Raw genomic sequence first — 111,999 nt, 5'->3', positions numbered from 1 at the left:
TTCACCAACTGCTGGGGCATGGCCGCCGACAGCCCCAACCAGCAGGCTGCGCTCGAGCTCATCGAGTACCTCACGAGCACGGATCAGCAGCTGGCCTTCTCCGAGGCCTTCGGCCCGATGCCCTCGATCCAGTCGGCAGCGGATGCGTGGCGCGAGGCCAATCCTGAGCTCACGCCGTTCCTCGACGGCGCCGAGTACGCGCAGTTCCCGCCCAACCAGGACGGCTCGGCCGACGTGATCACCGACTTCAACTCGCAGCTCGAGTCGCTCTCGACGGGCGACCCGAGCAGCATCCTCGAATCGGTGCAGTCGAACCTCGAGGCGATCGTCGGCTGACGATGACCGAGATCGCACCGGCGCGGCCGGACGGCCGCCGCGATGCTCCGCAGCGCCGCGCCGGGTCCCCTCGCGGGATCCGGCGCGGCATCCAGGGCAACCAGGCCGCCGCGGGCTGGGTGTTCGTCCTGCCCGTCATCGTCATCCTGGGCGTGTTCATGCTCGTCCCGGTGATCATGGCGCTCTGGGTGAGCGTGTCGGACTGGGGCGGCCGCGGCAGTCCGCTGTCGCCCTCCGTCGGCTTCGTCGGCCTCGACAACTACGCCGCGGTGACGACCGAGGGCGGTCTTCCGACCCGGGACTTCGGCATCGCGTTGCGCAACAACGCCTGGTACGTGCTGCTGGTCGTGCCGCTGCAGACTGTTCTGTCGCTCTTCCTGGCCCTGCTGGTCAACCGGGCGATCCTGCGCGGCCGGGGGTTCTTCCGCACCGCGTTCTACTTCCCCTCGGTCACGAGCTCGGTGGCGATCACGGTGCTCTGGCTCTTCCTGTTCTCCTCGAGCGGCGTCGTCAACGAGGTGCTGTCGTGGATCGGGATCGCGGGCCCCAACTGGTTCAACGACCCGCGGGGTGTGGTCCACACCCTGCTGTCGGCGGTCGGCGTCGCGCAGGGGCCGGACGCGCTGACCGGCGGCGGCGTGCTCGGCGTCTCGTGGTGGGACTGGCTCGCCGGCCCATCGGTCGCGATGAGCGCCTTCATCCTGATGGCGGTCTTCACGACGTCGGGAACCTTCATGCTGCTCTTCCTCGCCGGCCTGCAGAACATCGGCGCCGAGACCGAGGAGGCCGCGATGGTCGACGGCGCGTCGGGTTGGCAGCGCTTCTGGCGGGTGACGCTCCCGCAGCTGAAGCCCGTGCTGTTCACCGTCCTCACCCTCGGCCTCATCGGCACCTGGCAGGTCTTCGACCAGATCTACACCGGCACGCAGGGCGGACCGAGCAAGACGACGCTGACGCCCGCATATCTCAGCTACCAGGCCGCTTTCGGATCGCAGGACTGGGGCCAGGGCGCCGCGATCGCCTTCATGCTCTTCGCGATCATCGTGTTCTTCACGATCGTCCAGCGCATCGTGCTGCGTGACCGCCCCGTCTCGGCCCGGCGCGCCCGGCAGTATCAGGTGCGCACCGACGGGAGGAAGCAGCCGTGACCGCCTTCGCTCCGACGCACCGCGTGCACCGGCGCCTCTCCCGCCGCGCGCTCACGGCGCAGATCGCGCTCTACGCACTCCTGATCGCGCTCGCGCTGATCTACATCCTCCCGTTCCTCGTACAGGTGGCGACCTCGTTCAAGACCGAGGCGGATGCCGCCTCCGACCCGATCTCGCTCATCCCCTCACCGGTGTCGTGGGCGGCGTACGAACGCCTCTTCGCGTTCTCGGACTTCCCGGTCTGGTTCGCCAACTCAGCAGTCGTGACGGTGTTCGTCACCCTCGGCCGGGTGTTCTTCAACTCCCTCGCCGGGTACGCGCTCGCGCGATTGCAGTTCCGCGGCCGAGGGATCATCTTCGCCGCGCTCATCGCGGTGATGGCCGTTCCGACGGTGGTGCTGCTCATCCCGAAGTTCCTCGTGATCAACCAGCTCGGGATCTACGACTCCTACGCCGGCATGATCCTGCCGCTGCTGGTGGATGCCGCGGGCGTCTTCATCATGAAGAACTTCTTCGAGTCGATCCCGGTCGCCGTCGAGGAGCAGGCACGCATCGACGGGGCCGGGACGTTCCGCATCTTCTGGTCGGTGGTGCTGCCGATGGCGCGCCCCGCGTTGATCACGATCGTCATCCTGTCGTTCCAGGGATCGTGGAACGAGCTCAGCCACTTCATCGTGTCGACGCAGTCCCCCGAGCTCACGACCCTCACCAAGGGCGTCGCCTCGCTCGCGAGCGGGCAGCTGAGCCAGGGCACGCAGTATCCGATCAAACTCGCCGCGGCGGCGATCATGACGATCCCCGTCGCCGTGATGTTCTTCATCTTCCAGCGGCGCATCATGAACGCCAGCGAAGGAGCCGTCAAAGAATGACCATCCCCCGCCAGCCTCTGCTCGACGACGCCGTCATCGCACTGCGCGCGCCCACCCAGGCCTGGTCGCGGCGTTCCGGCGACATGGGAGCCGCCGAGATCGACGGGCTCTACCACGGCGACATCCGGCACGTGCGGTCGCTGGTCCTGACCTGCGCCGATTCGGCGGTGGAGTGGATATCCGTCGCCCCCGAGTCCGCCTCACGCATCGTGTTCGGCGGGCTGCTGCGCGGGCTCGACTCCCCGATGCCCGATCCGCGGGTGCGCCTGCTGCGCGAACGCGCCGTCGAGGACGGCGGCTTCGCCGAGGTTCTGCGCGTGGTGTCGGCTCGCGACGAGCCGCTCTCGCTGACGCTCGCGGTCGCGCTGGAACCCGATTTCGCGGCGCTACCGGAGGTGAAGGCGGGCACCGCCGCGCCGACCCCGTTCGAGGTCGCGACGAGCGCGGGTGCCGCTGTCGTCTCGAGTGGAAGGCGGCTCATCGAGCTGTCGGCACCGGGCGCGAGCGTGACCGCGTCGGATTCCGGCCGCGTGCGGGTGTCGTGGACGGTCACCGTGCCCGCGCACGGCGAGGCGGCCGTCTCTTGGAGCCTCGCGATGACCGATCCGTCGCTCGTCGTGGCGGGGGCGGCGTCCGCCGCACCCTGGCAGCGGGATGCCGTCGCACGACGCGCCGCGGCGCTCGAGCCTCGGCTCGGCCATTGGCTGCATCGCGCCCTCGATGACCTCGACGCGCTGCGGCTCACCCTCCCCGGACATCCGGACGACGAGTTCTACGCGGCGGGCGCACCGTGGTTCTTCACCCTCTTCGGGCGCGACTCGCTGTGGACGGCGCGGCTCGCTCTCCCGCTCGACGCCCGGCTGGCGGCCTCGACCCTGCGGGTCCTCGCCCGGATGCAGGGCGATCGCACCGATCCCGACACGGCGCAGCAACCGGGCAAGATCCTCCACGAGTTGCGGGCCGCGGCGCTGGAGATCCCGAGCGAAGGGGTCGTGCTGCCCCCGGTCTACTACGGCAGCGTCGACTCCACCGCCCTGTGGGTCTGCCTGCTGGTCGACGCGTGGCGCGCGGGGATGCCGCAGAGCGAGGTGCGCGAGCTGCTGCCCCACCTCGACCGGGCCCTCGGCTGGCTCATCGAGCACGGCGACGCGGACGGCGACGGATTCCTCGACTACATCGACGAGAGCGGCCGAGGTCTGGCGAACCAGGGCTGGAAGGACTCGGGCGATTCGATCCAATGGCGCGACGGCGGGCTGACGCGGGGTCCCATCGCGCTGTGCGAAGTCCAGGCGTACGCCTACGAGGCGGCGACCGGAGCAGCCGAGCTGATCGAGCGTCTCGGGCACCGCGGCGAGCGGCCCCCCGACGAGCTGCGGGCATGGGCCGCGGCGCTCCGCGACCGGTTCGCGGAGGCGTACTGGGTCGAGACGGCGGAGGGCCGGTACCCCGCGATCGCCCTCGATCGCGACAAGCGTCCGGTCGACTCGCTTACGAGCAACATCGGGCATCTCCTCGGCACCGGCATCCTCGATCCTCTCGACGAGGCGCGGGTCGCCGAGCTCCTGCTCGGGTCCACGATGTCGAGCGGCTACGGCATCCGCACCCTCTCGACGGGGGCGGCGGGCTACTGGCCGCTGTCGTACCACGGCGGCAGCGTCTGGCTGCACGATACGGCGATCATCGCGCACGGGCTCGCCCGCGCCGGCTTCGATGACGAGGCGCGGGAGGTCGTCGACGGCATGCTCGCCGCGGCCGACGGATTCGGGTACCGGGTGCCGGAGCTGCACTCAGGCGATGCCGCCACGCAGACGAGCGTGCCCGTCCCCTACCCGGCGGCCTGCCGCCCGCAGGCGTGGTCGGCCGCCGCCGCGATCGTCGCATTGCAGGTGCTGGGGAGTTGACCGGGCAGCCGGCGCCCGTCGGGTGTGCGGTGGCGGGCGGGGACGCGCGGCGGCGCCTCAGGCGGCGCGGGTACGGGCGCGATGCAGGATGCCGCGGTGCTCGCGCTTGTTCGAGCGCCACGCGGTGACGGCGGCGGCCGCGATCACCACCACGATGACCGCGACGGCGGCGACGGCCACCGGGGTCGAATGGGGCTGGTCCGTCGCGCGGGCGATCGCGATCCAGGCGAGGCCCCACGAAAGGGCGATGATCGGCGAGGGCCGTCCGCGCGAGAACGCGGCGATGCCGACACCGACGGCGGCGACGACCACGAGGACGGCGACGCCCCAGACGTCGGCCTGCGCGGCCCACGACTCGGGAACGGTGCGGCTGAGCCAAGCGGTGACGTTCGCCACGGTGGCCAGCGACACCCACCCGAGGTGCAGGCCCACCGTGGCATCCATCAGCAGCCGGTCGCCGACCGACTCGGGCCGCGACCGCACAACGAGACGGAAGGTCCACCCGAGGGCGGCGAGCAGCGCGACGATCGCGACGACCGTGAGCAGCAGCGTCGTGAACTGCGCCGCGAGCAGCCATCCGCCGTTGAGCACGGCGGTCAGGCCGATCCACCACCCCACGAGGCGCTGCCGGTCGCGCGAGCGCTGCGAGGGCAGCGCCTGCCAGATCGTGTAGCCGATCATGAACAGGTAGATGACCGACCAGATGCTGAACGCCTGCGTCCCCGGGGCGAGCACCGTCGAGTCGGCATCGAGCGCTCCGCCCTGCAGCTCACGCACGTTCGTTCCGCCGAACAGGCCGGTTCCGACCATCGCCGCGATGATCATGAAGACGACCGCCGCGATGACGGCGATCTGCCGGACGAGGTCCGACGCCTGCTGCGGAGGCCGGGCGGCGTGGTGCGCTGTGGTGCTCATGCCCTCACGCTAGAACCGCCGCGGCGGCCGGTCATCCGCTTGACAGATCCGGCCCCACGATCACGGCGGAGTTCGGCGCGACGACGAGCAGGTCGTCGACGATCCGGCTCGCCACCGTCTCGAGCCACACGATGTCGCCGTGCGGCTCGACGCGCCACGGCTCCTCCGAGAGGTTCACGAGCACGCGCGCGCGGCCCCGCTGCAGGTCGTAGAGGCGACCGCCCGCACCCTCGGACGCTCCGGCGCCGCGCGCCGTGAACCGGGGGTCGGTCAGGTCGGGCACCGACCGGCGAAGCCGAGCGAGCTCACGGTACAGCGCGAGCAGCCGGGCGTGATCGCCCTCGTCGACCTCGGTCCAGTCGAGCTTGGAGCGCAGGAAGGTCGCCGGGTCGTTGGGATGGGGCACGAGGTCCTCGTCCCAGCCCATCTCGGCGAACTCCTGCTTGCGGCCCGCTGCCGTGGCCTCGGCGAGCTCCGGCTCGGGGTGCGACGTGAAGAACTGCCACGGCGTGGAGGCGCCCCACTCCTCCCCCATGAACAGCATCGGGGTGCCGGGCGCCGTCAGCGTCAGCACGGCGCCGATGGCGAGGCGGTCGGCGTCGAGCGTGGCCGACAGGCGGTCGCCCGCGGCGCGGTTGCCGATCTGGTCGTGGTCCTGCGCGAAGGTCACCAGGCGCCAGGACGGCGACTCGGGCGGGATGGGCCGGCCGTGTTCGCGGCCGCGGAACGACGAGAAGGTGCCGTCGTGGAAGAAGCCCGCGTTCCAGGTCTTCGGCAGCGCATCGAGCGCGTCGAAGTCGGCGTAGTAGCCCACGGTCTCGCCCGTGAGGGCGACGTGCACCGAGTGGTGCCAGTCGTCCGACCACTGCGCCGTCATCCCGTGGCCGCCGGCCTCGCGCGGGAGGATCATGACCGGGTCGTTCATGTCGCTCTCCGCGATGAGGGTCAGGGGGCGCCCGAGATGCGTGCTGAGCGCGTCGACCCGATCGGCGAGCTCGCCGAGGATGTGCACGGGACTGTCGTCGTCGTGCAGCGCGTGCACGGCATCGAGCCGCAGCCCGTCGACGTGGAAGTCGCGCAGCCACATCTCGGCGTTGCCGATGATGTACTCGCGGACGGGATCCTCGTCGAGGTTGACGCTGTCGCCCCACGTGTTGCGGCGCCCGTCGCGGAGGTACGGGCCGTACTCCGGCAGGTAGTTGCCCGAGGGACCGAGGTGGTTGTAGACGACGTCCTGGATGACGGCGAGCCCGGCGGCATGCGCGGCATCCACGAACCGCCGGTAGGCCTCCGGTCCGCCGTAGCTCTCCTGCACGGCGTACCAGAGCACGCCGTCGTAGCCCCAGTTGTGGGTGCCGTTGAACGCGTTGACCGGGAGGAGCTCGATGTGAGTCACCCCGAGCTCGACGAGGTGGTCGAGGCGCCCGATGGCGGCGTCGAGGGTGCCGGCACTCGTGAAGGTGCCGATGTGCAGCTCGTAGATGATGCCGCCCGCGAGCGGGCGACCCGTCCAGGACTGATCGGTCCACGCGAACCGCGAGCCGTCGTCGACCGCGGACATCCCGTGCACGCCGTCCGGCTGCCGGCGCGAGCGCGGGTCGGGGCGCACGTCATCGCCGTCGCCGAGGACGAAGCCGTACCGCTCACCCGGCTCGAGCTCGAGGCCGGCGGACCACCAGCCGTCCGAGCCGCGCTCGAGTTCGAGGTCGGCGGCATCCGGCCGTCGGAGTCGGATCCGCTCGGCCCGGGGCGCCCATACCTGGATCATGCGTTCTCCTCTGCGGCGGCCGGCGCGGCGACCGGGCGTTCGGCGGCGAGCAGGGCCACCGGGTACGTGTCGAGCAGATCGGCCAGGCGAACGGCGCCGCCGTCCCAGGCGCGACCCGTCAGGTGGTCGACGTGGCGTCCGGGCGGGAGCATCACGACGGTGTCGCCCCAGCCGCCTCGGGCGGCGAGCCCGACGGGAAGGCGCGTCGCGACGGTCACGGCGCCGCCGCGGTCGAAGGCGACCGCGTGGTCGGCGGCCGACCCGACGACGGGAAGCGGCGCGTAGCGCGTGAAGAGCTCGGCGTGGTCACGGCGCAGTCGCAGCGCCCGCGAGACCACGAGCAGCTTCGCGGCCCCCGAGTCATCGATCTCGGGATGCCAGCCGGCGTCGAGCTTCGCGAGCAGTTCGCGCCGTTCCGTGAAGTCGACGTCGCGCCGGTTGTCGGGGTCGACGAGCGAGAGGTCCCACAGCTCGGTGCCCTGGTACACGTCCGGCACACCGGGCGCGGTCAGCTGCAGCAGCTTCGCGGCGAGCGAGTTCGAGCGCCCCGGAGCCGTCAGCTCGCCGACGATCTCCTCGACGACCGCGCGGGCCTCGCCGGTGGTCGCGGCTTCCACCAGGGCGGTGATGCGCGCCTCGGCATCCTCATCGGGATCGGTCCACGACGTGACGACGCCACCTTCGCGCGATGCCTTCTCGGCGTAGTCGCGCAGCCGCTCGGGCGAGGCGGGCCATGCTCCGATGATCGCCTGCCAGAGCAGGTCGTCGAGGCGCCCGTCTCCCGTCGAGGCGATGGCGCGCAGGCGGCCAAGCGCGTCGCTCCAGCGCTCCGGAACCTCGGCGATGACCGACAGGCGGGCTCGCACGTCCTCGCTGCGCTTGGTGTCGTGGGTGCTCAGCGCGGTGAGCGCGTGCGGCCACGTCGCGTGACGCAGCGCCTGCGCGCGGTGGTACCCGTCGACGTCGAGGGCGAAGACGCCGGGGTCGCCGCCCACCTCGGTGAGCGTGCCGAGCCGCGGGTACCGGTAGAAGGCGCTGTCCTCGACGCCCTTGGCCATGACGGGTCCGGTGGTCTGTCCGAACCTGCGACTCAGCTCGGTGCCACCGGCGCTCACGAGCGTCGCGAGCGTCGCGATGGCGTCGGCGAGATCGGGGCGCGAAGCGGATGCCGCGGCCACCGCCTCGGCGACCAGCTCATCACCCACCGGCGGATAGACGCGGTAGACCGAGAAGCTCGTCAGCAGCTCGGCGAACGCGTCGCGAGCGACATCCGCTCCGAGCCGGTCGCGGACCTCGTCCGGCAGGCAGCGCACGAGCCGGCCGACCTCGGCCGCCTGGAGCGTGTCGGCCACGGCGCGCTTGGCGTCGCGGACGATCTCGTCGTACGACGCGGGGACGTCGCCCGACCGCAGCGAAGCATCGAGCTCGTCGAGAGGGCCTTGACCTGCGGGGTCGATGAGCACGCGGTCGATCTCGGCCATCGCGTCGTACCCCGTGGTGCCCGCGGTCGCCCACCAGGTGGGCAGCTGCTCCGCGTGATCGGTCGCCGCATGCTCGAGGATCTTCTCGACGACGACGTAGGCCCCGCCCGTCGCCTGTGCGAGCTGCTCGAGGTATCCGCCCGGGTCGGCGAGCCCGTCGGGGTGGTCGATGCGCAGTCCGTCGGCGAGTCCCTCACGCAACCAGCGGAGGATCTCGACGTGGCTCGCCTCGAACACCTCGGGCACGTCGACGCGGACACCGGCGAGGGTGTTGACCGCGAAGAATCGGCGGTAGTTCAGTTCGCTCGCATCGTCGCGCCAGAACGCGGCACGCCAGTGCTGAGCTGCCAGCACGGCGTCCACGGTTGCGGGGTCGGTGGTCGCCGCCGCGGGGGCGGTGCCGTCGGCGAGCGGCAGGACGTGGTCGAAGTAGCGGGCGACGCCTTCGGCGCCGTGCGCGTCGCCGCTTGTCGCAGGACCGACCTCGATCTCGCCTGCCGCGACGGCTTCGCGCAGGGTCTTGCCGAGGATCGGCAGCCCCACCTTGCCGTTGCCGTGCTCCCAGTCGATGTCGAACGCCTCGGCATGGGCGGACGCCCGGCCGTGCCGCAGAACGTCCCACCACCAGGGGTTCTCCGCCGCGACGGCGACGCCCTGATGGTTCGGCACGATGTCGATGAGCACGCCGAGACCGGCCGCGCGAGCGGCATCCGAGAATCGGGCGAGCCCCTCGGGACCGCCGCGGCGCGGGTCGACCGTGGTCGGATCGGTGACGTCGTAACCGTGGTCCGACCCCTCCGCCGCCGCGAGCAGCGGCGAGAGGTAGGCCCAGTCGACCCCGAGATCGCGGAGGTAGTCGACGATCCCGGCGGCGGCATCCAGGTCGAACGCGGGCCGGATCTGCAGGCGGTAGGTCGAAACGGGAGCCGTCATCGCCCGGGAACCTCCAAGGTCGGAGCCTGGGACGGAATGATGTCGACGGGCGACGTGTACGCCGCGGCGAGAGACGCTGCGACGGAGTGGTCGGCCTCCGTCTCGGGCTCCACGTACTCGCCGAGCACGACGAGCGATTTGGCGCGCACGCCGATGGCCTTGCCGCCCTCGAGCGGCTCCGAGCCGACGAGCTCGCCGCTCGTGTCGATGAGCACCTCCCACCGGTCGCTGTACTCGTCGGAGGGGACGGCGAAGTCGACCTGCTCGTCACCCGCGTTGAACAGGATGAAGAAGTGGGCGTCCGAGATGTCCTCGCCGCGACGGTCGCGCTCACGGATGCCGTCGCCGTTGAGGAAGACGCCCACGGCCCGGCCGAAGCCGGAGTCCCAGTCCTCGGGCTGCATGGCCGTGCCGTCGGGGCGCAGCCATACGATGTCGGGCAGCGGTGCGCCCTCCTCGCGTCGCACCGGGCGGCCGTCGAAGAACCGGCTGCGGCGGAACGTCGGGTGCAGGCGACGAAGACGTGCCAGGGCGGCCGTGAACTCGATGAGCGGCTGGTCGACCTGATCCCAGTGGATCCAGGTCAGCTCGTTGTCCTGGGCGTAGCCGTTGTTGTTGCCCTGCTGCGTTCGGCCGAGCTCGTCGCCGTGGCAGATCATCGGCACGCCCTGGCTGAGCAGCAGCGTCGCGAGGAAGTTCCGCTGCTGACGTGCGCGCATCGTCAGCACGTGCGGGTCGTCGGTGGGACCTTCGACGCCCATGTTGTACGAGCGGTTGTGCGACTCGCCGTCGTTGCCGTCTTCGCCGTTGGCGTCGTTGTGCTTCTCGTTGTACGACACGAGATCGCGCAGGGTGAAGCCGTCGTGAGCGGTCACGAAGTTGATCGATGCGACCGGCCAGCGTCCGTCGTGCTCGTAGAGGTCGGCCGACCCGGTCAGGCGCGAGGCGAACTCGCCGAGGGTCGAGGCCTCACCGCGCCAGAAGTCGCGGACCGTGTCGCGGTACTTGCCGTTCCACTCCGTCCACTGCGGCGGGAAGTTGCCGACCTGGTAGCCGCCGGGGCCGATGTCCCACGGCTCGGCGATGAGCTTGACCTGCGAGACGATCGGGTCCTGCTGCACGAGCTCGAAGAAGGCTGACAGGCGGTCGACGTCGTAGAACTCGCGGGCGAGGGTGGCGGCGAGGTCGAAGCGGAAGCCGTCGACGTGCATCTCGGTGACCCAGTAGCGCAGCGAGTCCATGATCAGCTGCAGCGCGTGCGGGTTGCCGACGTTCAGGCTGTTGCCCGTGCCGGTGTAGTCCGTGTAGTAACGCTTGTCGTCGTCTTCGAGGCGGTAGTAGGCCTCGTTGTCGATGCCGCGCATCGACAGGGTCGGGCCCATGTGGTTGCCCTCGGCGGTGTGGTTGTACACCACGTCGAGGATGACCTCGATGCCTGCGGCGTGCAGCGCCTTGACCATCGCCTTGAACTCCTGCACCTGCTGGCCGTGGTCGCCCGTGGCCGAGTAGGTGTTCTGGGGCGCGAAGAACGCGATGGTGTTGTAGCCCCAGTAGTTCGACAGGCCCTTCTCCTGCAGGGTCGAGTCGTTGACGAACTGGTGCACGGGCATCAGTTCGAGCGCGGTGATGCCGATCTTCTTCAGGTGGTCGATGACCGCCGGGTGCGCGATGCCCGCGTACGTCCCGCGGATGTCCTCCGGAATGTCGGGATGCAGCTGAGTGAGGCCCTTCACGTGAGCTTCGTAGATCACGCTCTCGGCATAGGGGATCTTCGGCAGCCGGTCGCCGGCCCAGTCGAAGAAGGGGTTGACGACGACGCCCTTCATCATGTGGGCGGCCGAGTCTTCGTCGTTGAACGAGTCGGGGTCGCCGAACTCGTAGCTGAAGACCGGCTGGCCCCAGTCGACCTGGCCTTCGACGGCCTTCGCGTACGGGTCCAGCAGCAGCTTGCTCGAGTTGAACCGCTTGCCGGATGCCGGATCGTGCGGCCCGTGCACGCGGTAGCCGTAGCGCTGACCGGGCTGCACGTTCGGCAGATACGCGTGCCAGACGAACGCGTCGACATCGCGCAGTTCGACGCACGTCTCCGTGCCGTCCTCGTCGAAGAGGCACAACTCGACCTTTTCAGCGCCCTCGCTGAACAGGGCGAAGTTCGTCCCGTTCCCGTCGTAGGTCGCTCCGAGCGGATAAGCGGAACCCGGCCATGCCTGCATGTGTTCTCCCCTGTTCGTCAGGCTCACATTACTCAGCCGAAATCACAGGACCCGGTGCCCTTGACAAGCTTCCCGGAGGAGTCCGTTCTGCGCGGGTCGCAGCGCCTGGCCGCGACGGCAGCATCCGGCCGAGCTCGATCAACGAGCAGCGGCGCGGGCCGGAACGTCGTCCGTGCCCGCGCCGCGGAAAGGCGGAGTCGCGTCGGTGTCAGCCGCCGGCGAGCTGCTGGTCGAGGTCCTGGATCGCGCGCATCATGCCCAGCAGCGAGTCGGACATGTCGTTGATGCCATCGACGGCGTTCTTCAAACCGGTGGTGAGCTCGGAATACCCCTCACCGAACTTGCCCGACGCGTGCTGCGTCTTGAAGTCATCACCCAGCAGCGTGTCGACCTGCGACTTCAGCGTGTCGAGCTGACCCTGAATGTCATCACGAGCCTGCGACAGCGAGTTCGCAACCTGCTCCATCTCCGCATAAGACGCACCGAAATCAGCCATGACGGCCCTCCTGAAAGTAGATGTCCCGACCCCCCTCCGGAGCCGACACCCAAAACCTATCGGCCACCATCCCGCGAGGTCGATGGGGAGAACTCCCCACCTCGGAATCAGCCTTGCCGCGGGGGCGGCTCGGCCTGTGGAAAGTCCCGAGGCGATGTCGGAGGTCCGTGACAAGATTCGAACATGCATTCGAACGGCGGATCGGGCGGCGGGATGGGAAGCGACGGCGACCTGGACGCCCTCGCCCGACTCGTCGCAGATGCCGAAGGTGTCTCGGATGCTGCACGGGCCGTGCAGATCCGCGAGGTGCGGGTGCTCGCCGCGGCCGGTCGGCTTGCCGAGAAGCAGACGGCGGGCTCGTCCGAGAAGGTGAAGGCCCGCGAAATGGCGCTGCGAGGCATCGCGGCGGAGCTCGCCGGGGTGTTCGTCGCCACCGATCGGACGCTGCAGCGGCGGATCGACGAAGCCCGTGACCTCGTGGAGAACTACCCGCTGACCCTCGCTGCGTGGGAGGCGGGCCGGATCGTGCGGGGGCACGTGCGCGTGATTCAGGATGTGGGATGCATCATCCCCGCCGACGCCCGGGGCGAGTTCGAGCGGGTCGCGATCGAGAAGTGCGAGGGTGAGACGCCGAACCGGGTCCGGGCCTCATTGGAATTCCTCGCGCAGCGGTTGCATCCGCGGACGCTCACGGAGCGCCATGAGGAAGCCGCAGCCGGGCGCTGCGTTCGCACCCAGGCGGGGCCGGACGGGATGTCTGATTTGATTGCGACGCTGCCCACGGTGATCGCGGACGGGATCGTCGACCGGTTGACTCGGCAAGCGCGGGAGATCATCAACGCCCGGCCCCACGCGGGGGCGGCGGGTGCGGCGGATGGCGCGGATGGCGCGGATGCGGTGGACGCCGCGGTCGGTGCGGATGATGCGGAAGCCCCGGTCGGCGCCTATGCTGCCGGCACGGCTGCCGACGGATCGGCCCTCGGCGCCGGCGACTTGTTCGGGACGGCCGACATGGAGCGGTCGTCGTTCGTGGGCGACACGCGCACCATCGATCAGGTCCGAGCGGACGTGTTCTCCGACCTCCTGCTCGCCGGAACGCCGGCTCTGGACCCCACCGCCATCGGTGACGGGGGGGGAACGCTCGGGGCGATCCGCGCGCATGTGCAGGTCGCGGTTTCCGCGCTGACGCTGATGGGACTAGACGACGGGCCGGCTGACCTGGTCGGCCGCTCCCCCATCGACGCGGTCACCGCCCGCACGCTCGCAGGCAACGCATCTTCGTGGGACCGGCTGCTGACCCACCCCGTCACCGGCACCGTCGTCGAATGCGACGCGTACAAGCCCACGGCGGCGATGATCCGGCTGCTGCGGGCGCGTGACCGGCACTGCCGGTTCCCCGGATGCCGGCAACCCGCCATCCGGTGCGAAATCGACCACACCACGGCAGCATCCGACGGAGGACGCACAGACGTGTGCAACCTCGCGCACCTGTGCAAGAGGCACCACGACGTCAAACACCACACCCGGTGGCACCTCCGACAACTCCCCGGCGGGAAGCTCGTGTGGACCTCACCGACCGGGCGGATCTACCGCGAAGACGCACCCCCACCCCTCGTCGCCTTCACCATCGGCGAACCACCCGACAGAGCCGATCTCCCACCCGACCAGCAGGCGCGACCGGGCCTATCGGGCCGCGCAGCGGCGCCACCGGACGCGCCACCTCCGTTCTGACGCGTCCCGGTCCAGCCGGATTCGGCTAGCGCGAGACATCGCCCTGCTAGCGGCGTCTCCGCGTGCTCGTGGGGCGGCAGTGAGCGCGCCACGACGCACGGCGGCCCGCACTTCGCCTCGGCAGACCCGCGGTTCATCGGAGGCCGTTCGAGCCTCACCGGCATGAACTCGAGCATCACCGACATCCGTTCCAGGAACATCGGCGTTTCGAGCACACCGATAGGCATCGCGCGTCTATCCCACAGCGCTTCGTCGTCGTCAAGCCCCGCGCCGGAACGCCGGGGACGGGCGTTACATCGAGATCCCACGAACCAATGCGGTACCGAGAGGAGAACCGATGTCGCAGAACTATGGTGAGCCGACGTACGGCTCGCAGGCAGGATCAGCGTCCGGCACGGCCGAGACGGCGAAGCACGAAGCCGGTGAGGTCGCGGGCGCCGCGAAGGCGGAAGCCGGACACGTCGTCGAGACGGCCAAGCACGAGGCTGCGGGTGTCGCCGCCGAGGCGAAGTCGCAGGCCAAGCAGGTCTTCACGCAGTCGAAGCAGCAGCTCACGGAGCAGGCCGCTTCTCAGCAGCAGCGCGTCGCCGAGGGCCTTCGCTCGATCGGCGACGAGCTCGACTCGCTCGCACAGGGCTCGGAGAACCCCGGCGTCGCAACGGATCTGGTCCGCCAGGTGTCGAGCCGCGTCAACGGCGCGTCGGACTGGCTGTCGCAGCGCGACCCCGGATCGCTCGTCGACGAGGTGAAGAGCTTCGCCCGGCGCAAGCCCGGCGTGTTCATCGCGGGCGCCCTGATCGCCGGTGTCGTCGCCGGTCGCCTCACGCGTGCCCTCACGGAGAGTGCCAAGGAGGAGCACGACTCCGCCACCACCGGCGGGTCGGTCGGCGCGTCCACCGGCGTGCCCGCAACGCCTTCGGCGCCCACCCCGGCTCCCGTCGGTGCTCCGCTCGACGTGCCGATCGGCACGCCCGGCGCTGCCGCCACCGGCATCCCGGCGGCACCGTCCGCTCCGTCGTCGGCTCCCGTCGGTGCTCCGCTCGACGAGCCGATCGGCGGCGTCACCGGCGCCGGTGAGTCCACGCCCCTGTACGACAGCTCGCTCGGCCGCACCGCCGACGAGCCGTACACCGAGGGCATCGGGGAGACCCGAGATGACCGATAACCCCACGCCGTCCGAGCAGCAGGCGGCCAACACGTCGCTCGGCGACCTGCTGGGTGAGGTGACGCGCGACCTGTCGGAGCTGATGCGTCAGGAGATCAACCTGGCCAAGGCCGAGCTCAAGCAGTCCGGAACGCGCGCCGGAAAGGGCGCCGGGATGCTGGGCGGTGCGGGATACGCGGCGCTCATGGCGATCTTCTTCCTGTCCGTCGCGCTCTGGTGGGCACTCGGACACCTCGTCGGCCTCGGCTGGTCGGCCGTCATCGTCGCCATCATCTGGGGCGTCGTCGCGGCCGTGCTGTACACCTCCGGGCGGAAGCAGCTCAAGCAGGTGCAAGGCGCACCGAAGACCGCCGAGACCCTGGGCAAGATCCCCGACGCACTGAAGAGAAATGAGGAGAACCGATGACCGATTCACCGGAAGCGATTCGCGCTGAAATCGAGCGCAAGCGCCGCGAGCTGAGCCAAGACACCGACGCCCTCGTCGACAAGGTGACGCCCTCCAAGATCGCCCACCGCCAGACCGACAAGATCAAGGGCGCCCTCGGGTCGGTCCGCGATCGCGTGATGGGCGCAGCCGACGACGCCGGCTCGTCCCTCCACGGCGCCGGATCCTCCGTCGCCGGAAGCGTGTCCGGAGCCGCTCACACGGTGGGCGCGAAGGCCGAGGGCAACCCCCTCGCCGTCGGGCTCATGGCGTTCGCGGGCGGCCTGCTCGTTGCATCCCTCATCCCGGCATCCGCCAAGGAGAAGGGCATCGCCGCCGACGTCAAGGAGCAGGCGCAGCCGCTCCTCGACGAGGCCAAGAGCGTCGCCCAGCAGGTCGGTTCCGACCTGAAGGAGCCCGTGCAGGATGCCGCTGCGGCCGTCAAGGACACGGCGACCGATGCGGTCTCCCACGTCAAGGGCGAGGCGCAGGGCGGGGTCGACAACGTCACCGAGCGCGCCCAGGAGGCCCGCGACAACGTCAGCGGCAGCTGACACCCTCCGCAGCGCGAGCTGCAGCACCATCCGCGCACCGGGACGGCGTTAGCCGCCGACCCGGTGCGCGGTCGCGTCACCCCGCGTAACCGTCCGACCGTTACGCGCCCGACCCCCAGGAGAGACATGAGCCACCAGAGAACCGACGGACGCGACCCCGAGCACCCGGCCAAGCCGGACTCGATCACCGACGTCGAAAAGCCCTCGTGGAAGCACGTGCTCAAGCGCACGGTCCGCGAGTTCAGCCGCGACCAGAGCTCGGACCTCGCCGCGGGCCTCACCTACTACGCCGTACTCTCGGCGTTCCCCGGCCTCCTCGCCGTGTTCTCGCTCCTCGGCGTCATCGGGCAGGGTCAGCAAGCCGCCGACGCGGTGCTCGACATCGTCGGACAGGTCGCGCCCGGAGGCACGGCCGAAACGCTCCGCGGGCCCATCGAGGAGATGGCCACCTCGCCCGCGGCCGGTTTCGCCCTCGTGTCCGGCATCGTCCTGGCCCTGTGGTCCGCCTCGGGCTACGTCGGAGCGTTCAGCCGAGCCATGAACCGCATCTGGGAGATCGACGAGGGCCGCCCCTTCATCAAGCTGAAGCCCCAGCAGCTGGGCGTCACGGTGCTGGCCGTCGTGCTGATCGTCATCGCGCTCGTCCTGCTCGTGGTGTCGGGACCTGTCGCCCAGGCCATCGGCGATGCCATCGGTCTCGGCGACACGGCGGTGCTGATCTGGCAGATCGCGAAGTGGCCGGTGCTGGCGCTCATCGTGGTGCTGCTCGTGGCCGTGCTCTACTATTTCGGCCCCAACGCGAAGCAGCCGAAGTTCCGGTGGATCAGCGCGGGCGCGGTCATCGCGATCGTGATCCTCGCCATCGCCACCCTCGGCTTCGGCATCTACGTCGCGAACTTCTCGAACTACGAGCGCACGTACGGATCCTTCGCCGGCGTGATCGTGTTCCTGCTGTGGCTGTGGATCACCAACCTCGCGCTGCTGTTCGGTGCCGAGTTCGACGCCGAGCTCGAGCGCGGCCGCGAACTGCAGGCCGGTATGCCCGCCGAAGACACCATCCAGCTGCCCCCGCGCGACACCAAGCGCATCGAGAAGATGGAGAAGCAGGAGGCCGAGGAACGCGCCGAAGCCCACCGGCTGCGGAGCACCGGCGGCAAGTCGGATTCCTGACCCGATCGCAGTACTGCTGCCCTGATGGCCCCGGCCGTCAGGGCAGCAGTGCGATGCGGTCGTCGAGATACGCGGCCAGCGGCATCCGCGCTCCCGGGGCGAAGGTGACGGTCACGACATCGTCCACCCGCGCGAGCGGTCCCGACGCGCCGCCCGCATCGACGGCCGCGAGATCGACGGCGGTCCAGTCCAGGTGCACCGCCTCACCCTCCGCGAACCCACCGCGGAAGGCGGCGGCAGCACGCTCCGAACGCGCCCGCTGCGCCTCGGCCGTATAGCCGCGGATCGCCTCGGCGCGTGCGCGCAGCAGCTCGCCCGTCGCGAAGACCTCCTCGTCCGCGATCAGCAGCACACCCAGGTGCCACGCATCGCCGACGGGCAGGATGCGGGCGGCGCGCCCGAACCCGAGAAGACGTCGCCCCTCGCTCCGGACGCCCAACCGCTCGCGCGGCACCCCGACCAGCCGCCGACGCGCGTCGGCGATGAGCTCGGTCGCAGAGGCCGCCATACCGTCGATGCTATTGACCGTCGTCGTCGGCCGCGCGCACCTTGCGCTCCGCCGAAGCGACCGCATCACGAGCGGCGGCCACGGTCCGGTCGAGCTCGTCGACCGACGCGTCCGCCGCCTCGGCATCCTCCGACACGCGCGCGAGATCCCGGCGAAGCTCCTCCACCCGCTCGTGCAGCCTGTCGGCCTTCTCACGCGCTGCCGCCTGACGCTCCTCCACGCGCTTGAGCGCTCGCGCCGCCTCGCTCGCTTCGCGCTGCGCCTCGCGTCTGCGCTTGTCCGCCTCGCGCCGCGCGCGGCGCTCGGCCAGGTCGTCACGCTGTCGCGGCGGCGGCTCGGGCGCACCCGGGATCGATCCCGCGACCCGGTCGGCCAGGTCGCCGACGTCCAGCGATCCCGGCTCGAGGGGGCGCACGAGCCGGCCGGCGCTGACGACGGCACCCGCGACCGCATCGACGATGGCGGCGTTGACGGTGCGCTCGACCTCGTCGCGCGCGGCCGACGTCAACGTGACGTCGGCCTCGGCGGCGAGATCGGCAGACCTGCGTGCGAGAGCTGCGACGAGCGCCCGCCGCTGCTTTCCGAGGCGTGCCAGCTCGGCGGCATCCAGATCGTCCTGCGCTTCGCGCAGCGCCGCCGAGAGCTCGAGCGCCTCGCGGAACGTCGCGTCGTGGCTGAGGACATTGACCGCCCACGCGGCGACGGTCGGCTTCCGCAGCCCCCGGATCCTCGCGCCGAGGTCGCCGCCGACATCGGCCGCGCGTTCGTTCCGCGCGGCGACGAAGCCCGTCGGCGGCACGCTCAGGAGGTCGGCGGCCGCCGCGTCGAAAGCATCGCGATCAGCGTCACGGTCACTGTCGCCGGCCCGGTCGCTGTCGCCGCGCCGCGTTCCGTTCGCTGCCATGCCGCCATTGTCACCGACGGCGATCACACGCGCGCGGCATCAACTCGCCGTCGACGACATCGAATGCCGGGAGATCCGCGAACACATCGTCGTCGAGCGAGCCGGGACCCAGCGGCTCGGACTCGTCTTCGGGACGGGGATCGATACTCATCGACCTCAACTGTGGTCCGCGATCCACCGAGCGTCGAGGCCTTGACAATCAGATTGGGGTTCGCCCTCCGGCGGATTAATGTGTTCCTCGTGGGCACGATCTACTACGGAGACGGCGCATCGCCGATCCACATCGAAGACCGCACCTTGGCGCACCTCAAGGTGGTCATCGCGACCAAGTTGCGGCGCGGCGAGAGCTTCACGCTCTCGTGGCGGCACCCCGAGGGCGAGCCCACGGGACGCAGCACCGTCTGGCTGCACCCGTCCATCCCGCTGCGGTTCGTCTTCGACGACCCCGAACCGACCACGCTCAGCCGCGAGTGGGTCGAGGAGATGGCGAACTCCGCGAACTCCTCCGGCGGCATCATGGTCATCACCGAGCACCTCGAAGGCCCCGGCGCGATCTCGCATTCCGGCAACGACACCACCGCCTGAACCGGCGGGACGGCTCCCGGAGGCGGCGACCCCTGAGGCGACGGGCGTCAGCCCAGTTCGGGTGCGCCGTCGTCGGTGGGCTCGGGCACCAGGGTGAGGCCCGCGGGGCCGCTGGCGACCTGCATCAGCTCTTCGACCCAGTGCCGGTTGATGCGCGGCTGCCTGCTGCCCGAGAAGTGGAACTGCAGCGGCACGGACGGATGGATCCAGTAGCTGCGACGCTCACCCCCGCGCGGCAGGTCGATGTCGAACATGAACGGCTCGGAACGGCGCAGCTTGTTCATGATGACGATGCGCAGGTGCGCCAGAGTCCGGTCGTCGATTTCGACGGAGTTCCCCAGCGTGTCGTAGATGAATCGGCCCACGCAGCGAGCCTAACGCGCGACGGTCGGTCCACTAAACGACGGACCGGGATGCTCGAGCGTTATCGGTCGATCTCAGCGGATGCCTCGATCGCGAGCATCTCGGCGGCACCCTCTTCGACGCCGATCGGCACGACCACCGGGCGGCCGGCGCTGAACGCATCCCACTCGCGGAGGACGACCCGCTCGACCTCGGTCACGGCGATCGATGGATTCGCGGCGGCCAGGCGCGACACGACGCCGGAGAACGACGTCACCACCTGGCCTTCGATGGCGAAGCGCTCCTCGGTCGGGGTCACCGGAAGGGAACACATGTTCCCATGCTGTCACGCGGCCGAGCGCAGGACGAATGTCAATCTGCGGGCTTTCTCCGCTGCCTAGCTTCTCGTCAGCCGCGGTCGCCGCGGGCCTGCTCGGCGCGCGGGTCGGGCTCGTGCGGGTCGACCTCATCGACCGCCTGCTGCAGGCGGCCGAGGCACGCGATGACCGCTCGCGTCTCCTCGACGGTCATCCCGTCGACGGCGGCGATCATGCGCTCGTGCATGCGGCCGAGCGTCTCCCGCACCTCGTCGTCCGACTTCTCGGTCGCCACGACGTGGACGCTGCGCCGGTCGCTCGGGTGCGCTTGACGGGTGACGTGGCCCGACTTCTGGAGCCGGTCGATCAGCGCCGTCGTCGAGGCCGTCGAGATGCCCAGGTAGCGCGAGAGCTCGGTCGGGCCGACGAGCCGTCCGTCGCCGTGCGCCTTGATGAGGTAGCGCAGGACGAGCAGTTCGTTCTCACCCATCGACATCGAGTCTCGCGTTCGACGGCGCATGGCCGCTTCGGCCGCCCGGTAGAGGCGGAAAGCCTGGAGCACCGCGATGCCGCGCTCACGCGGGGTACCCGGATCGTCCGCGTCCGACGGGTACCAGTAATGCGTGGGCGTCGGGACATCGGGCACTCAGGCATCCTAAACGGAGCTCGGGGGTGCGCGCATGCGGCACGCGTGGCATTGACGCGACCGTCGTTCCGTGCGATCGGGCCGACCGCAGGTCGATCAGCGGCCGCGGTCGTACCCCAGCGCCGGGCCGTCACCGTCGATCGCGGGGCCCGTCGACCCGGCGTCGGACACGCCGTCGGACAGACCGTCCGACGCGGTGGCGCGCGCGCGACGCGCGCTCCTGCTGAGCAGCACGGCCGCTCCCGCCGCGGACAGGAGGGTGCCGAGGAGCACCCCGAGACGCGCACCGTCGGTGTGCACGCCGTCGGCGAAGGACAGGCCCGTGATGAGCAGCGACACGGTGAACCCGATGCCGCACAGCAGCCCGATGGGGAGGAGATCGCGAATGCCGACGCCGTCGGGCAGCCGCAGGGGTGTGGTGCGCGTGACGAGCGCCGTCGCGGCCAGCACCCCGGTCGCCTTGCCGATGACGAGACCCATCACGATGGCGAGCACGACGGGCTGGGCCACGACCGCGAGGGGGTCGCTGGCTCCCACGACGCTGACACCGGCGGCGAAGAACGCGAAGATCGGCAGCGCGATGCCCGAAGAGAAGGGACGAACGAGGTCGTCGTACGTGTCGGTGCGCGCGACACTCTCGCCGCGCAGCGGGCGGGCGGGAACCGCGAAGCCCAGCAGCACCCCGGCGATCGTCGCGTGGATGCCCGATGCGTGCAGGAAGCCCCAGACGACGAGACCGAGCGGCAGCAGCATCCACCACCGCGCCCACCGCCGACGGACCACGACGGCGAACACCGCGGCGGTGGCGAGTGCGACGGCAAGAGCTGCGAGGTTGATCGTCGCGGTGTAGAAGATCGCGATGATCAGGATGGCGAGCAGATCGTCCACGACCGCCAGGGTCAGCAGGAACGTGCGCAGGCCCGGCGGCAGCCCCCGGCCGAAGATCGCCAGCACCGCCAGCGCGAACGCGATGTCGGTCGCGGTGGGGATCGCCCAACCGTGGAGCGCCTCGGTGTCGCCCGAGATGAGGATCACGGCGGTGAAGACGATCGCGGGGAGCAGCATCCCGCCCACGGCGGCGATCACCGGCACTGCCGCCTCCCGCGGTCGCCGCAGGCTCCCCGCGACGAACTCGTGCTTGAGCTCGACGCCGACCACGAAGAAGAACAGCGCCAGCAGTCCGTCGGCGGCCCAGGTCGACAGCGACAGGTCGAGATGCAGCGCCTCCGGGCCGACCGTCAGCTCGGAGAGCGAGCGGTACGAATCGGCGAACGGCGAGTTCGCCCAGATCAGCGCGAGAGCTGCGGCCGCCAGCAGGAGCGCGCCGCCCGTCGTCTCACGGGACAGCCACCGGCGGAGCCGGGCTCGGCGGGGAAGTGCGTCATACATGCGTGGGAACCTCTCGTCCTCCGTCGACGCTCGCCGACGGACATGTCGACCAGACTTCCCGACGCACCGCCGACCAGTTTACCCGTCGCCCCTCGGGTCGCCCGCCGCGCAGCCGCCCGCAGCTCAGCCGCCCGCCGCGCAGCCGCCTGCCGCTACCCGCCTGCCGCCAGGGCGGTCTCCGGCTCCTTCGGGGTTCGCGCCACGTGCAGCTCCGCGATGCGACGGCGATCCAGCCGTGTCACCTCGATCGTGGCCCCGTCGACCTCGATGCGGTCACCGACGCGGGCAAGGCGTCCGAGCTGCTCGATGACGAAGCCCGCGACGGTGTCGGAGGTGCCTCGCGGGATGGAGATGCCGGTGGCTTCCTCGAAGTCCTGCAGGTTGAGCCGACCGTCGACGGGCCCGCCGTCGCCGCTGAGCCGGTGCGGCATCGCCTCGGTGTCGTACTCGTCGACGATCTCTCCCACGACCTCCTCGACGAGGTCCTCGAGGGTGACGATGCCGTCGGTGCCGCCGTACTCGTCGACGACGACGGCGATCTGACTGCCTTCCGCGCGCATCGACGTGAGCGTGGGCAGCAGGCGCGCGGTCGAGGGGAAGTAGCGGATCGGTCGCACGATCGAGGCCAGCGGCTGCGCGTCGTCGGTGCCGGCGGCATCCAGCACGTCGCGCACGTGGACGAAGCCCGCGACGTCGTCGATCGTCTGGTCGATGATGGGGTATCGCGAGTACGGCAGGTCGCGCACGAGCGCGGCGGCCTCCCCCACCGTCTCGCTCCCGGGCAGCGACACGACCTCGGGACGCGGGCGCATCACCTCGCTCAGCTGACGGTCGCGGAGCGAGAGCACGTCGTCGAGGATTCGCCGCTCGTCCTCGGGAAGACCCTCATGGCTCGAGACGATGTCGCGGAGCTCCTCGTCGCTGAGCTCTTCACCGGTCTTGTTGGGATCGCCGCCCAGCAGTCGCACGAGCAGGTTCGTCGACAGCGACAGCAGCCAGATGACCGGGCGCATCAGCGTGGCGAACCCGGCGAGCACCGGTGCGACGCCGTAGGCGAACGCGGCGTTGCGCTGGATGGCGAGCCGCTTGGGCACCAGCTCGCCGAGCACGAGGGAGAGGTAGGCGATGATGAGCGTCAGCACGATCGTGGCGACCGTCATCGATGCGGCCTCGGACAGGCCCCACGAGACCAACAGCGGAGCCAAAGAGGGCGCGATCGACGAGGCGCCATAGGCGGCCGAGGCGAACCCGGCGACCGTGACGCCGATCTGCACGGCGGAGAGGAAGGTGTTGGGGTTCCGCGCGAGAGCCGCGACCTTCTCTCCGCGCTTGCCGCGGAGCGCCAGCGCATTCACCTGGCTGTCGCGCAAGGTGACGAGGGCCATCTCGGTCGCGGCGAAGACACCGCCGATCAGCACGAAGACGACGACGAGGACGATGTTGAGCAGCAGGTCGCCGCTCATCGGCGAACCTCCCGCGAGAGACGGGACGCGCCCGGGGTCACCCGGGCGCCGGGACTGTCGGAGTCGGAGGCCGGCACGGCTCGATGCGTCATCGGACAAACGTAGCGGCATCCGCTCGGGATCCGCTGAACGGTCGCCCGGCCACTCCGCTCGTGATACACCGCGAGCTTGGTCCGAACGGGCCTGGCACGCGCGGGATGTGTCACGATGCTGAGATGGACGAGGGTGTTTCCGCCGAACTCCAGGCGCTCCGCGCTCGCGCCTATGCGCCGGGCGGCGACATCGCCCACGACGCCGCCGCGCTCGCGCGTCTGACCGAGCTCGAGGAACGTGAGCGCGAGCGACGGATCCGTCGGATGCCGGGCTCCGCCGCGGCGTCCCCGGGAGAGAGTGCGCCAGCACCCGGTCTGCCGCTGCCGGCGACCATCGAGAGTGTTCCGGCCCTGGCGTCCGAGCGGGAGACGGAGGGAGGGGCCGAGCAGGAGACCGGGGCCGGGGCCGGGGCCGATCGCGACGCTGGGGCCGACGCCGAACCGGCCGGAGTACCGGACGACGGCGAGGTCGGCGCGGGACGCCTCCGCGGGCGGCCGCTGCGGTCGATGCTCGCGTGGGCCGGCTCGCTCGTCGCCGTCGCCGTCCTCGCGGTCGGCGTGACCGCCTTCGCGACCGCGCGCACGGCATCGACGGCGACAGCCCTGCCGGAGGATGCCCGGGTGTCGCACGTCACGACGCTGCTGCCCACCGGCACGGATCTTCCCGCTTTCTTCGGCAGCTACGCCGACGGTCGTGACGGACGCTCGTTCGAGCCGTTCTACGGACTCGCCGTCTTCGAGACCGACACCTTCTGGGCCCCGGATGAGGGCGACGATTCGTGCGTCTTCGTCACGCGGGTCTCGGATGTCGAATCCTCGACCAATGACTCCTGGTCGGGCTTCATGAACCAGGGCTGCTCGGCGGGTGCGTTCCCGGCCTCGGTGTCCTTCGTCGTCCGCGACGACCAGCCCGAGGAACTGCTGTCGCGCTACCCCGTCGGCACCGCGCTGCAGTTCGTGCTCACGGATGCCGGAGTCGACGTGTTCGTCTCCGATGCGCCCCCCTCGACCGCGGCGCCGTCGTCGGGATCGTCGGAGACTCAGCCCGCCGGCTGAGTGAGGATGTCGGATTCCGCCGTGACGCCGTTGAGCTCGACGTAGACGTGCCGCTCGGTCACCGAGACGGTGATGGTGTTGCGGCGGTCCAGCGCTGAGACGAGGCCCTCGAGGAAGCCCGGCTCGAAGCTGTGGAGGGCGATCTCGGACGCGCGGTGGATCTTCTTGCCCGCCCACGCCGCCGCGACGGGGCCGGGGTTGCGCTGGGTGTAGACCGCGACACGGCCGGCCTGCTTGCTGCCGAGGTGCAGCCGCGCGGCATCCGGGGCCCCCACCTCGATCCAGGCGACGATCGAACCGGTCAGGTCGCGCACGAGGACGGCCGGCTCATCCTTGGCCGCGATTCCCTCGGTGAAGTCGATGCCCTCTTCGTATTCGAGGCAGTACGCGAGCAACCGGGTCAGCATGTAGACGTCCGTCTCGGACGGATGCCGCGCGACGCGGAGCGCGAACGACTCGTACACCCCGCGGTCGACGTCGGCGAGCGTCGCATCGAACGTGTGGATCGTCGCCCCGGCAGCCATGAGGACCGAGCCTAGCCGCCCCCGTGTGCACCACCGTGTGCGACGCTGTTCTCATGCGGATCGCACTGACGGGATCATCGGGAAAACTCGGCACGGTCGTCGCTCGTGAGCTCACGGCGACGGGGCACGAGGTCATCGGCTTCGACGTCGTCGGTGCGCGCGGGCCCTCCTTCGTGCAGATCGACCTCACCGACTACGGTCAGGTCGTCGATGCCTTCGGGGCTGTCGGCGACCGTCATGAGGGGGTCGACGCGATCGTGCACCTGGGCGCGGTCCCCGCCCCCGGCATCCGGCCCGACATCGCGACGTTCCACAACAACATCGCGGCGACCTTCAACGTCTTCCACGCCGCGACGCGCCTGGGCATCGATCGCATCGTCTACGCCTCGAGCGAGACGGTGCAGGGGCTGCCGTTCGACGTCCCGCCGCCGTACATCCCCGTCGACGAGGAGTACCCGGCCCGCCCCGAGTCCGTGTACTCGTTGGTGAAGCACCTCGAGGAGCAGCTCGCGATCGAACTCGTCCGCTGGCACCCGGGGCTGTCGATCACCGCGCTGCGGTTCTCGAACGTCATGGTGCCCGAGGACTACGCCGAGTTCCCCTCCTTCGACGCTGATGCGACGCGCCGCAAGTGGAACGTGTGGAGCTACATCGACGCCCGCGACGGCGCCCAGGCGGTGCTTCGTGCGCTCGAGAACGCCCCGGCCGGCTTCGACCGATTCCTCATCGCCGCCGCCGACACCGTCATGTCTCGGCCGAACTCCGAGCTCGTGGCGGAGGTGTTCCCGGGCGTCGAGATCCGGGGCGATCTCGGCACGAACGAGTCGCTCTTCTCCACCGAGAAGGCGCGGCGACTTCTGGGCTACGAGCCGCAGCACTCCTGGCGCGACCACGTCTGAGAACAGCAGGCTGTCGTTCATCGAGTGGTGGTGGACACGTGGCGGCGCCTCACGCGACGTCTCCGCTCTCAGCCAACTGATCTCGCAGCACCCTCCGCGCGCGAGACAGTCGGGCTCGGACAGCGGTAGGCGGCTTGCCGAGAATCGTTGCGACTTCTTCCTGTGTGAACCCGTCCCAATAAACCAGGCGCACGATCTCCTGATCTATCCCGGGGAGGCACGCGATGAGGGAGCGAACATGTTCGTTCAGCTCGTGATCTCCCGCCGCCGGAGCACGCTGGGAGACGAGGTCCGCCGCGAGCGACGCTCGCAGCCGGTCGCTCAACGCAGATCGGCGGCTGCGGCCGCGCCGATATCGTGACAACGTCTTGCGGGCGATGCCGAACAGCCAGGCGCGAAGCAGGTCGGGCTCGACGCCACGCGTTCGGCTGGACTGCCAGGCCGCGAGGAACGTCTCGCTCACCAGGTCGGCGGCGTCCTCGAGCGGGACATCGCGCCTGACGAAGAAGCCGAGCAACCCGCTCGCCTCGCGCCGAAACGCTTCGGCCAGATCGGAGCTCTCCGGCGCGGACGTCGACCGTGTCACTGCGACGCTCAATGCAGTCGCCCCGTGCAGTCGGTCTGCATCTCGGCGGCCCCACCGCGGCCCATGGCGAGTCCGAGTTCCTTCTCGACGTCGAGCACGATGAAGTAGAGCATCGACTCGGAGAGAGCGCTCCGCGCCGACTGGGGCTCCCAATCGGGACTGCTTCCGTCGCCCGGCAGCCAGTCGACCGAGTCGGGGAGATCAGCGGTCGTCCCCTCCTTCTCGCCGGTGAGGACGAGTGCGTAATCGTAGATCCGCTGACCGATGCCGTCGGCGGCGAATTCGTGCGTTTCGTAGTACTCCGTGACCTCCGCCAGTCGGGGTGAGAAGAGGGAACTCGCGATGTGGGCGGTGCACGAGACCGTCACCCCGGTATCGGTCATGTACTCGACCGCGATGGGAACATCCAACCGCGTCATCTGATCGGCAACGACGGCACCCGCCGTCAACGCACCCACCGCTACGGCCGCTCCCGGGACGAGCCACAGAAGTCGCTTCCGACGTCTCGTTCGACGACCGACCCTCGCGTTGCGCGATTCCAGAACGAGCGCGTCCAGCGCCGCCTCCGTCGCGACCGAGGAAACAAAGGTCGGGCTACTGCCCGACAGGACCTCATCGACACTCCGCTTGCTCACAGCTGCCCCATCCGTCTACGACTGCGGTGGTTCCGCCGTCACAGAGGAAGTGCCCGGCACTGCCCGAAGTGTGACATGACGCCCGAAGATCGCGTTCTCAGGACCCGCGCGGTGTCTCGAGGAATGACAGCAGCTACGCCGCACTCGCCGCGAGCACGCGACGGGCCTGCTCGGCGGCGCCGAGCGCGACGTACTCGCCCGGCGCGGGCACCTCGACCTCGAGACCGAAGACCGCGGGGGCGATCTGCTGCACGGCGGCGGACCGCGCTCCCCCACCGACCAGGAGCACGCGCCGCAGCGGCACACCCTGGTCCCGCAGGGCGTCCAGCCCGGCGCCGAGCCCGGACAGCAAGCCCTCGACGGCGGCGCGGGCGAGGTTCTCGCGCGTGGTGGACGCGAGCGTCATCCCGGTCAGCGAGGCCGTCGCGTCCGGCAGGTTGGGGGTCCGCTCCCCCTCGAAGTAGGGCACGAGCGTGAGTCCGCCCGCTCCCGGCTCGGCCGAGAGCGCCAGCTGCGACAGTGCGTCATGGTCCACGCCCAGCAGCGCTGCGACCACGTCGAGCACGCGGGCCGCGTTGAGCGTGCACACGAGCGGCAGGTGGTGACCGTCTGCCGAGGCGAAGCCCGCGACGATGCCGGACGCGTCGACGGCGGGCGTCTCGCTCACCGCGAAGACCGTTCCCGACGTGCCGATCGACACGACCACGTCACCCACGCCGGCGCCGACACCGAGAGCGGATGCCGCGTTGTCGCCGGCACCGGCGGCGACCCGCCGGCCATCCCGGTCCTCGACCCATTCGTCGGCGGCGAGCACCCGTGGGACGACGACGTCGTGTCCGAGGGCCGACACGAGGAGCTCGCGGTCGTACTCACCCGTGACGGCGCTCCAGTACCCGGTGCCCGAGGCGTCCGAGCGGTCGGTGACGAGCTCGGCGAGCGCGGCGGCCCCGGCATCCGCGTCGCCCGCCGGTTCGAAGCCGCGGAGGCGCCAGGTCAGCCAGTCGTGCGGCAGTGCCACCGCCGCCGTCCGCGCCGCGTTCTCCGGCTCGTTGTCGCGGAGCCACCGCAATTTGCTGATCGTGAACGAGGCGACCGGCACGAGGCCGGTGCGCTCGGCGAGCCGCTCGGCGCCGTATTCGGCCACGAGGTCGGATGCCGCCCGCGCCGACCGCGTGTCGTTCCACAGCAGCGCGTCGCGCACGACGGCGCCGCGCTCGTCGAGCGCGACGAGGCCGTGCTGCTGGCCGCCGATCGACCAGGCCACGACGTCGGACATCCCGCCCGCGAGGTCGATCGCCTGCTGCAGCGCCGTCCACCACGACTCGGGGTCGACGCTCGTTCCGTCCGGGTGGGGTGCGCGCCCCTCCCGGATGACCCGACCGGTGTCGGCCTCGACGATCACGACCTTGCACGACTGCGTCGACGAGTCGACACCCATGACCAGCACCATGCCGGCATCCTCTCTCTCACGACATCCGCGAGACCGCACCTGCGCGCCGAGACGATGGGGTGAACCCAGCGTCTCGGCGCGCGATCGACGTCTCGGGGCTTAGCGCGCGCCGAGCAGGTGCTCGGTGGCGAGCTGCTGCAGACGGACGAAGCCGAAGCCCTTGCCGCCGAGGTACGCGTCGGTGTCGAAGTCCTCGTAGGCGGAGCGGTCGGCGACGAAGTCGTCGTAGGTCTCACCCTCGCCGAAGGTCGGCTGCGCGAGCTCGGCGACCCGGGCGGCTTCGAGCGCCTCCTGCACCTCGGGGTCGGCACGGAAGGCCGCCGCGCGCTCCTTCAACAGCAGGTAGGTGCGCATGTTGGCGGCGGCGGAGTCCCAGACACCGGTCTCGTCCTCGGTGCGGCTCGGCTTGTAGTCGAAGTGGCGGGGACCGTCGTAGGCCGGCCCGCCGTTGGGGCCGCCGTTCTCGAGCAGGTCGACCAGCGCGAAGGCGTTGTGCAGGTCGCCGTGACCGAAGACGAGGTCCTGGTCGTACTTGATGCCGCGCTGACCGTTCAGGTCGATGTGGAAGAGCTTGCCGTGGTACAGCGCCTGCGCGATGCCGGCGGCGAAGTTCAGACCCGCCATCTGCTCGTGCCCGACCTCGGGGTTCAGCCCCACGAGCTCGGGGCGCTCGAGCGATTCGATGAAGGCCAGGGCGTGGCCGACGGTCGGCAGGAGGATGTCGCCGCGCGGCTCGTTCGGCTTCGGCTCGATCGCGAAACGCAGGTTGTATCCCTTCTCGACGACATAGTCGCCGAGGAAGTTCACGGCCTCGCGGTAGCGCTCGAGCGCCTGGCGGACGTCCTTCGCCGAGTCGTACTCAGCGCCCTCGCGGCCACCCCACATGACGAAGGTCTCGGCGCCGAGCTCGGCACCCAGGTCGATCTGGCGCAGCACCTTGCGGATCGCGAAGCGGCGCACGGCGCGATCGTTCGAGGTGAAGCCGCCGTCCTTGAACACCGGGGCGCTGAAGAGGTTGGTCGTGACCATGGGGACGGTCAGGCCGGTGTCGGCGAGCGCACCCTTCAGCCGGTCGATCTGCGTCTGACGCTCGGCGTCGCTGGACCCGAAGGCGAAGAGGTCGTCGTCGTGGAACGTGAGACCCGCGGCGCCGAGCTCGGCGAGCTTCTCGACGGCGTGCACGACGTCGAGGGGCGGCCGGGTCGGTCCGCCGAACGGATCTGTGCCGTTGTAGCCGATGGTCCAGAGGCCGAATGTGAACTTGTCGGCCGGGGTCGGGGTGCGCATGCGTGCTCCTTCGCGTCGGTTGCTGCGACCTCAGCGTAGGTCGGTTTGTCTATTACGTCAACAAACTGTGTTCTCGTAGGCTGAGCCCGTGACTGTCGCGCCGGGAACCGCCGAACTCGTCCGGCGCGCCAACCTCGCCCGGATGCTCGTGGCCGTTCACCGCGACGGCCCGCTCTCGCGAGCCGCCCTCACCGCCGAGCTCGGCCTCAACCGCTCGACGATCGGCGCACTCACCGCCGAGCTCGCGCGCTGGGGACTCGTCACCGAGACCGCGGGCGCCGCCGAGGGGCGCATCGGCCGACCCTCCCCCGTCATCACCGCGCGCCCGGATGTCGTCGCCGTCGCGGTGAACCCCGAGGTCGACGCCGTCACCCTCGCCGCGGTCGGCCTCGACCGACGCGTCCACGCCCGCCACCGGGCGGTCACGACGGCGCTGATCACCCCGCACGAGCTCGCCGCGCTCGTGGCCACGACCCTCGAGGAGTGGCGTGCGGGCCCGCTGGCAGCGACGGCCGTCGTCGGGATCGGGGTCGCGGTCCCGGGTCTCGTCGAACCCGCCGCGGGTCTCGTCGTCCACGCGCCGCACCTGCGCTGGACCGACGCACCCCTCGCCGACCTCATCGCCGGCGCGACGGGAACACCCACCACCGTCGGCAACGACGCCTCGTACGGAGCACTCGCGGAACACCTCTTCGGCGCCGCACGCGGCGTCGCCGACGTCATCTACCTCAACGGCGGCGCCAGCGGCATCGGCGGCGGACTCGTCATCGGCGGCGCTCTCGTGGGCGGCGCGCGGGGGCTCGCAGGCGAGTTCGGGCACAATCCCGCCACCTTCGAGGATGCGGCCGACCGCCGCTCGGGCGAGCGCGCGGCCCTCGAGGACGAGGTGAGCCAGCACCGCCTGATCGCCTCCCTCGGCCTGCCCGGCGCAGACGACGCCGAGCTTCGCGCGGCGATCCACGGCGCTGCGAACCCGGCCGCGCGCGCCGAGGTGCAGCGGCAGCGCCGCATCCTCGCCGCCGCGGTCGCCGGCGCGGTCAACGTCCTCGATCCCGCCGTCGTGGTCCTCGGCGGATTCCTCGCGCCTCTCGTCGAGAGCGATGTCGACGGTTTCGCCGACGCGGTCGCCCGTCAGACGATCTCCGGATCCGCACCGCTCGTGCGCACCGCCGAGCTCGGTGACGACCGCCTGCTGGTCGGGGCTGCCGAGACCGCATTCGCGGCGCTGTTGTCGGACCCGGTGCTCGTCATGGCGGATTCCGTCCCCGCGTCAAGCGCGGCCTCGACAGGGCGCTGAACTCGTACGATCGGAGCATCCCCCGAGAGAGACGGCCGCATGCCCTCCCACCCCGCCCGACCCACCGCTGCCCCGCAGCGCCAGCGCAACGCGCTGGCTCCCGGCATCCTGGGAGCCGCTGCGCTCGTCGCCGGCACCGCACTGATCGGCGGCGAGTTCGCGATCGTCGTGTCGTTCGTCGTCGCGATCCTCGCGCTCATCATCGCGTGGTTCGCGATCCAGGCGCGGCAGTGGTGGTGGGCTCTGCCGATGGCGGCGATCGCCGTGCTCTGGAACCCCGTGTTCCCGTTCGAGCTCGCCCACCCGATCTGGCTCGCCGCGCACGTCATCGGCGCGGCCACCTTCATCGCCGCCGGAGCGCTGGTGTGGGTGCCCCGGACAGCGGGCGCCCGATGAGCCCCCGGACCGGGCACGGTGCCGCGCCGCACCCCGCCGGTGCCGCGCCGCACCCCGCCGGGAGCGGAATCGTGTGGGCACGCGTCGAGGACGGCTTTCACGTCGGCAGCCGCACCGGCGAGTTCGTCGGCTACATCGACCGGCAGCCCGACGGGCGCTACCTCGCCTACGACTCCCGATCGCAATGCGTCGGGGCGTTCTCCGAGTTGACCTCCGCCATGCGCACCCTCGGCCAGCCGTCATCCGCCGGCGCGCCCGACGAAGCGGCGCCCATCGAACTCCGGGAGATCCGATGACCTCGACGACGGACGGCCTGCTCTCGGTCCTCTACACGAGCAACGCGCGCACCCCGTTCGGTGATGACGATCTGGCCGAGCTCCTCGCGCAGAGCCGGGCCTCGAACGCGGCGAATGACCTGACCGGGATGCTGCTGTACCGCGGCGGCCGGTTCGTGCAGGTGCTCGAAGGACCAGAGCAGACCGTGCGCGACATCATCGCGACGATCGGCGCCGATCCACGGCACTCCGACATGCGCGTCCTCATCGAGCAGCCCATCACCCATCGCGAGTTCCGCGACTGGACCATGGGCTACCAGCCGATCGCGGAGACCACGGGCGATGCGCCCGCCGGATTCCGCGACACGTTCGATGACCTCGAGAACGCGGAGGACCCGAGCGCGACGCTGCGCGCGGCCCGCGAGCTCAGCCTGTGGTTCCGGGTGCGCTCCGCACGCGCACAGCGGAACGCGGACGCCGACTGAGCGGCATCCGCGTTCCGAGAGGCCGTTCCCGACGGGCGCGACCGGTGCTGCTTCTTACTCGCCGCGGCCCGTGGCGTCCTGCAGGCGGTCGATCTGCTCCGATGCCTCGGCCTTCGTGAGGTTGCCCGGCAGCTCCTCGCCGGCCTCGCGAGCGAGGGTGTCGAGGTAGCTGCGCTGCGGGCCGGTCATCGGCTCGTCGCCGGTGACCCACGTGTCGGGATCCTTGACGGGCGAGCCCTGTCCGCCACCCTCGGTTCCGCCCAGGGTCTCACCTGCCGGCTCGGGGGACGCCGGCGGGGTCGGCGCCGACGGCTCGCCGGGCGCGGGCGCCGTCGGCTCGGCGGGCAGGGGAACGTTCGGTTCGGCCGGCGCCGGGACGGTCGGCTCGTCGGGCGTGGGAATCGTCTGATCGCTCATGCCTCGACGCTAGGCCGGTCGGGCCGAGAAGCCGACCCACTTGCGCGGACGGCGAAAACCGCTCCACGAGAGAACCCGGCCCGGAGACGCTGTTCGGGCAGCGTCCCCGTGACCGGGTGTTCTTCGATGTTCGGCCACTCGGCGCAAGGAATGCGCAACGGGCGTACCGACGAACCTCAAGAAACCCGCAAGATCGCCGGGCTTGCCCTCGTCGACTCTGGCCCGGCACCCTGGAGGGAGCAGAACGAAGGGAGTCCGAGGTGGCACACGAACCGCGAGAGCACGGACCCGAGGTTCCCGACGCCGACGCCGAAGAGCAGGCGCGGCAGGTGGCCGAGGACGACGTCGAAGCGCCCGAAGCACCGGAGCCTACGAATGAGGCCGATGCTGCCGATATGTGGGAGCAGCGCCACGAGGTCCCCCTCGACGACGAGCCCGAGTGAGGGCGACGCCGGGCAGCGGGCGGGACCCGCGCCGGGCCAGGAGGGCTCCGACGTCCGGATTCGATCGGCGCTCGGAGAACAGGTGCGGATGCCGCTGCGGCAGCGACGCGCGCGCATCGGCGACCGTCACAGCGACGAACGCGATCAGCAGCAGCACCACGACGATGCCCGCGAAAGCGAGCACCCGCAGCGGTCGCAGGTGCCAACCGCTCGCGAGCTGGGCGATCACGAGCGGTGCGATCACGACGATCAGGACGACACCCGCGACGATGCGGACGCGGCTGGGTCGCATCACGGCACGCCACTGCGCCGCCGTGATGCCCGGGTCGACGACGATGTCGGCGTCCCAACGCCGCACGCGTCTGCTGACCTTCTCATGCAGGGACATGCTCTCTCCGCGAGCGGGATGTTCGGGTGCCCCGCTCCACCGGCGACCATCGGTCGCGTCGTTGCGAATGTGCGCCGGGTGCACGAACGAGCATTACGCCTCTCCCCTCCGCTCGTCCAGCCCTTTTCTCGAGTAATCGAAAACCGACAGTGTGGGATGGTGCGATTGACAGACGAGCTCGGCGCCTGGGCGGTGCGACAGCGGTGGTACGCCGGCAAGAGCCACGAACCGCGGTTCCGCATCCTCGACGCGCAACCGGCCCCCGAGGCCACGCGCTATCTCCTCATGGACGATGCCGGCGCGCTGCCGACCCTCTACAACGTGCCCCTGGCGCGCGTGTCCGTACCCGCGGACGGCGACGACGTCGTCGCCCGTGACGGAGACGACTACCTCGTCGATGCCGCCCGGCACACCGGCTTCACCGTCGGGACCCTGGCCGAGATGGGCGTCGACGTCTCGCGCGTGACCGGCTCCCGCGTGCTGACCGGCGAGCAGTCGAACACATCGATCGTGTACGACGTCGACGGTGAGCCCACGATCATCCTGAAGCTGTTCCGCACCCTCCACCACGGCGAGAACCCCGACGTGACCGTGCAGCGGGTGCTGAGCGACGCCGGCTCGCCGTTCGTTCCCCGCTTCTTCGGCAGCCTCGACGCGGAGTGGCCCGACATCGGGCGCGAGTCGGGATCGGCCAGCGGAACGCTGGGCTTCGCGCAGGAGTTCCTCCGCGGCGTGCGCGACGGCTGGGCCGTGGCGCTCGAGGCCGCGCGCGAGAACCGCGATTTCACCGACGCCGCACGCGACCTCGGCATCGCCGTCGCCGGGGTGCACGGCGCGCTCGCGGCCGCGCTCGAGACGACCGAGGCCGCGGCCGACGAGCTCGCGGCGACCGGGGCAGCCTGGCGCCGCCGCCTCGCGATCGCGGCGAACGAGGTGCCCGCCGTAGCGGACCGGGTCGATGCGATCGGCGCCGTGTACGACGCGGCCCTCGCGCGGCCGTGGCCCCGCCTGCAGCGCATCCACGGCGACCTCCACCTGGGCCAGGTGCTCGCGGTGCCGGCCGGGGGCTGGCGCATCGTCGACTTCGAGGGTGAGCCGCTGCGCCCCATGGCCGAGCGTGCCATCCCCGACCTCCCGCCGCGGGACGTCGCCGGCATGCTGCGGTCGTTCGACTACGCCGGCGCCGTCGGCGAGGGGCCCGATCCGACCGGGTGGGCGACCGCGTGTCGCGCGGCCTTCATCGAGGCGTACGCCGCAGCGCCGGGGGCGATCGAACTCGACCCCGTCCTGCTGCGCGCGCTCGTCCTCGACAAGGCCGTGTACGAGTCGATCTACGAGGCGCGCAACCGTCCGGACTGGCTTCCGGTTCCGTTGGCCGGGATCGACGCCGCGCTCGGCTGAGCCCGCCGCGGGCGATCCCGCGCCCCGCCGGCCCCCGCGGGCCGGGCGGTGATACATTCGTCGGCCCGGCGGTGCTGGTGTGAACCCGCGCCGCCCTCGAGGAATCACCAGCCTCAGCGATCCGGCGTGTGTATCCTCCAGCGCAGCGCGCCGCGCCGCGACTCAGTCCTCCGACTCCTCCGGCGCGGCGGGCGCGCGCAGCACCAGGAACTTGGCCCCGTACGCCGGCAGCGAGACGCTGAAGCTCTGCAGGTCGTCCACCCGGCCGAGCGTCTCACCCGATGCCGCGTCGAAGACCTCGCTCTGGGGCACGAGCTGCTCCGAGCGCACGGTGCCCTCGGTGGGCTCGGCGCAGAAGTTCAGCACGGTCACCTGCATGGCGGCATCCGCCTTCGGGTCTCCGTCGTCGAGCCGGTGCACGAGCACGAGCATCCCGGCGTGTGCCACTTCGGGGATGTCGACCTGCGAGGCTGAGGCGATCCCGTGCTCCCGGCGCAGGTCGAGGATGCCCGACAGGCGCGACGCGAACGACTCCGGGTCGTCGAGCTGCGCGGGAAGGGACCCGTAGAGCGCCCGGCCACGCGGCATCCCGGCGGGCGAACGCGTCGCCGCGGGGTCGACGTCCAGCAGGTCATGGGCGCCACGCTCGATCCACCGGGTGTCACCGCTCGAGATCAGGTCGGCGACCTCGTCGGCCGGCAGGGTGAGCATTCCGACCAGATCCCATCCCGACAGCGCGAAGACTCCCGGCTGCCAGGCGTTGTAGGCGCACAGCAGCAGGTGGGCGTCGCGGATGCCGGGGGTGTCGGCGTCGGTGATGTCTTCGAGCCGGGCTATCCCCCGCGTCGCGGCGATGAGCGAGGTGGTCGTGCAGGCGATGCCGTTCTGCGTGAAGACGCGGTTGAAGTCCGCGGTACCCGTGAGGTGCTCGGTGAGGTCGGCTCGCACCTCCTCGGCAAGCTGCGCGCCGGGGATCTCGCGTCCGCGGAAGCGGTAGACATCGTCGCCGTGACGGGTCGCCCAGTGCACCAGCTCGTACGTGAGCTCGTCGTGGTTCTGCATTCCGTGCACGAGCTGCACCGGGTGCACGCCGAGCTCGAGCGACGAGGTGAGCGCCAGCCGCAGGAACTCCGTCTGGCCGGTGGCGAGGGCGTGGTGGTATCCGGGGCGTCCGATGAAGTCGTACGAGAGGTCGGCTCCCACCGCACCGGTGTCGCGGATGTCCTCGATGGTCAGGTTGAGCTCCTGGAACGTGAACCCGCCCACCTTGCGCACCATGCCCGCGATGATGTGGTTGGCCGCGTGCGAGAGCGGGTGACCCTCCGACCAGGCCGGAAGACCCTCGGCGCTCTTCTCCACCCCGAGGAACCCGTTCGCGTCGAGTCGCAGTGCGCTCGTGCCGAGCTCGCCGAGCGAATGCAGGGCGTCGCCGATCACGAGGCGCATGCCCGCGAAGGTCGGGTCGAGCCAGTTGATGGAGGGCTGCCCCTGCTTGAAGTAGTGCAGATAGACCCAGCGCCGGGTCGCGCCGTCGGGTCCGATGACGGGGGCCGTGGCGCTCCAGTTCGTCTCCTTCACGCCGGGCGTGTAGAAGATGACGCGCTGCAGCGCCCCGATGATGTATCCGCGTTCGGCGAGCACGTGCTCCGTCGCGGGGTCGAGGTTGACACTGTCGTACCCCTCGGGGATCTCGGGGAGCAGGTCCCAGTCCTCGGGCGGGATCTCGACCATGTGGTAGATGCCGGGATAGTCCTTGAACCCCATCTCGGCGAGCCGGAAGTCGGCGCCCTTGCCGGTGTGGCCCGGCACGATGTCGTCGATGACGCTGCCGCCGTGGGCGTCGGCGACGTCGCAGAGTGCGCGGAACTCGTCCTCGGTGCCGAACGCCGGGTCGATCGCCGTGCTGATGCGGTCGAAGTGCCCGTCGACACTCGGGGTCTCACGCCAGCCCTCGATGCCGCCGGCGCCCTTGACGGGGCCGGTGTGGATCGCGGTGATCCCGATGCGCTCGAAGGCCGACCACAGTGCGTCGTCGCCGAGAGCCGACAAGAAGGACTGACCCGGACGGGTGATGAGCGACAGCGGGTAGGCCGTGAACCACACGTCGGTCGTCGCGATGGCCCGCCGCGCGTCGGGGCGCGCGTAGGGGTTGCGCCACATCGCCGGCTGCCCCGACAGCTGGCGGGCCAGCACATCGGCGTCCTTGAGCATCGAATGCCGCACGAGCCATTCGACGTACGACGGGTTGCTTCCGTTCGCGGTGCGCGGGTCGGTGCGGTTGCGACGCACGCTGCCGCCCCGGAACTGATCCCGGGGACGCAGCCGGCGCGGGCGCGCCGGGTAGCGCTGCTCGTCGTAGCTGATCTCGGGAACCTCGAGATCGGTGTCCTCGCCCTCAGCCCCCGTCGTTCCCGGCAGGGTGATGGGGGTGGTGTACAGGTCTTCCGGCTGATCGTCGCGCGCCATGACTCAACGCTAGGGGCGCCGCCGATCCGGCGGAAAGGGCTGGTGCCCGGACGGGCGAACCATTATGGGATGCCGCGGCCGACGAGCCGGCCCGGAAGCGAGCGGGGAAGGGCCGTCACCCGTCGCCCGTCGCGGCGAGGCGCGCTTGATACGACTTCCCCGTTCGGGGATGTACCGTCGCAGGGTATGACCCGACCCGCCGAGCACCGCCCCGTTCAGCCGCGAGATTCATGACCGGCCTCTCCCGCGAACTCGTATCCGTGATCTACAGCAGCCGGGCGGCGCGGGAATTCACGCCCGACGACCTCGACCGGCTTCTGCTCGACAGCCGGCAACGCAACGAGACGACGGAGCTCTCAGGGCTGCTCCTGTACCGCTCGGGTACCTTCCTGCAGCTGCTCGAGGGCCCCCGGAAAGCGGTGTGGCAACGGTTCGCGAGTATCGAACGCGATCCACGCCACACGGATGTCGTCGTCCAGTCCGCCGAGCCGATCGACCAGCGGATGTTCGGGCACTGGGCGATGGCTCACCCGGGCGCTCCCGAAGGTGATCTCGACGAGGTACCCGGATACCGGGAGGTCTTCGATGACCTGCACCGCACCGAGGCGACAACCCACGGTCAGTGGGCGTTCCGGGAGCTCACTCGATGGTTCGCCACCACCCTGTGACGTGACGAGCCTGACCGGCGCTTCCCGTCCCCGGGGCTCGCGAGCCGCAAGACCGCGAACCGGCGCCGATCAAACACCCGGACGCGCCCTCCCACATGCAGAAAACCCCCGGATAACCGGGGGTTTTCGGTGGCGGTGACGGTGACGGTGGGATTTGAACCCTGATCGGGGGTTTGACGCTGTGGTCGTCGACGTCTGAAACCGCGTGATTTCGCGGAAGTTGGGCACATCCCGAGACTGCCGGAAACACGTACTCACAGGCGTTCTGTTACCAGGATGTTCCCACGGGGCCAGGACCGGCGGGCGCCGCGGGGCGCGGCGGGGCAAGCCTGCGCATCGCGTCAACCCAGCCCTGAAGCGCGCCGGCTCACCTGGTGAGAGTTGCCACGCCCACCACGGCCACGCTCGGAGTGGCCCACCCCTCGCATTTCGAATACTGCTCCGTGTACTGTCTGGTGTACTGCACCAGACCGAGGAGACCCTGTGCCTACATCAATCACTGTTCCCGACGAGATCGCAGACGAGGTTCGCCGCTTCGCCGCTTTCATCGCAGCTGATCGCGCGGCCGTCGAGCTCGGGCCTGACCCCGTTTCCTCGTCGGCCGGAGATGACATAGCGGACTACCCGCTGTGGCCCGACTCGGACGTCATCGCGTTGGCGAACGCCGGCACGACGACAGCGAGTCACTATCGCACGATCATGGACGCGGTTCTGGCCCAGTCGATGGCCGCGAACTGGGTGTCGCTCGATGACCTCGCCTCGTGGACAGGGCTCAAGCGCTCAGCGTTGTCCACCTTCCGCACGCATCTCTACCGCTACATCAACACTCACCTCCCCGAGGGCACGGTTGCACCGTTCACGGGCGCCTGGGGCACAGAACTGCGGCCGGCGCGCGGTCGCGAGGTGTTCTACCGCGTGTCGACGCAGTGCGCAGACCAGTGGACCCGGATTCGACCGAGCCTGAAGGAAACAAGCTGATGGTGCTGTACCAGAGCATGCTCGTCGAGACGCCTTATCGCCTGGTCGACGTCGAGGATCGCGATCTGAAACCCGGTCACGAACTGGAGAACCAGTGCACGTACTGCGGCACTCAAGAGGGCGACCGTTGGCACGCAATCGGTGACATCACCGTCTATCTGGAGGCGTGAGAGCGTCTATCGCCCCCTGGCGACCGGGAAGTTCGAGCAGGGCGGTGTATGGCAGTGGCGATGCGCCGATCACCCGAAGCGTGCCTGGGCACCCCACAGCCATGAGGCACCCGGCGAGCTGCTGCCGGCGCCAGAGCACCCGTGCGCAGAAGTGGACGGCCTCACACGCAAGAAGTGCGGAGCTCTGAATGGCACCCGGAAGTTCGTCGAGGGCTGGTTCTGCCCGGATCACAGTACGCAGTATGAGCTGCGCGAGCAGGCGCGTCGCCTCCTCGGCGAAGAGGATCCCGAGGCCGGGGCGAGCGCTACCGTACGCTGACCGCATTCGAGCGTCAGGCCGGCCGCCAACGCGAGGCTTCGGCCGCCATCTCCGCGCGTGCACGGCTGAGGCGCGCTAGTCGCCTGGGGTTCTTGTCCAGGTTGAGCGGCGGGGCGAACTGCTTGATCACCGCAGTCTCGACCTCGCTCAGGCGAAGCGCCATCCCGGCCGGTGCCGGCCATACCGCGAGCGACAACCGGGAGTGCATCCAGGCGTTCAGCCGCTCATCGCCGCCGGGAGCGAGCGCGTAGTTCGCGAACCGCTCAGGATTGGCGAGATTGCGCGGGACGGCCTCCAGCTGAAGCGACTCCCGGAGGAGCGCGGCGAATGAGCGCCGCACAGTCGAGCTTCCCGTGCGCGGCTTCGACCGCGGATTCATCGCGAAGTGGCTGTTGAGGTCTCGGGATACGAGGCTGTCCTCCGCCTTGCCGACGTAGAGGGGCTGCGCGGGCGCCGGTTCGAGCTCGAGTTCTGTCCATGCCTGCTGATCGCCATAGATCGCATAGAGGCCAGGCCGCGCGGGCACATGTTCGACTGCGTCAGTGATCACCCAGCGCTCTCCGCAGAGCGCGCCGGTCGCGGCTCGGGCAAGATCGTCCAGCGGTTCCGATGCGGTCATGATCGCGACTGTACAAGTCGATTCGGCCGCTGATCCCCCTGGATGTCGGCGGTGCCCGTCATGCTGATCCTGTGCGACACATCGACACTCCACAGTCCGCCCGTGATCTTGGGGCTGAGATCCTGAGCCCGAGGCGCCGTCCGCTCGTGGTGATCAGCACGGATGAGGCCGGCGCGTTCCTGTACGACCCGGAGCATGTCGAGCGCGAGGTCGGCCAGGACGCCGATGTCGTCACGGTCGCCACCGGCGAGACGACCTTCGCCCTGCAGTCCACATTGCCCGAGAAGGCCAACGTGTACGGCGGGGCCGCGCGCTCTTATCCGCCGGACTTCCATAGGGCTCCGGACTGGTGGCGGTCCTCGCTGCGCTTCCCCAAGTACCACGGCGTCGAGGAGCTGATCGAGGATGCGCTGGCACAGGTTGTGACCACGATCGCCGCACCGGTCGAGAGGCCCCGTTGGGTGCGAGCGACGGTGGAGCGGGTCTCCGGAGTGACCGGCAACATTGCCCGCCTCGACGATGGGGAGCGGGTGATGATCATCGCCGACCGACTCGCGTCATCGCTCTCCCTCACTGAAGGGCTCGAGGCAGGCGGTTTCATCGAGGGCTGGCTCCTCGGCAGAGACCTCGCGCCCGAGGTCGAAGAGTTCGACCCCAGCCGGTTTGTGGATGGGTCCGTAACACTCGCGCGCGTGGTCAAGGTCACCGATCGCCGCGTGAACCTCATCCTGCATCCTCTTTCGCCGGAATACGCACTGCGCCGACGGGACGTGATCCCGGGCGTCGACAACGGCGAGAACGATGATGTGTCGTGTGCCGACATCGTGCGCGAGGGCGAGACGGTGAGGACGCGCGTGTCGCGTAATGGGCAGGTGCTCGCCTTGTCGCTGGTTGACGTCGACCAGGACGCGGCACTCGTCGAACCGCAGGCGCTGCTGAAGGGCGGTACCGCGTGGCTGCGCGAGGGCGTGCACCAGGAACTCGCAGCTCCATCCGCCCCAACTGATGACCCGGCGGCACCACCCACGGAGTCCATGGCGGTGCCGGCGCCCCTCGCGCAAGCCCTGCCCCTTGCCGGAGGCGCGAGCGCACGCGACCTGCAAGACGTTCGCGACGAGCTCACAAGTCTCCGCGGCGCGATCGGGCGCCTCGGGCACGAGCTGCGTGAAGGCACGGACCTCGAGACGCTCGACCGCCTGCGCGACGAGGTCACCAGCCTCGGGGCACAGCTACGAGAGGAGCGAGAGAAAAGTGCCGAGCGGGCGCTCATGATCAGCAGGCTGACTCGTGAGGTCCGCGACGCGAAGAGCGCCAAGTCGCAAGCCGCGCCCGCCAGCGAGTCACCACGTGAGCGACGAGAGCTCTGGCCGAATGGAGAGTCCTGGATCCGCGAGGAGATTCGCATCGCGTGGGCGCATCGGGTCCTGGCCGGCGAGAAGAGTCGATACCCATTGCAGGAGGGCTACCTCGTCGGCCCGAGCCTCGTCGGATCCCTCGACATCCTCGACGACGGTCAACTGGACAAGATGCTCCGCGCCGCGGTCTACGTGCTGATCGGGCGGGCCGCAGAGGTGCCGAGCCTCGATCTACATGAGCTGCGCAGCGGCATGGGCGGCGAAGATGCCCCGGTCGTGCGAGCGGATGGCGCCAAGTGCTGGCGCGTGGCGATCGAGCAGAAGACGGCGTCAGCGAGGCGTCTGCACTACTGGGCCCTGCCGGGCGGGCGGATCGAGCTCAGCCGCGTCGTCATCCACGACGACTACACGCCGTGAACTGGGACACCGCGAGGGCGCGCCGCGCCCTCCGACAGTAACCTTCGATCGGCAACTGTAAGCAGCGGAGAGAACATGGGAATCCTCGACAAGTTGGTGATCGGCGGCCTGACCGCGCTCATCGGAACCGGGCTCGTGCAGGCGGTCCGGTCGACTCGAGAGGAGGCGCGCCGAAAGAACGCTCCGCTCGAGTTCGACGACCGCATGACGCCTCAGGACTTTGCCGAGGCCGCAGAACGACTGGCAAAGGGTGCACCTCGCGTCCGCGAGGTCACAGTCATCGGGATGAACGTCAAGGTTGAAGTCCGATCCGTGAGCGGCCTCACGACCTGGACGGCCGAGCTTGACTTCAACGACTACGGCAAGCTCACCGGACGCTATTGGATCACCTCCGAGAACAGCCAGTCACCGATTCCCGAGTACATCGCCAAGGCCTTGCGGGCCGAGATCGAACAACGAGTCGGCCAGGGGACCTGATCCAAGGAGGACATGGCTGATGCCAGTTGAGATGAGAATGTGGCGGATCGACGGTCAGGACCCGAAGCCGCTGGCCGCTGCTGCGCTGCCCACCGAGAATGAGCTTCACCAGTTTCTACGGCGGGACCCGTCGTTGCTCGGATCGGCGCTGCTGGTCATCGGCAGCGAAGTGATCACACCCTTCGGCAAGCGCCTGGATCTGCTCGCAGTCGATGCCGAGGGGCACCTGCATGTGCTGGAGCTCAAGCGTGACCGCACACCTCGAGAAGTCGTCGCTCAGCTGCTGGATTATGGTTCCTGGGTATCGACACTGTCCCGGGACGACGTCATCGACATCGCCGAGAAGTACCTCGGCCAACCATTCGAGGCCTCGTTCGAAGAGGTGTTCGGCGTCGCACCGCCCGACGAACTCAATGGAGAGTTGCAACTCACTGTTGTGGCCTCGGCGCTGGACGCGAGCTCAGAGCGGATCGTCACATATCTGCGCGGCTTCGGCGTACCAATCAACGCCGTGTTCTTCACGTACATCGAGGACGACGAGCGACGCTATCTCGCGCGGTCCTGGCTCGCGACATCCGACGAGCGCCCCGGAGGCGGCGTTGCGAAGTCGACGTCGAAGCGCGCGACGTGGAACGGGCTCGACTGGTACATATCGTTCGGTGGAGAACGGTCATGGGACGATGCGCGCAGGCTCGGCTTCGTCTCCGCCGGAGGGGGCAAGTTCTACACGCAGACAATCCGCGCTCTGCCGGAAGGTGCGCGTGTGTGGGTCAACATCCCGCAGACCGGCTACGTCGGCGTCGGCGCAGTTGTCGGGCCCGCGGTCCGTTTCAACGATGCACGAGTCGATGTGAACGGGGCGCCCACGCCACTCGCGACGCAGCCCCTCGTCGGGTCGTATCCGCATCGAGACGCCCAGACGGATGATGACGATGAGTGGGTCGTACCGGTCGAGTGGATCCACACCGTCTCACAGAAGGACGCGTACTGGGAGAAGGGACTGTTCGCGAACCAAAACAGCGCCTGCAAGCTTCGGCAAGAGTTCACGCTCGAGCGACTTACTCAGCGCTTTAACATCCAGAGCGACAGCGAGTGAATGGAGTGGGAGACGATGGCCGGCCACCCACATTGCCTGAGCAGCCGCCTGCCGCCGCCTCGACGTCATCGAACGTCGCGAATAGCCTTCGAAGATGAGCGAAGATCCCGAAGAGACGCCGGCGGCTGAGGACGCTGCGCTGGTATTCAGCGATGGGGAGCATCTCCTCGTCATCGGCAACGACAAGCGCTCCGTCGAGAGGTATATGCGCTCCAAGGGCATCCTGGAGCGGGCGCAAGAGATTCGCGCGCAGCACTTCGCTCCGATGCTGCGAACCGCGGCCCAGGTCGGGCACACCATCTCCGAGACCATCGCCGAGTCGGGCCTCTGGGTCAAGCTCACGGAGGACTCGGCCGAGGCCAGGGCCAAGTTCGGCCTCATCGAAAGCGACATCCCTGGCATCTCGTACGCAGTGGCTGGCGACCGCGGCAACATCAAGCAGTGGCTGAAGTTCGACACCTCAGCCAGCGCGAAAGTCACAAACCCCCGCATGCTCTCAGGCATCGCAGGCGGGCTCGCGCAAGCCGCGAGCCAGGCGGAAGCCGAGCGGCTGCGCGAGATGCTCGCGTCGATGGACGAGAAGCTCGACCAGCTCCGGCGCGACAACCGCGACGAGATCCTCGGCGACATTGGTGGGATCGAGGAACACCTCCATGACGCGAACGCGATGCTGACCGCTCAGGGGGAGCTCGACTCGCAAGAGTGGGACACGCTCACGACGATCCCGCTGCAGCTCAAGCAGATCCGGCGCAAGGCCGTCCTGAAGGTTGAGGGCGTCGCCGACGACATGGCCAAGCACAAGAAGGTCGGCGACCTCAAGGCATGGCTGCCACAGGCCAAGCAGGAGGTGCAGCTATGGCTCAGCACAATCGCGCGGTCGATCGCAGCCCTCGACGATTTCGCGGTACTCGAGCTGGAGCACACCGCGGCGATCGCGCCAGAGAAGCTCGATGCCAAGAGACAGGGGATCCAGGAGGCGCGAGCGACCGCGATCGCCGACCTCACTGCGGGCATCACCGAACTGATGAAGCGGATGAGCGAGACCGCCGAGTGGGCAAACAAGAACGTGCTCGCAAACCACCGGACGGTACCCAAGGTTCTCGCCGCGATCGAGGATGCGCGTGGGGTCGTCAAGCGCCTCTACGACGTACTCGGACTCGAGGTCGACTGGGAATCACTCACCCCGGAACGCTGGCCGGATGCGCTCAAGCAGGCTCAGCAGTGGAAGAACGCGCTCGCCCAGGGCGGGACGTTCGTGAAGGAGAAGGGCGGCCCGGCCGCCGCATGGGGAGTCGGCATTGCGGCAAGCACCATTGTCGCCGCGCTCATCAACGGCAAGGGGTCCACAGGAGACTTCAAGACCCCCGAGACCTGAGGACGTTCAGTACCGCTCCACGCGTAGGTAGGCGCCTTCACCGATTCGTGCAGCAGCTCTGAGCCAGGGTCAGTGGCGACGCCGGTTCGATGATGGCAGTCCACCGGTAACCGTGTGCACGCTTGTTGCGCTACTGCGACGGGAGACGTCGATCGGGGTGATCTGGTCCCGATTCAGCCTCTGCGTCACCTCGACGATCTGCGCGATGGGGCCGGTGACATTCGCGGCCCCCATGATCGCGTCCGATCCGTCACACAGCCGCCCTGTGCTGGGGTCGTTGTGTGAGTAGGCGCGTCCGCGGCTGCGGACCTTAACCAGCATGTCGCATACAAGGCACTGGGCCATCGGAGCGGCAAGACGGCGGGTTCCACTCGATCCAGTGCCGACCCGCTTGCCGCTCGCCTTGCACTTCACGCCCGCCGGGTCGAGGTGGGGCATGCGCCTATCAGTGGCTGACTCGACGGCGATGACCATCCCGCACTTGCTGCACTCTTGCCGGAAGTGCTTCACCGTGCCGTCCCGCCGATCGAGGCGCCCGGGACGAAGTATTACCAGGATGTTCCCACGCCCCCTCGCGCAGACATGACGAAACCCCCGCGATCCCTGTGTTTCCAAGGGCTCTGCGGGGGTTTCGGGTGGCGGTGACGGTGGGATTTGAACCCACGGTAGGGGGTTACCCTACACAACTTTTCGAGAGTTGCACCTTCGGCCGCTCGGACACGTCACCGCCGACCAGTTTACGACATCCGAGGGGATGCTGCGAACCACGGTGTCTGCGGCCGGGCGTAACGTGGCCTCGTGACGCGATCATCAGCTCCGCAGACAGCACTCGTCGTCGCGATCGCGTCGCTCGCGTCATCCGTCGCCTTCCTCGACAGCACGATCGTCAACGTCGCGCTCCCGGCGATCGAGCGCGAGCTCGGGGGTGGGCTCACGACGCAGCAGTGGGCCGTGGACGCCTACCTGCTGACGCTCTCGTCGCTCATCCTTCTCGCCGGGTCGGTCAGCGACGCGTACGGGCGCCTGCTCGTGCTGCGCATCGGCCTCATCGGCTTCGGGGTCGCCTCGCTCGCCGTGGGGCTCGCCCCCGATCCGCTGTTCCTCATCGTGGCCCGCGCCGTGCAGGGCGCCGCCGGCGCCTTCCTCGTGCCGAGCTCCCTCGCGCTCATCACCTCGCTCCTCCAGGGCCACGAGCGCTCCCGCACGATCGGCCTGTGGACCGCTTTCACGACGGGCGCCTCCCTCATCGGGCCACTGCTCGGCGGGCTGTTCGTCGACCTGCTGTCATGGCGATACGCCTTCCTCATCAACGTGCTGCCGGTGGCCCTCACGCTGTGGCTCGTCACACGGCTGCCCGGGCACGACGAGCGGCGCACCGACGCGGGCATCGACTGGCTCGGCGCCGTCCTGTGCACCGCGGGGCTCGGCGGCATGGTCTTCGCGCTCATCGAGCAGCCCAACCTCGGCTGGGGCTCGCCCGCGATCTGGATGCCGCTGGTGGGCGGCGCCGTGATGTTCGCGGCGTTCCTGTGGCGCCAGCGCACGTCGCGGCATCCGATCCTCCCGCTCGGGCTGTTCCGGGCCCGCAACTACTGGACCGGCAACCTCTCGACCCTCTTCGTCTACGCCGCACTGTCGCTCAACGGGTTCGTCGTCGGCGTCTACCTGCAGGAGGGCGCGGGCCTCAGCGCAACGCTCGCGGGGCTCGCGTCCCTGCCGACGACGGTGCTGCTGATCGCGCTCAGCCCGTGGGCCGGATCGCTTGCCGAACGCTTCGGCGGGCGCGTGTTCATGACCGTCGGGCCGCTCGTCATGGCGGGCGGCGCGCTGATGCTGCTGCTCGTGGGCGAGGACTTCGATTACTGGTGGCAGGTGCTGCCCGGCCTGCTCGTGTTCGGTCTCGGCCTCGCCGCGACCGTCTCGCCGCTGACCTCGACCATCCTCGGCGCGATCGACGCCGAACGCTCGGGCATCGCCTCGGCGGTGAACAACGCCGTCGCCCGCGTCGCGGGGCTCGTGGTCATCGCCTTCCTCGCACCGATCGTCGGTGGCACCCTCGACCTCGGGGGGTTCCACCGCGCCGCGATCGTCACCGCAGCGCTCATGGCGGCAGGCGGGCTCATCGCGTTCGCCGGCATCCGTCGCGTCCCCGAGCCGGCTCCCGCTCCCTGAACCCCGCTCGGCATCGCCCGTCGCCTCACACCGGCGGCTCAGCCCGGATGACGCTCCGCGGCGAGCGGGCCGAGCACCGCCAGCATCCGCAGCTTCTCGGCATCCGCGCTGCCGGGCTGCGGGGTCAGGGTGAGCAGCGCCTGTGAACGGTCCTCGGTGAACAGCACCTGGCAATCGACCTCGATCTCGCCGACGGCCGGATGCACGAGCACTTTGTGATCGGCGAAGCGCTCGGCGACCTCTTCGAGCTCCCACAGCCGCGCGAACTCCGCGCTGCCCGCGCGCAGGTCGGCGATCAGCCGCGCGGCGCGCGAGGACGGTCCGCTCCGTCCGGAGACGGCGCGGAGATTCGCGACGATGGCGCGGCTCTGCCGAGCGTGGTCCGACACCGGGTACACCGCGCGATCGGTGTCGGGACGCATGAACCAGCACCACGCACCGCTGCGCTCGGGTCCGGTGAGCGACTCGCGCGGACCGAACAGTGCCCGGGCGAGGTCGTTCTGCGCGAGGGTCTCGTCGAGCTCCGAGATGACGAGCGCCGGGATGTCGCCCAGGCGATCGAGCACACGCTGCAGCGCCGGCGCGACGTGGTCCGCCGATCCCGAGAGCTGGGGCGGCGCGTGCCCGGCGAGGCGGTGCAGGTGGTCGCGCTCGGAGCGCGAGAGCCGCAGCGCCCGCGTCAGCGATGCGAGCATCTGCGGGCTGGGCTGCGGCCCCCGCTCCTGCTCGAGCCGGGTGTAGTAGTCGACGCTCATGAGCGCCAGCTGCGCGACCTCTTCACGCCGAAGGCCCGCCACCCGCCGGCGCACTCCCCCGGGCAGGCCGACGTCGTCCGGTCGCAGGCGCTCTCGGCGAGCGCGCAGGAAGCTGGCGAGGGCTGGTCTGTCCACGCCCCCATCATGGCGGGCACGCAGCGCGCGAACCAGGGAGCGCCGATCCCCCGATGAGCGCTGCCTGGAGCCGATCGGATGCCGCGACGAGAGTCGTCGCATGAATATCACCGATCGCACCATCTTCATCCCCGGAGCCACGAGCGGCATCGGACGCGCCCTCGCCCTCGCGTTCGCCGAAGGCGGCAACACCGTCATCGTCGGCGGGCGCCGCGCCGAGCTGATCGACGAGCTGCGCCGGTCGCACCCCGCGATCGACGGCGTCGTCATCGACGTCGCGGACGCGGCATCCGTCCAGCGCGCCGCCGACGAGGTGCTCGCGCGGCACCCCGAGCTCGACACCGTCGTGGCGATGGCGGGCATCATGTCGGCGGAGGACTGGACCACGCCGGCCGGATTCTTGACGAGTGCGGAGCGCACCGTCGAGACGAACCTGCTCGGACCCATCCGCCTCATCGGGGCCTTCATCGAGCACCTGCTCGCCCGTCCCGACGCCACCATCGTCACGGTGTCGTCCGGGCTCGCGTTCACTCCGCTCCGCGTGACGCCGAGCTACAACGCGACGAAGGCAGCGATCCACATGCTCAGCGAGTCGCTGCGACTGCAGTATGCCGACACGTCGGTCGACATCGTCGAGCTCGTGCCCCCGGCGGTGCAGACCGACCTGCTGCCCGGTCACGCCGAGAACCCGCAGGCGCAGCCGCTCGACGCGTTCGTCGCCGAAGTGATGGGAATCCTCGAGCGCGACCCGGGGGTGCGCGAGGTGCTCGTCGACCGGGTGCGGTTCCTCCGCCACGGCGAGGCGCGCGGCGACTACGACGACGTCGTCCGCGCGATCAACGCCACCGACCCGCACACGCAGCGCTGAGGAGCGCACTCCGCGCGTGTGCCGGACGCATCTGGCATACGCGCGGGCGGTGCTCTGGTGGCGCATGAGCGCTGCCTGCCAGACTGTCGGCATGAGCGCGATCGAAAACTCCAAACTCACCGTCGTCGGCGCGGGCGCCGTCGGATCCAGCGTCGCCTACGCGGCCCTCATCCGAGGATCGGCCCGCCATGTCGCCCTCTACGACATCGCCACCGAGAAGACCGAGGCCGAAGTGCTCGACCTCGCCCACGGCGCGCAGTTCACCGGCTCGAGCGACATCACCGGCGGCTCCGACATCTCGGTCGCGGAGGGTTCGCATGTCGTCGTGATCACCGCCGGAGCCAAGCAGAAGCCCGGCCAGACGCGCATCGAGCTCGCGGGAGTGAACGCCGGCATCATCGCCTCGATGATGCCGCAGCTGCTCGAGGTCGCCCCGAACGCGACGTTCGTCATCGTGACCAACCCCTGCGACGTGCTCACCGTCCTCGCCCAGGAGGCGACCGACCTTCCGCCCGAGCGCATCTTCGCCTCGGGCACCGTGCTCGACACCTCGCGTCTGCGCTGGAAGATCGCCCGCCGCGCCGGCGTCTCGATCTCGAGCGTTCACGCCTACATCGTCGGCGAGCACGGCGACACCGAGTTCCCGCTGTGGTCGCACGCCACCATCGGCACGGTGCCGATCCTCGACTGGGTGCCGCTCGACGGCCAGCCGAAGTTCACGGCCGAGGAGCTCGACCAGATCGCCATCGACGTCCGCGATGCGGCTTACAAGGTGATCCAGGGCAAGGGCGCGACCAACTACGCCATCGGCCTCTCGAGCGCTCGCATCGTCGAGGCGATCCTCCGCGACGAGGATGCCGTGCTGCCCGTGTCGACGGTGCTGCGCGACTTCCACGGCGTCGACGGCATGGCCCTGTCGGTGCCTTCGGTGGTCAACCGCCAGGGCGCGTTCCCGGTGCGCGAGATCGCATTCTCCGACCGCGAGCTCGAGCTGTTCCGGCACTCGGCCGGCGCGCTCAGCGAGGTCGCAGCCTCCCTGCGCAGCTGACGCCCGTCCCCGCGCTCGCGGGCCCGGGTGGTGATACATCTGTCGGACCGGCGGTGCTGGTGTCGTCCCGGAGCGCCGGGGACGCGACATCCGCACCACCGGTCCGACGTCTGTATCGGCGGTCCGGCGAGCGGCCCGCGCGTCGGGCCCGGTGAGCCGGGGGATGTCGGACCCGCCGCCTAGCCTGGACGCATGGCCTCACGACGACCCTCCCCCACGACGGCCTTCAAGTGCACCGAGTGCGGCTGGACGACGGCGAAGTGGGTGGGCCGCTGCGGTGAGTGCCAGCAGTGGGGAACCGTCGTCGAAGCGGCGACCCAGACCGGCATCACCTCGGCCGTCACGGCGGTCAGCCCGGGCGCTGCGCGTGCCGCGCGGCCCATCACGGAGATCGACACGACCGAAGCGCCGCGGCGCTCGAGCGGCGTCGGCGAGTTCGACCGGGTGCTCGGCGGCGGCGTGGTGCCCGGCGCAGCCATCCTGCTCTCGGGCGAGCCCGGGGTCGGCAAGTCGACGCTGCTGCTCGAGGTCGCCGCGCAATCTGCGCGGTCGGGTCGGCGCGTGCTCTACGTCAGCGCCGAGGAGTCGCTCGGCCAGGTCCGGCTGCGCGCCGAGCGCACGGGAGCTCTCCACGACGCCCTGTACCTCGCGAGCGAGACCGACCTCGCGACCGTGTTGGGCCACGTCGACGATGTACGACCCGACCTGCTGATCGTCGACTCCGTGCAGACGGTGTCGTCCTCGCTCTCCGACGGCGTGGCGGGGCAGCCGAGCCAGGTGCGCGAAGTGGCATCCACCCTCATCCGGGTGGCGAAGGAGCGCGACCTCCCCGTCCTGATCGTCGGCCACGTCACGAAGGACGGCTCGATCGCCGGGCCACGCGTCCTCGAGCATCTCGTCGACGTGGTCTGCCAGTTCGAGGGCGACCGGCAGACCTCGCTGCGCTTCGTGCGGGCGCTGAAGAACCGCTTCGGCCCCACCGACGAGGTCGGGTGCTTCGACATGACCGGCGACGGTATCGCGGAAGTGCCCGACCCCAGCGCCCTGTTCCTCGGTCACGGCGACCCCGTTCCGGGCACCTGCGTGACGATCGCGCTCGAAGGACGCCGCGCGCTGCCGGTGGAAGTCCAGGCCCTGACCCTCAAGACCGGGGCACCCAATCCACGCCGCGTGGTCAGCGGCGTCGACAGCGCCCGCGTGGCCATGATCCTCGCCGTTCTCGAAAAGCGCGGGGTCGCCGTCACGAGCGACCAGGACGTCTACGTCTCGACCGTGGGCGGCGTTCGTCTCGTCGAGCCCGCCGCCGACCTCGCGATCGCGATCGCCATCGCCGGAGCCGTCGGCGGCAAAGCGGTGTCGCGGCAGGTGGCGGCCTTCGGCGAGCTCAGCCTCGCGGGCGAGATCCGCCCCGTCACCCAGTCGGGCCAGCGCCAGTCCGAGGCCAAGCGCATGGGTTACTCCGCCGTGGTCGACGCCTCGTCGCGCACGATCGGCGGCGCCATGCGCGATCTCCAGGTGCGTCAGCCGGTCGCGTCGTCCGCCGACACGGGCTTCTGACCCGCACCCGAGGCTCAGGCGTCGAGTGCGGCGATCACGTCTCGCGGGGCGGCCTGCATGGGGTGCGGGCCGGCGATGTCGAAGAAGACCGTGGTGATCTCCGCCTCGTGCACGCCGAGGAAGGCGCGCAGGCCGCCGGGCGATTGCAGTGCGACGTGCGCGGGGAGCGCTTCCGGCTTGTGCGCGGCGTCACTGAAGAGCAGCAGCGCGACGTCCCCCGTGTTCGGGTCGCGGTAGGTCCAGATCTCGCCGACGTCGCGCGGATCGTCCCGGTTGCCCGGACGCATGAGCGGAACGACCGTCGGACCGTGCCGCAGTGCGAAGGCGAGCGCAGCCATGTCTTGCGTCTGCAGCGCATCGGCGAGTTGCGGGTTGCGGAACTCGGGCAGCGGCTTCTTCGCGCCCCGCTTCTTTCCAGCCATCACCCCAGCCTAAGAGAGAAGGGGCCCTCTCGAACTCTTCATTGGGGACTGAGGAAATCGAGAGGGCCCATCGCTACCCGAAGTGGGGATCCGTCGTCGCGATTCTGGGGGGTTTCGCGACATCTCGCTGCTGGGGACAGCGGGCTTCCTCGGGGAGCTGACTCCAGGTTACGACCGCATCCGGCAGGTGTCGCCCCCTCTCCGGTGAGAAAAGTCTCACTCTCGAAGGGCACCTCTCGGGCCCATCATGCGCACCTCTCCGATGCCTCTGGAGCCCGTCCTCGACCCCGTCCAACCGACGCCGAACGCCGCCACCCGGGTATGCCTCCTGCGGTCGCAGCTCTCAACCCAGCACGAACTGCCGCTCCTGCTGCGCCGCCAGCCCGCCGATCTCGACCGCCAGATTGAAGTAGCCGGCGGGAGCCGCCGGCCGGTCGCCGTCGCAGCTGTCGACCGATGAACGCGTGCGGTCCCACGTGATGGGCGTCACGCTCGAGACGGTCTGACCCGGGTCGATCTGCACGACCTGATCGCTCGACTCGCTCTGACAGTCCGTCGAGCGCCACCAGACGTCGGGGCCGCTCGAGACCGTGAGCTTCTGCGTCGCCGTGCCGACGTTGAGCAGGCATGCCTCCGAGCCGGAGTTCGTCAGCGAGATCGACAGCTGGGGCAGCTCGCCCGCGCCGTAGGCATCCTTGTCGGTGACCGCCGACACCTGCACCGAACGTGCCGAGCACGGTTCGACCTCGTCCGGAGACGCGTCGGCCGAGGGCTGCGCTGCACTGGGGGATGCCTGCGGGGCAGCCGTACCGCCCGAGGGCTCGGTCGACGGCGACGCGAGCGGCGCTGCGGCATCCGACGACGACGCGGGCTCGGACCGGCCACCGGATGCCGCTCCCTCCCACGGGCGCCAGAACGCGAGCACGACCGCCGCGACGATCAGCAGCACGACGAGCAGCAGCACGAGGCGTCGCCGGCGGTAGACCGCGGGCGAGGGACGGCGTCGAGGCGGCGTGTCGGTCATGAGCCCAGGGTAGGGCGGGCGCCGGATGCCGCGGGGGCGGCACGCCTAGAGGTGCTTGAGCATCCGGGTGTTGCCCAGGGTGTTCGGCTTGACGTGCGCCAGGTCGAGGAACTCGGCGATGCCCTCGTCGGGGCTTCGCAGCAGCTGCGAGTACACGTCGGCGTCGACCACCTGCTCGCCGATGACCTCGAACCCGCGCCGGGCGAAGAAGTCGACCTCGAAGGTGAGGCAGAACAGCCGCGAGAGGCCGAGCTCGCGAGCGCCCTTCTCGAGCCGGTCGACGATCGCACCGCCGACGCCGTGGTGCAGCCACTCGTCCACGACGATGAGGGTGCGCACCTCGCCGAGGTCCTCCCACATGACGTGGAGGGCACCGCATCCGATCAACTGTCCGTCCGCCTCGGCGACGACGAACTCCTGAACCGACTCGAAGAGGACCACGAGGTCCTTGCCGAGGAGGATGCGACGCTGCACCCACGGCTCAAGGATCTCGCGGATTCCGCGGACATCGCTGGCCCGAGCGGGGCGGACGATGAAGGCCGGGGCGTCGGAGGTCACGCCTCAACGATAGTCCGCGCCGGTAATGTTGCCTCAGCCCGAGATCCCTCCCCTTTGGAGTGCCGACGTGAGCGTGCTCCGCGATTACGCAGCCGCAGTGTCCCAGCCGACGCTGCCCTTGGCGTCGCTGCCGCACGGTCCCGCCGACCTCTCCCGGTACGACGAGGTGGTCGATGCCGACGGCGGACTGCGTCCCGCGTGGCAGTCGCTGGCGGGTCTCGCGCTCGCTCTGACGCCGGCCGAGCTCTCGCGGGTCGAAGGTGAGATCATTCGGTTCCTGGCCGACGACGGCGTGACCTACGTCAGGCCCGACACCGGTGCGCAGCCGTGGCAGCTCGACCCGGTTCCCCTCGTCGTGGACGCCGCCGGCTGGGCCCGCCTCGAGACGGGGCTCGCCCAACGCGCTGAGCTGCTGAACGCCGTGCTGGCCGATCTCTACGGCCCGCAGACCCTGCTGTCTTCGGGCATCGTCCCCCCGGCGGCCGTGCTCGGACACGCGGGATTCCTTCGCCCGGTCGCGCGCGAGGCCGGGGCCGAGCGGCATCCGCTGCTGCTGTCGGGCACCGACCTCGGCCGCGACGGCGACGGCGAGTGGCGGGTGCTGGCCGACCGCGTGCAGGCGCCGTCGGGGCTGGGCTTCGCGATGGAGAACCGCCGCGTCATCTCGCAGGTGCTCCCCGACCTGTACCAGCAGAGCGACCCGCACCGCATGGAACCGTACTTCTCGGCCCTCCATGCGACCCTCGCCGCCTCCGCACCCGAGGGGGTCGTCGAGCCGCGCGTCGTCGTGCTGACCCCCGGTCCGCACTCCGAGACGGCGTTCGACCAGGCCTTCCTCGCGCGAGGCCTCGGACTTCCCCTCGTGCAGGGAAGCGACCTCGTCGTGCGGGGCGGACGGGTGTGGATGAAGCCCACGGGCTGGCCGCGCAGAGAGCCGACGGAACAGGTCGACGTCATCCTCCGCCGCGTCGACGCGGAGTGGTGCGACCCCCTCGAGCTGCGCTCCGACTCGCGCCTGGGTGTCGCCGGCCTCACCGAGGCCGCACGCCGGGGCACCGTTCGCCTCGTCAACGGCCTGGGGGCGGGGGTGCTCGAGAATCCGGCGCTGCTGCCCTACCTCCCGGCCGCGTGCGAGGCGCTCCTCGGCGAGCAGCTGCGCCTGCCCGGAGTCCCGACGTGGTGGTGCGGAGACGAGACGGCACGCGCCGTCGTGCTCGATCGCGTCCGTTCCGGCGACCCGGCCCTGTTCGTCCGCACGATCGACGGCGCGCGCCGCGATCTCGCCGGCCTGGATGCCGCGGCCGTCGCCGCTCGCATCGACGCGGCGCCCCACCGCTACGTCGGCCAGGAGCTGCTGCCGCTCTCGCAGGCGCCGGTGTGGACCGGTGGCTCCGCTCGTTCGCGCGCCCTGATCTTCCGGGCGTTCACGCTCCGCCATGGATCGGCCTACCGTCCCCTCCTCGGCGGGCTCGCGACCGTGCGCGAGAGCCCCGACGCGGCCCCGACGACGAAGGACGTGTGGGTGCTGAAGGCAGCCGAAGGCGACGCCGATCAGGGCCTCATCGAGATCGGACCGCTGCCGGGCGGCCGCAGCGCCCCGAGCGTCGCGCCGCGAGCCCTCGACGACATGTTCTGGTCGGGCCGCTACGCCGAACGGGCCGAAGACCTACTGCGGCTCGTGCTGACGGCGCAGCAGCAGCTCGATCTCGCCGGAGCGGGGCGCGCCACCCACACGAGCGCTCGGGTGCTGCGCGACGCCATCCACCGGCTCGCGGGGCCGGGACCGGATGCCGCCGACGCGGACTTCCGCTCCCTGCTGCTCGACCCCGCCCGCGTGGGTTCGACCGCCCACGCGCTCGGCCGCCTGCGCGATGCGCTCGAGGGTGTCCGCGACCAGCTGTCGGGCGACACCTGGCGCGTCTTCGCGGGCATCGAGAGGGCTTCCCGCGCCCTGCGCGCCTCGCCTCACGCGCACCGGACGGCCGAGTCGGCCGGCCGGATGCTCACCGTCGTCCTGTCGCTGCAGGGCGTGACCGCCAACATGATGCGCGACACGGGCTGGCACTTCATCGAGGCGGGTCGCTTCCTCGAACGCGCGCTCCAGGTGTGCCACGTGCTGCGGGTCGTCGTGGAACGTCGCGATGCCCGCACCGAGCACGCCGTCCTCGAGGGACTCCTCACCGCCTCGGAGAGCATCGTCACCCACCGTCGCCGCTTCCGCGGGTCCGTCCGCCTCGATGACGTTCTCGACCTGCTGCTGCGCGACCCCGACAATCCCCGCTCCGTCGCCTTCTGCCTGGCCGAGCTGCGCGGGCACCTCGCGGCGGCTCCGGCTTCGACGGGGTCGACCCGCCCCGAGCGCCTCGTCGACGATCTCGAGACCCTGGTCGACGCGATCGACGCGTCGGCGCTGGGGGATGCCGTCAACGGCCTCCGCTCGCCCCTCGCGGAGCTGCTCGACGAGCTCACGGCGCAGCTCGAGCAGCTCGGCGACGCGATCGACGAGCTGCACTTCGAGAGCGGGCCGCCGCCGGTCCCGCTGTCGTCGCTCGCCCTCATCGAGGAACTGATGGAGGCTCGCGCGTGAAGCAGTATCGCGTCTGGCATCGCACCGCCTACACCTACAGCGATCCCGTCGAAGACAGCGTCGGACAGTTCCACCTGATCCCGCGCGAGCTGCCGGGCCAGCAGGTGCGGCAGGCGGGGGTCGTCATCTCTCCCGAGCCCGGCGACCTCCGCCGCGACGCCGACTACTTCGGCAACTGGTCGACGTACTTCCACCTCACCGAGCCCCACGAGGCGCTGTCGATCGAGTCGTCGAGCGAGGTCGCCGTGACCGCACCCGAGTACGACGCGGCCGCGCTCGCGCTGCCGTGGGAGAGCGCCCGGCCCCTGCGGCATCCGGACCAGGAAGGCGCGTGGCGCGCGGCGGAGTTCGCCATGCCGTCGCCCCGTGTCGCCTCGTCGGAGGCGACGGCTGCGTACGGAGCGGTGTCGTTGACGCCGGGACGCCCGATCGGGGAGGCCGCGACCGACCTGATGCACCGCATCTACACCGACTTCGACTACGACAGCACCGCGACGACCGTGACGAGCACCGTCGCCGACGCCCTGGAGAAGCGCGCCGGCGTCTGCCAGGACTTCGCTCACGTGGCCCTCGCGTGTCTCCGGTCGCATGGCGTCGCCGCGCGTTACGTGTCGGGGTACCTCGCCACCCAGCCTCCGCCGGGCAAGGAGCGCGTCTTCGGCGCCGACGCTTCGCACGCCTGGCTCGCGGTGTGGCTTCCGGGCACCGACCAGTGGCTCGCGATCGACCCCACGAACGACCAGTGGGCGAACGACCGGTACGTCACGGTCGCGTGGGGCCGCGATTACGGCGACGTCTCGCCCGTGAAGGGCATCATCTTCACCGAGGCCAAGACCTCGACCCTCCGCGTCTCGGTCGACGTCGCCCCGATCGAGACCTGACGCCCGGCCGCAGCCCGGCCGCAGCCCGGCCGCAGCCGGGCCGCCGGGGCGCCCGGCGCACCCGCGATCAGGCGAGGAAGCCGCGGAGCAGAGCCTCGGAGCCGGCGAGGTGTTCGAGCACGGCGGTCTCGGCCGCTTCGGGGCGGCCGGCGAGGACGGCTGCGAGGATGCGCTCGTGCTGGATGTCGGAGTGCTCGATCGACCGCGCCAGCAGCGGGAAGGCGTCGAGCCAGGCGTTGACGCGCGCCCGGTTCTCCGTGAGCAGCGCCAGCAGCGACGGGATGCCGGCGAGCTCGGCGATCGCGAGGTGGAGGAGCGTGTCGCGACGGCGGTACTCGGCCTCGGGCGCCGCGTGGACGGCGGCGTGACGCGCCCGCAGCTCGGTGCGCTCGGCATCCGTCAGTTCCCGCGATGCGACCGCGCGGACGGCCCCGGCCTCGAGCACACGGCGAAGCCCCAGCACGTCGTCGAGCTCCGCGGCGGTCAGCTCCAGCCGCGCTGGCGCGGGCACCGGGTCGGCGACGAACGTGCCGCCGTAACGGCCGCGTCGGCGTTCGAGATAGCCGGCGTCGGCCAGTTCGCCGATCGCCTGCCGCACGGTGTCGCGGCTGACCTCGTACCGCGCGGCGAGGTCGCGCTCGGACGGCAGCGACTCGCCGGGCGCGACGACCCCGAGTCTGACCGTCTGCACAATGCGGGCGACGGTGTCTTCGAGCGCATTGCCGCCGCGCACCGGACGGTACACCGTGCGGCGCACATCGGGCGGGACGTGTTCGGTCATCCCTCCGACCCTACGGTCAGAGCGGCGTGACGTAGGCGTTGGTGATCCCGCCGTCGACGACGAAGGCCGTGGCGGTGACGAAGGACGCGTCATCCGAGGCGAGGAAGGCGACGGATGCGGCCAGCTCCTCCGGCTCGGCGAACCGCCCCATCGGCACGTGGACGAGGCGCCGCTGCGCCCGCTCGGGGTCCTTGGCGAACAGCTCGCGCAGGAGCGGGGTGTTCACCGGCCCCGGGCAGAGGGCGTTGACCCGGATGCCCTGCCGCGCGAACTGCACGCCCAGTTCGCGGGTGAGCGCGAGCACCCCGCCCTTCGAGGCGGTGTACGAGATCTGCGAGGTCGCCGATCCCAGCAGCGCGACGAAGGATGCCGTATTGATGATGGATCCGCGACCCGCCGGCACCATATGGCGCAGCGCCGCGCGCGAGCAGAGGTAGACGCTCTTGAGGTTGACGTCCTGCACGCGGTCCCAGGCGGGCAGCTCGGTCGTCTCGATCGAGTCGTCGTCAGCGGGTGAGATCCCGGCGTTGTTGAAGGCGATGTCGATCGAGCCGAGGTCGGCGGCGACGCCGTCGAAGAGCGCGTTGACCGAGGCCTCGTCCGCGACGTCCACCGGGCGGAAGACACCCCCCACGTCGTCGGCCGCGCGCCGCCCCGATTCCGGGTCGAGGTCTGCGATGACGACGCGCGCGCCCTCCGCAGCGAATCGGCGGGCGGTGGCCAGGCCGATGCCGCTCGCGCCGCCGGTGACGATGGCGACACGGTCGCGCAGGCGTGCGGTGAGGTCCATTCGGGTTCCTTTCGGTGTTGCGGGGACGATCGATCAGCTCGCGAAGAAGACGTTCTTCGTCTGCGTGAAGTGCTCCGCGGCGTCCGGTCCGAGCTCGCGACCGAGTCCCGACGCCTTCATGCCTCCGAACGGCGTCGCGTAGCGGACGGAGGAGTGCGAGTTGACCGAGAGCACGCCGCTGCGCACTCCCCGCGAGACCCGGACCGCCCGGGCGAGGTTCTGGGTCCAGATGGAGCCGGCGAGCCCGTAGATGGTGTCGTTCGCGAGGCGGATGGCGTCGGCCTCGTCGTCGAAGGGCAGCACCGCCACGACCGGCCCGAAGATCTCCTCCTGTGCGATGCGGTCGGTCGGCGATGCCAGGACGACCGTCGGGGCGAACCAGAAGCCGCCGCCTTCGGGAGCCGAGCCGCGGAACGCCACGTCGACGCCGTCGAGGAACCCGGCCACACGGTCGCGATGACCCGCCGAAATGAGCGGTCCCATCTGCGTCGCGCGATCGTTCGGATCACCCACCACCCAGTCGCCGACGGCCGGCTCGAGCAGCTCGAGGAAGCGGTCGTACACCGAGCGCTGCACGAGGATGCGGCTGCGCGCGCAGCAGTCCTGTCCGGCGTTGTCGAAGACCGCCCCGGGGGCGGCTGCGGCGGCGGTCTCGAGGTCGGCGTCGGCGAAGACGATGTTCGCACTCTTGCCGCCGAGCTCGAGGGTGACGGGCTTCAGCGCGCGTGCGCATCCGGCCGCGACCTCGGTGCCCACCCGCGTCGACCCGGTGAAGACGACCTTCCGCACGTCGGGGTGCGACACGAAGCGCTGACCGACCACGGGTCCGGCACCGGGGATGACGGTGAACAACCCGTCGGGGATCCCGGCCTCCCGGGCCAGCTCCGCCAATCGGATGGCGGTCAGCGGTGTGAGCTCGGCGGGCTTGAGCACGACGGCGTTGCCGGCGGCGAGCGCCGGCGCGAACCCCCACGACGCGATCGTCATCGGGAAGTTCCACGGCACGATGATCCCCACCACGCCGTACGGCTCGAGGAAGGTCACGTCGAGCCCTCCGGCCACGGGGATCTGCTGGCCGCTGAGGCGCTCCGGGGCCCCGGCGTAGTAATCGAGCACCTGCGCGACGTGCTCGGCCTCCCATTCGGCCGAGGCGATCGGGTGCCCCGCTTCGCGCACCTCCAGGCGCGCGAGCTCATCGACGTGGTCTCGGACCACCGCGGCGAATCGGCGGAGCGCCGACGCCCGCGCGAACGGCGAGTCCGCGGCCCACGCGCGTTGGGCGATGACGGCTCGTGCGATGGCGGCATCCGTCTCGTCGATCGAGGCGCTCGGCACCTCGGCGAATGCGACGCCCGTGGAGGGATCGACCAGGGAGTGCACGCTCATGCCGGCACCGCCGCGCGCTCGGACCGCTGCGCCGCGTGCTGGGATCGCTGCGCCGCGTGCTCGGCGGCCGCGGCGACGAGCCCGAGGAAGAGCCGCCGGTCCTCGGAGTTCTCCTCGGGATGCCACTGCACCGCGACGAGGTAATCGTCGCCGGGCGCCTCGAAGGCCTGCACGAGCCCGTCATCCGTCCGCGCGGTCACCACGAGCCCCTCGCCGACGCGGTCGACGCCCTGGTGGTGGTAGCTCTTCACCGACAGCTCTCCCGCACCGACGAGCCCGGCCAGACGCGTGTCGTCGTCGACGAGCACGACGTTGTCGGCGAAGACACCGCCGCCGATACGGAACCGGTCCGTGCCGAGCGCATCGGGCAGGTGCTGGTGCAGCGTGCCGCCCGCGGCGACGTTGATGAGCTGCAGGCCGCGGCAGATCCCGAACACGGGGATGCCGCGCCGGCGCGCGCCCCGCAGGAGCGCGAGCTCCCAGTCGTCGCGATCGGGCCGTGCCGGATCGGTCAGCGGGTGCCGCTCGGCGCCGTAGAGCTCGGGCTGCACGTCGAGCCCGCCGGTGAGCACGAGCCCGTCCAGGCCGTTTAGCACCGCCGCCGCGGCCGCTTCGGGTGAGGGCTGCGGGGGCAGGAGCACGGCGACGCCGCCCGATGCGGTGACCGAGTCGAAGTACTGCTGGGGCAGGAAGCTCGCCCGCACGTCCCAGACTCCCTGCTTCGCACGCTCGAGATAGGTCGTGAGCCCGATGATCGGGCGGGGGTCAGAGTCGTTCGAAGCCACGGATGCGCTCCCAGTCGGTGACGGCGGCGTCGTAGGCCTCGACCTCGATGCGCGCCTGGTTCAGGTAGTGGGACACCACGTCGTCGCCGAACGCCGCCCGCGCGATGTCCGATTGTTCGAAGAGGGCCGCTGCCTCTCGCAGCGTCGTGGGCAGATGGGCGACATCGGAATCGTAGGCGTTGCCCGTGAGCGGAGCCGGCAGCGGCAGCTCGTTCTCGATCCCGTGCAGTCCGCCCGCGATGATCGCGGCGATCGCGAGGTACGGGTTGACGTCACCCCCCGGCACCCGGTTCTCGACCCGCAGCGAGGCGCCGTGACCGACGACCCGCAGTGCGCACGTGCGGTTGTCGACACCCCAGGCCACCCCCGTCGGTGCGAACGATCCTTTGGCATAGCGCTTGTAGGAGTTGATCGTCGGGGCGTACAGCAACGTGAACTCGCGCAGAGTGGCGAGGACGCCAGCGATCCAGTGGCCCATCAGCGGGCTGAAGCCGTGCTCGCCGTCGCCCGCCATCACCGGCTCGCCGTCGGCACCCCGCACCGAGAGGTGGATGTGGCAGCTGTTGCCCTCGCGCTGATCGAACTTCGCCATGAAGGTCAGCGACTTGCCGTGCCGGTCGGCGATCTCCTTCGCGCCGTTCTTGTAAATCGTGTGGTTGTCGGCCGTCTCGAGCACCTCGGCGTAGCGGAACGAGATCTCCTGCTGGCCGTCGTTGCACTCGCCCTTGACGCCCTCGCAGTACATGCCGGCGCCGTCCATCCCCAGCCGGATGTCGCGCAGGAGCGGCTCGAGCCGCGTCGTGGCGAGCAGGTTGTAGTCGACGTTGTAGTCGGTCGAGGCGCGCAGCCCCTGGTAGCGCTTGGCCCACGCTTCACGGAATCCGTCGTCGAACACGAGGAACTCCAGCTCGGTGCCCGCGAAGGCCGTGAGCCCGCGCTCGGCCAGCCGGGCGCGCTGAGTGTCCAGGATGCTGCGGGGCGCCTGCACGACGGCATCCCCGCCCTCCCAACCGAGATCGGCCATGACCAGGGCGGTGCCGGGCTGCCACGGGAGGCCGCGCAGGGTGGCGAGGTCGGGGACGAGCGTCATATCGCCGTATCCCTTCTCCCAGCTCGACATCGTGTAGCCCTCGACAGTGTTGACGTCGACGTCGACGGAGAGCAGGTAGTTGCACGCCTCCGCGCCGTGAGGCAGCACGGTGTCCTGCCAGAAGCGCCCCGAGACGCGCTTGCCGACGAGGCGACCCTGCGCATCGGGGAAGGCGACGATGACCGTGTCGATCTCGCCGGAGTCGATCGCGGCATCGAGTTCCGCCGCTGTCAGGGTGCCCGGCATCCGTCGTCCTTCCCGATCGCGACGCCCGCCCGGTGCGGAGTCGTAACGCAGAACTTACACGCCAAAGGTAGACATGCCATACCAATAGGCTTCACACTTCTGCCCAAGGCGCAGGCGAGCGCCCACCCGAGGCGGCCCGCGCGGCCGCCCACCCGACGCCACGGAGGTCGCATGTCCGATTCCACGAGTGCCGCCCAGAAGGTCGGCGGCGCCACCTACACCCGAGCCGGTGACGGCTACTTCGAAAAGCGCACTCTCAAGCGCTCCGCCGGCGTCTGGGGACTGTGGGGCCTCGCCGTGGCGGCGGTGATCTCGGGCGACTTCTCGGGCTGGAACTTCGGCATCGACTTCGCCGGCTTCGGCGGCATGCTCATCGCCTTCGCGGTGCTCGTGCTGATGTACTACGGCCTGACGTTCTCGATCGGCGAGATGGCGGCGGCGATGCCGCACACCGGCGGGGCGTACTCGTTCTCGCGATCGGCGATGGGCCCTTGGGGCGGCCTGGCGACGGGACTCGCCGAGACGATCGAGTACGTCGCAACCACCGCGGTCGTGGTCTACTTCTCGGGCTCGTACGCCGACCAGGCACTCGAGCTGCTGACCGGCCTCAGCCTGCCGGGATGGGTGTGGTGGATCATCCTCTACGCCCTCTTCATCGGCCTGAACGCCGCCGGTGCCGCGATCTCGTTCGGCTTCGCGATCGTCGTGTCGGTCATCTCCATCGGGATCATCGTCGTCTTCGGGGTCATGTCGCTCGCGTCGGGCGCGTTCGACTGGGGCTCGCTCTGGAACATGGCTCCGAACCCGGATGCCGTCGGCTCATCCGTCTTCCTCCCCGAGGGCATCGGCGCCGTGCTCTTCGCGCTGCCGTTCGCGATGTGGTTCTTCCTCGGCATCGAAGAGCTGCCGCTGGCCGCGGAGGAATCTCACAACCCCGCCCGCGACATCCCGCGCGCCGGTCTGTGGGCCCGCGGCACCCTCATCGTCACCGGCCTCATCGTGCTGTTCCTGAACACGGGCGCGCTCGGGGCCGAGGCGACCGGCACGTCGGTCGAGCCGCTCCTCGACGGCTTCAAGGCGTTCCTGCCGCCGCAGGCGGCCGCCATCCTCGCCCTTCTGGCCCTCATCGGGCTGCTCGCGTCGCTGATGGGCATCATGTTCGCCTACGGTCGCAACATGTACTCGCTCTCGCGTGCCGGGTACTACCCGCGCTGGCTGTCGCTGACGGGCAAGAGCAAGACCCCGTGGGTGGCCCTCGTCGTCGGTGCCGTCATCGGCTTCCTCGCCCTGGTCATCGTGCAGGCCGCCGGCGGCGACGCGAGCCCGGCCGGTGCGATCGTGCTGAACATCGCGGTCTGGGGTGCGGTTCTGGCGTACTTCCTGCAGATGGTCTCGTTCATCATCCTGCGGCGGAAGTTCCCGAACGCCGAGCGCCCCTACAGAAGCCCGTGGGGACTGTTCGGCGCCTACTCCGCGGCGATCATCGCGGCGATCGTCTTCGTCGGGCTGCTGTTCAACCCGACGTTCTTCCTCGCGATCGTCGCCATCATCGTCGTCTACGCCGTGATCTTCCTCGGCTTCGCGCTCTACGGTCGCAAGCGCCTCATCCTCTCGCCCGAGGAGGAGTACGCCATCTCGGGCGGTCTGCACGGCGATCCCCAGCGCGAGGGCTACGACTCGCTGAAGACCGAGGTCTTCGGCGAGAAACCGCGCGGCTGAGCCGGCGAACGACGGAGGGGCGGATGCCGCAGCATCCGCCCCTCCGTGTGATTCGTCGCTCGCGCGACCCGGCTCACTCGCCGCTGGCTGCGATGTCCGGAGTCGCGGCGATCTCACCGGCAGCGCCGACACCGACCGCGACCTTGCCCTCGCGGGGCGCCGTCTCGAACACGAACTTGGTGCCCTCGGCGTCGACCTTCACGTGGTCGCCCGCGTTGAGCTCGCCGTGCAGGATCTTCTCGCTGAGCTGGTCCTCGACCTCGCGCTGCATCGCACGACGCAGCGGACGGGCGCCGAGCGTCGGGTCGAAGCCGATCTCGATGAGGCGGTCCTTCGCGGCGTCGGAGAGCTCCACCGTCATGTCGCGGTCGAGCAGGCGCTCGCTCAGGCGCTTCGTGAACAGGCCGACGATCTGGCGCAGCTCGGCCTTGTTCAGCTGCGGGAAGACGATGACGTCGTCGACGCGGTTGAGGAACTCGGGCTTGAAGTGGCGCTTCAGCTCCTCGTCGACCTTGCCCTTCATCCGCTCGTAGCTGGTCTGGGCGTTGCCCTCGACCTGGAAGCCGACCGGTCCACCCGCGATCGCCGACGAGCCGAGGTTCGTCGTCATGATGATCACGGTGTTCTTGAAGTCGACCACGCGGCCCTGACCGTCGGTCAGGCGACCCTCTTCGAGGATCTGCAGCAGCGAGTTGAAGATGTCGGGGTGGGCCTTCTCGATCTCGTCGAACAGCACGACCGAGAACGGCTTGCGACGAACCTTCTCGGTGAGCTGGCCGCCCTCTTCGAATCCGACGAACCCGGGAGGGGCACCGAACAGACGCGAGACGGTGTGCTTCTCGCCGTACTCCGACATGTCGAGGGAGATCAGCGCACCCTCGTCGTCGAACAGGAACTCGGCGAGCGCCTTGGCGAGCTCCGTCTTTCCGACGCCGGTGGGGCCGGCGAAGATGAACGAGCCCGAGGGGCGCTTGGGGTCCTTGAGACCCGCGCGCTGGCGCCGGATCGTGCGCGAGAGCGCCGCGATCGCCTCTTCCTGGCCGACGACGCGCTGGTGCAGCGCCTTCTCCATGAAGACGAGACGGCTGGTCTCCTCCTCGGTGAGCTTGAACACCGGGATGCCGGTGGCCTGGGCGAGCACTTCGGCGATGAGGCCTTCGTCGACGACGGCGTGGCTGGCCACGTCGCCCGACCGCCACTGCTTCTCGAGACGCAGGCGCTCGGCGAGCAGCGACTTCTCCTCGTCGCGCAGCGCGGCGGCCTTCTCGAAGTCCTGCTCCTCGCTCGCGCGCTCCTTGTCCTCGCGGACCTTGGCGATCTTCTCGTCGAACTCGCGGAGCTCGGGCGGCGACGACAGGATCGACAGACGCAGGCGGGCGCCGGCCTCGTCGATCAGGTCGATGGCCTTGTCGGGCAGGAACCGGTCGCTGACGTAGCGGTCTGCGAGGTTGGCCGCCGCGACCAGGGCGCCGTCGGTGATCTGCACCTTGTGGTGCGCCTCGTACCGGTCGCGCAGGCCCTTCAGGATGTTGATTGCGTGAGGGATGCTCGGCTCGCCGACCTGGATCGGCTGGAACCGGCGCTCGAGCGCGGCGTCCTTCTCGAAGTGCTTGCGGTACTCGTCGAGCGTGGTGGCACCGATGGTCTGGAGCTCACCGCGGGCGAGGAGGGGCTTGAGGATCGACGCGGCGTCGATCGCGCCCTCGGCAGCACCGGCACCGACGAGCGAGTGGATCTCGTCGATGAAGACGATGATGTCGCCGCGGGTGCGGATCTCCTTCGTGACCTTCTTCAGACGCTCCTCGAAGTCACCGCGGTAGCGGGAACCGGCGATGAGCGAGCCCAGGTCGAGCGAGTAGACCTGCTTGTCCTTGAGCGTCTCGGGCACCTCGCCCTTGACGATGGCCTGCGCCAGGCCCTCGACGACGGCGGTCTTGCCGACGCCGGGCTCGCCGATCAGCACCGGGTTGTTCTTCGAGCGGCGCGAGAGGATCTGCATGACCCGCTCGATCTCCTTCTCGCGGCCGATCACGGGGTCGAGCTTGTTGTCGCGCGCGGCCTGCGTGAGGTTGCGCCCGAACTGGTCGAGCACGGCCGAGCCGCCCTGGGGTGCCTGGGTCTGCTCGCCCGCGCCGACGGTCGCGCCGGCGGGCTCCTTGCCCTGGTAGCCACTGAGCAGCTGGATGACCTGCTGGCGCACCTTGTTCAGGTCTGCGCCGAGCTTGACCAGCACCTGGGCCGCGACGCCCTCGCCCTCGCGGATGAGGCCGAGGAGGATGTGCTCGGTGCCGATGTAGTTGTGTCCGAGCTGCAGCGCTTCGCGCAGGGACAGCTCGAGCACCTTCTTCGCCCGCGGCGTGAACGGGATGTGACCGGTCGGCTGCTGCTGCCCCTGACCGATGATGTCCTGGACCTGCTCGCGCACGGCGTCGAGCGAGATGCCCAAGCTCTCGAGCGCCTTGGCGGCGACGCCTTCGCCCTCGTGGATCAGACCCAGGAGGATGTGCTCGGTCCCGATGTAGTTGTGGTTGAGCATCTTCGCCTCTTCTTGGGCGAGCACGACCACGCGACGGGCACGATCTGTGAATCTCTCGAACATCGTCAGCCTCCTTCGAGCGCCGCGAGTCCGGGCGCTTACGAAAGAGAGTAACCAGGCACGGATACCGGTATGCCCGTGTTCGCCGTCGGCATAGCGCCCTCGGGCTTGCGGAGGCGGCACTGCGCGGCATATCGTTTGTCGATAACAACGACTGTCGATATGAGGAGGATGCGGATGCGTAACGCGCACGCCGTCGGACGCACGACCCAGCTCGTCGCTGTCGCGATCGGCGCGCTCGTCGTCGCCGGCGGCATCCTGTTCACGACCCTCCGGGCCACCGAGTCTCTGATGTTCACCGTGAACATCGTCCCGCCGCGCGACCGCGTGCCGCGGATCGGCGGCGACGCGGGCATCGAGACGTTCTACCGGACGGTGACGATCATCGACGAGCACGCGTCCGGGTGGGTGCGGCTGCTGGCCTGGATCCCGAACGCCGCGATGGGGCTGCTCATCCTGGCCGGGTGCGTGTTCGTGTTCGTCCAGACCCGCCGGATGATGCGCGGCTCGGTGTTCGGGCGTTTCACGACCGTCGGCCTCGCCGTCCTGGGCCTTCTGGCCATCGCCGTCGCCGTGTTCGCGCCGATGATCGATTCCCAGGCGACCGTCGTGGCCCTGGGCGACCTCGGCGTCAACACCCTCGACCCGCGCTCGGGGCTGTACGACTCCCCCGACCTCGTCGGCGTCGACTACGTCGTCCCCGATCCGGTCGCCTCGCCCCGGCAGCTGCTGGCGCTGACGAACTGGCTGCTGGTCGGCGTGGGCGGCATCCTGGTGCTGCTCGCCGTCGCTGCGGCACGCGGCGAGCGGATGCAGCGCGACAGCGAGGGACTGGTGTGATGACGCTCACCCGCGGACCCCGCTCGGATGCGGCCGACGCCATCACCGTCCTCATGCTCGGATTCGGCGCCGCGATCACCGTCGTCCTCTCGGTCGTCGCTCGTTTCCTCGACGTCTTCCGCGAGGCAGGGGTGGCCTGGACGATCGACATCGACGACGAGCCCTTCGCCGCGTCCGTCGGTTCCGGCACCGGATTCGTCGACGGCATCGTCGAGAACGCGCTCGTGATCGCGCCGGAGGTCGATGCCGGCACGACGGCTGCCCTCGCCGGATCGATCATCGTGTCGGGCCTGGCCGCGCTCACCGTGATCATCGCGGTGATGTTCGTCGCACGCAGCTTCCTGCGCGGCAGGCTGTTCGCCCCCGCGACGGCACGGGCGTTCGACGTGATCGGCTGGTCGATCGTCTCGGGCGCGCTCATCGTCCTGATCCTCGAGCACGTCGGGCGCAACGGCATCCTCACCGCGCTCGGCGTCGCCGACGTCGAGCCCCTGCACTTCCTGGACTTCTGGGCCTACGCGCCGGCGTGGGCGGTAGGAGTGTCGGTGGGCCTGATCGCGATCGCGTTCCGGCGCGGCGCACGGATGCAGCGCGACACCGAGGGACTCGTATGACCCCGGCCGACGACGACGGTCCCAGCGGGGTGCACTGCCGCCTCGACGAGCTGCTCGCCGAGCGGGGCATGACGCTGACCCGCCTGTCGGAGCTCGTCGGCGTCTCGGTGGTGAACCTGTCCATCCTCAAGAACGATCGCGCCCGCGCCATCCGCTACTCGACCCTCTCGGCCATCTGCCGTGCGCTCGACTGCGAGATCGGCGACCTGCTGGTGCGCACCGACTGAACCGGAGGCACACATGCTCGGATCACTTCCCCCCGCGCCCGCGACACCGCCCGACATCCAGGACCGCTTCTCGGACGGCCCCGACCCGGACCTGTGGGTCGACGGCTACCTCCCCCACTGGACGACCCCCGACCGAGCGCGAGCGCGCTACTCGCGGCGCTCCGACGGGCTGATGCTCCGGATCGACGAGGACCAGCCCGATTGGCGGCCGGAGGACGCACCGCTCCGGGTCTCCAACCTGCAGACCGGGTCGTTCAGCGGGCCTCTCGGGTCGACGCGGGGGACGCACCGCCACCGGCCCGACGGCCTGCGGGTCGAGACCGAGACGCCGCTGCGGCTGCTCTGGGCCCCGTCCGCGGGCCGCGTCGACATCGAGGTCAGCGCGAGTCGTGACCTCGACTGCATGCTCGCGGCGTGGCTCGTCGGCACCGAGCATCGCAGCGCCCGCGAATGCGGGGAGGTCTGCATCTTCGAGATCGATGCGCGGCGAACCGGCGAGCAATGGACCGCGCGCACCGGCGTCAAAGCGCACCACGACGAGCGGCTCACCACGCGGATGACCGAGATCGACCTGCCGTTCGATGCCGGCGCACCGCACGTGTGGACCGCCATCTGGGGCGAGGGCGAGACGACCATCGGATGCAACGGCGAGATCGTCCAGCGCATACCGCAGGCACCCGACTACCCGGTGTTCCTGATGGTCGACCTCTTCGAGATCGGCCCGCCACGCGGCGTCTACCCCAAGACGGCGCTGGTGCACTCGGTGCGCGGGTGGGACCGGGCGGGGCTCACCCGAGGCTGAACCCGCCGTCGCTCGTGAGCACCTGGCCGACCATCCACGAACCGGCCGGACTGCACAGCCACGCGATCAGCTCAGCGGCATCCGTGGGCCTGCCGACGCGGCCGAAGGGGGTCGTGGCGAGCCAGCCGTCGATGTCGTCGAGCGACCGGTCGGTGGTCTCGGGATCGAGGTATCCCGTGTTCACGGGACCGGGATCGACCGTGTTGAGGACGACGCCGAGCTCGAGCAGTTCCGCGGCGACCGTCGCCGTGATGCCCGCGAGAGCGGCCTTGCTCGTGGCGTAGGCGACCTCGCCGATCATCGGCCCGTGGATCTGGCCCGACGTCATCCAGACGACATGTCCTCGCGGCGCCGCATACGGCCCGCGCCCGGGAATGCGCTCGCCCGGTCGCCGCGGTGACGTCGAGGCGTCGGTGAAGCGACGGGCGAACGCGGCTGTTAGCAGCAGCGTCGCGCGGGTGTTGACGTTCCAGAACGCGTCGAGCTGTGCCGGCGTCATGTCGATGATGCTGCCGTCGCCGCCGCTCTTGGCGTGGTTGCACACCAGGATGTCGAGCCCGCCGGTGATCGCGGCGGCGGCGTCGATCAGGTCGTCGGCCGCGGTCGCAACGGCGAGGTCGGCCGCGATGTCGGCCGAACAGGCATCGCCGACGAGGTGCGAACGGATGCCGGCGCGCACGGCGTCGAGGTCGTCGCCGCCCCACGGCAGGTCGAGGTCGTGCGGCCGGTGGTGATGGATGACGAGATTCGCGCCGAGGTCTGCGAGCTTCGTCGCGACGGCGAAACCGATGCCGCGACGGCGGGAGACTCTGGTGACGAGCGCGGTCCTCCCGCGGAGGGGAAGGGTGTCGGGAGAGGAAGAAGAGTGCACGGCGAAGCCTTTCGATCGCGTCGACATCGACGCTCGGGCGGGGATCGAGAGCGGGTCACCGGCATTGCATGCGGGTCAGCCTAGCGAGCCCGGAGGCGAGCGTCATCCCGCGGGGAGCAGAGCGACCCCTCGCCGTTCGAGCGCGTCCAGACCGCTCGACGGCGCACCCGGATCGACGATCACCCCGGCCACCGATTCGAAGGGGAGCACCGTGAACGGCGACACGGCCCCGATCTTCTCCTCACTGCCGAGAACGTAGGTCTCCGCCGACCTCTCTGCCAGAACGCGCTTCATCGCCGCTTCGTCGGCGTCGCCGGTCGTCAGGCCTGCCTCGGCGTGGATCCCCGTGACACCCAGAAGGAACCGGTCGGCCCGCACCAGACGTGCGGCCTCCACGGCCGCTGCCCCGCTCGCGACAGCGGAGTGCTTGAACAGGCGTCCGCCGATGATGATGACCTCGGCCGCATGGTCGAGCAGGGCCACGGCCACGGTCGGGCTGTGGGTGACGATCGTGCACGCGCGGGCCGGATCGAGTGCGCGCACCGTGGCGAGGGCCGTCGTCCCGCCGTCGATGATCACCGTGCTGCCCGGCTCGATGAGCCCCGCCGCGAAGCGCGCGACCCGCTGCTTGCTCTCCGTGGCGACGGATTGCCGGGTGGCGTAGTCGGCGACGGCCGGCGAGGCCGGAACCGCTCCCCCGTACACGCGCACGGCGAGCCCGGCAGCGTGCAGCTCTCGCAGATCACGGCGGATGCTGTCTTCCGAGACGCCCAGCTCGGCGGCGAGCTCCTTCGCCACGATGCGTCCGTCCGCGCGCAGACGAGCGAGCAGCAGTTCCTTGCGCGAGGCAGCGAGCATTCCGACTCTTTCCTCTTTGTGCACGTTTATGCATACTATCGGATCATGACCGAATCACTCATGATCCTCATCGCCGGACCGTACGCGTCGGGAACGGGCGGCGATCCCGCGCTCATGCGACGCAACCTCGACCGCCTCGAGGAGGCCGCGTGGCCGCTCTTCGCCGCGGGGCACATCCCGATGATCGGCGAGTGGGTCGCGCTCCCGGTGCTCACGAGCGCCGGCGCGACCGGGCCGACCGATCCGCTCGCGCAGGAGGTGATGTATCCGGTCGCGCATCGCCTCCTGCAGCGCTGCGATGCCGTTCTCCGCCTGCCCGGCGAGTCCCGCGGGGCTGATCAGGACGTCGCCATCGCCCGAGAACGCGGCATCCCGGTCTATACGGCGCTCGCGGACGTGCCCGGGGTCGCGTGACCTTCCTGACGCGCTCCCGTCCCCGCATAGGACATTCATCGGAGGTTCCCAGTCAGCACCGAACCTGGATAGAGTCGTTCACCGTGAACACCGGTCGTCGCCTCCTCGCCCTGCCCGCTGCTGCGCTGACCGTCGCCGTGCTCGCGACCGGTTGCTCCGCACTCAACGCGTTCTCGGGTGGGGGCGCCGCCGCTCCCGTCCGTGACGAGTCCGGCGCCATCGCCGAGTCGAACGAGAGCACCGACGTCTTCGCGATCCGCGTCGGCGACTGCATGCTCGACTCCGGCACCGTCGAAGAAGAGGTCACCGAGACCCCCACCGTGCCCTGCAGCGAGGCGCACGACCTCGAGGCCTTCCACGCTCAGAACATCACCGCCGAGGAGTTCCCGGGCATCGAGGCCGCTCAGACCGAGGCCGAGCAGGTGTGCTACGACGCCTTCGCGCCGTTCGTCGGCATCTCGTACGAGGAGTCGGTCCTCGGGTACAACTACTACGTCCCCACCGCGGGCAGCTGGGATGCCGGCGATCGCGAGATCCTGTGCCTCATCGGCGACCCGCAGGGGCAGGTGACGGGCAGCCTCCAGGGCGTCGCGCGCTGACGCTCCGATACCGGCGCGCTTCTGCCGGTAGCGGACGCCGCTTCGCTTCGAGCAGCCACCTGTGTTGACTGGGCGCATGAGACGCGTCTTGGTTCTGGGCGGCACGGGCTGGCTCGGGCGCTGCATCGTGCAGCGGCTCATCGCGGCCGGCGACGACGTGACGTGCCTCGCTCGCGGCGAGTCGGGAGACGTGCCCGCAGGCGCGCGGCTCGTCCCCGCCGATCGACGAGCGTCGGATGCCTACGCCGCGGTGCGCGGCCACTGGGACGAGGTCGTCGAGCTCTCCTCCGATCCCGACCTCGTCCGCCCGGCGCTCGAGGCCCTGTCCGCGGATGCCGCGCACTGGACGCTGGTGTCGAGCGTCTCGGTCTACGCGAGCAACGCCGAGCCGGATGCCGACGAGGCGGCCGCCTGGTGGATCCGACCGACCTCACGCAGTATCCCGACGCCAAGGTCGCGGCCGAGAAGGCGAGCGCGGAGCGTCTCGGCGAACGACTCCTCGTGATCCGTCCCGGACTGATCGTCGGGCCCGGTGACCCGAGTGACCGGTTCGGCTACTGGCCGGCGCGGTTCGGTCGCCCCGGCCCGGTGCTGACACCCACCACCGCGGGCCGATTCGTTCAGGTGATCGATGTCGCCGACCTCGCCGCGTATCTCGCCGACGCCGGACGAGGCTCGGCCACCGGCGTCGTCAACGCGGTCGGAGAGCCCGTCGCGATGGCCGACTTCCTGCGCCGCGTCGCGCGGATCGCCGGCAGCGATGGTCGCGTGGTCGAGGTACCCGACGAGATCCTGACCGCGCACGAGGTCGGTTACTGGGCGGGTCCTCGATCCCTGCCGCTCTGGCTGCCGCTGGCGGATGCCGGGTTCGCCCGGCGTTCGAACCGGCGGTTCCGCGAGACGGGCGGAGAGCTCACTCCGCTCGAGGACACGATCGCGGATGTGCTCGTCGACGAACGACGGCGTGGCCTCGACCGCCCGCGGCGTTCCGGACTGACGACAGCGGAGGAGGCCGCCGTGCTGCGCGCGGTGTGAGTCGCGGCGACGGGGTTGCGGGAGCGGCCGGGGTTGCGGCGGCGGGCGCCGGCATCCGGTTCGCGCGGGATTGTCGACAGCCGACTCGGAATGCCCGCAGGATTGAGTCATGCCGAGCGCGACGAAGACCTCCACGGGCGCCGCGCGCGGGCCGTACGCGAAGAGCGTGCGAACGCGCACCCTGATCCTCGACGCGGCGTTCGCCGTCTTCGCGAGCGCGGGCTATCGCAGCGGATCGCTGCGGGAGATCGCTGAGCGCGTCGGCATGAGCGAGGCCGGCCTGCTGCACCATTTCCGGAACAAGGCCGCGCTGCTGCTCGCCGTGCTCGACCACCGCGACGAACTGGCGCGGAGCAGGTTCGAGTTCGACGCCCACTCCGGTCGGCGCGCTCTCGCGGACCTCGTCGCACTCGCGGACTACAACGCCACGATCCCGGGAGTCATCGAGCTGTTCTGCACCCTGTCGGCCGAATCGACCTCCCCCGACCATCCGGCGCACGCGTTCTTCCAGAACCGGTACGTCCGCACCCGCCAGTTGGTCGTCGACGCCTTGACGACCATCGCTGCCGAGGGCGGCCTCCGGCCCGGCGTCGACGTCCGCAGCGCTGCGGCCCGGGCCATTGCGGTGTGGGACGGCCTGCAGATCCAGTGGCTGCTCGACCGCTCGAGCCTCGACATGGCCGACGAGCTGCGCGCCTGCTTCGACGACTTCCTCGTCGAACCCCTCGACGAGGAGCGCGGCAAATAACGGCGGCGCGTCGCCGCGTCACTCCGGCGCGAACCCGATGAGCCAGGTGAGGCCGTAGCGGTCTCGGACCTGCCCGTCGTAGTCGCCCCATTCGCGTTCCTGGAGCGTATCGGTCACCGTCCCGCCATCGGCGAGGGCGTCGAACCACTGCCGCGAGGTGGCTTCGTCGCCTGCACCGAGCAGCGCGAACATCATCCCCTCGATCGTCGCCGCCGCCTGACCGTTCGCGACGTCGGCGCCGAAGAGGTCGACCGTGCCGCGGAGCTCGCCGTGGGCGATGAGATCGGGCCCGCCGTCATCGCGACCGAACTCCCGGAAGCTGTGGAGCTGCAGGTCGCCGCCGAACACCGATCGGTAGAAGCGCAGCGCCTCGGCGGCGTCGCCGGAGAAGTGGACGTAGGGCACCGGTGCGGGCATGTCCGAACGCTACGCGCCCTCCCTCCCCCGCACCAGCCTCGGCCGGCATCCGCTGTCACCGGCGAGTCGCGGCGGGATCAGGCGGAGAAGGGAATGAGTCGGACCGCCTGGCCGGGACGGAGGTCGTCGACGATGCCGCGGTAGGGCGCGGCGATCTCGCCGAGGCGCGCCTGTCCGGCATCCAGCGGTCGGTCGGTGCGCATCAGGTGCACCTCGCCTCGGTACCGCCCGTAGGCGTCGAGATCGACCTGCAGACTGCCCCGTTCGCGCAGGTCGGCGTTGCGGATGCGGGCGGGACGGACGCCGCCCCGGGTCTCATCGAGGCGGAAGGAGGCCGCCGCATCCTCGACCCGCAGCCGCCACTCGCGGTGGAGGAGCACGGATGCCGCGGCATCCAGCCCCACGACCGGAAGGGTCACCGTGCCCGAGGACTCGAAGTCGGCGATCCACGCCGCGTGGTCGCCGGCCACCGCGCCCTCCGCGCAGACGACGGTCACAGTGGGCACGAGCCGCCGCAGCTGCAGGTAAGTGCGCCAGGCGTTGCGGTGCCGGTGCTCCTCGAGTGTCGGCAGCCCGAGGTGGAGCGGGGCGCGGAGCTGGCGCTCACCGGGGATGAAAGCGACCACCGGGAGCCCGCGGTCGAGGAACAGCTGCGACTGCGCGACGAAGAACCCCGCGGTCAGCCCGGTCTCGGGCCGCGGGTAGAAGTTGTGCCAACCCACGACCGACAGCCCACCGAGCTCGTCGAGGAACGCCGCGTCGACCGTGCTCGCGTTGACGGCGATGCGGCAACCCGATGCATCGGCGACCCGCCTGATCTCACCGGCGTCGAAGCCGTAGTCGAGCCGCAGCATCGTGATGCCGCGGCGGGCGAGCCAGCCCCAGCCCTCGTCGCCCGACACGACGTGTTCGAGGGCCACCGGCGAGACGTCGGCGCAGAAAGTCAACCCGTTCTCGTCATGGGCCTCGCGAAGAACGTCGCCGAACGCCGCGAGCTCGCCGGTGTCGACCATGTGCAGCGACGTGAACAGCATCCGCTCGACGCCCGAGGCCTCCGGCGCGGCGGCGAGCACCTGCTCGATGACGGTGCGGCGCGTCGCGGCGTCATCCGTGGGGTAGATCGAGAACAGCATCCGAGCTCCTCCCGCCTCAGCCGAGGCGCTCCACCATGTGCTCCTTGAACCCGAAGAACCAGGTCAGGACGAAGCCCATGATGTACGCGATCACGAGGCCGCCGACGTACCAGATCCAGGCGCCGTTCGTGATGACGGCCGTCATGAGCACGCCCGACAGCCCGAGCGCTCCGGCCCCGAACCCGCCCGTGGCCTGGATGCCGAAGGCGACGAACGCACCGCCGAACCCGCCGCCGAGGCAGGCGGTGATCAGGGGGTAGAAGAGCGGCAGCGAGACGCCGTAGATGAGGGGCTCGCCCACGCCGAGCACGCCGATCGGCAGCGCCGCCCGGATGATGTTCTTCAGCCGGACGCTCTTGGTCTTGAGGAAGATCGCGATCGCCATGCCGACCTCGCCCGCGCCCGCCATCGCGAGCACCGGCAGCAGCTCGGTGAAGCCGTGATCGGTGATCAGCTGAGCGTGGATGGGCGTCAGGCCCTGGTGGATGCCGAGCATGACGAGCGGTAGGAACAGCGACGACAGCAGGTATCCGCCGATGACGCCGCCGCGCTCGAGGGCGAAGTCGATGAGCAGCCAGTTGATGCCCTGCATGAGCAGGCCCGAGATCGGCATGATCACGAAGATGCAGACGACGGCGCCGATGAGCAGCGTCACCACCGGCACGACGAACAGATCGGCCCACGCCGGCACGCGCTTTCGGACCCACCTCTCGATGACGGTGAACAGCCACGCCGTCACCATGACGCCGATGATGCCGCCGAGCGCCGGCTTGAGCTCGCCGAACAGCGGCAGCACGAGAGGTTGAGCCGGGGTCACGGTGCCGTCGGCGGCCGTCGTGGCGGCGATGCCGGCGAGCGCCGGCAGGTACGAGATCGCACCGGCGATCAGACCGAGAACCGGAGTGCCACCGAACTCCTTCGCGGTGTTCATACCGACGACGAGGTTGAGCGAGGCCACGACGATCGTGCCGAGGGCGGCGAAGACGAGGAACCACGCGTTCGTGGTGACGCTCGGGTCGATGAGCTTCCAGATGTTGCCGATCGCCACCACGAGTCCGCACGCGATGAAGCCCGGGATGATGGGCACGAAGATGTTCGCGATGTGGCGGAAGAGCCCGTGCACCCGCGAGGTGTGCCGTGACTTCACCTTCTGCGTGTTCTCCTGCTGCAGCGTTCGCAGGTCGGCGGCTGCATCGGCGGGCGTACCGCCCGCTGCGGATGCGGCGCCGGCGCCTGCCACGCGACCCCCGGCAGCGGCCTCGGCGATGTCGGCGACGTCGTCCTCGGGGTCGTCGACGGGCGCTTCGGCGGGTGCGTCCACGACCTCGGCGAAGGCGTCGCGCAGGCGCTGCGCGTGACCGGGGCCCACGACGACCTGCAGCTGCGGGCCGTCGACGACACCCATGACGCCGTCGAGACGGCGCAGCGCCGCGACATCCGCCCGCGACGGGTCGTGCAGGTTCAGGCGCAGCCGCGTCATGCAGTTGGTGTACGAGGCGATGTTCTGCGAGCCGCCGACGAGCGGCAGGATCTCCTCGCTGAGTTCGGGGTAATCCACGGTGATTCCTTCCGGCGGACGGATTCGAGTGTCGGGTGCTGGGGCTGGGTGGTGCTGGGTGCTGGGTGCTGGGTGCTGGGTAGGGCTGGGGCGCGGTTGCGGAGCCCGCCGGTCGCGAGTCGGGTCAGCCCTGCGCGCGGACGGCTTCGCGGACGAAGCCCGACCCGGCGCTCAGCCGTTCCCGCGCGGTCGCGGCGTCGACCCCGCAGAGGATCGCGACGATGGCTGTCTTGGCGTGGCCGTCCGCCTCGTCGAGCGCCTGCCGCGCGGTCGGTTCGTCGCAGTCGGTGGCGGCCCGCACGATGCGCACGGCGCGCGCGACGAGCTTCTCGTTGCTCGGGCGCACGTCGACCATGAGGTTGCCGTAGACCTTGCCGAGGCGCACCATCGTCGCGGTCGAGATCATGTTGAGCACGAGCTTCTGGCTCGTGCCGGCCTTCAGCCGCGTCGAGCCGGTGAGCACCTCGGGGCCGTTGTCGACCTCGATCGCGACGTCGGCGTGGCCGCTGATCTCGGCGTTCGGGGTGCACGAGACGGCCACCGTCGCCGCTCCGACGCCGCGGGCGTGGTCGAGACCTCCCAGCACGTAGGGAGTTCGACCGGATGCCGCGATGCCCACGACGACGTCGCGATCGGTGAGCCCGATCGCCGCGAGGTCGTCGGCGCCGAGCCGGCGGGAGTCCTCCGCCCCCTCGACCGCACGGAACATCGCCTCGGGACCGCCGGCGAGGAGCCCGACGACCTGCGCCGGGTCGGTGCCGAACGTGGGCGGGCATTCGGCCGCGTCGAGGACGCCGAGACGCCCGCTCGTGCCCGCACCCAGGTAGACGAGGCGGCCGCCCGCAGAGAGCGCCGCCACGGCGAGGTCGACGGCCCGGACGATCTGCGCGATCGCGACGGCGACAGCGGCGGCGACGCCGGCATCCTCGTCGTTCATGACGCGCAGGATGTCGGCGACCGACATCGCGTCGAGCTCGCGAGTGAGCGGGTTCGACGACTCGGTGGCCGGTGTCGGGTGCGCGGTGGTCACGGTGGTGCTCCTCGTCGGGACTGCGTGGCAAGTTGTTTCACACAGAGTGCTCTTTGCGGCATGTCTTGTCAAGATCTGTGGAAGACTGAAAATCGACTTTCCGAGGAGGCACATGGACGGCGACGTCCTCGAAGCGACCCGCGCGATCATCCCCCGCCTGCGCCCCGCAGAGCTGCAGGTGGCGCGGGCTGTGCTCGACGACCCCTCGTTCGCGGTCACCGCGACGGTCACGACCCTCGCCGAGCGCGCGTCGGTCTCGCAGGCGTCGGTCGTGCGCTTCGCCAAGAGTCTCGGCTTCGCCGGATACCCCTCGTTCCGCGTCGAACTGGCGCAGGAGGTATCACGGCGCGCTATCGAGCTCGAGCGCTCGAACATCGCCGAAGGCGAGCTCAACCCGTCGGACTCGCCCGCCGAGATGGTCGCCAAAGTCGCCTTCCACGAAGCGCGGACGATCGAGCAGACCGGGCGCATGCTCGACCTCGACGCCCTCGAGCGCATCGCCCACGCGATCGCCGAGAGCGACCGTGTCGTCACCTTCGGCGTCGGGGCGTCGGGCCTGGCCGCGGCCGACCTCGCACAGAAGCTGCAGCGCATCGGGATCATGTGCCTGAGCTCGCACGACACGCACGTTCAGCTCGTGCACGCCGCCCTCGCCGACGAGCGCACGACGGCGATCGCGTTCTCGTTCAGCGGCGGCACGATCGACGTGCTGCGGGCCGTCGAGATCGCCGCCCACGCCGGAGCGTTCACCGTCGCGATCACCAACGACACCGACTCGCCCCTGGCCGCCGCGGCATCCGCGACCCTGCGCACGCCGGCCCGCGAGGCGACCCTGCGCGCCGCGGCCCTCGCGAGCCGCATGGCGCAGCTCGCGGTCGCCGACTTCGTCTTCATCCGCGTCGCCCAGCTGCGCTACCCCGACCTCGACGCGGCCCTCAGCGCCACGCGCGCCGCCGTCGGCGCCCAGCACCTCGAGCCGCGCTAGGGTTCGGAACTCTCCCCGCCGCCTCGTCGAATGCGCGCTGTGCCGGAACGAACGACGCCCCGACCCTCCGGGCGACCTCGGCGGCCGCCGTCGAACCGTCGCCACGTGTCGTTCACGCCGACCAGGGCACCGTCGGCCGACGCCATGCGGACAAGATCGATCAGCCCTTCGCGCCGCAGGAGCCGCGCACCGTCAGGGCCGGCAGGAGGGTGACGTGCCGGGGAGCGGATCGCGGCTGTCCGCGCTCGACGATTCGTTCGGTCAGAATCCGCAGCGCCTCGTGTCCGAGGTCGCGTCGTGGCGCAGTGACGGCGGTGAGCGGCACGAGCGCGAGTGAGGCGGTGTCGTCGTCATACGCGACGATCGCGAGGTCCTCGGGCACACGGATGCCGAGATCGACCGCCATCTCGACCAAGCGAGCCGCGTGCACATCCGTATGGACCAGGACCGCTCGGGTTCCCGTGGCCCGGCACTCCTCGATCAGCCGCCCCAGAGCCTCGTCGAGGCCGTCCTCGTCGTCCTTCGGCAGGGCGATCTCGGGTGCCGCGGCGAGCTGCAGGCGCTCGACTGCCCGCCTGCGTCCGTCGCGGATGAGGGGAGCAGTGGGCGTGCGGTCGAAGATCGCGAGACCGACGCGCTCATGACCGAGCGCCGCGAGGTGCTCGACGGCGAGGACCGCACCGCCGGAGTGATCGGTGCGCGCGCTGTCGAAAGACGCCACGGCTGTCGAATCGAGCCGGCGCTCGAGGAAGACCACGGGCACCGGGATCGTGCGCGCCCACTCCGCGAGGTCCTCTTCGCTCCGATCGCGCAGCGTCGGCGCGAGGACGATCCCGTCGACGCCGAGCTCCACCAGGCGCTCCACCTGGCGTCGCTCGAGGTCGTGGCGGTACTGCGACGTCGCGAGGACGAGCCGCGTGCGCAGCCCTCGGGAAGCAGCATCCATGCCCTGGACGATCGTCGGGAAATGACCGACCGACGACGGCACCACGACACCGATCCGGGTGGGGGCCGACTGCGGGGCGGGCGACGACGCCACCGAGATCGCGCCGCCGTGGACCCGGACGAGCCGACCCGTCTGCTCGAGTTGGAGGATGTCTCGGCGAATCGTCACCTGCGCCACCCCGAGGTCCGCGGCGACCTGCGCCGCACTGACGCTGCCGTACACCTCGATCTGGCGGAGCAGATGCTCGTGCCTCGCCCGCGGCAGCAGGTTTCGTGTCGCCATGGACTGTTCCTCCGCCTCGGTCGCTCGACCCGGTCGGATGTCGCCGATTGTTCGAAAATGTCCGAGTGCGCCGTTGACTACCGGAGCGTAGCCCACGATCGTACGGTGATGTCAATGCGCGACAGTTCCCCGCCTCCGTTCGACGGAGGCCATCGCTCCTGGCAACAGCTCGCCGACCGCCTCCTCGCGGGCACCCTGCCGCACGCGTCTCCGGCGGGAGCCTCGATGCGCATCCCCGGGCCCTCGAGTGCATCCGGCGCCTGGAGCGACGGCATGGAGGGCTTCGCGCGGACATTCCTGCTCGCCGCCCTGCGCGTGGCGGGAGCGGGGGGCGAGGACCCGCATGGCCTGCTGGAACGCTTCCGCATGGGACTCGTCGCCGGGGTCGACCCCGGCGGCCCCGAGCGGTGGCCGACCATCGCCGAACGACGACAGGCGGTCGTCGAGGCGGCGTCTATCGCGATCGCCTTGTCGGAGACGCGGCCGTGGCTGTGGGATCGGCTCGACCCCCGGGACCAGCAGCACGTCGTGGACTGGCTCGCGGGAGTCGTCGGCACGACCGGGTACACGAACAACTGGGTCTGGTTCCAGAACGTCATCGAGGCATTCCTGGCGGGAGTCGGCGGCCCGTGGCTGCAGGCGGACCTCGATCGCAATGCGGAACTGCAGGAGGCCCTGTACATCGGCGACGGCTGGTACTCCGACGGGGCGGGTCCCGCTGGCGTGCGTCAGAGCTTCGACTACTACGCCGGCTGGGCGTGGCACGTCTACCCGCTGCTGCACTCGCGCATCGTCGGCGCACCGCTCGCTCGGGTCCACCGGGAGCGCCTCGAGATGTTCGTCGAGCAGGCGGTCGACCTGATCGGATCGCGGGGCGCCCCGCTCCTGCAGGGCCGTTCACTCACCTACCGCTTCGGGATGCTCGCGCCGTTCTGGGCGGCCGCGATCGCGGGGGTGAGTCCGCTCCCGGCCGGAGCGACGCGCGCACTGGGAACCGACGTGGTCTCGCACTTCCTCGATGCCGGAGCCGTCGACGACCGGGGCCTGCTGACCATCGGGTGGCATCGCGAGTTCCTGCCCCTTCGACAGACCTACACGAGCGGATCCTCGCCGTACTGGGCGAGCAAAGGCTTCCTCGGTCTACTCCTGCCAGCCGATGACGCCGAGTGGACCACAACGGCCGAGCTCCCCGCTCGCAACGGCCTGACGGCGCGGGCCCTGCCCGCGCCCGGATGGATCGTCGTCAACACCCCCGATGACGGCGTCGTGCGAGTCCTCAATCACGGATCGGACGGCTTCCGCGGTCCCGCCGGCGCTCCCCGTGCGGACAACCCCTTCTACCAGCGCGCCGCGTACTCGAACCTGACCTCGCCCGAACTCTCCCCCGACGCCATCGCGCATCCATTGGAATCGCACGTCGCGCTTCTCGACGCCTCGGGTATGCCGTCGCACCGCGACGCGATCGAGCGTCTGCACCTCACCGAAACGGTCGCGGTCTCGCGATCGCGCGTCCACTGGCTCGACACGGCCACCGCGGATGCCGCGACCTGGGCGTCGCTGCGCCGCGGCCCCGTCGTGACCATCGTCTCGGTCGTCCATGGCGCGACGGAGCTGCGCCTCGCGTGGTGGACATCGCCCGAGGTCGTCGAGCGTTCCCCCGCAGCTCTCGCCGCCGACGAGGTCTGGCCCGACGACGCGGGGCCGTGGCGGTTCCGCATGGGCGGGTGGCCGCTTCCCTTCACGGGGGCCGCGCCGAGGACGGCCGCCGGATCTGCGATCCGTGCCGACGGCCTGCAGACCACGGTGCTACCCGTCCGCGGTCTCGACCAGGCCCGCACGACGATCCGATCGGGATCGAATCCGTTCGCCGAGCATTCGATAACACCGTGGGCCGCTCAGACGGATGCCGCCGGAGCCGGGGAGATCGTCGCCGCGCTCGTCGTGCTGTCGGGGTCGGCGTCGGACGCCGACCCGTCGCTCCTCTCGGGCATCGACATCGACGCCGAGAATCAGACGCTCTGGATCCGCTGGCTCGACGGTTTGGTCGATCAGGTGCCGACCCGATCGGGGGTGCGCGCATGAACGCGCCGCGGGCGATGTTCGCGCTCCAGGACGCAGATCTGGTGGGCGAGCTGTTTGATGCGGCTGACCTGACCCGACTCCGCGATCTCGTGCGGGTGGATCCTCAGGTCATGACCCCTCCGGACTATCGCGCTCCGGAGACCGCCGCCGGGCCTGAGATCCTGATCACCGGGTGGGGGGCTCCTCGCCTCGACGTTCGCGCCCTGGAGAGGATGCCGGATCTGCGGGCGGTGTTCCACGCCGCAGGCTCGGTCAAGCGTGTCGTCTCACCAGCGCTCTGGGAACGCGGCATCCGCGTGTCGAGCAGCGCCGCAGCCAACGCCGTACCCGTCGCGGAATACACCCTGTCGATGATCCTCCTCAGCACGAAGCGCGCGTGGGATGCCGCCGAGGTGTTCCAGCGGACGCACGACATGACCGCGGCCCGCCCGCGTGGACGAGTCGGCGCCTACGGCATCACGGTCGGCATCGTCGGCGCTTCGCGCATCGGTCGGCGGGTGCTCGACCTCCTCCGTCCCTTCGACATCACGCCGGTCGTCTACGACCCGTCGCTGTCGACGACCGCGGCCGCGGACCTCGGCGCGACCCTCGTGCCCCTGGACGGTCTGCTCCGGGCGTCGGATGTCGTCAGCCTGCATGCCCCCTCGCTCCCAGAGACCCGACACATGATCGGAGCGCCGGAACTGGCCGCGATGCGCGACGGCACGACGCTCATCAACACCGCCCGGGGCGACCTCGTCGACACCGACGCGCTGCTGGCCGAGCTGACCGCCCGACGGCTGAGCGCGGTGCTCGATGTCACGGACCCGGAGCCGCTTCCCCCCGGTCACCCGCTCTTCAGCGCGCCGGGCGTCACCCTCACTCCGCATATCGCCGGCTCGCTCGGCAATGAGCTGCGGCGCATGGGCCATCAGACGGTCGACGAGGTCGAGCGGTTCGTCACCCGAGGCTCACTCGAGTTCGAGGTGCACCGCCGCGACCTCGCGACCATCGCCTGACGGTGCTGCTCAGTTCAGCGCCTCGGCTTCGGCCCACCACCGGTCGATGAAGTCGTCCACCGTGATGGTGCCGAACATGAGCTCCTCGTTCAGGCTCACCCACGTCGCCTCGAGAGCGGCGAACGTCGGCGGCAAGGTCGGCGTGCTCACCGTCTCGTAACCCTCGAGCGATGCCCGATACTCGAGTGATTTGGCCTCCACGGAGCCCTCCTCGAAGTCGAGCGCCTCCAGCTGGCCGGGATCGGCGGGAATGCCGCGCGACGTTCCGAACACCTCTGCAACGCCCGGGTCCGTGGCGAGGAAGTCGAGCAGGAGCGCCGTCTCCTCCGGGTGCTCGGTGTTGGCCGCACCCGCCAGGTGGAGCACGGTGTAGAAGACGGCCTTCTCACCGTCGGGGCCTGTCGGTACGGGCAGCGTCTCGAGGTCCTCGACGTCGGTGTAGCGGGCGAAGAAGCTGTCCCAGGTCAGTGTGCTCGCCGCCTCGCCGACCGCGAAGCCGTCCACGGGCCCGAGCTCGCTGGCCCGCGCCTGCGGGAAGAACGCGCCGGATTCCCGCAGGTCCGCCGTGAGGTCGAAGTACTCCGCGACGTCCTCGCGCGAGAACGCGATCGACCCATCGTCCGCGAACGGCTCCTCCCCCTGCTGCAGCAGCCACTGGATGAAGAACCACATCGTCAGCCCGTGGTCGAATCCGCCGAAGATCGGCTTTCCTTCCGGGGTCGTCGCTCCCGCGGCGGTGACATCGGAGATCCAGTCGTTGAGATCTTCCCAGGTGTAGTCGGGGTCGAGCGGCTCGACGCCGGACGCCGCGACGGCCCCGGGGTTGACGAAGAGTCCGAGCGTTCCCGTGCCGACGGGTACGCCGTACTGGACGTCGTCGACCGTCGCCGCCTCGATCACGACATCCTCCATTGCGGAGGTGTCGAGCTGCTCGCCGAGATACGGCGACACGTCGAGCAGAGCCCCGTTCAAGCCGTACTGCACGAGGTTCGCCTGATCCATCTGCATCACATCGGGCAGCCCGCGGGCCGCCGCCTGCGTGGCGCGCAGATCCCAGTACGACGAGAAGTCTGCGAAGGTCCCGTTCACGGTGATGTTGGGATGCTCCGCCTCGAACAGGTCGATCGCTTCCTCGTACATCGCGGCACGCGAATCGTTGCCCCACCAGGCCAGATCGAGGGTGACACGCTCGTCGCCATCCCCCTCGTCCGCGGTTCCCGAACACCCGGCCAGCGTCCCGACAGCGAGCGCGCCCGCGCCGACGATGCCCAGAAAACGTGCTGTGTGCTTCATTGCCGTGTTCCTCCCTGTCCCGATCGCGACGCATCGGACGGACCGGCACACGGCGAGCGTGCCGGCCCTCGGGGCACCTTCGCCCCGTCGCGGTTCAGCGATCTCGGTAACGGTACGAGTGGGCCGCGGGCGACGCGGACAAACGGACAATACCGATCACCGACGGTCCTCCGCCGCCATCCGCCGATCGAGGTGTACTCAATCGCCGCTTTTCAGAGTGGCCACGACAGCGCCAGCGACCGACGGAGCTGTGCTGGCGTGCACGCTGAAGCGCACCCGATCGTCGCCGTGCGCGGTGGCGGTGATGCCGGTGTCCGCCAGACGGCCGACCATCGCCGGGGCGCAGCCGGCGGGGGTCTGCGCGACGACGATGCCCGCACGGTCGCTGCGGCTCACCGGTGAGAGGACGGGAACGCCCGCAGCCGACAGGGCCTCGATCAGGCGACCGGTCGTGCCGGCGATGCGTTCCTCGATGGCCGAGACGCCGACGGACTCGATCAGCTCGAGAGCGGCGGCGAGGGCGCCGGAGGCGAACGGAGAGGCGTTCGTCACCGAGAAGCGCTGGGCTCCCGGAAGCAGGCGGTGGGGGCGTCCGTCGTAGCGGCCGGCATCCTCGACCCCGGTCCAGCCGGCGACGAGGGGACGGAGGCGGTCGAGCGCCCGCGGCGACATCGCGACGAACCCCGTGCCCCATCCCGCCCGCAGCCACTTCTGCCCACCGACGATGAGAACGTCGGCCGGCGCCCAGTCGGCATCGAGCACTCCGAAACCCTGGATTCCGTCGACGACGAGCAGGCGATCGCCGATCGCCTCCCTGATGCCGGCGAGGTCGACCCGGGCGCCTGTGCGGAAGTCGACCGCGCTGACCGCCACGGCCACGGTGTCGGGGCCGACGGCAACGGCCACCCGTTCGGGCGTCACCGGAGCGAGGGGATCGTCGGCGACCGGCGGCAGCGCACGCACCCGCGTGAGCCCGGCTTCCTCCGAGCGCCACCACGCGTACAGGTTGGCGGGGAACTCCGCCTCGCTCACGAGCACCTCCCCCCGGGGCAGCCCGAACGCGACCTGCAGGAGCCCGAGCGAGGTGCTGGTCGTGAGCGCCACGCCGGACGCTGCGACCCCACTCACCCGGGCCACGGCAGCCACCGCTCGCCGATCCTCCGCATGCAGGTCGCTCGACGGATGCCCGAACGATGCCTGCTCGACCAAGCGGCCGATCGTCTCGACCACGGCTGTCGACGGGGGGCCGTAGCTGGCGAAGTTCAGGTATCCGCGGGGTTCCCGGAATGACCGGAGATACGTCTCGAACGAGGGGGACGGCGACGTGCGGACCGACCCGGAAACGCCCACGCCTGACTCCCCGCCGATGTTCGCGCCCTCCGCCGGCCTCGGCTCAGCCCTCGAGCACGCCGTCCACGCGACGCGGGATGCCGAGGGGGTTGGCCTCCTGCAGCGCGGCCGGCAGCAGCGGGTCGGGGACGTTCTGGTACGCGACGGGGCGCAGGAACCGCGTGATCGCCGCGGTTCCGACCGAGGTCGTACCCACCGCCGTCGTCGCGGGGTACGGGCCGCCGTGCTGCTGCGCCCACGTCACCGACACGCCCGTCGGCCACTGGTTCCACAGCACCCGGCCGGCCTTCGTGGCGAGGACGGGAAGCAGGTCGGCGGCCACCGCATCGCGCTCGTCGGCGACGAGGGTCGCCGTGAGCTGGCCCTCCAGGAGCTTCGCGACAGCGACGAGCTCGCGCTCGTCGTCGTACTCGGCGACGAGCGCCGCGGGTCCGAACATCTCCGACACGAGAGCCTCGGGGTCGGCGATCACCGCTGCTGCCGTAGTCCGCAGCAGCGCGGGCGCAGGGTCGGCACCGTCGGACGCTGCCGATCCGGCCAGCACCTCGACCCCGTCGTGCTGGGCCGTGGCGTCGAGGGAGCGGCGGAAGCCCGAGGCGATCGACGGGTTGAGCAGCGGCGCGGCGCCCGGCAGCGTGGCCGAGCTCAGCGCGTCGACGATGGCCGAGCCGGCGGGCACGAGCAGCAGACCGGGCTTCGTGCAGAGCTGTCCGGCACTGCCGGTGACCGACGCCACGAACTGCTCGGCGATCTCCGCAGCCCGCCCCTTGGCGGCGCTGCGCGTGACGAAGGCAGGATTGACGCTGCCGAGCTCGCCGTAGAACGGGATCGGCTCGGGACGCGACATCGCGATGTCGAACAGCGCTCGGCCACCGGCGATCGATCCGGTGAACGAGGCGGCCCGGATCTCGGGATGCCGCAGCGCGTGCACGCCGGCATCCGTCCCGTGGATGACGGTGAAGATGCCCGCGGGCGCCCCGGCCGCCGAGAGAGCGGCCGTGACGATCTGGCCCGTCAGATCCGACAGGTGGGGGTGACCGGGGTGCGCCTTGAGCACGACGGCGTTGCCGGCGGCGAGCGCGCTGGCGGTGTCGCCGCCGGCGACGGAGAATGCGAACGGGAAGTTGCTCGCCGCGAAGACGAGGACGGTGCCGATCCCTTCGAGCTGGCGACGGATGTCGGGACGCGGGGCCCCCATGGGATAGTCCGCGACCGCGTGGTCGATACGCGCGTCGAGCCAGGAGCCCTCCGCGAGCACCTCGGCGAACAGCCGCAGCTGGAACGTCGTACGCTTCAGCTCGCCCCGCAGCCGCGCCTCCGCGAGATGCGTCTCACGGCCGGCGAGCGTGACGAGGTCGTCCGCGCGCGCGTCGAGCCCGTCGGCCACGGCCCGCAGCGCCTCACCGCGGACGGCGATCGATGCGGCCCGCCATGCCGTCGACGCATCGGCGGCGAGGCCGACGAACGTGTCGACCTCCGCGATCGGCGTGTCGCCGACGGGCGCCGCGGTGCTGGGCGCCGCTGTGATGGGCGAAGGTGTGGTGGGCGAAACGGGAGCTGTCATGAGCTTTCCTTTCGGGGAGACAGGCCGGCGGCGTCGGCGAAGCCGGCGGCGTCGGCGAAGCCGGCGGGGCCGGCGAAACCGGTGAGATCGACCGGATCGGCGAGATCGGCGAGATCGGCGACGCGGATCGGGGTGCCGATGGGACGGCGGACGAGGGGCTCGACATCCGCCGGCTGCCGGGGGCGACCGGTCTCGTCGCCGACGAGGCACGAGAGGGCGAAGCCGCAGACGCGGCCCTGACACATCCCCATCCCGGGGCGCGCCGTGACCCGCACATCGCGTGCGTCGTCGGCGGCGAGGTCGGACACCGTCGAGCGGACGGCCGAGACCGGCACCTCCTCGCACCGGCAGACGAGGGTGTCATCACGCAGCCAGGTCGCCCACTGCTCGGGCACGGGGCTCGCCCGGTGCATCCCGACAGCGAAGCGACGGCCGCGCGCGATCCGCCGGCGCAGCCGACGCGCGGTCACGGCCGGGACGCCGAACCCGGCGTCGACGGCGGCCGCCAGCGCGGCGAGCTCGCCCTCGGCGCACGACTGCACGGCACCGCCGATCCCGGTCGCCTCACCCGCCGCGTAGAGACCGGCGACGCTCGTCCGCTGGTTCTCGTCGACGACCGCGATCAGCGAACCGTCGACGTCGATGCGCGTCTGGGCACCCGCCCCGACGACGAGCTCGATCTGCGGGGTGAAGCCCCAGCCGAACGCGACGAGGTCGACGTCGAGGGCACGCTCGGTCCCGGGTCGCACGCGACCGGCGGCGTCCACCCGCGCGATCGTCGCGCCGGTCACCCGCCCGTCGCCGGAGACGGCGGTGACGACCGTGCGGGTCCGAAGCGGGATGCGTTCGCGGACGAAGGTCGCGGCGTAGCCCGCCCCCTCGAGGAGCTTGCCCGGCTCCTGCACGGCCCGCAGCGGGGTCGCCGCCCAGCGCGAGAGGGCGTTCGCCTCGCAGACGGCGACGACCTCGACACCGGCACGCGCGAGCCCGGCGGCGACCGACAGCAGGAAGGGCCCCGTGCCCGCCACGACGGCTCGGCGACCGGCCGCGACCTGATTCGCCTTGAGCATCGCCTGCACGCCGCCCGCCGCCATCACGCCGGGGAGCGTCCACCCGGGCACGGGCAGCTGCCGGTCGTAGGCGCCGGGGGCCAGCACAACGCGGCGGGCGCGGATCGAGCGGTCGCTCGACGTCTCGGCATCCGTTCCCGTCACGGCGGTGGTGCGCAGCAGGAAGCCCGCGTCGGCGTCGCCATCGATGCGCCACACCTGGCGACCCGAGCGGTGCACCACCCGTCCCGCGTCGAGCTGACGGCGCAGCCGGTCGCGCAGTCCGCGGTAGTGATCCCAGTGGTGATGCCCGGTGTGCTCGGGCTCGGCGAAGGCGTCGAGGTTCCGCTCGTCGGGATGCCGCCAGTACTGGCCGCCCGTCTGCGTCCCGGCGTCGACGAGCGCGACCCGCAGCCCGGTCTCGGCCGCGGTGACGGCGGCCGAGAGTCCGGCCGGCCCCGCGCCGACGACCGCGAGATCGACCGGAGCGGCCGCGTCGGGTCGCTGCGACGCGCTCATGCGTCGGCCCCGTCTGCGGGACGCGCCGGCAGCGGCAGGGGTGCGCGCGGGTCGTCGCTGCGGACGTCCTGACCCGGTCGCGCCGGAGTGACGCAGGCGCGCTGCGATCGCTGTCCGTCGACGCTCAGCAGGCAGTCGTAACAGACCCCGATGCCGCAGAAGAGTCCGCGCGGTTCGCCGCTGCCCCGTGTCGTGCGCCACGACACGACGCCGGATGCCGCGAGGGCGCCGCCCACCGTCTGACCGGGGCGGAACGGCACGATGGAACCGTCGAAGCTGAACGAGCTGTCACCCGGGAAGTCCGCGCTCATGCCGCCACCGCCTCGGCGAAGCGTTCCGGACGGAAGGCGTCGAGCGGCAGGTCGGTCTGCTCGCCGCGCAGCGCCTGCACGATGAGAGCCGCCGTGCCGACCGACAGGCCGATGCCGGCGCCCTCGTGGCCGGCGGCGTGCCAGAGCCCGGGAAGCCGGGCGTCGGGGCCGATGACGGGCAGGTGGTCGGGGCAGTAGGGCCGGAGGCCGGAGTAGGTGCGCAGGATCTGCACATCGGCGAGCACGGGGAACAGCTCCGCGCCGGCGCGTGCGACGCGGCCCACGGCCTCGGCCGAGAACGCCGTGTCGAAGCCGACGCGCTCTCGGCTCGCGCCCATGAGGATCGTCCCGCTCGGGGTCCCCTCGACCACCGACGACACCTGCAGTCCGGCATCCGACGAGGCCACGTTCTGCACGTACTCGGCCGCGTACACCTTGTGCCGCACGGTCACGGGCACCGGTTCGGTCACGAGCACGAATCCGCGCCGGGGCAGCACGGGCAGCTCGAGCCCCGCGAGGGCGGCGATCTCGCCCGCCCAGGGGCCGGCGCAGTTGACCACGACGCCGGCATCGATGGCGCCCGCGCTCGAGTCGATGCCGATCGCGCGGCCCGAGCGGGTGCGGATGCCGGTCACCGTCACTCCCGTCATCAGCCGGGCTCCGCTATCGCGGGCGAGCCGCAGCAGATGGTGGGCGGCGAGCACGGGCTGCACCTGGGCATCGTCGGGGTAGTAGACCCCGCCCGCCATCTCGGGGTTCAGGTAGGGCTCGATCCCGTGCAGCGCGGCGATGTCGGGGACGTCTTCGGCGCGGATGCCGAGCGAGCGCTGATGGTCGGCGAGCGCATCGAGAGCCGTCTTGCCGGCGTCGCTCGCCGCGACGACGAGGCCGCCCTTCGATTCGAACTCCCACCGCGAGGCGTGCTCAGCGAGCTCGCCGCGCCAGATGCGCTGCGAGTGCAGCGCCAGCTCGAGCTCGGGCCCGACCTCCTTGTCGCTCACGAGCAGGTTGCCCTCGCAGCGGCTGGTGGTGCCGGCGGCGATGGTGCCGCGTTCGACCACGGTCACCGAGAACCCGGCTGCACTGGCGGCTCGGGCCACGGCGGCGCCGACGATTCCCGCGCCGATGACGAGGACATCGGGGCGCCCGGGGCGATCGGTCATGTTCCGACGCCCCCTGCCGCGGCATCCTGACGTGCCGGGGCCTCGCCCGACCAGTCGGTCAGCACGTGCTCGATGTGGCGGTGCACGAGGTCGCGCGCAGCTGCGGCGTCGCCCGCCTCGATCGCGTCGAGCATGAGGTCGTGCTCGTGGGCCGAGGCGACCAGGCGCCCCTGCTCGTGCAGGCCCGCGAGCCCGAACAGGCGGGTCTGCGAGCGCAGGCCCGCCACGAGGTCGACCAGGCGGGTGTTTCCGGCGTAGTGGAGCAGCGCGAGGTGGAAGTCGCTGTCGGCGGCGAGGTATTCGACGAGATCGCCCGACTGGGCGCCCGCGACGATGTCGGCGGCCTTGCGCCGGAGCTCGGGGAGCGCCGAGGCCGGGATCAGGGGCGTCGCCCGCTCGACGGCGGGCGGCTCGAGCATGAGGCGCAGCTCGGTGACTTCGCGCAGGTCGCGTTCGGACACCTCGGTGATCTGGAAGCCGCGGTTGGGGATCGTGACGACCAGCCCTTCACGCGCGAGATCGAGCATCGCCTCACGGATCGGGGTGGCCGAGACGCCGAACTGCTCGCCGAGGCTCGGGGCCGAGTAGACCCGGCCGGGCTGCAGCTCGCCGCTGATGACCGCGGCCCGGAGCGCGCGAGTGACGGTCGAGCGGATGCTGGGCTGCTTGTCCAGTCGCACCACGTTGCGGAACTCGGGCGTGCTCATGTCGTCTCCTCCGATGCGGACTCCCGCCGCATGACCTCCATGATCCCCTGCACGACAGCGAGGTCCTCCCAGGCCATGCCGACCCCGGTGTAGACGGCGGGGGCTCCGGAGCGTCTCACCACGTCGCCTGCGACGAGCTCCACGAGGTTCGCGGGCGCGGCGAGCGGCGTTCCGCCCACCGCTGCGGCCGCGAGGTTCCCGTTCTCGCGCACAGCCGAGGCGCGGGCTTCGACCACCACGTCGGCCGCCCGCACGAGCTCGGCGCCGAGCTCCCGGTGGTCGAGCCCGTGGGCGCCCACGGCGGCGACGACGGCTCCGGGGGCCACATCGGCGAGGTCGAGGACGGGCGTGCTCGACGATGTCGCGGCGACGACGACGTCAGCACGGCGCACGTCGGTCGGTGCGCCGGCACGGGTGTCGAGACCGCGGCGGCGCAGCGTAGCGACGGCATCCGCCACCCGCTCCGGCGTGCGGCCGATGATCGTGACGTGGGCGACGGGAAGGATGGCGGCGAGCGTCGATGCGTGCTCGATCGCCTGCGGGCCCGATCCGAGCACCGCGAGGTGTTCGATTCCGGGCCGCGGTGCGTCCGGGTCAGCGGCGAGCAGACCGCGGACGGCGACGGCGGTGACCGCGGGCGTCCGCAGCGTCGTGAGCCGCGTGCCGTCCACGATGGCCGAGGGCTGGAGCGTCTCGCGATCGAATAGCAGATACCACGCACTGATCTTCGGCAGCCCGAGCCGGCTGTTGCCGGGGGCGATCGTGGCCACCTTGATTCCGGCGGCGTCCGGTGACTCCGACGGCATGAGCAGGAAGTCGCCCGACGACAGCGGCGCGAAGATGCGTTCGTGGTCGGTCTCGACGTCGAGACCGGAGCGCAGCGCGGCGGCGATCGCCTCGACGGCCGCGGCCGGGGTCATCGCCCGCTCGATGTCGGCGGCGGAGACGACGGGCACGCCGGCCGGCGCCGACGTCACAGCACGAACCCTTCGGGGAACGGGTCGCTGGGGTCGAGCATGTACTGCGCCGTGCCGGTGACCCATGCCCGGCCCGTGATCGTCGGGATGACGGCGGGGATGCCGGCGACCTGGGTCTGCTCGACCAGGCGCCCGGTGAAGGAGGTGCCGATGTACGACTCGTTGACGAAGTCGGTGTGCAGCGGCAGCTCGCCGCGAGCGTGGAGCTGCGCCATGCGCGCGCTCGTCCCGGTGCCGCACGGCGACCGGTCGAACCAGCCGGGGTGGATCGCCATCGCGTGGCGCGAGTGGCGTGCGGTCGAGCCCGGCGCCTCGAGGTAGACGTGGTGGCAGCCGCGGATGGTGGAGTCGACCGGATGCACCGGGTTGTCGGTCTCGTCGACGGCGGCCATGATCGCGAGGCCGGCTCGGAGCAGGTCGTCCTTGCGCGAACGATCGAACGGGAGTCCGAGGTCGTCGAGCCGGACGATCGCGTAGAAGTTGCCGCCGAAGGCGAGGTCGTAGGTGACGGGACCGAAGCCCGGCACGTCGAGCACGCGGTCGAGCGCGACGGCGAACGACGGCACGTTGCGTATGGTGACGCTCTCGGCGTGGCCGTCCGTCACGGCGACGTCCGCGACCACGAGGCCCGCCGGGGTGTCGAGGCGGATGGTGGTGACCGGCTCGACGACCGGGACCATCCCCGTCTCCACCAGCACCGTGGCCACGCCGATCGTGCCGTGACCGCACATCGGCAGGCAGCCCGACACCTCGATGTAGAGCACACCGAAGTCGGCGTCGGCTCGGGTCGGCGGCTGCAGGATCGCCCCGCTCATCGCGCTGTGCCCCCGCGGTTCGTTCATCAGCAGAGGGCGCAGGCCGTCGTTCTCGGCCATGAACCGCTGCCGCCGCTCCTCCATCGTGGCGCCGGGCAGGGTGCCGACGCCGCCGACGATCACCCGTGTCGGCATCCCCTCGGTGTGGGAGTCCACGGCGTGGAAGACGCGCTTCGTACGCATGACGTGCCTTTCGATCGTCGGCGGCGGGGCGGGTTCAGCGGGGATCGCGGATCAGCGGTAGCCCTTGCTCAGCACGGCCTCGGTGTCGGCGATGATACGCGCGGCGACCTCGTCGGGCAGAGCCAGGCGCGGGGGCCGCGTCGTGATGTTCGTGAGGACGCCGGCGACCTGCTGCGAGAGCTTGATCGCCTGGACGAACCACGTCTTCGAGTCCCAACGCAGCAGCGGGTGCAGGTCGCGGTAGATCTCGCGCGCCCGGACCCAGTCCTGCGGGTCGTCCGAGGTCGAGAGCGTGTAGAGCTCGACGGTCGCGGCGGGGATCGCGTTGGGGTAGCCGGCCACCCAGCCGACCGCGCCGTTCAGCCCGAGCTCGAAGACGACGTCATCCGACCCGATGGAGATGTCGAGCCCCGGAGCGAGCTCGCGGATCTCGTAGGCGTGGCGGACATCGCCCGAGAACTCCTTGACCGAGACGATGAGTCCCTCGGCGAAGAGGCGGGCCAGCAGGTCGGGCCGCAGATCCACCTTCGTGTCGATCGGGTTGTTGTACGCGAGGATCGGCAGGCCGACGGCCGCGACGCGGCGGTAGTGGTCGACGACCTCGTCGTCGCTCGCGCGGTAGGCATTGGGCGGCAAAAGCATGACGGCCGGGGCGCCGTTCTCGGCGGCGTGCTCCGCGAAACGGACGCTCTCGAGAGCACCGTACGCTCCGACGCCGGGGATGACCGCCGCGCCGGGCGCGGCCTCGACGGCGGTGAGGAAGACGCGCTTGCGCTCCTCCTCGGTGAGCGTCTGGTACTCCCCCAGCGAGCCGTTCGGGATGATGCCGGTGACGCCGTTCTGCGTCGCGAAGCGCACGAGCTCAGCGTACGCGTCGTAGTCGACGGACAGGTCGTCGTGGAACGGCAGCGTGGTCGCGAGGTTGACGCCGTGCCAGGGCTTGCGGTCGGTCATGAGTCGTTCTCCGATCTGGCGATGTCAGGCGCCGGTGACAGTGCAATTGCAATGGTATCTGGTTTACGGGCGGGCGGAAGAGTGAGCCGGTGGCGCGTCTCCTCATTGCCTGCGCGGTCGGTCGCGGCGAACTCGATCACCTGCTCGTCGTCGGTGAGAGCGCGCACGAAGGCCTCCTGGAACGTCGCCCAGAAGGTCCCTTCGCCCTCCCATCGGATGCTGTCGACCCCCGAGACATCGTCGGATGCGACGAGGGTGATCTCGACGGCGGCGCCCAGGTCTTTCACGCGCGCCTCGGTCCGGGGCGGCACGGTGTCGATCGCGAGCTCACGGTGCGCCGAGCTCGCCCGGCCGTCCGCATCGACGGCACGCGCCTCGACGTGGACGACGCCCTCCCGGTCGATGACGACCGGCTGCTCAGCCGGAACCCAGGGACCGTCACCGAGGCGCAGCTCGACCCGGGCACCCGGCGACGAGAGCACCTCGACGGCGGGCCGGGCGGTGAACCATCCCGAGGCCGCCGGCGCCGGCGTGACCACGAGGTCGACGCTCGGAGGCATGGCGGCGTCCGGCGCGACGGCGATCTCCGCGATGAACTCGCGTGCAAGTCCGTCGGCGTCGGGTCCGGCGGCGGCCCCGACGGACTCGAGCGCCGCCGTGACGACGGCGCGGGCTTCGGTTCCGCTGATGAGGGCTTCGGCCACGCCGCCTCGGCACACCGCGACGAGGCGCGCGAGCAGGCCGGTCTCGTCGCGCGGAGCGGGGGAGGCCCACAGGTCGTCGATGAGCGTCGTCGCGTCGGGACGCCGCCGCGCCGGAACGCCCGTGTCGACGCCCGCGAAGCCGATCGTCCGGTCGTCCGCTCGCGAATAGAGGTGGTAGCGCGCGTCGGAACCGTTCCAGATCGGTTCGAAGCGGAGCCCGGCAACGCGCACCGCACCCGTCACCGCGAGCGCGCCGGCGACGTCGGCGACCTCGGCGCGGACGCCGCCGCCCGGCATCCGCATGGCATCCCAGGGACGCCCGATGGTCGTCGTGGCGTCGTCGCGCGCGACCAGCACGTGGGGCCCGAACGCGAGACTGCGAAGGGCGGGGTCATCGATCGTCGGCTCGGACTGGAGCGCCGCCGGCAGCGTCAGCTCGACGGTCTCGTCGTCGCGCCAGACGCGGTCGATCGTGACGAACCCGCCGGGGTGCGCGCTCCCGCCGACCGGGTGTCCGTCGACGACGATCGCGGCGGCTCCATCGACCCACGTCGGGATCCGCAGATGCAGGGCCAGCGGAACCGCCTGCGCACCGACGGTCCGCACCCGGACGGTCACACGCTCGGAATAGGGGTGCTCCTGATCGATCTCGACGCGCAGACCCCGCTCGTCCCAGTGCAGCTCGGCGGGCGTGTACCGCGCGATCCACAGCGCCGAACCCGCGGCATCGGTCTCGGCGTCGGTGCCGGGGTCGCGGAAGAAGATCCCCGCGTGGTGGCTCACGTGGTTCTCGAGCCCGGTGCCGCCGCAGCACGTGCCCGTGTTGTCGTACTCGGGGAGGGCGCCGGGGTGCACCGGGAACATGTAGGTGACCTCGGGGCTCTCGTCGGAGTCGACGGCACGACGCGATCCGAGGATGTGGTTCAGCCGCGCCCGCTCGGCGTAGTCGAGGAACCGGGGGGCGAGCGTGTGGCCGAAGAGCGTCTCGGCCAGCTTGACGAGATTGTAGGTCGCGCACGTCTCGGCGTTGCGCCGGCCGATGTCGCCCGCCACCGTGTCGGCCGGGCCCCACAGCTCGTTCTCCCCCGTGCCGCCGTGGGCGTACATGCGACCGGGGACGATCTGGTCGAAGATCCCGACCGCGGCGTCGAGGTACCGGCGCTCGCCGGTCAGCTCGTACTCGCGGACGTAGCCGACGAGCTGGGGCAGGTGCTGGTTGGCGTGCATGCCGTCGAGGATGTCGCGGCCGCTCGACCCTGCATCCAGCAGGTCTCCCTGATCGAACGCCTGCGCCGCCGCGAGGAAGCGCGGCTCGTTCGCGGCGGCGCTCAGGCGCGCAAGCGTCTCGTTCATTCCGCCGAACTCGCCCGCGATGTAGAGCGACCACATCCGCTGACGCCGGTCGTGGTCGAGCTTCTCCAGCCGCGACGCGACCCAGTGCCCCATGGCCGTCACGACCTCGAGCGCCTGGCGGTTGCCGACGAGCTCGTAAGCGTCGAGCAGTCCGGCCATGAGCTTGTGGCAGGTGTAGTACGGCGCCCAGATCTCGCCGTAGGGCGCGAAGTGCTCGAGGCGGGCGAACTGCCACTCGCCCGAGGCGAAGAGGAGACCCGGATGCGAATAGCGCCCGGTGGCGGCCTGCGCCGTCTGCACGTCGGCGAGGCCGCCCACGAACTCGTCGACCTTGGCGCGCAGGTCGTCGTCGTCTTCCGCCGCGGCCGCCAGCGCGAGCATCGACAGGAAGTGGCCGGCGTAGTGGCCGCGCAGGAGGTTGGCCGTCTGTGCGGCCTCGCGGCCGGGATAGTCGTGCTCGCCCCATGCCTCCTCTGCGGGGTGTCCGAACCCTTCCCAGGCGCCGGGCGGCATCGCGCCGCGCGTGTCGATGCCGGCGCCGACGCGGAAGACCGCGAGCAGCCGGTCGACCGGGTACACCCGGGCGAGGTGGAGCATCCGGTCGCGCGCGGAGGCGAACGCGCTCGTCGCGCCGAGGCGCACGGACCCGTGGGGGAAGGGCACCGCGCGGGGTGCGGTCTCCGTCATCGCGCGTCCGCCAGCTGGGCTCGCGTCCACGCCTCGACCTCGCCGGCGGAGATCGGCAGCCCCGCCGACAGGACGTCCGAGCCCGTCTCCGTGACGAGCACGTCGTCCTCGAGCCGCACGCCGATGCCGCGCAGCTCGGGCGGGAGCGTGAGGTCGTGGGCGTGGAAGTAGAGCCCGGGCTCGACGGTCATGACGACGCCGGGCTCGAGGGCCGCGCCCATGTAGTCCTCGTAGGGAGCCTGGCTGCAGTCGTGCACGTCGAGACCGAGGTGGTGGCCGACGCCGCACGCGAGGTACCGGCGGTGCTGCTGCCCCTCGGGCGAGAGCGCCTCGTCGACCGACACCGGCAGCAGACCCCAGTCGTGCAGGCCCTGCGCGACGACCTCCATCGCGGCGAAGTGGAAGTCGAGGTACTCCACACCCGGACGGATGCGGTCGAGGCCGGCGCGGTGAGCCTTCTCGACGAGGTCGTGCACCTCGCGCTGGGCCCGGGAGAACGTCCCGCTCGCGGGAACCGTGCGGGTCACATCCGCGGTGTAGAGCGAACGCGCCTCGACCCCCATGTCCAGAAGCAGCGCGGCATCCGGCACGACGTCGCCGTCGCACCGCACCCAGTGCAGGATCGGCGCGTGCGCGCCCGACCCGACGATCGTGGAGTAGCCCGGACCGTTGCCGAAGGTGCGGGCGTGCCGATCGAAGGTGCCCTGCAGCCACCGCTCGCCGAGGCCGTCGGCGATGGCCCGCGGCACTTCGGCGACGACCGCGGCGAACCCCGCGACCGTCGCGTCGACGGCCTCGCGGAGCTGTCCGATCTCCCACGCGTCCTTGATCATGCGGAGGCGAGCGAGCGCACGCTCGAGCTCGGGCGACACCGCCGCGCCGACCTCGGCGGCGAGGCTCGCCGCCGAACGCGCGGCGGCAGCGCCCCGCAGCTCGCCGTGACGGCGTTCGAGCGCGGCGAGCGGCTCGACCGTGATGCCGAGCGCGTCGGCCCACTCCGGCAGGCCGGCCGATGGTCCGACCCAGAGCTCGCCGTGGTTGGCATCCGAGAAGAATCCGGCGTCGCCCGGGCGGAAGGGCGGCGGCAGGTAGAGCACCGCATCGTGCCCACCGGCCGTCGGCCACAGCACGAGCACCGCGCCCTCGACCTGGCACGCCGTCAGCCAGACGAACCCGCTGTCCGCCCGGAAGCCGTAGTGGGCGTCGTCGTTCCGGACGGGAGCGTGGCCGGCCGCGGCGACGAGCGTCTGCCCGGGCAGTGCAGCGCTCAGGCGGTCCCGGTGGGCGGATGCCGCGGCGGCGGCCCCCGCGGGCAGCTGCGGGCGGGTCGGCACGTCGGCCCAGTCGCGCGAGACGAACTCGGTGAACGCGGGAACCTGCGTCAGGCGCGGGTACCGCGTGCCCGCGTACGGCGGCCGAGCGGTGTCGGGGGTGCTCATCGCTTCTCTCCTCCTCGGTCGCGGACCAGCTCGCGGAGCCGCGTGAAGGTGCGGCCCGATCCGATGCCGTCGTGCTCGAACTCGTTCGTCACCCACGACTGCGCGTTGCCGATGCGCGAGAGGGTGTCGAGCTGCAGCCCCGCGTCGACGTACATGTCGTCGAAGTACACCGCCGCGGCCAGCGGCACGTCGTTCGCCGCGAGCCGGTCGAGGTCGTACAGCGGGGTCCAGTCGGCGCGCTCCGCGAGCGCCTGCACGGCGCCCCGGAACCCGCGGAGCAGACGCACCTCGTCGAACATCCACGGAAAGGCCATCTCGCCGGTGAACAGCAGCGGACGGCGGCCCTCGTCGAACTCGGGGCGACGGTCGCGTTCGACCTGCGCCGCCCACGCGGTCGGTCCGCTCGCCGGGTCGCCGTAGATCGATTCCTGCAGCGTCCAGAAGAGCGGGTTGCCCGCGCTGGAGCTGAGCGCCTGCACGTCGGCGAGGAACGCCTCCGAGAGCCGGCCCGGACGCGCGAACGCCTTCTCGACGAGCCAGTGCAGGCGCTCGTGGCCGGGCTTCATCCCGAGGTCGATGCCGAGAGACTGGAACCGGTGCACGGTCAGCACGTCACCGTCGGGGAGGCTGACGTCACCGTCGGCGAGGCGGTCGGCGATCCGCGCGATCGCCTCGGCGTCGCCGGGGAACCGCCGGTACAGCTCCGCTGTCTTCGCGGCGACGCGGTCGAAGGTGCGGGCATAGACCTCGGCCGCGCGCGGCGGGGTGCCCGGGATGCCGCCGCAGACGTAGCAGGCGGTCAGTGCGTCGGGGGCCAGCGACAGGTAGGTGAGGGTGAGGAACCCGCCGTAGCTCTGCCCGAGGGTCGCCCACCGCCGTCCGCCGTACAGCGTCTCGCGGACGTGCTCGAGGTCGCGGACGATCGAGTCGGCACGGTGCAGCGCCAGCAGGTCGGCGCCAGCCGCGGCGTCGAGGCCCGCGACGTCGACGGCTTCGAGGGGGGTACTGCGGCCGGTGCCGCGCTGGTCGACGAGCACGACCCGGTAGTCGCGCAGGGCCTCGTCGATCCAGCCGTCGCGCCGCAGCGGTCGCGGGTTCGCCCCGCCGGGCCCGCCCTGCAGGAACGCGAGCAGGGGCAGATCGTCGCGGGCGCGCTCGGGGTCGACGAGCTCGCGCACGAGCAGCTCGATGGTGCCGGCGGTCGCGGAGCCGGCGCTCCAGTCGAGGGGGACGTCGATGCGACGCTCGGCGACCCGGATGCCGGGAAGGTGGTACTCGTTCGTCATGATGCCTCCGTGTGGATATCGGATGCGGCTGCCGTCGCGCGGGCCCGCCGGGCCTTCTCGGCGGCGCGCCGGCGCCGGTCCCACTCGGGATTGATGCGCGGCACCGCCGCGAGCAGCGTACGGGTGTACTCGTGCTGCGGGCTCTCGAAGATGCGATCGCGCTCACCCGTCTCGACGATCGAGCCGCGGCTCATGACGGCGATCCGGGTCGCGATCTGACGGACGACGGCGAGGTCGTGGGCGATGAAGAGGTAGGCGAAGCCCTCGTCGCGCTGCAGCGACGTGAGCAGGTTGATCACCTGGGCCTGCACCGAGACGTCGAGCGCCGACACGGCCTCGTCGCAGATGACGAGCTTCGGCCCGACGGCGAGCGCGCGCGCGATGCCGATGCGCTGGGCCTGACCGCCCGAGAACTGCGCCGGATAGCGATCGGAATGATCGGGGTTCAAGCCCACCCGTTCCATGAGCGAGCGAGTGAACGCCCGCGCCCCTCCCGGGATCTTCCGGTTCTGATACCGCAGTGGCGCCGTCACGAGTCGCTCGACGGTGTGCTTGGGGTTCAGCGATGAGTACGGGTCCTGGAAGATCACCTGCACGTCGCTGCGGAACGCATGAAGCTCGGCGCCCCGCAGGTTCGTGACATCGCGCCCCTCGAACTCGATCGTGCCCGCCGTCGCGTCCATGAGGCGAGCGACGAGGCGCGCGGCGGTGGACTTGCCCGACCCCGACTCGCCGACGAGCGCGAGGGTCTCGCCGCGCCGGATGTCGAGGTCGACCCCGTCGACGGCGCGGAACGTGCTGGTGCGCGAGAACATCGTGCTGCCCGGGCTCGAGAACTCCTTCACGAGGCCCCTCGCACGGCACAGCGGCGTGGTCTGGTCGGTCATGCCGTCTCCTCCTCGATCTCGTGCGCGTTCTCGTGCTGGATCTCATGCTCCGCGACGATGGCGATGTCGGTCGTGCGCAGCTCCCCGATCGCGTCGTCGATGCGCGGCACCGCATCGAGCAGGCGCCGCGTGTACTCCTCCTGCGGGTCGCTGAAGACGTCCTCCACGCTGCCGCGCTCGACCATCCGGCCCGCGCGCATCACGACGATGTGCTCGGTCACCTCGCTGACGACGGCCAGGTCGTGGGTGATGAGGATGACGCCGGCGCCCGTGTCGCGCCGGATCTCCGCCAGAAGGTCGAGGATCTGCGCCTGGACGGTCACGTCGAGGGCCGTCGTGGGCTCGTCGGCGATGATCAGCTCGGGCTCCATGCTGAGGGCCATCGCGATCATGATGCGCTGGCGCATCCCACCCGAGAACTGGTGCGGGTAGTGGTCGACGCGTTTCGCGGCATCCCGGATGTGCACGCGCTCCATCGCTTCGATCGCCACCCGCCGGGCCTCGCGCCGCGAGACGCCCGATCGGTGCGACCGGTACGCCTCGGCGATCTGCGTACCGACGGTGTAGTACGGGTTCAGAGACGACAGCGGATCCTGGAAGATCATCGCGATCCGGTCGCCCCGCACGTGCCGCATCTCCCTGCCCGGCAGGGTCAGCAGGTCGCGACCGTCGAAGGTGACCGAGCCCGAGGCGCTTCCGCCCTGGGGCAGCAGCCCCATGATCGCGAGGCTCGTCATCGACTTGCCCGACCCCGACTCGCCGACGATGCCGAGGGCACCGCCGCGCGGGACGGTGAAACTCAGGCCGCCGACGACGCTGACGGCACCTCCGGCGGTGCGGAACTGCACCGTCAGGTCGTCGACGCGCAGCAGGTCATCGCTCGACGCGGGTGACGTCGCCATCGGCATCCTCTCTGTGCTGGTGCTCAGGCCGCCGCTCATGCTCGCGCCGCCGTCCGCACGCGGGGATCGATCGCCGCGTAGAGCAGGTCGACGACGAGGTTCCCGACGATCACGAAGAAGGCCGACAGCAGCGTGACCGCCATGATGACCGGCTGGTCGTTCGACGAGATCGAGTCGGCGGTGAGCTTGCCCACGCCGTTGAGGCCGAAGACCGTCTCGGTGATGACCGCGCCGCCGAGGAGGCCCGCGACATCCATCCCGAAGATCGTCACGATCGGCGTGAGCGCCGGGCGCAGCGCGTGTCGCCGCCAGACGAGACTCGGCCGCAGCCCCTTCGCGTGCGCCGTGCGGACGAAGTTCTCCTGCAGGGTGTCGATGACGTTGGCCCGGGTCAGCCGCGTGTAGACGGCCGCGTAGCCGACGGCCAGGACGATCCAGGGCATGAGGAAGTTCAGGAACCACTGCACCGGGTCGTCGGCGAACGGCACCGCCTGCGGGAACGGGAGCCACCCGAGCGAGACGACGAGCACGAACTGCAGGGCGAGGGCGAGGACGTAGTTCGGGATCGACATCGACCCGAGGGTGAGCCCCGCTACGAGCCGATCGGTGAACCGGCCCTCGCGCACGGCGCTGAGCACCCCGCCCACGACGCCGCCCACGAGCCAGAGCACCGCGGCGCCGATGGCGATCGTCGCCGAGATCGGCAGCCGCTGCACGATCATGTCGCCGACGAGCTGGCCGGTCTGGAAGGAGTAGCCCAGGCAGGGCGCGCCGCACACCACGGTCGCTCCGGCGATCTCGTACTCACGGCCGACGAACAGTCCGGAGACGTACGTGAAGAACTGCGTGAGGAACGGCTGGTCGAGGCCGAGGTTCGCGCGGATCTGGTCGATGCGCTCGGGCGTGCAGTTCTTGCCGCAGATCTGCACCGCCGGGTCGGGCGAGAGCACGAAGAAGATCACGAAGGTGAACAGCGTCACGAGGAAGAGCACGACGACCATGCCGGTCGCGCGGGAGAGGACGAAGCGGGTCACGCGCGCACCTCCGCGCTGCCGACGAGCGCGCGGATGCGGTCGCCGAGGGTCGTGAATGAGAGCACGAGCAGGAAGAGGAACGCGCCCGGGATGAGGAAGTACATCGGGTCGACGGCGTACCAGGGTGCGGCGGAGGCGATCATCTGCCCCCAGCTGGGCGTGGGCGGCACGACGCCGACGCCGAGGAACGAGAGCCCCGCCTCGGTGCCGACGTACCCGGGCACGGCGAGGGTCGCCATCACGATGATCGTCGAGGAGAGGTTCGGCAGGATCTCGCGGAAGATGATCTGCACGCTCGAGGCGCCCGACGCTCGGGCCGACTCGACGAACTCGCGCTCCTTGAGCGACATCGTCTGCGACCGCACGATGCGCGCGAGGTACGGCCAGCCGAACAGCGAGATCACCACGACGAGCAGCAGCACGCGGTTGTCGGCCGGGAGCGCCGAGAGGATCGCGATCATGAAGATGAGGGCGGGGAAGGCCATGAGGAACTCCATGACCCGCGAGATGACCGTGTCGACCCACCCGCCGAGGTAGCCCGCGAGCATGCCCAGCACGACGCCGAGAACCGTGGTCAGCAGCGTCGCCGAGAGCGCGACGGTCATCGAGACCTGCGCCCCGTAGACGATGCGGGCGAAGATGTCGCGACCGTTGCCGGGCTCGACGCCGAACCAGTGCTCGGCGCTGATGCCGCCGAGGGGTCCGATCGGGATGGCGCCCATGTTCGGGTCGATCGCGCTCTGGTCGAACTGGTACGGCGACCAGCCGCTGATCTGCACGATCACCGGTGCGAAGACGGCCATGAGCAGCACGAGCACGATGTAGGCCAGCGAGAGCATCGCGGGCACATCGGTGAGGAAGCCTCGGAGGAGTTTCCGGCCGGATGCCGGGCGGGATTCCACCGACTCGTCGAGAGTGGAATCACCGCCCGGTGCGGCCTCGACCTCGAGGGGGGCCGAGCTGAAGGTCATGTCAGCCCTTCGACGGGTCCTTCAGACCGACGATCGTGAGGTCGGTCATGTTGGTGTTGGGGATGTAGCCGGCGATGTTCGACCCCGGCAGGAAGATGCCGTTCTCGAAGACCATCGGCGCGATCGGAGCGAGCTCCATGATCTGCTCGTCGAGTTCGCCCCAGGCCTCGTTGGCGGCGTCGACGTCGGTCATCGCGCGGATCTCGGCGATGCGCTCGTTGACGGCGGGATCGTTCAGCTGGGCGAGGTTCTGGTTGCCCTTCTCGGTGATCGCGGCGCCGTCGAACAGCGGCGGGATGAACGTGCTGGCGCTCGAGGCCCAGTCGGGGCACCATCCGGTGATCGCGGCGTTGTTCTGCTGCGCCGGCGTCGCGATGGTCTCGTAGTAGATCGAGGTGTCGATGACGTTGAGCTTCACGTTCGCCCCGATGCGCTCGAGACCCTGCTGCACCGCCTCGGCCTGCGCCTGGGCGACGGGAGTCGTGCGGATGTCGAGGGTGAACTCGAAGCCGCCGCCGAGTCCCGCCTCCTCGAGGAGCGCCTTCGCCTCGTCGACATCCCCGGTGTTGTCGTCCGACGGGTAGAGGTCGTAGTCGAGGTGCCCGTTGACGGCCGGCGGGATGATCGTCGTCGCGACATCCGCGAGCTGGTTGCCGCCGGAGGCGTTCTGGATGCTGGCGCGGTCGAGAGCCCAGTTCACAGCCTGGCGCACGCGCACGTCGTCGAAAGGCGGCTTCGTGGTGTTCAGCGACATGTAGGTCGTGCAGTAGGCCGGCGCGGTAATCGCACGCTCCTGCAGTTGCGGCGTCTGGATGCGGGGAAGGGTGGCCCCCGCGATCTTCGCGGCGATGGCGTTCTGGTCGGCGCCCTGGCCCGCGATCATCCGCTCGTCGATCGTTGCGCCGTCGATGCCGATGTCGAACTGCCACTGATCGGGGTAGGCCTTGCGCACGTCGTCGCTCGAGGACTCCCAGTGCTCGTTGCGCACGAGCGTGATGGTGCTGCCGGGCGTGTAGGCGTCGAGGGTGTACGGGCCCGAGGCGATGACGTCGTTGATGAACTCGTCGCCTCCGCCGGAGCCGATCGGGAAGGGGACGGCGTTGGGCTGGGCGAGGACGTTGTCGAACTCGGGGAAGGGAGCCTTGAGGTGGAAGACGATCGTCTTCTCGTCGGGGGTCTCGATCGTGGCCAGGTCGCCCGAGACGTAGGGACCCTGGTAGTCGGCGGGAGCGTCGATGACCGTCTTGAGGTAGGGCGAGCCGATGCCGATCTGGGGGTCCCAGGCGCGGGAGATGCCGAACTCCATCTCCGCCGAGGTGATCGGCTCGCCGTTGTCGAAGAACAGGTCGTCCTTGAGGGTGTAGGTCCACGTGAGTCCGTCTTCCGACACCTCGCCGAGCCCCGTCGCGAGGTCGGGCACGATCGCGTTGGGGTCGTCGGAGTCGCCGGCGGCCTGCATCGTGAGTCCGCGGTACAGCAGGCGGTAGAAGGCGTTGACGCCGCCGTCCCAGCCCCGAGCGGGGTCGAGGTACGAGAAGTCGGCGTTCTGGAGCATGTGGACGGTCCCGCCGGTCTGGGGTTGTCCGTCGGCTCCGGTCTGCTGCGGCGAGCCGCCGCCGTTGCCGGCGCTGCACGCCGTCAGGGCGAGCGCCATGGCCGTTCCCGCGGCGAGGATGCCGGCGATTCTCCTGGTGGTCATCGGTGGACCTTCCCTTTCTCTGCTCCATTGCGTCGAGTGCTGTCCATAAAACAACATCACGGTGCAATGTGCAATTGCACGATCACGCTGCATCCGTTCTACGCGCTCGGAATCACCGTCGTCGACCCTGTGACACGATCGTCACGCGATCACGCTGTTTCTTCACACGCGCGAAACACGCGGCGGCCCGCTGCCGCGGAGGCGGCGGCATCCGCTCCGGTCGAGGACGGTCGGAAACGACCTGGCGCGGGTCAGCCGCGGATCAGGGAAGCGGGCAGATGGCGACCGATGCGAGGTCACCGTCCATCTGCTCGGGCGTCCAGGGCAGACCGGCGGACGGAACGGTCTCGCCTTCTGCGGCGGGCGCCTTGGACGCGATGGCGGCGAGTTGCCAACCCAGCACGCGGATCGCCTCGGCCGAGGCACGCGAGTTGTTCAGGACGGCGACGACCGTGAGCCCCGTCTCGCGGTCGGCGAAGGCGACCGTCTGATAGCCCGGGACCGCGCCGTACTGCCCGATGAGCGACCCCGCCTGATAGGTGCCGCCGTCGACCGTGTACCAGGTCGGCACACTTTCGGCGATCGGGATGGGCGCTCCGAAGCGCTCACCGTCGTCGAACGGGCGCAGTCCGGTCGCGAGCGCGCGCGCGTAGCGCCCGAGGTCGTCCGCCGTCGTGACGACGCCCGACGCCGTGAACCCGGCGGAGGGCGACAGCGCGGTGAGGTCGACGGCGTTGGCGCAGTCGGGAGCGCCTTCGGGGGTCAGCACCGACTGCACGCCGTGGAGTCCCAGCTCGGCGGTCCGGGCCGGCAGCGAGGAGCTCTGCATTTCGAGAGGCTCGAAGACGTAGCGCTGGAACAGTTCGGCCGCCGTACTGTTCGACGCCCGCTCGAGCGCCATGCCGAGCAGCACGTAGCCCGCGTCGGAGCCGTCGAACGACCCGCCCCCGGTCGGACCGGATGCGGCGAGGCCGTAGGCGAGGAGCTCGTGGGGCGCCCACGGGCGCGCCGGGTTGGCTTCCCACCGGCCCTGGAGCTGGGGTTGATACGAGCCGAGGCCCGACGTGCCGTCGCAGAGCTGCTCGAGGGTGACCACGGGCGTCGCGGGGAAGCCGATGATCCACTGCGTCACGGGGTCGTCGAGGCCGACGGTGCCGTCGGCCGCCATGCCGTAGAGCACGTCGCACGTCATCGCCCGGGTGACGGGCCCGGCCTTGAAGGAGTCGTCGGCGGTCACCTCGGTGCCGTCGGGGTTGGCGCCGAACCCCTGCACCCATTCGCCCGACCACGGGACCCAGACGCCGGCGATCGCGCCGGAGGACGCGGTCATCGTCATGGCCCGCTCGACCGCCGCGGTGAGCTGGGCCTGCGTGTCACCGCTGATCTCGCCGTCGACCTGCGCGGGCGTCTCCACCGCGTCGACACCCGAGGGAGCACACGCCGACAGACCCAGCGCGAGGGCGATCGCGACGGCGATTCCCGCGCTCCGACGGCGTCGAGTCGCACGCATTCCTCAGCCACCCCCCTGATGTATGCCTCAAGTGAATCACACCGCTCCGGTGCATTCCGCGAACCTAGGGTGGGACGCATGACCCACGCTTTCGACGCCGATGCCATTGCTGGCGTGCTCCGTCACATGAACGACGACCATCGCGATGACAACCTCCTCATCGCCCGCGCGTTCGGGGAACCGGATGCCGCTTCGGCGGTGATGACGTTCTTCGACGGCGACGGCGGCGAATGGCAGGCGACGCTGCGAGACGGCGGCACGCGGGACCTGCGGGTGACGTGGCCCGGCGGCCCGATCACCGAGCGCCGCGAGGTCCGCCGCGAGATCGTCGCGCTCTACGACGCCGCGTGCGAACGACTCGGGATCGAGGCGCGTCCGCACGACTGAGCGTTACGGATTCGTTAAGACCTGTCCGAGAAAGCTTCAGGTTAGCTGACCCTAAGTGCTACTGTCGGGCCATGCCTGAGCCGATCCCGTTCTCGACCGCTCTTCGCGAGCGCTCCAGCTCCGCCCACTCCGGCAGCGAAGGCGCCGGATTCATGTCGGATCTGATGCGCGGAGAGGGCACCCGCGACGACTACGTCGCCCTCGTCGCGCAGCACTGGTTCATCTACGAGGCCCTCGAGGAGGCCGCCTCCCGCATGGCGGCCGACCCCGTCGCAGCCGCCTTCGTCAGCGAGAAGCTCACCCGGTTGCCGGCCCTCGAGGCCGACCTCGAGTTCCTGATCGGGCCGGATTGGCGCGACCGGATCGCCCCGCTGCCGACGACCGAGCGGTACGTCGCGCGCATCCGCGAGGTGGGGACGACATGGCCGGGCGGCTTCGTCGCCCACCACTACACCCGCTACCTCGGCGACCTGTCGGGCGGACTCTTCATCGGCAAGATCATGGCGCGCCAGTTCGGCTTCGAGACGAACGGCATCGGGTTCTACATCTTCGGCGACATCGCCGACCCGGCGGCGTTCAAGGACCGTTACCGCGACGAGCTCGACGCGGCACCGTGGGACGAGGCAGAGCAGCAGCGCGTCATCGACGAGGTGCTGGTGGCGTACCAGTTCAACACCGACCTGTTCACCGACCTCGCAGCGGCGAAGGCCGGCGGGATCGCCTCGGTCGTCGCCTGACCCGCACCTCCGGTCACATGCCGGCGGCGCGGACGGCGGCCATGAAGCGCCGCACGTCGTGATCGACCAGGATGTCGCTGGGTCGCAGCGGCCGCGACAGGTACAGCCCGTCGAGGGATGTCAGGCGCGACAGCGCGACGTACGTCTGCCCGGGGGCGAACGCACCCGAGCCGAGGTCGACGATCGCCCGGTCGTAGGTCTTCCCCTGTGACTTGTGGATGGTCACGGCCCACGCCAGCCGCAGCGGGAACTGGGTGAACTCCGCGACGATCTCACGGGTCAGCTTGCGGGACGCCGGGTCGTAGGCGTAGCGGAACCTCTCCCAGACCGCCGGTTCGACGTCGTGCTCCTCGCCGTCGAGCTCGACCCGCACCGACGAGCCGGCGATGCGGGTGACCGTGCCGATCGAGCCGTTGACCCAGCGGGGGCCGTCCCCGCCGTATCCGGCGATGTCATTGCGGAGGAACATCACCTGAGCGCCCACCTTGAGCTGCAGCTCGGGGTCGGCCGGATACGAGGTCTCGCCGCGGCCGAAGTCTCCGCTGACGTCGGCCTTCGCCGTCTGCACGGGTCCGGTCAGGGCGTCGAGGTGACGCTGATTGATGCGGTTCACGGCGTCGTTGCGGGTGGCCAGCGTGATGACGGGCGGCTCGTCGCCGGTGGGCGGCGGCGGCGTGCGCGCGCCGGCGGCGTTGAGCGCCGCGGCGATGTCGGCGGTGACGACGCCGTAGCGGACGGCGTTGAGCATCTCCTTGAAGCCCGCATCCGCCTGGCGGTGGATCTCGCCGAGCTCCGCGATGTGCAGCGGGGCTCCGACACGTCCGAGATCGAGCAGTCCGTCCGAGCGGATCGCCCCGGCATCGGCCTTCGGCCCCGCCCACACCTGCGCGTCGAAGAACCAGAACGAGCGGTAGTGGTCGCGGATGTACTTGAGCTCATCGCCCCGCGGCGGCACCGGCGAGAGCTGATAGGGGTCGCCGAACATCACGACCTGCACTCCGCCGAACGCCTCGGAGCGGCGCCGCCGCGCCTGGCGCAGCGACCGGTCGATGGCATCCATGACATCCGCGTTCACCATCGAGATCTCGTCGATCACGAGCGTGTCGATCGCGTTGAGGATGCGCCGGGTCGCTTCGGACTGCTCCAGCTCGCTGTCGGCGACGAGGCCGATCGGCAGGCGGAAGAGCGAGTGGATCGTCTGGCCCTCGACATTGAGCGCGGCGACTCCCGTCGGCGCGCAGATCGCGATCTGCTTGTCGGTGTTCCACGCGAGGTGCTGCAGCAGCGTCGACTTGCCGGTGCCGGCACGTCCGGTCACGAAGACGTGGTCGCGCGTCGTCTCGATGCGACGGAACAGTGCCTCCTGCTCTGCGGAGAGAGGGGGCAAGGTCACCGATTCATGGTAGCCACAGCCGAGCCTTCCTAGACTTGTGCTGTGCAGGAGGCGCAGACGACGCAGGATGCCGCGGTCGGCGAGCCGTCGCGCGCGCCCGGCACACCGGGGCGGCCCGCCCCCGGGGGCAGGCGGAGCGAACGGGGTCGGCGTCGCCTCGCCCTCGAACTCACCGCCATCGGCATCCTGTCCGTGCTCGCCCTCGGGGCTCTCGGCGTCGGCGGCGTCGCGGTGTACCGGACCCTCTACAGTCCCGCCGCGTTCGTCGAGCGCTACCTGTCGCTGCTGAGCAGCGGCAGCGCCGCCGATGCGCTCCGCCTGCCGGGAGTGGCGATGGATTCGGCGGAGCTCGCCGCGGCGGAGCTGCCGGCGACGGCCTCGGAGGTGCTGCTGCGGCGCGCCACCCTCGCCCCGCTCTCGGAGGTCTCGGTCATCGGCGAGCGCGTGCGCGGAGATGTGACCGAGATCACCGTCACCTATCTCGCGAACGGCCACCGCGGCCGCACGCAGTTCGACGTCGAGCAGGACGGCTGGATCGGGGTCGCCCCGGCGTGGCGCTTCGCCCGCAGCCCGCTTTCGGCGATCGACCTGACGGTGCGCGGCGCGACCCGCTTCTCGGTGAACGGCTTCGAGCTCGACACGCGGCAGGTCGCACCCGACGGGGTGGATGCCGATCCGCTCGTCCCCGTCTCGATGCTCGTCTTCTCGCCCGGCGCGTACTCGATCGCCGTCGACACCGCCACCGCGACGACGCCGGGGGTGGCAGTCCTCTCCGATGCCCCGCAGAAGTCGGTCCCGGTCGATCTCCAGACGCAGCCCACGCCGGAGTTCGTCGAGGTGGTCCAGGACCGGGTCGATGAGTTCCTCGCCTCGTGCGCGACGCAGCAGGTGCTTCAGCCGACCGGGTGTCCGTTCGGATACTTCGTGCGCAATCGGGTCGAGGGCGTCCCCCAGTGGTCGATCGCGCAGAACCCCGAGATCGAGGTCGTTCCCGATGGGGCTCAGTGGGCGATCCCGAGCACTCGCGCCGTCGCGCACATCGACGTCGACATCCGGTCGATCTACGACGGACGCCTGAACGAAGTGTCGGAGGACGTGGAGTTCTTCCTGACCGGCAACATCACGATCCTGCCCGACGGCACGGCATCCATCCAGGTGTCCGCCGACCAGGGCTGAGCATCCTCATCCCCCGCACCGGCCCTCCACGCGGCAGGTCCGAGCGCGACCTCAGCTGCGCGCGGCGTCGCGGCGCGCCAGCTCGGCGAGGCGGTCGTTGTACTCGTCGAGCTCGACGTCGCCCGCGCGGTCGACCTGACGGTCGCGGCGGCGCTGCATCCGATCGTCCGAACGGCTCCACTGGATGGCGACCGTGATCGCGAGGATGAGCGTGGGGATCTCACCGACCGACCACGCGACGCCGCCGCCGCTGTACTGATCCTCGAGCGGGGTGGCTCCCCAGGTGCGGCCCATCGAGCCGAACCACTCCGCGGCGAACAGGCCCGACGACATCATGATGGCGATGCCGAAGAAGGCGTGCATCGCCATCACGGCGATGAGCGTGAGCAGCCGGAACGGATACGGCAGGCGGTAGGGCACCGGATCGATGCCGATGAGCGACAGGACGAACAGGTACCCGGAGATCAGGAAGTGGACGACCATCCACTCGTGGCCGATGTGGTCGTAGAGCGACCACCGGAACAGGTCGGTGTAGTAGAAGACCCAGAGCGACCCGATGAACATGATCGACGCGAAGGCGGGGTGCGTCACGACGCGCGAGAACGGGGTGTGCACGGCCCAGAGGATCCACTCGCGTCCGCCGCGGGTACCGTCGTCGCGCTTGCGGATGGCGCGTGCGGCGAGTGTCACCGGCGCTCCCGCGACGAGGCAGAGCGGAATCGCCATCGACAAGAGCATGTGCCCCACCATGTGCAGGCTGAACAGGTAGTCCTGGTAGGCGTTGATGGGACCGCAGGTCACCCAGAGCAGCAGAAGCAGACCGAACACCCACAGCGCCGTGCGGTAGAGCGGCCACCGGTCGCCGCGTCGCCGCAGGCGCCGGACGCCCGCGAGGTAGAAGAACAGGCCGAAGCCGGCGGCGAAGACCCACAGCAGGTCGACATCCCACGTCGTGAACCAGCGGGCGATCGTCAGCTCGGGCGGCAGCACCGACCCGGTCAGGACCTGAGCCGGCGTCAGCTCTTCGGGGAGGGAGGTGTCGACGGGCGGGGGCGTGCGGGCGAGTGCGGCGGCGGCACCGCTGGCGATCCCCATGAAGACGATCTCGACGGTGACGAGCAGCCAGAAGACCCGGGCCGCTCCCGACGAGGCGAGCTTCGTGATGAGCCGGCCGCGATACGAGGCGCCCAGAACCCCCATCGCGATGAGAGCGACGACCTTGACCAGCAGCAGTGCACCGTAGGGCGAGAGCAGGTTCTCGGGCGAGAGGACGCCGAGCGCGGCACGGACCGTACCCGAGACCGCGACGACGATGAACGCCGCGAGGGCGATGCTCGAGTACCGCGAGACGACCGCGACCATGTCCGCGCGCGCCACCACCGGTCGGATGATCACGAGCAGCAGGAGCCCGCCGAGCCAGACCGCCGCGGCGACGATGTGCAGCGCGAGGGCGGTGACGGCGATGTTGTGATTCGCCTCCTCGCCCGAGTGCCCCTGCGTCGCCATCGGGACGAGGGATGCCGCTGCCAGCACCGCCACGATGAGCGTCGAGGTCCACCCGCGCACCGCGAAGGTGAGCACCGTCAGCACCGCGCCCGCGATCGTGGTCAGCAGCCACGCGCGCCCGGCCTCGGTGTCGACGAGGAACCGGCCGAGCTGCTGGCCGAACTCGGCACTCGCACTCGGGGCCGCGCCGAGAAGGTTGAGGAAGGTGAAGAACGCGGTCGCAGCGCTGGCGACGGTGAACACCGCCGCCGAGATCGACGCGGTGTCGAGGGCGGTGTCGAAGGGCCGCTCCCCCGCACGCAGGGCGAAGAGCGCCACGACGAGGGATCCGACCATGCCGGCCGCCGACAGGTTGACGATCAGCTTGATGACCGGCAGACCCCACCGCACGACGGGGCCCGGGTCGAGCAGCTGCAGCGGAGCCGCCCCACCACCGGCCGCGAGGCCGATGAGGACGACGATGACAGCCGACACAGCGAGGATCGCCGGTCCGGCGAGGCGCTGCGCTCGGGATTCCACCCGACAAGCCTACGGCGGCCCGCTGCCCCGGGAGGTCGGAGCCGTGAGGTCCCACTTCGGCCGGGTATGCGGGCCGGGTTTCCGGCCCAACTGGGACCTCGCGGGGCGGGGGGCGGGGCGGGGGTGGGGGGGTGGGGCGGGGGGCGGGGCGGGGCGGGGACGACGGAGGGGGGTTCCGGAACGCAAACCCCAACCCGGGAAAATACTGCTATACATTAAAGCAGCCAAAAACAAATAAACCGCCGTCACCAATACA

General features: G+C 70.5%; 106 protein-coding genes and 1 tRNA gene (1 of these 107 running past the window's edge). 46 read left to right on the top strand and 61 right to left on the bottom strand.

What is annotated here, in order from left to right; all coding sequences use genetic code 11:
- The 4 genes in view from ACPYN5_RS08760 to ACPYN5_RS08745 are tightly spaced (at most 2 nt apart) and all read left to right on the top strand, a layout consistent with a single transcriptional unit that may run on beyond the window.
- Positions 1–336 carry the end of a sugar ABC transporter substrate-binding protein gene (locus ACPYN5_RS08760; RefSeq protein ID WP_424448598.1) on the top strand. Its footprint begins 921 nt before the window's first position, so only the last 336 of its 1,257 coding nucleotides appear in the window; the start codon falls outside the window, past its left edge; the stop codon is at positions 334–336.
- A 2-nt stretch (positions 337–338) separates the two neighbouring features.
- Positions 339–1,484 carry a carbohydrate ABC transporter permease gene (locus ACPYN5_RS08755; protein WP_424448597.1) on the top strand — a complete coding sequence of 382 codons (1,146 nt, stop codon included), beginning with the start codon at positions 339–341 and terminating at the stop codon, positions 1,482–1,484.
- Entirely contained in the window at positions 1,481–2,353 is an 873-nt protein-coding gene (locus ACPYN5_RS08750; RefSeq protein WP_424448596.1) for a carbohydrate ABC transporter permease, read from the top strand. The genes ACPYN5_RS08755 and ACPYN5_RS08750 overlap by 4 nt, the downstream gene beginning before the upstream one ends.
- The gene (locus ACPYN5_RS08745) at positions 2,350–4,254 is read left to right on the top strand and encodes a glycogen debranching N-terminal domain-containing protein (RefSeq protein WP_424448595.1); all 1,905 of its coding nucleotides are present in this window, start codon (positions 2,350–2,352) and stop codon (positions 4,252–4,254) included. The genes ACPYN5_RS08750 and ACPYN5_RS08745 overlap by 4 nt, the downstream gene beginning before the upstream one ends.
- A gap of 57 nt (positions 4,255–4,311) precedes the next feature.
- On the opposite strand, the gene ACPYN5_RS08740 is transcribed toward ACPYN5_RS08745, so the two are convergent.
- From ACPYN5_RS08740 to ACPYN5_RS08720, 5 genes are all read right to left on the bottom strand, one after another.
- On the bottom strand, positions 4,312–5,169 hold the full coding sequence (locus ACPYN5_RS08740) for a tryptophan-rich sensory protein (RefSeq protein WP_424448594.1): 858 nt from the start codon (positions 5,167–5,169) through the stop codon (positions 4,312–4,314).
- 31 nt (positions 5,170–5,200) lie between these two features.
- Positions 5,201–6,937 carry a malto-oligosyltrehalose trehalohydrolase gene (gene treZ, locus ACPYN5_RS08735; protein ID WP_424448593.1) on the bottom strand — a complete coding sequence of 579 codons (1,737 nt, stop codon included), beginning with the start codon at positions 6,935–6,937 and terminating at the stop codon, positions 5,201–5,203.
- Positions 6,934–9,351 carry a malto-oligosyltrehalose synthase gene (treY, locus tag ACPYN5_RS08730; protein WP_424448592.1) on the bottom strand — a complete coding sequence of 806 codons (2,418 nt, stop codon included), beginning with the start codon at positions 9,349–9,351 and terminating at the stop codon, positions 6,934–6,936. The genes treZ and treY overlap by 4 nt, the downstream gene beginning before the upstream one ends.
- Positions 9,348–11,564: a glycogen debranching protein GlgX gene (glgX, locus tag ACPYN5_RS08725; RefSeq protein WP_424448591.1), complete on the bottom strand. Its 2,217-nt coding sequence runs from the start codon at positions 11,562–11,564 to the stop codon at positions 9,348–9,350. The genes treY and glgX overlap by 4 nt, the downstream gene beginning before the upstream one ends.
- A 208-nt stretch (positions 11,565–11,772) precedes the next feature.
- Positions 11,773–12,060: a WXG100 family type VII secretion target gene (locus ACPYN5_RS08720; RefSeq protein WP_424448590.1), complete on the bottom strand. Its 288-nt coding sequence runs from the start codon at positions 12,058–12,060 to the stop codon at positions 11,773–11,775.
- Positions 12,061–12,243: 183 nt separating this feature from the next.
- Here ACPYN5_RS08720 and ACPYN5_RS08715 point away from each other — a divergent pair, with 183 nt between their 5' ends.
- The 5 genes from ACPYN5_RS08715 to ACPYN5_RS08695 all read left to right on the top strand — a co-directional run bounded on the left by ACPYN5_RS08715 (position 12,244) and on the right by ACPYN5_RS08695 (position 17,104).
- Entirely contained in the window at positions 12,244–13,791 is a 1,548-nt protein-coding gene (locus ACPYN5_RS08715; RefSeq protein ID WP_424448589.1) for an HNH endonuclease signature motif containing protein, read from the top strand.
- Positions 13,792–14,128: 337 nt separating this feature from the next.
- A complete protein-coding gene (locus tag ACPYN5_RS08710; protein ID WP_424448588.1) occupies positions 14,129–14,956 on the top strand; it encodes a hypothetical protein in 828 nt (275 codons plus the stop codon).
- Positions 14,946–15,362 (top strand): phage holin family protein, encoded by a 417-nt coding sequence (locus ACPYN5_RS08705; RefSeq protein ID WP_424448587.1) that lies wholly within the window; start codon positions 14,946–14,948, stop codon positions 15,360–15,362. Before ACPYN5_RS08710 ends, ACPYN5_RS08705 begins: the two co-directional genes overlap by 11 nt.
- Positions 15,359–15,934: a DUF3618 domain-containing protein gene (locus tag ACPYN5_RS08700; protein WP_424448586.1), complete on the top strand. Its 576-nt coding sequence runs from the start codon at positions 15,359–15,361 to the stop codon at positions 15,932–15,934. The genes ACPYN5_RS08705 and ACPYN5_RS08700 overlap by 4 nt, the downstream gene beginning before the upstream one ends.
- Before the next feature lie 126 nt (positions 15,935–16,060).
- A complete protein-coding gene (locus ACPYN5_RS08695; RefSeq protein WP_424448585.1) occupies positions 16,061–17,104 on the top strand; it encodes a YihY/virulence factor BrkB family protein in 1,044 nt (347 codons plus the stop codon).
- A 37-nt stretch (positions 17,105–17,141) separates the two neighbouring features.
- Here ACPYN5_RS08695 and ACPYN5_RS08690 read toward each other — a convergent pair whose 3' ends face one another.
- Genes ACPYN5_RS08690 through ACPYN5_RS08680 form a run of 3 tightly spaced genes read right to left on the bottom strand, consistent with a single transcriptional unit; the run spans position 17,142 to position 18,667 of the window.
- Positions 17,142–17,612 carry a glutaminase gene (locus ACPYN5_RS08690; RefSeq protein ID WP_424448584.1) on the bottom strand — a complete coding sequence of 157 codons (471 nt, stop codon included), beginning with the start codon at positions 17,610–17,612 and terminating at the stop codon, positions 17,142–17,144.
- A 10-nt stretch (positions 17,613–17,622) separates the two neighbouring features.
- The gene (locus tag ACPYN5_RS08685) at positions 17,623–18,516 is read right to left on the bottom strand and encodes a coiled-coil domain-containing protein (protein WP_424448583.1); all 894 of its coding nucleotides are present in this window, start codon (positions 18,514–18,516) and stop codon (positions 17,623–17,625) included.
- Positions 18,517–18,526: 10 nt separating this feature from the next.
- Positions 18,527–18,667: a hypothetical protein gene (locus ACPYN5_RS08680; RefSeq protein WP_424448582.1), complete on the bottom strand. Its 141-nt coding sequence runs from the start codon at positions 18,665–18,667 to the stop codon at positions 18,527–18,529.
- An 89-nt stretch (positions 18,668–18,756) separates the two neighbouring features.
- Here ACPYN5_RS08680 and ACPYN5_RS08675 point away from each other — a divergent pair, with 89 nt between their 5' ends.
- Positions 18,757–19,101: a DUF7882 family protein gene (locus ACPYN5_RS08675; RefSeq protein ID WP_424448694.1), complete on the top strand. Its 345-nt coding sequence runs from the start codon at positions 18,757–18,759 to the stop codon at positions 19,099–19,101.
- 47 nt (positions 19,102–19,148) lie between these two features.
- Here ACPYN5_RS08675 and ACPYN5_RS08670 read toward each other — a convergent pair whose 3' ends face one another.
- The 5 genes from ACPYN5_RS08670 to ACPYN5_RS08650 all read right to left on the bottom strand — a co-directional run bounded on the left by ACPYN5_RS08670 (position 19,149) and on the right by ACPYN5_RS08650 (position 23,258).
- Entirely contained in the window at positions 19,149–19,466 is a 318-nt protein-coding gene (locus ACPYN5_RS08670) for a DUF7882 family protein (protein ID WP_424448581.1), read from the bottom strand.
- A 59-nt stretch (positions 19,467–19,525) separates the two neighbouring features.
- On the bottom strand, positions 19,526–19,777 hold the full coding sequence (locus tag ACPYN5_RS08665) for a hypothetical protein (RefSeq protein WP_424448580.1): 252 nt from the start codon (positions 19,775–19,777) through the stop codon (positions 19,526–19,528).
- A gap of 74 nt (positions 19,778–19,851) precedes the next feature.
- Positions 19,852–20,406 carry a MarR family winged helix-turn-helix transcriptional regulator gene (locus ACPYN5_RS08660; protein WP_424448579.1) on the bottom strand — a complete coding sequence of 185 codons (555 nt, stop codon included), beginning with the start codon at positions 20,404–20,406 and terminating at the stop codon, positions 19,852–19,854.
- Positions 20,407–20,502: 96 nt separating this feature from the next.
- On the bottom strand, positions 20,503–21,795 hold the full coding sequence (gene nhaA / locus ACPYN5_RS08655; protein WP_424448578.1) for a Na+/H+ antiporter NhaA: 1,293 nt from the start codon (positions 21,793–21,795) through the stop codon (positions 20,503–20,505).
- 152 nt (positions 21,796–21,947) lie between these two features.
- Positions 21,948–23,258, bottom strand: coding sequence for a hemolysin family protein (locus tag ACPYN5_RS08650; RefSeq protein WP_424448577.1), 1,311 nt, complete (start codon positions 23,256–23,258; stop codon positions 21,948–21,950).
- A gap of 215 nt (positions 23,259–23,473) precedes the next feature.
- Here ACPYN5_RS08650 and ACPYN5_RS08645 point away from each other — a divergent pair, with 215 nt between their 5' ends.
- Complete coding sequence (locus ACPYN5_RS08645; RefSeq protein WP_424448576.1) at positions 23,474–24,406, top strand: hypothetical protein; 933 nt, start codon at positions 23,474–23,476, stop codon at positions 24,404–24,406.
- On the opposite strand, the gene ACPYN5_RS08640 is transcribed toward ACPYN5_RS08645, so the two are convergent.
- Positions 24,391–24,930: a YaeQ family protein gene (locus ACPYN5_RS08640; RefSeq protein ID WP_424448575.1), complete on the bottom strand. Its 540-nt coding sequence runs from the start codon at positions 24,928–24,930 to the stop codon at positions 24,391–24,393. The two genes, ACPYN5_RS08645 and ACPYN5_RS08640, sit on opposite strands and share 16 nt — an antisense overlap.
- A 53-nt stretch (positions 24,931–24,983) precedes the next feature.
- Here ACPYN5_RS08640 and ACPYN5_RS08635 point away from each other — a divergent pair, with 53 nt between their 5' ends.
- The gene (locus tag ACPYN5_RS08635) at positions 24,984–25,829 is read left to right on the top strand and encodes an NAD-dependent epimerase/dehydratase family protein (protein ID WP_424448574.1); all 846 of its coding nucleotides are present in this window, start codon (positions 24,984–24,986) and stop codon (positions 25,827–25,829) included.
- A 49-nt stretch (positions 25,830–25,878) separates the two neighbouring features.
- Here ACPYN5_RS08635 and ACPYN5_RS08630 read toward each other — a convergent pair whose 3' ends face one another.
- The 4 genes from ACPYN5_RS08630 to xylA all read right to left on the bottom strand — a co-directional run bounded on the left by ACPYN5_RS08630 (position 25,879) and on the right by xylA (position 29,787).
- Positions 25,879–26,415, bottom strand: coding sequence for an RNA polymerase sigma factor (locus tag ACPYN5_RS08630; protein ID WP_424448572.1), 537 nt, complete (start codon positions 26,413–26,415; stop codon positions 25,879–25,881).
- 8 nt (positions 26,416–26,423) lie between these two features.
- Positions 26,424–26,798, bottom strand: a complete 375-nt coding sequence (locus tag ACPYN5_RS08625) for a hypothetical protein (protein ID WP_424448571.1) — start codon at positions 26,796–26,798, stop codon at positions 26,424–26,426.
- Positions 26,799–27,183: 385 nt separating this feature from the next.
- Positions 27,184–28,500: a xylulokinase gene (xylB, locus tag ACPYN5_RS08620; protein WP_424448570.1), complete on the bottom strand. Its 1,317-nt coding sequence runs from the start codon at positions 28,498–28,500 to the stop codon at positions 27,184–27,186.
- A gap of 99 nt (positions 28,501–28,599) precedes the next feature.
- On the bottom strand, positions 28,600–29,787 hold the full coding sequence (gene xylA, locus ACPYN5_RS08615) for a xylose isomerase (protein WP_424448569.1): 1,188 nt from the start codon (positions 29,785–29,787) through the stop codon (positions 28,600–28,602).
- 88 nt (positions 29,788–29,875) lie between these two features.
- Here xylA and ACPYN5_RS08610 point away from each other — a divergent pair, with 88 nt between their 5' ends.
- The 4 genes from ACPYN5_RS08610 to ACPYN5_RS08595 are packed head-to-tail and all read left to right on the top strand — an operon-like array spanning position 29,876 to position 32,240.
- A complete protein-coding gene (locus tag ACPYN5_RS08610; RefSeq protein ID WP_424448568.1) occupies positions 29,876–31,084 on the top strand; it encodes an ROK family transcriptional regulator in 1,209 nt (402 codons plus the stop codon).
- Positions 31,085–31,123: 39 nt separating this feature from the next.
- Positions 31,124–31,480 carry a DUF6804 family protein gene (locus ACPYN5_RS08605; protein ID WP_424448567.1) on the top strand — a complete coding sequence of 119 codons (357 nt, stop codon included), beginning with the start codon at positions 31,124–31,126 and terminating at the stop codon, positions 31,478–31,480.
- Complete coding sequence (locus ACPYN5_RS08600) at positions 31,477–31,776, top strand: hypothetical protein (protein WP_424448566.1); 300 nt, start codon at positions 31,477–31,479, stop codon at positions 31,774–31,776. Before ACPYN5_RS08605 ends, ACPYN5_RS08600 begins: the two co-directional genes overlap by 4 nt.
- On the top strand, positions 31,773–32,240 hold the full coding sequence (locus ACPYN5_RS08595) for a BLUF domain-containing protein (RefSeq protein ID WP_424448565.1): 468 nt from the start codon (positions 31,773–31,775) through the stop codon (positions 32,238–32,240). The genes ACPYN5_RS08600 and ACPYN5_RS08595 overlap by 4 nt, the downstream gene beginning before the upstream one ends.
- Positions 32,241–32,294: 54 nt before the next feature.
- Here the strand turns inward: ACPYN5_RS08595 and ACPYN5_RS08590 are convergent, their stop codons facing one another.
- Entirely contained in the window at positions 32,295–32,504 is a 210-nt protein-coding gene (locus ACPYN5_RS08590) for a DUF3072 domain-containing protein (RefSeq protein ID WP_424448693.1), read from the bottom strand.
- 522 nt (positions 32,505–33,026) lie between these two features.
- Entirely contained in the window at positions 33,027–33,488 is a 462-nt protein-coding gene (locus ACPYN5_RS08585; protein ID WP_424448564.1) for a hypothetical protein, read from the bottom strand.
- A 156-nt stretch (positions 33,489–33,644) separates the two neighbouring features.
- On the opposite strand from ACPYN5_RS08585, the gene ACPYN5_RS08580 reads away from it, so the two are divergent.
- Positions 33,645–34,889, top strand: a complete 1,245-nt coding sequence (locus tag ACPYN5_RS08580; RefSeq protein ID WP_424448563.1) for a phosphotransferase — start codon at positions 33,645–33,647, stop codon at positions 34,887–34,889.
- A 162-nt stretch (positions 34,890–35,051) separates the two neighbouring features.
- Here the strand turns inward: ACPYN5_RS08580 and treS are convergent, their stop codons facing one another.
- Complete coding sequence (treS, locus tag ACPYN5_RS08575; RefSeq protein ID WP_424448562.1) at positions 35,052–37,355, bottom strand: maltose alpha-D-glucosyltransferase; 2,304 nt, start codon at positions 37,353–37,355, stop codon at positions 35,052–35,054.
- A 230-nt stretch (positions 37,356–37,585) separates the two neighbouring features.
- On the opposite strand from treS, the gene ACPYN5_RS08570 reads away from it, so the two are divergent.
- From ACPYN5_RS08570 to ACPYN5_RS08560, 3 genes are all read left to right on the top strand, one after another.
- A complete protein-coding gene (locus tag ACPYN5_RS08570; protein WP_424448561.1) occupies positions 37,586–38,023 on the top strand; it encodes a BLUF domain-containing protein in 438 nt (145 codons plus the stop codon).
- Positions 38,024–38,506: 483 nt separating this feature from the next.
- Entirely contained in the window at positions 38,507–39,001 is a 495-nt protein-coding gene (locus ACPYN5_RS08565; RefSeq protein ID WP_424448560.1) for a hypothetical protein, read from the top strand.
- Positions 39,001–39,171: a hypothetical protein gene (locus tag ACPYN5_RS08560; protein WP_424448559.1), complete on the top strand. Its 171-nt coding sequence runs from the start codon at positions 39,001–39,003 to the stop codon at positions 39,169–39,171. The genes ACPYN5_RS08565 and ACPYN5_RS08560 overlap by 1 nt, the downstream gene beginning before the upstream one ends.
- Before the next feature lie 332 nt (positions 39,172–39,503).
- On the opposite strand, the gene ACPYN5_RS08555 is transcribed toward ACPYN5_RS08560, so the two are convergent.
- Positions 39,504–40,109, bottom strand: coding sequence for a GIY-YIG nuclease family protein (locus tag ACPYN5_RS08555; protein WP_424448558.1), 606 nt, complete (start codon positions 40,107–40,109; stop codon positions 39,504–39,506).
- A gap of 146 nt (positions 40,110–40,255) precedes the next feature.
- Between ACPYN5_RS08555 and ACPYN5_RS08550 the strand changes: the two genes are divergently transcribed.
- The 4 genes from ACPYN5_RS08550 to ACPYN5_RS08535 all read left to right on the top strand — a co-directional run bounded on the left by ACPYN5_RS08550 (position 40,256) and on the right by ACPYN5_RS08535 (position 44,829).
- Positions 40,256–41,881 carry a hypothetical protein gene (locus ACPYN5_RS08550; RefSeq protein ID WP_424448557.1) on the top strand — a complete coding sequence of 542 codons (1,626 nt, stop codon included), beginning with the start codon at positions 40,256–40,258 and terminating at the stop codon, positions 41,879–41,881.
- A 75-nt stretch (positions 41,882–41,956) separates the two neighbouring features.
- The gene (locus tag ACPYN5_RS08545) at positions 41,957–42,358 is read left to right on the top strand and encodes a hypothetical protein (protein WP_424448556.1); all 402 of its coding nucleotides are present in this window, start codon (positions 41,957–41,959) and stop codon (positions 42,356–42,358) included.
- 19 nt (positions 42,359–42,377) lie between these two features.
- Complete coding sequence (locus ACPYN5_RS08540) at positions 42,378–43,454, top strand: endonuclease NucS domain-containing protein (protein ID WP_424448555.1); 1,077 nt, start codon at positions 42,378–42,380, stop codon at positions 43,452–43,454.
- A 94-nt stretch (positions 43,455–43,548) separates the two neighbouring features.
- Entirely contained in the window at positions 43,549–44,829 is a 1,281-nt protein-coding gene (locus ACPYN5_RS08535; protein WP_424448554.1) for a hypothetical protein, read from the top strand.
- 636 nt (positions 44,830–45,465) lie between these two features.
- Here ACPYN5_RS08535 and ACPYN5_RS08530 read toward each other — a convergent pair.
- Positions 45,466–45,556: transfer RNA gene (locus tag ACPYN5_RS08530), tRNA-Ser, on the bottom strand.
- Between the two features lie 71 nt (positions 45,557–45,627).
- On the opposite strand from ACPYN5_RS08530, the gene ACPYN5_RS08525 reads away from it, so the two are divergent.
- The gene (locus ACPYN5_RS08525) at positions 45,628–47,001 is read left to right on the top strand and encodes an MFS transporter (RefSeq protein ID WP_424448553.1); all 1,374 of its coding nucleotides are present in this window, start codon (positions 45,628–45,630) and stop codon (positions 46,999–47,001) included.
- 38 nt (positions 47,002–47,039) lie between these two features.
- On the opposite strand, the gene ACPYN5_RS08520 is transcribed toward ACPYN5_RS08525, so the two are convergent.
- Positions 47,040–47,891, bottom strand: a complete 852-nt coding sequence (locus ACPYN5_RS08520) for a helix-turn-helix transcriptional regulator (RefSeq protein WP_424448552.1) — start codon at positions 47,889–47,891, stop codon at positions 47,040–47,042.
- A 100-nt stretch (positions 47,892–47,991) separates the two neighbouring features.
- Between ACPYN5_RS08520 and ACPYN5_RS08515 the strand changes: the two genes are divergently transcribed.
- From ACPYN5_RS08515 to radA, 3 genes are all read left to right on the top strand, one after another.
- Entirely contained in the window at positions 47,992–48,759 is a 768-nt protein-coding gene (locus ACPYN5_RS08515; protein WP_424448551.1) for an SDR family oxidoreductase, read from the top strand.
- Between the two features lie 91 nt (positions 48,760–48,850).
- Complete coding sequence (locus tag ACPYN5_RS08510) at positions 48,851–49,807, top strand: L-lactate dehydrogenase (protein ID WP_424448550.1); 957 nt, start codon at positions 48,851–48,853, stop codon at positions 49,805–49,807.
- A gap of 192 nt (positions 49,808–49,999) precedes the next feature.
- Entirely contained in the window at positions 50,000–51,364 is a 1,365-nt protein-coding gene (radA, locus tag ACPYN5_RS08505) for a DNA repair protein RadA (RefSeq protein ID WP_424448549.1), read from the top strand.
- A 14-nt stretch (positions 51,365–51,378) separates the two neighbouring features.
- On the opposite strand, the gene ACPYN5_RS08500 is transcribed toward radA, so the two are convergent.
- From ACPYN5_RS08500 to ACPYN5_RS08490, 3 genes are all read right to left on the bottom strand, one after another.
- Entirely contained in the window at positions 51,379–51,786 is a 408-nt protein-coding gene (locus ACPYN5_RS08500) for a dehydrogenase (protein ID WP_424448548.1), read from the bottom strand.
- Between the two features lie 343 nt (positions 51,787–52,129).
- Complete coding sequence (locus ACPYN5_RS08495) at positions 52,130–52,810, bottom strand: hypothetical protein (RefSeq protein WP_424448547.1); 681 nt, start codon at positions 52,808–52,810, stop codon at positions 52,130–52,132.
- A 45-nt stretch (positions 52,811–52,855) separates the two neighbouring features.
- On the bottom strand, positions 52,856–53,368 hold the full coding sequence (locus ACPYN5_RS08490) for an amino-acid N-acetyltransferase (protein ID WP_424448546.1): 513 nt from the start codon (positions 53,366–53,368) through the stop codon (positions 52,856–52,858).
- A gap of 67 nt (positions 53,369–53,435) precedes the next feature.
- Between ACPYN5_RS08490 and ACPYN5_RS08485 the strand changes: the two genes are divergently transcribed.
- Positions 53,436–55,955: a circularly permuted type 2 ATP-grasp protein gene (locus ACPYN5_RS08485; RefSeq protein WP_424448545.1), complete on the top strand. Its 2,520-nt coding sequence runs from the start codon at positions 53,436–53,438 to the stop codon at positions 55,953–55,955.
- Entirely contained in the window at positions 55,952–56,836 is an 885-nt protein-coding gene (locus ACPYN5_RS08480) for a transglutaminase family protein (RefSeq protein ID WP_424448544.1), read from the top strand. Before ACPYN5_RS08485 ends, ACPYN5_RS08480 begins: the two co-directional genes overlap by 4 nt.
- Positions 56,837–56,903: 67 nt before the next feature.
- Here ACPYN5_RS08480 and ACPYN5_RS08475 read toward each other — a convergent pair whose 3' ends face one another.
- The 5 genes from ACPYN5_RS08475 to ACPYN5_RS08455 are packed head-to-tail and all read right to left on the bottom strand — an operon-like array spanning position 56,904 to position 61,914.
- On the bottom strand, positions 56,904–57,617 hold the full coding sequence (locus tag ACPYN5_RS08475; RefSeq protein ID WP_424448543.1) for a FadR/GntR family transcriptional regulator: 714 nt from the start codon (positions 57,615–57,617) through the stop codon (positions 56,904–56,906).
- A 16-nt stretch (positions 57,618–57,633) separates the two neighbouring features.
- Positions 57,634–58,407, bottom strand: coding sequence for a 3-oxoacyl-ACP reductase (locus ACPYN5_RS08470; protein WP_424448542.1), 774 nt, complete (start codon positions 58,405–58,407; stop codon positions 57,634–57,636).
- Positions 58,408–58,440: 33 nt separating this feature from the next.
- Positions 58,441–59,793 carry an aldehyde dehydrogenase family protein gene (locus ACPYN5_RS08465; protein ID WP_424448541.1) on the bottom strand — a complete coding sequence of 451 codons (1,353 nt, stop codon included), beginning with the start codon at positions 59,791–59,793 and terminating at the stop codon, positions 58,441–58,443.
- Positions 59,790–60,578, bottom strand: a complete 789-nt coding sequence (locus ACPYN5_RS08460) for a gamma-glutamyl-gamma-aminobutyrate hydrolase family protein (protein ID WP_424448540.1) — start codon at positions 60,576–60,578, stop codon at positions 59,790–59,792. Before ACPYN5_RS08460 ends, ACPYN5_RS08465 begins: the two co-directional genes overlap by 4 nt.
- Positions 60,559–61,914: a glutamine synthetase family protein gene (locus ACPYN5_RS08455; protein WP_424448539.1), complete on the bottom strand. Its 1,356-nt coding sequence runs from the start codon at positions 61,912–61,914 to the stop codon at positions 60,559–60,561. The genes ACPYN5_RS08460 and ACPYN5_RS08455 overlap by 20 nt, the downstream gene beginning before the upstream one ends.
- Before the next feature lie 171 nt (positions 61,915–62,085).
- On the opposite strand from ACPYN5_RS08455, the gene ACPYN5_RS08450 reads away from it, so the two are divergent.
- Positions 62,086–63,633 (top strand): amino acid permease, encoded by a 1,548-nt coding sequence (locus ACPYN5_RS08450; protein WP_424448538.1) that lies wholly within the window; start codon positions 62,086–62,088, stop codon positions 63,631–63,633.
- A 73-nt stretch (positions 63,634–63,706) separates the two neighbouring features.
- On the opposite strand, the gene ACPYN5_RS08445 is transcribed toward ACPYN5_RS08450, so the two are convergent.
- Complete coding sequence (locus ACPYN5_RS08445) at positions 63,707–66,232, bottom strand: ATP-dependent Clp protease ATP-binding subunit (RefSeq protein ID WP_424448537.1); 2,526 nt, start codon at positions 66,230–66,232, stop codon at positions 63,707–63,709.
- Positions 66,233–66,406: 174 nt separating this feature from the next.
- On the opposite strand from ACPYN5_RS08445, the gene ACPYN5_RS08440 reads away from it, so the two are divergent.
- The 4 genes from ACPYN5_RS08440 to ACPYN5_RS08425 are packed head-to-tail and all read left to right on the top strand — an operon-like array spanning position 66,407 to position 68,712.
- A complete protein-coding gene (locus ACPYN5_RS08440; protein WP_424448536.1) occupies positions 66,407–67,069 on the top strand; it encodes a hypothetical protein in 663 nt (220 codons plus the stop codon).
- Positions 67,069–67,683: a hypothetical protein gene (locus tag ACPYN5_RS08435; protein WP_424448535.1), complete on the top strand. Its 615-nt coding sequence runs from the start codon at positions 67,069–67,071 to the stop codon at positions 67,681–67,683. The genes ACPYN5_RS08440 and ACPYN5_RS08435 overlap by 1 nt, the downstream gene beginning before the upstream one ends.
- Positions 67,680–67,910, top strand: a complete 231-nt coding sequence (locus tag ACPYN5_RS08430) for a helix-turn-helix domain-containing protein (RefSeq protein ID WP_424448534.1) — start codon at positions 67,680–67,682, stop codon at positions 67,908–67,910. The genes ACPYN5_RS08435 and ACPYN5_RS08430 overlap by 4 nt, the downstream gene beginning before the upstream one ends.
- A gap of 13 nt (positions 67,911–67,923) precedes the next feature.
- Positions 67,924–68,712 (top strand): hypothetical protein, encoded by a 789-nt coding sequence (locus ACPYN5_RS08425; protein WP_424448533.1) that lies wholly within the window; start codon positions 67,924–67,926, stop codon positions 68,710–68,712.
- Here ACPYN5_RS08425 and ACPYN5_RS08420 read toward each other — a convergent pair.
- The gene (locus ACPYN5_RS08420; RefSeq protein WP_424448532.1) at positions 68,699–69,610 is read right to left on the bottom strand and encodes an SDR family oxidoreductase; all 912 of its coding nucleotides are present in this window, start codon (positions 69,608–69,610) and stop codon (positions 68,699–68,701) included. The genes ACPYN5_RS08425 and ACPYN5_RS08420 overlap by 14 nt on opposite strands.
- A 75-nt stretch (positions 69,611–69,685) precedes the next feature.
- Entirely contained in the window at positions 69,686–70,441 is a 756-nt protein-coding gene (locus tag ACPYN5_RS08415; RefSeq protein WP_424448531.1) for a DeoR/GlpR family DNA-binding transcription regulator, read from the bottom strand.
- Between the two features lie 45 nt (positions 70,442–70,486).
- On the opposite strand from ACPYN5_RS08415, the gene ACPYN5_RS08410 reads away from it, so the two are divergent.
- The 5 genes from ACPYN5_RS08410 to ACPYN5_RS08390 all read left to right on the top strand — a co-directional run bounded on the left by ACPYN5_RS08410 (position 70,487) and on the right by ACPYN5_RS08390 (position 73,237).
- Positions 70,487–70,855, top strand: a complete 369-nt coding sequence (locus ACPYN5_RS08410) for a DUF4406 domain-containing protein (RefSeq protein WP_424448530.1) — start codon at positions 70,487–70,489, stop codon at positions 70,853–70,855.
- Between the two features lie 83 nt (positions 70,856–70,938).
- Positions 70,939–71,454 carry a septum formation family protein gene (locus tag ACPYN5_RS08405; RefSeq protein WP_424448529.1) on the top strand — a complete coding sequence of 172 codons (516 nt, stop codon included), beginning with the start codon at positions 70,939–70,941 and terminating at the stop codon, positions 71,452–71,454.
- A gap of 76 nt (positions 71,455–71,530) precedes the next feature.
- Positions 71,531–71,959, top strand: coding sequence for an NAD-dependent epimerase/dehydratase family protein (locus ACPYN5_RS08400; RefSeq protein ID WP_424448528.1), 429 nt, complete (start codon positions 71,531–71,533; stop codon positions 71,957–71,959).
- Positions 71,869–72,489 carry a Rossmann-fold NAD(P)-binding domain-containing protein gene (locus ACPYN5_RS08395; RefSeq protein WP_424448527.1) on the top strand — a complete coding sequence of 207 codons (621 nt, stop codon included), beginning with the start codon at positions 71,869–71,871 and terminating at the stop codon, positions 72,487–72,489. Before ACPYN5_RS08400 ends, ACPYN5_RS08395 begins: the two co-directional genes overlap by 91 nt.
- Before the next feature lie 109 nt (positions 72,490–72,598).
- The gene (locus ACPYN5_RS08390) at positions 72,599–73,237 is read left to right on the top strand and encodes a TetR family transcriptional regulator (RefSeq protein ID WP_424448526.1); all 639 of its coding nucleotides are present in this window, start codon (positions 72,599–72,601) and stop codon (positions 73,235–73,237) included.
- 18 nt (positions 73,238–73,255) lie between these two features.
- Here the strand turns inward: ACPYN5_RS08390 and ACPYN5_RS08385 are convergent, their stop codons facing one another.
- From ACPYN5_RS08385 to murQ, 4 genes are all read right to left on the bottom strand, one after another.
- Positions 73,256–73,654 (bottom strand): VOC family protein, encoded by a 399-nt coding sequence (locus tag ACPYN5_RS08385; RefSeq protein WP_424448525.1) that lies wholly within the window; start codon positions 73,652–73,654, stop codon positions 73,256–73,258.
- Positions 73,655–73,731: 77 nt separating this feature from the next.
- Positions 73,732–74,787, bottom strand: a complete 1,056-nt coding sequence (locus ACPYN5_RS08380; protein ID WP_424448524.1) for a MupG family TIM beta-alpha barrel fold protein — start codon at positions 74,785–74,787, stop codon at positions 73,732–73,734.
- 16 nt (positions 74,788–74,803) lie between these two features.
- Complete coding sequence (locus tag ACPYN5_RS08375) at positions 74,804–76,345, bottom strand: PTS transporter subunit EIIC (RefSeq protein WP_424448523.1); 1,542 nt, start codon at positions 76,343–76,345, stop codon at positions 74,804–74,806.
- A 124-nt stretch (positions 76,346–76,469) separates the two neighbouring features.
- Entirely contained in the window at positions 76,470–77,375 is a 906-nt protein-coding gene (gene murQ, locus ACPYN5_RS08370; protein WP_424448522.1) for an N-acetylmuramic acid 6-phosphate etherase, read from the bottom strand.
- A gap of 112 nt (positions 77,376–77,487) precedes the next feature.
- Between murQ and ACPYN5_RS08365 the strand changes: the two genes are divergently transcribed.
- A complete protein-coding gene (locus ACPYN5_RS08365) occupies positions 77,488–78,360 on the top strand; it encodes a MurR/RpiR family transcriptional regulator (RefSeq protein ID WP_424448521.1) in 873 nt (290 codons plus the stop codon).
- 160 nt (positions 78,361–78,520) lie between these two features.
- Here ACPYN5_RS08365 and ACPYN5_RS08360 read toward each other — a convergent pair whose 3' ends face one another.
- Positions 78,521–79,588, bottom strand: coding sequence for a LacI family DNA-binding transcriptional regulator (locus tag ACPYN5_RS08360; RefSeq protein ID WP_424448520.1), 1,068 nt, complete (start codon positions 79,586–79,588; stop codon positions 78,521–78,523).
- Between the two features lie 114 nt (positions 79,589–79,702).
- Here ACPYN5_RS08360 and ACPYN5_RS08355 point away from each other — a divergent pair, with 114 nt between their 5' ends.
- Together ACPYN5_RS08355 and ACPYN5_RS08350 are read left to right on the top strand one after the other, a co-directional pair.
- Positions 79,703–81,670 (top strand): DUF2264 domain-containing protein, encoded by a 1,968-nt coding sequence (locus ACPYN5_RS08355; RefSeq protein WP_424448519.1) that lies wholly within the window; start codon positions 79,703–79,705, stop codon positions 81,668–81,670.
- Positions 81,667–82,668, top strand: a complete 1,002-nt coding sequence (locus ACPYN5_RS08350; protein ID WP_424448518.1) for a hydroxyacid dehydrogenase — start codon at positions 81,667–81,669, stop codon at positions 82,666–82,668. The genes ACPYN5_RS08355 and ACPYN5_RS08350 overlap by 4 nt, the downstream gene beginning before the upstream one ends.
- Positions 82,669–82,677: 9 nt before the next feature.
- On the opposite strand, the gene ACPYN5_RS08345 is transcribed toward ACPYN5_RS08350, so the two are convergent.
- The 19 genes from ACPYN5_RS08345 to ACPYN5_RS08255 form a co-directional block, all read right to left on the bottom strand.
- Entirely contained in the window at positions 82,678–83,961 is a 1,284-nt protein-coding gene (locus tag ACPYN5_RS08345; protein ID WP_424448517.1) for an ABC transporter substrate-binding protein, read from the bottom strand.
- Between the two features lie 198 nt (positions 83,962–84,159).
- Positions 84,160–85,311: an aminotransferase class V-fold PLP-dependent enzyme gene (locus ACPYN5_RS08340; protein WP_424448516.1), complete on the bottom strand. Its 1,152-nt coding sequence runs from the start codon at positions 85,309–85,311 to the stop codon at positions 84,160–84,162.
- A 43-nt stretch (positions 85,312–85,354) separates the two neighbouring features.
- A complete protein-coding gene (locus ACPYN5_RS08335) occupies positions 85,355–86,875 on the bottom strand; it encodes an aldehyde dehydrogenase (NADP(+)) (RefSeq protein WP_424448515.1) in 1,521 nt (506 codons plus the stop codon).
- Positions 86,872–88,443, bottom strand: coding sequence for an FAD-dependent oxidoreductase (locus ACPYN5_RS08330; protein WP_424448514.1), 1,572 nt, complete (start codon positions 88,441–88,443; stop codon positions 86,872–86,874). The genes ACPYN5_RS08335 and ACPYN5_RS08330 overlap by 4 nt, the downstream gene beginning before the upstream one ends.
- The gene (locus tag ACPYN5_RS08325) at positions 88,440–88,754 is read right to left on the bottom strand and encodes a (2Fe-2S)-binding protein (protein WP_424448513.1); all 315 of its coding nucleotides are present in this window, start codon (positions 88,752–88,754) and stop codon (positions 88,440–88,442) included. Before ACPYN5_RS08325 ends, ACPYN5_RS08330 begins: the two co-directional genes overlap by 4 nt.
- Positions 88,751–89,917 (bottom strand): NAD(P)/FAD-dependent oxidoreductase, encoded by a 1,167-nt coding sequence (locus ACPYN5_RS08320; RefSeq protein WP_424448512.1) that lies wholly within the window; start codon positions 89,915–89,917, stop codon positions 88,751–88,753. The genes ACPYN5_RS08325 and ACPYN5_RS08320 overlap by 4 nt, the downstream gene beginning before the upstream one ends.
- A complete protein-coding gene (locus tag ACPYN5_RS08315; protein WP_424448511.1) occupies positions 89,914–90,624 on the bottom strand; it encodes a GntR family transcriptional regulator in 711 nt (236 codons plus the stop codon). Before ACPYN5_RS08315 ends, ACPYN5_RS08320 begins: the two co-directional genes overlap by 4 nt.
- Entirely contained in the window at positions 90,621–91,601 is a 981-nt protein-coding gene (locus ACPYN5_RS08310) for an ornithine cyclodeaminase family protein (RefSeq protein ID WP_424448510.1), read from the bottom strand. The genes ACPYN5_RS08315 and ACPYN5_RS08310 overlap by 4 nt, the downstream gene beginning before the upstream one ends.
- Positions 91,598–92,599, bottom strand: coding sequence for a proline racemase family protein (locus tag ACPYN5_RS08305; protein ID WP_424448509.1), 1,002 nt, complete (start codon positions 92,597–92,599; stop codon positions 91,598–91,600). The genes ACPYN5_RS08310 and ACPYN5_RS08305 overlap by 4 nt, the downstream gene beginning before the upstream one ends.
- Positions 92,600–92,650: 51 nt before the next feature.
- A complete protein-coding gene (locus ACPYN5_RS08300) occupies positions 92,651–93,553 on the bottom strand; it encodes a dihydrodipicolinate synthase family protein (protein WP_424448508.1) in 903 nt (300 codons plus the stop codon).
- Complete coding sequence (locus ACPYN5_RS08295) at positions 93,550–96,297, bottom strand: beta-L-arabinofuranosidase domain-containing protein (protein WP_424448507.1); 2,748 nt, start codon at positions 96,295–96,297, stop codon at positions 93,550–93,552. The genes ACPYN5_RS08300 and ACPYN5_RS08295 overlap by 4 nt, the downstream gene beginning before the upstream one ends.
- Positions 96,294–97,736, bottom strand: a complete 1,443-nt coding sequence (locus tag ACPYN5_RS08290) for an aminopeptidase P family protein (protein ID WP_424448506.1) — start codon at positions 97,734–97,736, stop codon at positions 96,294–96,296. The genes ACPYN5_RS08295 and ACPYN5_RS08290 overlap by 4 nt, the downstream gene beginning before the upstream one ends.
- Positions 97,733–99,022, bottom strand: a complete 1,290-nt coding sequence (locus ACPYN5_RS08285; RefSeq protein WP_424448505.1) for an alpha/beta fold hydrolase — start codon at positions 99,020–99,022, stop codon at positions 97,733–97,735. Before ACPYN5_RS08285 ends, ACPYN5_RS08290 begins: the two co-directional genes overlap by 4 nt.
- Entirely contained in the window at positions 99,019–99,909 is an 891-nt protein-coding gene (locus tag ACPYN5_RS08280) for an ATP-binding cassette domain-containing protein (protein ID WP_424448504.1), read from the bottom strand. The genes ACPYN5_RS08285 and ACPYN5_RS08280 overlap by 4 nt, the downstream gene beginning before the upstream one ends.
- Complete coding sequence (locus tag ACPYN5_RS08275) at positions 99,906–100,811, bottom strand: ABC transporter ATP-binding protein (protein WP_424448503.1); 906 nt, start codon at positions 100,809–100,811, stop codon at positions 99,906–99,908. The genes ACPYN5_RS08280 and ACPYN5_RS08275 overlap by 4 nt, the downstream gene beginning before the upstream one ends.
- Positions 100,812–100,846: 35 nt before the next feature.
- Complete coding sequence (locus ACPYN5_RS08270; protein ID WP_424448502.1) at positions 100,847–101,845, bottom strand: ABC transporter permease; 999 nt, start codon at positions 101,843–101,845, stop codon at positions 100,847–100,849.
- Complete coding sequence (locus tag ACPYN5_RS08265) at positions 101,842–102,816, bottom strand: ABC transporter permease (RefSeq protein ID WP_424448501.1); 975 nt, start codon at positions 102,814–102,816, stop codon at positions 101,842–101,844. Before ACPYN5_RS08265 ends, ACPYN5_RS08270 begins: the two co-directional genes overlap by 4 nt.
- 1 nt (position 102,817) lies before the next feature.
- The gene (locus tag ACPYN5_RS08260; protein WP_424448500.1) at positions 102,818–104,515 is read right to left on the bottom strand and encodes an ABC transporter substrate-binding protein; all 1,698 of its coding nucleotides are present in this window, start codon (positions 104,513–104,515) and stop codon (positions 102,818–102,820) included.
- Between the two features lie 262 nt (positions 104,516–104,777).
- Positions 104,778–106,025, bottom strand: coding sequence for a serine hydrolase domain-containing protein (locus ACPYN5_RS08255; protein WP_424448499.1), 1,248 nt, complete (start codon positions 106,023–106,025; stop codon positions 104,778–104,780).
- 78 nt (positions 106,026–106,103) lie between these two features.
- On the opposite strand from ACPYN5_RS08255, the gene ACPYN5_RS08250 reads away from it, so the two are divergent.
- Both ACPYN5_RS08250 and ACPYN5_RS08245 read left to right on the top strand, forming a co-directional pair.
- A complete protein-coding gene (locus ACPYN5_RS08250; protein WP_424448498.1) occupies positions 106,104–106,412 on the top strand; it encodes a DUF2470 domain-containing protein in 309 nt (102 codons plus the stop codon).
- Between the two features lie 71 nt (positions 106,413–106,483).
- Positions 106,484–107,149: a biliverdin-producing heme oxygenase gene (locus tag ACPYN5_RS08245; protein WP_424448497.1), complete on the top strand. Its 666-nt coding sequence runs from the start codon at positions 106,484–106,486 to the stop codon at positions 107,147–107,149.
- Positions 107,150–107,162: 13 nt separating this feature from the next.
- On the opposite strand, the gene ACPYN5_RS08240 is transcribed toward ACPYN5_RS08245, so the two are convergent.
- Complete coding sequence (locus ACPYN5_RS08240; RefSeq protein WP_424448496.1) at positions 107,163–108,542, bottom strand: ATP-dependent DNA helicase; 1,380 nt, start codon at positions 108,540–108,542, stop codon at positions 107,163–107,165.
- 42 nt (positions 108,543–108,584) lie between these two features.
- Between ACPYN5_RS08240 and ACPYN5_RS08235 the strand changes: the two genes are divergently transcribed.
- Positions 108,585–109,718: a hypothetical protein gene (locus tag ACPYN5_RS08235; protein ID WP_424448495.1), complete on the top strand. Its 1,134-nt coding sequence runs from the start codon at positions 108,585–108,587 to the stop codon at positions 109,716–109,718.
- A gap of 51 nt (positions 109,719–109,769) precedes the next feature.
- On the opposite strand, the gene ACPYN5_RS08230 is transcribed toward ACPYN5_RS08235, so the two are convergent.
- A complete protein-coding gene (locus tag ACPYN5_RS08230) occupies positions 109,770–111,743 on the bottom strand; it encodes a bifunctional copper resistance protein CopD/cytochrome c oxidase assembly protein (RefSeq protein WP_424448494.1) in 1,974 nt (657 codons plus the stop codon).
- Positions 111,744–111,999: the final 256 nt, after the last annotated feature.

The organism is Microbacterium arborescens, assembly GCF_049707515.1.
Classification (GTDB): domain Bacteria; phylum Actinomycetota; class Actinomycetes; order Actinomycetales; family Microbacteriaceae; genus Microbacterium; species Microbacterium arborescens_B.
The sequence above is the reverse complement of the archived record's forward strand: the minus strand, read 5'-3'. Positions and strand labels throughout refer to the sequence as shown.

What these genes read in the sequence shown, in the direction of transcription:
- ACPYN5_RS08275 (WP_424448503.1), bottom strand. Translation starts at nt 100,811, where the DNA reads ATGGCGACGTCACCCGCGTCGAGCGATGACCTGCTGCGCGTCGACGAC.
- ACPYN5_RS08345 (WP_424448517.1), bottom strand. Translation starts at nt 83,961, where the DNA reads ATGAAGCACACAGCACGTTTTCTGGGCATCGTCGGCGCGGGCGCGCTC.
- ACPYN5_RS08380 (WP_424448524.1), bottom strand. Translation starts at nt 74,787, where the DNA reads ATGCTGTTCTCGATCTACCCCACGGATGACGCCGCGACGCGCCGCACC.
- ACPYN5_RS08265 (WP_424448501.1), bottom strand. Translation starts at nt 102,816, where the DNA reads ATGACCTTCAGCTCGGCCCCCCTCGAGGTCGAGGCCGCACCGGGCGGT.
- ACPYN5_RS08635 (WP_424448574.1), top strand. Translation starts at nt 24,984, where the DNA reads ATGCGGATCGCACTGACGGGATCATCGGGAAAACTCGGCACGGTCGTC.
- treZ (WP_424448593.1), bottom strand. Translation starts at nt 6,937, where the DNA reads ATGATCCAGGTATGGGCGCCCCGGGCCGAGCGGATCCGACTCCGACGG.
- ACPYN5_RS08755 (WP_424448597.1), top strand. Translation starts at nt 339, where the DNA reads ATGACCGAGATCGCACCGGCGCGGCCGGACGGCCGCCGCGATGCTCCG.
- ACPYN5_RS08415 (WP_424448531.1), bottom strand. Translation starts at nt 70,441, where the DNA reads ATGCTCGCTGCCTCGCGCAAGGAACTGCTGCTCGCTCGTCTGCGCGCG.
- ACPYN5_RS08315 (WP_424448511.1), bottom strand. Translation starts at nt 90,624, where the DNA reads ATGAGCACGCCCGAGTTCCGCAACGTGGTGCGACTGGACAAGCAGCCC.
- ACPYN5_RS08510 (WP_424448550.1), top strand. Translation starts at nt 48,851, where the DNA reads ATGAGCGCGATCGAAAACTCCAAACTCACCGTCGTCGGCGCGGGCGCC.
- ACPYN5_RS08605 (WP_424448567.1), top strand. Translation starts at nt 31,124, where the DNA reads ATGCCCTCCCACCCCGCCCGACCCACCGCTGCCCCGCAGCGCCAGCGC.
- ACPYN5_RS08355 (WP_424448519.1), top strand. Translation starts at nt 79,703, where the DNA reads ATGCGCGACAGTTCCCCGCCTCCGTTCGACGGAGGCCATCGCTCCTGG.
- ACPYN5_RS08515 (WP_424448551.1), top strand. Translation starts at nt 47,992, where the DNA reads ATGAATATCACCGATCGCACCATCTTCATCCCCGGAGCCACGAGCGGC.
- ACPYN5_RS08600 (WP_424448566.1), top strand. Translation starts at nt 31,477, where the DNA reads ATGAGCCCCCGGACCGGGCACGGTGCCGCGCCGCACCCCGCCGGTGCC.
- ACPYN5_RS08320 (WP_424448512.1), bottom strand. Translation starts at nt 89,917, where the DNA reads ATGACCGATCGCCCCGGGCGCCCCGATGTCCTCGTCATCGGCGCGGGA.
- ACPYN5_RS08720 (WP_424448590.1), bottom strand. Translation starts at nt 12,060, where the DNA reads ATGGCTGATTTCGGTGCGTCTTATGCGGAGATGGAGCAGGTTGCGAAC.
- ACPYN5_RS08535 (WP_424448554.1), top strand. Translation starts at nt 43,549, where the DNA reads ATGAGCGAAGATCCCGAAGAGACGCCGGCGGCTGAGGACGCTGCGCTG.
- xylB (WP_424448570.1), bottom strand. Translation starts at nt 28,500, where the DNA reads ATGGTGCTGGTCATGGGTGTCGACTCGTCGACGCAGTCGTGCAAGGTC.
- ACPYN5_RS08420 (WP_424448532.1), bottom strand. Translation starts at nt 69,610, where the DNA reads ATGTCGACGCGATCGAAAGGCTTCGCCGTGCACTCTTCTTCCTCTCCC.
- ACPYN5_RS08700 (WP_424448586.1), top strand. Translation starts at nt 15,359, where the DNA reads ATGACCGATTCACCGGAAGCGATTCGCGCTGAAATCGAGCGCAAGCGC.
- ACPYN5_RS08500 (WP_424448548.1), bottom strand. Translation starts at nt 51,786, where the DNA reads ATGGCTGGAAAGAAGCGGGGCGCGAAGAAGCCGCTGCCCGAGTTCCGC.
- ACPYN5_RS08625 (WP_424448571.1), bottom strand. Translation starts at nt 26,798, where the DNA reads ATGACCGATACCGGGGTGACGGTCTCGTGCACCGCCCACATCGCGAGT.
- ACPYN5_RS08260 (WP_424448500.1), bottom strand. Translation starts at nt 104,515, where the DNA reads ATGACCACCAGGAGAATCGCCGGCATCCTCGCCGCGGGAACGGCCATG.
- ACPYN5_RS08705 (WP_424448587.1), top strand. Translation starts at nt 14,946, where the DNA reads ATGACCGATAACCCCACGCCGTCCGAGCAGCAGGCGGCCAACACGTCG.
- ACPYN5_RS08585 (WP_424448564.1), bottom strand. Translation starts at nt 33,488, where the DNA reads ATGTCCCTGCATGAGAAGGTCAGCAGACGCGTGCGGCGTTGGGACGCC.
- ACPYN5_RS08680 (WP_424448582.1), bottom strand. Translation starts at nt 18,667, where the DNA reads ATGAGTATCGATCCCCGTCCCGAAGACGAGTCCGAGCCGCTGGGTCCC.
- ACPYN5_RS08325 (WP_424448513.1), bottom strand. Translation starts at nt 88,754, where the DNA reads ATGAGCGCGGACTTCCCGGGTGACAGCTCGTTCAGCTTCGACGGTTCC.
- ACPYN5_RS08425 (WP_424448533.1), top strand. Translation starts at nt 67,924, where the DNA reads ATGCTCGGATCACTTCCCCCCGCGCCCGCGACACCGCCCGACATCCAG.
- ACPYN5_RS08475 (WP_424448543.1), bottom strand. Translation starts at nt 57,617, where the DNA reads ATGACCGAACACGTCCCGCCCGATGTGCGCCGCACGGTGTACCGTCCG.
- ACPYN5_RS08710 (WP_424448588.1), top strand. Translation starts at nt 14,129, where the DNA reads ATGTCGCAGAACTATGGTGAGCCGACGTACGGCTCGCAGGCAGGATCA.
- xylA (WP_424448569.1), bottom strand. Translation starts at nt 29,787, where the DNA reads ATGCGCACCCCGACCCCGGCCGACAAGTTCACATTCGGCCTCTGGACC.
- ACPYN5_RS08450 (WP_424448538.1), top strand. Translation starts at nt 62,086, where the DNA reads ATGTCCGATTCCACGAGTGCCGCCCAGAAGGTCGGCGGCGCCACCTAC.
- ACPYN5_RS08410 (WP_424448530.1), top strand. Translation starts at nt 70,487, where the DNA reads ATGACCGAATCACTCATGATCCTCATCGCCGGACCGTACGCGTCGGGA.
- ACPYN5_RS08430 (WP_424448534.1), top strand. Translation starts at nt 67,680, where the DNA reads ATGACCCCGGCCGACGACGACGGTCCCAGCGGGGTGCACTGCCGCCTC.
- ACPYN5_RS08360 (WP_424448520.1), bottom strand. Translation starts at nt 79,588, where the DNA reads ATGGCGACACGAAACCTGCTGCCGCGGGCGAGGCACGAGCATCTGCTC.
- ACPYN5_RS08715 (WP_424448589.1), top strand. Translation starts at nt 12,244, where the DNA reads ATGCATTCGAACGGCGGATCGGGCGGCGGGATGGGAAGCGACGGCGAC.
- ACPYN5_RS08640 (WP_424448575.1), bottom strand. Translation starts at nt 24,930, where the DNA reads ATGGCTGCCGGGGCGACGATCCACACGTTCGATGCGACGCTCGCCGAC.
- ACPYN5_RS08740 (WP_424448594.1), bottom strand. Translation starts at nt 5,169, where the DNA reads ATGAGCACCACAGCGCACCACGCCGCCCGGCCTCCGCAGCAGGCGTCG.
- ACPYN5_RS08330 (WP_424448514.1), bottom strand. Translation starts at nt 88,443, where the DNA reads ATGAGCGCGTCGCAGCGACCCGACGCGGCCGCTCCGGTCGATCTCGCG.
- ACPYN5_RS08445 (WP_424448537.1), bottom strand. Translation starts at nt 66,232, where the DNA reads ATGTTCGAGAGATTCACAGATCGTGCCCGTCGCGTGGTCGTGCTCGCC.
- ACPYN5_RS08695 (WP_424448585.1), top strand. Translation starts at nt 16,061, where the DNA reads ATGAGCCACCAGAGAACCGACGGACGCGACCCCGAGCACCCGGCCAAG.
- ACPYN5_RS08745 (WP_424448595.1), top strand. Translation starts at nt 2,350, where the DNA reads ATGACCATCCCCCGCCAGCCTCTGCTCGACGACGCCGTCATCGCACTG.
- ACPYN5_RS08555 (WP_424448558.1), bottom strand. Translation starts at nt 40,109, where the DNA reads ATGACCGCATCGGAACCGCTGGACGATCTTGCCCGAGCCGCGACCGGC.
- ACPYN5_RS08435 (WP_424448535.1), top strand. Translation starts at nt 67,069, where the DNA reads ATGACGCTCACCCGCGGACCCCGCTCGGATGCGGCCGACGCCATCACC.
- ACPYN5_RS08685 (WP_424448583.1), bottom strand. Translation starts at nt 18,516, where the DNA reads ATGGCAGCGAACGGAACGCGGCGCGGCGACAGCGACCGGGCCGGCGAC.
- ACPYN5_RS08365 (WP_424448521.1), top strand. Translation starts at nt 77,488, where the DNA reads ATGGACGGCGACGTCCTCGAAGCGACCCGCGCGATCATCCCCCGCCTG.
- radA (WP_424448549.1), top strand. Translation starts at nt 50,000, where the DNA reads ATGGCCTCACGACGACCCTCCCCCACGACGGCCTTCAAGTGCACCGAG.
- ACPYN5_RS08390 (WP_424448526.1), top strand. Translation starts at nt 72,599, where the DNA reads ATGCCGAGCGCGACGAAGACCTCCACGGGCGCCGCGCGCGGGCCGTAC.
- glgX (WP_424448591.1), bottom strand. Translation starts at nt 11,564, where the DNA reads ATGCAGGCATGGCCGGGTTCCGCTTATCCGCTCGGAGCGACCTACGAC.
- ACPYN5_RS08470 (WP_424448542.1), bottom strand. Translation starts at nt 58,407, where the DNA reads ATGGACCTCACCGCACGCCTGCGCGACCGTGTCGCCATCGTCACCGGC.
- ACPYN5_RS08300 (WP_424448508.1), bottom strand. Translation starts at nt 93,553, where the DNA reads ATGACCGACCGCAAGCCCTGGCACGGCGTCAACCTCGCGACCACGCTG.
- ACPYN5_RS08305 (WP_424448509.1), bottom strand. Translation starts at nt 92,599, where the DNA reads ATGCGTACGAAGCGCGTCTTCCACGCCGTGGACTCCCACACCGAGGGG.
- ACPYN5_RS08335 (WP_424448515.1), bottom strand. Translation starts at nt 86,875, where the DNA reads ATGACAGCTCCCGTTTCGCCCACCACACCTTCGCCCATCACAGCGGCG.
- ACPYN5_RS08665 (WP_424448580.1), bottom strand. Translation starts at nt 19,777, where the DNA reads ATGTGTTCCCTTCCGGTGACCCCGACCGAGGAGCGCTTCGCCATCGAA.
- ACPYN5_RS08580 (WP_424448563.1), top strand. Translation starts at nt 33,645, where the DNA reads ATGGTGCGATTGACAGACGAGCTCGGCGCCTGGGCGGTGCGACAGCGG.
- ACPYN5_RS08400 (WP_424448528.1), top strand. Translation starts at nt 71,531, where the DNA reads ATGAGACGCGTCTTGGTTCTGGGCGGCACGGGCTGGCTCGGGCGCTGC.
- treY (WP_424448592.1), bottom strand. Translation starts at nt 9,351, where the DNA reads ATGACGGCTCCCGTTTCGACCTACCGCCTGCAGATCCGGCCCGCGTTC.
- ACPYN5_RS08495 (WP_424448547.1), bottom strand. Translation starts at nt 52,810, where the DNA reads ATGACCGACACGCCGCCTCGACGCCGTCCCTCGCCCGCGGTCTACCGC.
- ACPYN5_RS08245 (WP_424448497.1), top strand. Translation starts at nt 106,484, where the DNA reads ATGCCTGAGCCGATCCCGTTCTCGACCGCTCTTCGCGAGCGCTCCAGC.
- ACPYN5_RS08385 (WP_424448525.1), bottom strand. Translation starts at nt 73,654, where the DNA reads ATGCCCGCACCGGTGCCCTACGTCCACTTCTCCGGCGACGCCGCCGAG.
- ACPYN5_RS08255 (WP_424448499.1), bottom strand. Translation starts at nt 106,025, where the DNA reads ATGCGTGCGACTCGACGCCGTCGGAGCGCGGGAATCGCCGTCGCGATC.
- ACPYN5_RS08540 (WP_424448555.1), top strand. Translation starts at nt 42,378, where the DNA reads ATGCCAGTTGAGATGAGAATGTGGCGGATCGACGGTCAGGACCCGAAG.
- ACPYN5_RS08570 (WP_424448561.1), top strand. Translation starts at nt 37,586, where the DNA reads ATGACCGGCCTCTCCCGCGAACTCGTATCCGTGATCTACAGCAGCCGG.
- ACPYN5_RS08285 (WP_424448505.1), bottom strand. Translation starts at nt 99,022, where the DNA reads ATGACGAACGAGTACCACCTTCCCGGCATCCGGGTCGCCGAGCGTCGC.
- ACPYN5_RS08455 (WP_424448539.1), bottom strand. Translation starts at nt 61,914, where the DNA reads ATGCCGGGCACCCTGACAGCGGCGGAACTCGATGCCGCGATCGACTCC.
- ACPYN5_RS08545 (WP_424448556.1), top strand. Translation starts at nt 41,957, where the DNA reads ATGGGAATCCTCGACAAGTTGGTGATCGGCGGCCTGACCGCGCTCATC.
- ACPYN5_RS08650 (WP_424448577.1), bottom strand. Translation starts at nt 23,258, where the DNA reads ATGAGCGGCGACCTGCTGCTCAACATCGTCCTCGTCGTCGTCTTCGTG.
- ACPYN5_RS08595 (WP_424448565.1), top strand. Translation starts at nt 31,773, where the DNA reads ATGACCTCGACGACGGACGGCCTGCTCTCGGTCCTCTACACGAGCAAC.
- ACPYN5_RS08295 (WP_424448507.1), bottom strand. Translation starts at nt 96,297, where the DNA reads ATGACGGAGACCGCACCCCGCGCGGTGCCCTTCCCCCACGGGTCCGTG.
- ACPYN5_RS08645 (WP_424448576.1), top strand. Translation starts at nt 23,474, where the DNA reads ATGGACGAGGGTGTTTCCGCCGAACTCCAGGCGCTCCGCGCTCGCGCC.
- ACPYN5_RS08690 (WP_424448584.1), bottom strand. Translation starts at nt 17,612, where the DNA reads ATGGCGGCCTCTGCGACCGAGCTCATCGCCGACGCGCGTCGGCGGCTG.
- ACPYN5_RS08560 (WP_424448559.1), top strand. Translation starts at nt 39,001, where the DNA reads ATGGTGCTGTACCAGAGCATGCTCGTCGAGACGCCTTATCGCCTGGTC.
- nhaA (WP_424448578.1), bottom strand. Translation starts at nt 21,795, where the DNA reads ATGTATGACGCACTTCCCCGCCGAGCCCGGCTCCGCCGGTGGCTGTCC.
- ACPYN5_RS08465 (WP_424448541.1), bottom strand. Translation starts at nt 59,793, where the DNA reads ATGAGCGTGCACTCCCTGGTCGATCCCTCCACGGGCGTCGCATTCGCC.
- ACPYN5_RS08290 (WP_424448506.1), bottom strand. Translation starts at nt 97,736, where the DNA reads ATGAGCACCCCCGACACCGCTCGGCCGCCGTACGCGGGCACGCGGTAC.
- ACPYN5_RS08280 (WP_424448504.1), bottom strand. Translation starts at nt 99,909, where the DNA reads ATGACCGACCAGACCACGCCGCTGTGCCGTGCGAGGGGCCTCGTGAAG.
- ACPYN5_RS08440 (WP_424448536.1), top strand. Translation starts at nt 66,407, where the DNA reads ATGCGTAACGCGCACGCCGTCGGACGCACGACCCAGCTCGTCGCTGTC.
- treS (WP_424448562.1), bottom strand. Translation starts at nt 37,355, where the DNA reads ATGGCGCGCGACGATCAGCCGGAAGACCTGTACACCACCCCCATCACC.
- ACPYN5_RS08250 (WP_424448498.1), top strand. Translation starts at nt 106,104, where the DNA reads ATGACCCACGCTTTCGACGCCGATGCCATTGCTGGCGTGCTCCGTCAC.
- ACPYN5_RS08350 (WP_424448518.1), top strand. Translation starts at nt 81,667, where the DNA reads ATGAACGCGCCGCGGGCGATGTTCGCGCTCCAGGACGCAGATCTGGTG.